The organism is Streptomonospora salina, assembly GCF_014204715.1.
GTDB classification, from domain to species: domain Bacteria; phylum Actinomycetota; class Actinomycetes; order Streptosporangiales; family Streptosporangiaceae; genus Streptomonospora; species Streptomonospora salina.
In genome coordinates this window covers 54,897-165,994 of the sequence record NZ_JACHLY010000002.1, presented here as the reverse complement: position 1 = coordinate 165,994, position 111,098 = coordinate 54,897, and the positions used below count along the sequence as shown (strand labels likewise).

General features: G+C 72.9%; 109 protein-coding genes and 2 pseudogenes (1 of these 111 only partly in view). 62 read left to right on the top strand and 49 right to left on the bottom strand.

What is annotated here, in order from left to right; all coding sequences use genetic code 11:
- The first annotated feature begins 62 nt into the window (after positions 1–62).
- The gene (locus HNR25_RS23730; RefSeq protein ID WP_281387816.1) at positions 63–1,079 is read left to right on the top strand and encodes a nitronate monooxygenase; all 1,017 of its coding nucleotides are present in this window, start codon (positions 63–65) and stop codon (positions 1,077–1,079) included.
- A gap of 32 nt (positions 1,080–1,111) precedes the next feature.
- Here the strand turns inward: HNR25_RS23730 and HNR25_RS23725 are convergent, their stop codons facing one another.
- Complete coding sequence (locus HNR25_RS23725) at positions 1,112–1,984, bottom strand: alpha/beta fold hydrolase (RefSeq protein ID WP_184640041.1); 873 nt, start codon at positions 1,982–1,984, stop codon at positions 1,112–1,114.
- A 346-nt stretch (positions 1,985–2,330) separates the two neighbouring features.
- Between HNR25_RS23725 and HNR25_RS23720 the strand changes: the two genes are divergently transcribed.
- Positions 2,331–3,836 carry an aminopeptidase P family protein gene (locus HNR25_RS23720; protein ID WP_312862760.1) on the top strand — a complete coding sequence of 502 codons (1,506 nt, stop codon included), beginning with the start codon at positions 2,331–2,333 and terminating at the stop codon, positions 3,834–3,836.
- Positions 3,837–4,058: 222 nt separating this feature from the next.
- On the opposite strand, the gene HNR25_RS23715 is transcribed toward HNR25_RS23720, so the two are convergent.
- Both HNR25_RS23715 and HNR25_RS23710 read right to left on the bottom strand, forming a co-directional pair.
- The gene (locus HNR25_RS23715) at positions 4,059–4,724 is read right to left on the bottom strand and encodes a lysophospholipid acyltransferase family protein (RefSeq protein WP_184640036.1); all 666 of its coding nucleotides are present in this window, start codon (positions 4,722–4,724) and stop codon (positions 4,059–4,061) included.
- 108 nt (positions 4,725–4,832) lie between these two features.
- Positions 4,833–5,762: a serine/threonine dehydratase gene (locus HNR25_RS23710; protein WP_184640033.1), complete on the bottom strand. Its 930-nt coding sequence runs from the start codon at positions 5,760–5,762 to the stop codon at positions 4,833–4,835.
- A 93-nt stretch (positions 5,763–5,855) separates the two neighbouring features.
- Here HNR25_RS23710 and HNR25_RS23705 point away from each other — a divergent pair, with 93 nt between their 5' ends.
- A complete protein-coding gene (locus HNR25_RS23705) occupies positions 5,856–6,761 on the top strand; it encodes a LysR substrate-binding domain-containing protein (protein WP_184640031.1) in 906 nt (301 codons plus the stop codon).
- Between the two features lie 14 nt (positions 6,762–6,775).
- Here the strand turns inward: HNR25_RS23705 and HNR25_RS23700 are convergent, their stop codons facing one another.
- From HNR25_RS23700 to HNR25_RS23680, 5 genes are all read right to left on the bottom strand, one after another.
- Positions 6,776–7,699: a Gfo/Idh/MocA family protein gene (locus HNR25_RS23700; RefSeq protein ID WP_184640030.1), complete on the bottom strand. Its 924-nt coding sequence runs from the start codon at positions 7,697–7,699 to the stop codon at positions 6,776–6,778.
- A 213-nt stretch (positions 7,700–7,912) separates the two neighbouring features.
- Positions 7,913–8,797, bottom strand: a complete 885-nt coding sequence (locus tag HNR25_RS23695; RefSeq protein ID WP_184640028.1) for a carbohydrate ABC transporter permease — start codon at positions 8,795–8,797, stop codon at positions 7,913–7,915.
- Entirely contained in the window at positions 8,794–9,744 is a 951-nt protein-coding gene (locus HNR25_RS23690; RefSeq protein ID WP_184640026.1) for a carbohydrate ABC transporter permease, read from the bottom strand. Before HNR25_RS23690 ends, HNR25_RS23695 begins: the two co-directional genes overlap by 4 nt.
- 58 nt (positions 9,745–9,802) lie before the next feature.
- Positions 9,803–11,173, bottom strand: coding sequence for an ABC transporter substrate-binding protein (locus HNR25_RS23685; protein WP_446696992.1), 1,371 nt, complete (start codon positions 11,171–11,173; stop codon positions 9,803–9,805).
- Between the two features lie 37 nt (positions 11,174–11,210).
- Positions 11,211–12,212: a zinc-dependent alcohol dehydrogenase family protein gene (locus tag HNR25_RS23680; protein ID WP_184640024.1), complete on the bottom strand. Its 1,002-nt coding sequence runs from the start codon at positions 12,210–12,212 to the stop codon at positions 11,211–11,213.
- A 244-nt stretch (positions 12,213–12,456) separates the two neighbouring features.
- Between HNR25_RS23680 and HNR25_RS23675 the strand changes: the two genes are divergently transcribed.
- The 5 genes from HNR25_RS23675 (at position 12,457) to mmuM (ending at position 17,593) form a co-directional block, all read left to right on the top strand.
- Positions 12,457–13,380 carry a sugar-binding transcriptional regulator gene (locus tag HNR25_RS23675; RefSeq protein ID WP_184640559.1) on the top strand — a complete coding sequence of 308 codons (924 nt, stop codon included), beginning with the start codon at positions 12,457–12,459 and terminating at the stop codon, positions 13,378–13,380.
- Positions 13,381–13,681: 301 nt separating this feature from the next.
- Positions 13,682–14,929: a CaiB/BaiF CoA transferase family protein gene (locus HNR25_RS23670; RefSeq protein WP_312862759.1), complete on the top strand. Its 1,248-nt coding sequence runs from the start codon at positions 13,682–13,684 to the stop codon at positions 14,927–14,929.
- A 429-nt stretch (positions 14,930–15,358) separates the two neighbouring features.
- Positions 15,359–15,799 (top strand): TetR family transcriptional regulator C-terminal domain-containing protein, encoded by a 441-nt coding sequence (locus HNR25_RS23665; RefSeq protein ID WP_312862758.1) that lies wholly within the window; start codon positions 15,359–15,361, stop codon positions 15,797–15,799.
- Positions 15,800–15,863: 64 nt separating this feature from the next.
- Positions 15,864–16,520 carry a ThuA domain-containing protein gene (locus HNR25_RS23660; protein WP_184640020.1) on the top strand — a complete coding sequence of 219 codons (657 nt, stop codon included), beginning with the start codon at positions 15,864–15,866 and terminating at the stop codon, positions 16,518–16,520.
- Between the two features lie 170 nt (positions 16,521–16,690).
- Positions 16,691–17,593: a homocysteine S-methyltransferase gene (gene mmuM, locus HNR25_RS23655; protein WP_184640018.1), complete on the top strand. Its 903-nt coding sequence runs from the start codon at positions 16,691–16,693 to the stop codon at positions 17,591–17,593.
- Positions 17,594–17,603: 10 nt separating this feature from the next.
- Here mmuM and HNR25_RS23650 read toward each other — a convergent pair whose 3' ends face one another.
- The 4 genes and pseudogenes from HNR25_RS23650 to HNR25_RS26310 form a co-directional block, all read right to left on the bottom strand.
- Positions 17,604–17,885, bottom strand: coding sequence for a sulfotransferase (locus HNR25_RS23650; protein WP_184640016.1), 282 nt, complete (start codon positions 17,883–17,885; stop codon positions 17,604–17,606).
- A 46-nt stretch (positions 17,886–17,931) separates the two neighbouring features.
- The gene (locus tag HNR25_RS23645) at positions 17,932–19,143 is read right to left on the bottom strand and encodes an RNA-guided endonuclease InsQ/TnpB family protein (protein ID WP_184640014.1); all 1,212 of its coding nucleotides are present in this window, start codon (positions 19,141–19,143) and stop codon (positions 17,932–17,934) included.
- Entirely contained in the window at positions 19,143–19,301 is a 159-nt protein-coding gene (locus tag HNR25_RS23640; RefSeq protein WP_221459377.1) for a transposase, read from the bottom strand. Before HNR25_RS23640 ends, HNR25_RS23645 begins: the two co-directional genes overlap by 1 nt.
- A gap of 311 nt (positions 19,302–19,612) precedes the next feature.
- A pseudogene (locus tag HNR25_RS26310) lies at positions 19,613–19,693 on the bottom strand (sulfotransferase); the annotation flags it as partial.
- A 323-nt stretch (positions 19,694–20,016) separates the two neighbouring features.
- On the opposite strand from HNR25_RS26310, the gene HNR25_RS23630 reads away from it, so the two are divergent.
- Entirely contained in the window at positions 20,017–20,664 is a 648-nt protein-coding gene (locus HNR25_RS23630; protein ID WP_184640012.1) for an NAD(P)-dependent oxidoreductase, read from the top strand.
- Positions 20,665–21,032: 368 nt separating this feature from the next.
- Positions 21,033–21,317, top strand: coding sequence for a DUF2277 domain-containing protein (locus HNR25_RS23625; RefSeq protein ID WP_184640010.1), 285 nt, complete (start codon positions 21,033–21,035; stop codon positions 21,315–21,317).
- 14 nt (positions 21,318–21,331) lie between these two features.
- Here HNR25_RS23625 and HNR25_RS23620 read toward each other — a convergent pair whose 3' ends face one another.
- On the bottom strand, positions 21,332–22,564 hold the full coding sequence (locus HNR25_RS23620; RefSeq protein WP_184640008.1) for a cytochrome P450: 1,233 nt from the start codon (positions 22,562–22,564) through the stop codon (positions 21,332–21,334).
- 226 nt (positions 22,565–22,790) lie between these two features.
- Here HNR25_RS23620 and HNR25_RS23615 point away from each other — a divergent pair, with 226 nt between their 5' ends.
- The 3 genes from HNR25_RS23615 (at position 22,791) to HNR25_RS23605 (ending at position 24,959) form a co-directional block, all read left to right on the top strand.
- On the top strand, positions 22,791–23,762 hold the full coding sequence (locus HNR25_RS23615) for an ABC transporter ATP-binding protein (protein WP_184640006.1): 972 nt from the start codon (positions 22,791–22,793) through the stop codon (positions 23,760–23,762).
- The gene (locus HNR25_RS23610) at positions 23,759–24,613 is read left to right on the top strand and encodes an ABC transporter permease (RefSeq protein ID WP_184640004.1); all 855 of its coding nucleotides are present in this window, start codon (positions 23,759–23,761) and stop codon (positions 24,611–24,613) included. Before HNR25_RS23615 ends, HNR25_RS23610 begins: the two co-directional genes overlap by 4 nt.
- A gap of 133 nt (positions 24,614–24,746) precedes the next feature.
- Positions 24,747–24,959 carry a helix-turn-helix transcriptional regulator gene (locus HNR25_RS23605; protein WP_184640557.1) on the top strand — a complete coding sequence of 71 codons (213 nt, stop codon included), beginning with the start codon at positions 24,747–24,749 and terminating at the stop codon, positions 24,957–24,959.
- 13 nt (positions 24,960–24,972) lie between these two features.
- Here HNR25_RS23605 and HNR25_RS23600 read toward each other — a convergent pair whose 3' ends face one another.
- The 5 genes from HNR25_RS23600 to HNR25_RS23580 form a co-directional block, all read right to left on the bottom strand.
- A complete protein-coding gene (locus HNR25_RS23600; RefSeq protein WP_184640001.1) occupies positions 24,973–26,283 on the bottom strand; it encodes a Dyp-type peroxidase in 1,311 nt (436 codons plus the stop codon).
- A 79-nt stretch (positions 26,284–26,362) separates the two neighbouring features.
- The gene (locus HNR25_RS26300) at positions 26,363–26,899 is read right to left on the bottom strand and encodes a copper chaperone PCu(A)C (RefSeq protein ID WP_184639999.1); all 537 of its coding nucleotides are present in this window, start codon (positions 26,897–26,899) and stop codon (positions 26,363–26,365) included.
- On the bottom strand, positions 26,896–27,537 hold the full coding sequence (locus HNR25_RS23590; protein WP_184639997.1) for an SCO family protein: 642 nt from the start codon (positions 27,535–27,537) through the stop codon (positions 26,896–26,898). Before HNR25_RS23590 ends, HNR25_RS26300 begins: the two co-directional genes overlap by 4 nt.
- A gap of 243 nt (positions 27,538–27,780) precedes the next feature.
- Positions 27,781–28,881, bottom strand: a complete 1,101-nt coding sequence (locus tag HNR25_RS23585; RefSeq protein ID WP_184639994.1) for a sulfotransferase family protein — start codon at positions 28,879–28,881, stop codon at positions 27,781–27,783.
- Between the two features lie 17 nt (positions 28,882–28,898).
- A complete protein-coding gene (locus tag HNR25_RS23580) occupies positions 28,899–29,561 on the bottom strand; it encodes a DedA family protein (protein ID WP_184639992.1) in 663 nt (220 codons plus the stop codon).
- A 306-nt stretch (positions 29,562–29,867) separates the two neighbouring features.
- On the opposite strand from HNR25_RS23580, the gene HNR25_RS23575 reads away from it, so the two are divergent.
- The 11 genes from HNR25_RS23575 (at position 29,868) to HNR25_RS23525 (ending at position 43,850) form a co-directional block, all read left to right on the top strand.
- Entirely contained in the window at positions 29,868–31,631 is a 1,764-nt protein-coding gene (locus HNR25_RS23575; RefSeq protein ID WP_184639990.1) for a fatty acyl-AMP ligase, read from the top strand.
- Position 31,632: 1 nt separating this feature from the next.
- Positions 31,633–33,366, top strand: a complete 1,734-nt coding sequence (locus tag HNR25_RS23570) for an acyl-CoA dehydrogenase family protein (protein ID WP_184639988.1) — start codon at positions 31,633–31,635, stop codon at positions 33,364–33,366.
- Positions 33,363–34,451 (top strand): acyl-CoA dehydrogenase family protein, encoded by a 1,089-nt coding sequence (locus HNR25_RS26965; RefSeq protein ID WP_184639986.1) that lies wholly within the window; start codon positions 33,363–33,365, stop codon positions 34,449–34,451. The genes HNR25_RS23570 and HNR25_RS26965 overlap by 4 nt, the downstream gene beginning before the upstream one ends.
- 39 nt (positions 34,452–34,490) lie before the next feature.
- Positions 34,491–34,772 (top strand): acyl carrier protein, encoded by a 282-nt coding sequence (locus tag HNR25_RS23560; RefSeq protein WP_184639984.1) that lies wholly within the window; start codon positions 34,491–34,493, stop codon positions 34,770–34,772.
- The gene (locus HNR25_RS23555; protein ID WP_184639982.1) at positions 34,769–37,771 is read left to right on the top strand and encodes a type I polyketide synthase; all 3,003 of its coding nucleotides are present in this window, start codon (positions 34,769–34,771) and stop codon (positions 37,769–37,771) included. Before HNR25_RS23560 ends, HNR25_RS23555 begins: the two co-directional genes overlap by 4 nt.
- Before the next feature lie 152 nt (positions 37,772–37,923).
- Complete coding sequence (locus HNR25_RS23550) at positions 37,924–38,958, top strand: 3-oxoacyl-ACP synthase III family protein (protein ID WP_184639980.1); 1,035 nt, start codon at positions 37,924–37,926, stop codon at positions 38,956–38,958.
- Between the two features lie 5 nt (positions 38,959–38,963).
- On the top strand, positions 38,964–40,934 hold the full coding sequence (locus HNR25_RS23545; protein WP_184639978.1) for an HAD-IIIC family phosphatase: 1,971 nt from the start codon (positions 38,964–38,966) through the stop codon (positions 40,932–40,934).
- On the top strand, positions 40,931–41,170 hold the full coding sequence (locus HNR25_RS23540; RefSeq protein WP_184639975.1) for an acyl carrier protein: 240 nt from the start codon (positions 40,931–40,933) through the stop codon (positions 41,168–41,170). Before HNR25_RS23545 ends, HNR25_RS23540 begins: the two co-directional genes overlap by 4 nt.
- Position 41,171: 1 nt before the next feature.
- Positions 41,172–41,942: a 2-oxo acid dehydrogenase subunit E2 gene (locus tag HNR25_RS23535; RefSeq protein ID WP_184639973.1), complete on the top strand. Its 771-nt coding sequence runs from the start codon at positions 41,172–41,174 to the stop codon at positions 41,940–41,942.
- Positions 41,929–43,062, top strand: coding sequence for an alpha/beta fold hydrolase (locus HNR25_RS23530; protein WP_221459373.1), 1,134 nt, complete (start codon positions 41,929–41,931; stop codon positions 43,060–43,062). The genes HNR25_RS23535 and HNR25_RS23530 overlap by 14 nt, the downstream gene beginning before the upstream one ends.
- Entirely contained in the window at positions 43,059–43,850 is a 792-nt protein-coding gene (locus HNR25_RS23525) for a thioesterase II family protein (RefSeq protein ID WP_184639971.1), read from the top strand. The genes HNR25_RS23530 and HNR25_RS23525 overlap by 4 nt, the downstream gene beginning before the upstream one ends.
- A 46-nt stretch (positions 43,851–43,896) precedes the next feature.
- Here HNR25_RS23525 and HNR25_RS23520 read toward each other — a convergent pair whose 3' ends face one another.
- The 3 genes from HNR25_RS23520 to HNR25_RS23510 all read right to left on the bottom strand — a co-directional run bounded on the left by HNR25_RS23520 (position 43,897) and on the right by HNR25_RS23510 (position 47,248).
- Positions 43,897–45,093: a cytochrome P450 gene (locus HNR25_RS23520; protein WP_184639969.1), complete on the bottom strand. Its 1,197-nt coding sequence runs from the start codon at positions 45,091–45,093 to the stop codon at positions 43,897–43,899.
- 13 nt (positions 45,094–45,106) lie between these two features.
- Positions 45,107–46,339 (bottom strand): FAD-dependent oxidoreductase, encoded by a 1,233-nt coding sequence (locus tag HNR25_RS23515; RefSeq protein ID WP_184639967.1) that lies wholly within the window; start codon positions 46,337–46,339, stop codon positions 45,107–45,109.
- A gap of 162 nt (positions 46,340–46,501) precedes the next feature.
- On the bottom strand, positions 46,502–47,248 hold the full coding sequence (locus HNR25_RS23510) for an AfsR/SARP family transcriptional regulator (protein ID WP_312862757.1): 747 nt from the start codon (positions 47,246–47,248) through the stop codon (positions 46,502–46,504).
- A 377-nt stretch (positions 47,249–47,625) separates the two neighbouring features.
- Between HNR25_RS23510 and HNR25_RS23505 the strand changes: the two genes are divergently transcribed.
- Together HNR25_RS23505 and HNR25_RS23500 are read left to right on the top strand one after the other, a co-directional pair.
- Complete coding sequence (locus tag HNR25_RS23505; protein WP_184639963.1) at positions 47,626–48,033, top strand: hypothetical protein; 408 nt, start codon at positions 47,626–47,628, stop codon at positions 48,031–48,033.
- A gap of 169 nt (positions 48,034–48,202) precedes the next feature.
- On the top strand, positions 48,203–49,390 hold the full coding sequence (locus HNR25_RS23500; protein WP_184639961.1) for a low temperature requirement protein A: 1,188 nt from the start codon (positions 48,203–48,205) through the stop codon (positions 49,388–49,390).
- A 57-nt stretch (positions 49,391–49,447) separates the two neighbouring features.
- On the opposite strand, the gene HNR25_RS23495 is transcribed toward HNR25_RS23500, so the two are convergent.
- Positions 49,448–49,987: a DUF1697 domain-containing protein gene (locus tag HNR25_RS23495; protein WP_184639959.1), complete on the bottom strand. Its 540-nt coding sequence runs from the start codon at positions 49,985–49,987 to the stop codon at positions 49,448–49,450.
- Between the two features lie 287 nt (positions 49,988–50,274).
- Positions 50,275–51,456, bottom strand: a complete 1,182-nt coding sequence (locus HNR25_RS23490; RefSeq protein ID WP_184639957.1) for a trans-sulfuration enzyme family protein — start codon at positions 51,454–51,456, stop codon at positions 50,275–50,277.
- A 64-nt stretch (positions 51,457–51,520) separates the two neighbouring features.
- Here HNR25_RS23490 and HNR25_RS23485 point away from each other — a divergent pair, with 64 nt between their 5' ends.
- The 5 genes from HNR25_RS23485 to HNR25_RS23465 all read left to right on the top strand — a co-directional run bounded on the left by HNR25_RS23485 (position 51,521) and on the right by HNR25_RS23465 (position 55,758).
- On the top strand, positions 51,521–52,957 hold the full coding sequence (locus tag HNR25_RS23485; RefSeq protein ID WP_184639955.1) for an aminotransferase-like domain-containing protein: 1,437 nt from the start codon (positions 51,521–51,523) through the stop codon (positions 52,955–52,957).
- A gap of 138 nt (positions 52,958–53,095) precedes the next feature.
- Positions 53,096–54,136 (top strand): sigma-70 family RNA polymerase sigma factor, encoded by a 1,041-nt coding sequence (locus HNR25_RS23480; protein WP_184639953.1) that lies wholly within the window; start codon positions 53,096–53,098, stop codon positions 54,134–54,136.
- Between the two features lie 263 nt (positions 54,137–54,399).
- Complete coding sequence (locus HNR25_RS23475) at positions 54,400–54,603, top strand: cold-shock protein (protein WP_040272319.1); 204 nt, start codon at positions 54,400–54,402, stop codon at positions 54,601–54,603.
- A 148-nt stretch (positions 54,604–54,751) separates the two neighbouring features.
- A complete protein-coding gene (locus HNR25_RS23470; protein WP_184639950.1) occupies positions 54,752–55,300 on the top strand; it encodes a GNAT family N-acetyltransferase in 549 nt (182 codons plus the stop codon).
- Between the two features lie 50 nt (positions 55,301–55,350).
- A complete protein-coding gene (locus HNR25_RS23465) occupies positions 55,351–55,758 on the top strand; it encodes an ACT domain-containing protein (RefSeq protein WP_312862756.1) in 408 nt (135 codons plus the stop codon).
- A 12-nt stretch (positions 55,759–55,770) separates the two neighbouring features.
- Here the strand turns inward: HNR25_RS23465 and HNR25_RS26960 are convergent, their stop codons facing one another.
- Positions 55,771–56,586, bottom strand: a complete 816-nt coding sequence (locus tag HNR25_RS26960) for an SWIM zinc finger family protein (protein WP_184639946.1) — start codon at positions 56,584–56,586, stop codon at positions 55,771–55,773.
- The gene (locus tag HNR25_RS23455) at positions 56,583–59,681 is read right to left on the bottom strand and encodes a DEAD/DEAH box helicase (protein WP_312862755.1); all 3,099 of its coding nucleotides are present in this window, start codon (positions 59,679–59,681) and stop codon (positions 56,583–56,585) included. The genes HNR25_RS26960 and HNR25_RS23455 overlap by 4 nt, the downstream gene beginning before the upstream one ends.
- Before the next feature lie 165 nt (positions 59,682–59,846).
- Here HNR25_RS23455 and HNR25_RS23450 point away from each other — a divergent pair, with 165 nt between their 5' ends.
- The 4 genes from HNR25_RS23450 (at position 59,847) to HNR25_RS23435 (ending at position 62,757) form a co-directional block, all read left to right on the top strand.
- Complete coding sequence (locus HNR25_RS23450) at positions 59,847–60,473, top strand: TetR/AcrR family transcriptional regulator (protein ID WP_184639944.1); 627 nt, start codon at positions 59,847–59,849, stop codon at positions 60,471–60,473.
- A 61-nt stretch (positions 60,474–60,534) separates the two neighbouring features.
- Positions 60,535–61,452 carry an ABC transporter ATP-binding protein gene (locus HNR25_RS23445; protein ID WP_184639942.1) on the top strand — a complete coding sequence of 306 codons (918 nt, stop codon included), beginning with the start codon at positions 60,535–60,537 and terminating at the stop codon, positions 61,450–61,452.
- A gap of 10 nt (positions 61,453–61,462) precedes the next feature.
- On the top strand, positions 61,463–62,200 hold the full coding sequence (locus HNR25_RS23440; protein ID WP_184639940.1) for an ABC transporter permease: 738 nt from the start codon (positions 61,463–61,465) through the stop codon (positions 62,198–62,200).
- Positions 62,201–62,595: 395 nt separating this feature from the next.
- Positions 62,596–62,757, top strand: coding sequence for a hypothetical protein (locus HNR25_RS23435; protein WP_184639938.1), 162 nt, complete (start codon positions 62,596–62,598; stop codon positions 62,755–62,757).
- 63 nt (positions 62,758–62,820) lie between these two features.
- On the opposite strand, the gene HNR25_RS23430 is transcribed toward HNR25_RS23435, so the two are convergent.
- Positions 62,821–63,579, bottom strand: coding sequence for an SDR family NAD(P)-dependent oxidoreductase (locus HNR25_RS23430; protein WP_184639936.1), 759 nt, complete (start codon positions 63,577–63,579; stop codon positions 62,821–62,823).
- Between the two features lie 149 nt (positions 63,580–63,728).
- Between HNR25_RS23430 and HNR25_RS23425 the strand changes: the two genes are divergently transcribed.
- Positions 63,729–64,382, top strand: a complete 654-nt coding sequence (locus HNR25_RS23425; RefSeq protein WP_184639934.1) for a TetR/AcrR family transcriptional regulator — start codon at positions 63,729–63,731, stop codon at positions 64,380–64,382.
- A gap of 187 nt (positions 64,383–64,569) precedes the next feature.
- On the opposite strand, the gene HNR25_RS23420 is transcribed toward HNR25_RS23425, so the two are convergent.
- The gene (locus HNR25_RS23420) at positions 64,570–65,496 is read right to left on the bottom strand and encodes a DUF5996 family protein (RefSeq protein WP_184639932.1); all 927 of its coding nucleotides are present in this window, start codon (positions 65,494–65,496) and stop codon (positions 64,570–64,572) included.
- A 217-nt stretch (positions 65,497–65,713) separates the two neighbouring features.
- Between HNR25_RS23420 and HNR25_RS23415 the strand changes: the two genes are divergently transcribed.
- The 3 genes from HNR25_RS23415 to HNR25_RS23405 all read left to right on the top strand — a co-directional run bounded on the left by HNR25_RS23415 (position 65,714) and on the right by HNR25_RS23405 (position 67,925).
- Complete coding sequence (locus HNR25_RS23415) at positions 65,714–66,187, top strand: RrF2 family transcriptional regulator (RefSeq protein WP_184639930.1); 474 nt, start codon at positions 65,714–65,716, stop codon at positions 66,185–66,187.
- A gap of 71 nt (positions 66,188–66,258) precedes the next feature.
- A complete protein-coding gene (locus HNR25_RS23410; protein WP_246464751.1) occupies positions 66,259–67,485 on the top strand; it encodes an MFS transporter in 1,227 nt (408 codons plus the stop codon).
- A 47-nt stretch (positions 67,486–67,532) separates the two neighbouring features.
- On the top strand, positions 67,533–67,925 hold the full coding sequence (locus HNR25_RS23405) for a RidA family protein (RefSeq protein WP_184639928.1): 393 nt from the start codon (positions 67,533–67,535) through the stop codon (positions 67,923–67,925).
- A 234-nt stretch (positions 67,926–68,159) separates the two neighbouring features.
- Here the strand turns inward: HNR25_RS23405 and HNR25_RS23400 are convergent, their stop codons facing one another.
- Complete coding sequence (locus HNR25_RS23400) at positions 68,160–68,930, bottom strand: nucleotidyltransferase domain-containing protein (protein ID WP_184639926.1); 771 nt, start codon at positions 68,928–68,930, stop codon at positions 68,160–68,162.
- Positions 68,931–68,972: 42 nt separating this feature from the next.
- On the opposite strand from HNR25_RS23400, the gene HNR25_RS23395 reads away from it, so the two are divergent.
- From HNR25_RS23395 to HNR25_RS23380, 4 genes are all read left to right on the top strand, one after another.
- Entirely contained in the window at positions 68,973–69,725 is a 753-nt protein-coding gene (locus tag HNR25_RS23395) for a HipA family kinase (protein WP_184639924.1), read from the top strand.
- On the top strand, positions 69,725–70,132 hold the full coding sequence (locus tag HNR25_RS23390) for a DUF3037 domain-containing protein (protein WP_184639922.1): 408 nt from the start codon (positions 69,725–69,727) through the stop codon (positions 70,130–70,132). The genes HNR25_RS23395 and HNR25_RS23390 overlap by 1 nt, the downstream gene beginning before the upstream one ends.
- Before the next feature lie 264 nt (positions 70,133–70,396).
- On the top strand, positions 70,397–71,689 hold the full coding sequence (locus HNR25_RS23385) for a multidrug effflux MFS transporter (protein WP_376767559.1): 1,293 nt from the start codon (positions 70,397–70,399) through the stop codon (positions 71,687–71,689).
- Positions 71,690–71,900: 211 nt separating this feature from the next.
- On the top strand, positions 71,901–73,775 hold the full coding sequence (locus HNR25_RS23380) for an AMP-binding protein (RefSeq protein WP_184639920.1): 1,875 nt from the start codon (positions 71,901–71,903) through the stop codon (positions 73,773–73,775).
- A 141-nt stretch (positions 73,776–73,916) separates the two neighbouring features.
- Here the strand turns inward: HNR25_RS23380 and HNR25_RS23375 are convergent, their stop codons facing one another.
- The 7 genes and pseudogenes from HNR25_RS23375 to HNR25_RS23345 all read right to left on the bottom strand — a co-directional run bounded on the left by HNR25_RS23375 (position 73,917) and on the right by HNR25_RS23345 (position 80,438).
- Positions 73,917–74,561, bottom strand: coding sequence for a response regulator (locus HNR25_RS23375; RefSeq protein ID WP_184639918.1), 645 nt, complete (start codon positions 74,559–74,561; stop codon positions 73,917–73,919).
- 61 nt (positions 74,562–74,622) lie between these two features.
- Positions 74,623–75,897 (bottom strand): sensor histidine kinase, encoded by a 1,275-nt coding sequence (locus HNR25_RS23370; RefSeq protein WP_184639916.1) that lies wholly within the window; start codon positions 75,895–75,897, stop codon positions 74,623–74,625.
- A gap of 678 nt (positions 75,898–76,575) precedes the next feature.
- A pseudogene (locus HNR25_RS23365) lies at positions 76,576–77,173 on the bottom strand (leucine zipper domain-containing protein); the annotation flags it as partial.
- A gap of 291 nt (positions 77,174–77,464) precedes the next feature.
- On the bottom strand, positions 77,465–77,842 hold the full coding sequence (locus tag HNR25_RS23360) for a nuclear transport factor 2 family protein (RefSeq protein WP_184639914.1): 378 nt from the start codon (positions 77,840–77,842) through the stop codon (positions 77,465–77,467).
- A gap of 56 nt (positions 77,843–77,898) precedes the next feature.
- Positions 77,899–78,705 carry a DUF1684 domain-containing protein gene (locus HNR25_RS23355; protein WP_184639913.1) on the bottom strand — a complete coding sequence of 269 codons (807 nt, stop codon included), beginning with the start codon at positions 78,703–78,705 and terminating at the stop codon, positions 77,899–77,901.
- A 94-nt stretch (positions 78,706–78,799) separates the two neighbouring features.
- The gene (locus HNR25_RS23350; RefSeq protein WP_184639911.1) at positions 78,800–79,693 is read right to left on the bottom strand and encodes a methyltransferase domain-containing protein; all 894 of its coding nucleotides are present in this window, start codon (positions 79,691–79,693) and stop codon (positions 78,800–78,802) included.
- A gap of 157 nt (positions 79,694–79,850) precedes the next feature.
- A complete protein-coding gene (locus HNR25_RS23345) occupies positions 79,851–80,438 on the bottom strand; it encodes an XRE family transcriptional regulator (RefSeq protein ID WP_184639909.1) in 588 nt (195 codons plus the stop codon).
- 92 nt (positions 80,439–80,530) lie between these two features.
- Here HNR25_RS23345 and HNR25_RS23340 point away from each other — a divergent pair, with 92 nt between their 5' ends.
- On the top strand, positions 80,531–81,535 hold the full coding sequence (locus HNR25_RS23340; protein ID WP_184639906.1) for an NAD(P)/FAD-dependent oxidoreductase: 1,005 nt from the start codon (positions 80,531–80,533) through the stop codon (positions 81,533–81,535).
- Positions 81,536–81,671: 136 nt separating this feature from the next.
- Positions 81,672–83,285, top strand: coding sequence for an MFS transporter (locus HNR25_RS23335; protein ID WP_184639904.1), 1,614 nt, complete (start codon positions 81,672–81,674; stop codon positions 83,283–83,285).
- 960 nt (positions 83,286–84,245) lie between these two features.
- Here HNR25_RS23335 and HNR25_RS23330 read toward each other — a convergent pair.
- Positions 84,246–85,211 (bottom strand): hypothetical protein, encoded by a 966-nt coding sequence (locus HNR25_RS23330; RefSeq protein WP_312862754.1) that lies wholly within the window; start codon positions 85,209–85,211, stop codon positions 84,246–84,248.
- Positions 85,212–85,620: 409 nt separating this feature from the next.
- Here HNR25_RS23330 and HNR25_RS23325 point away from each other — a divergent pair, with 409 nt between their 5' ends.
- Positions 85,621–86,064, top strand: a complete 444-nt coding sequence (locus HNR25_RS23325; RefSeq protein WP_184640547.1) for an SMI1/KNR4 family protein — start codon at positions 85,621–85,623, stop codon at positions 86,062–86,064.
- Positions 86,065–86,189: 125 nt separating this feature from the next.
- A complete protein-coding gene (gene def / locus HNR25_RS23320; protein ID WP_184639900.1) occupies positions 86,190–86,861 on the top strand; it encodes a peptide deformylase in 672 nt (223 codons plus the stop codon).
- Positions 86,862–86,869: 8 nt separating this feature from the next.
- Here def and HNR25_RS23315 read toward each other — a convergent pair whose 3' ends face one another.
- On the bottom strand, positions 86,870–87,568 hold the full coding sequence (locus tag HNR25_RS23315) for a YdcF family protein (RefSeq protein ID WP_312862753.1): 699 nt from the start codon (positions 87,566–87,568) through the stop codon (positions 86,870–86,872).
- A gap of 467 nt (positions 87,569–88,035) precedes the next feature.
- Here HNR25_RS23315 and HNR25_RS23310 point away from each other — a divergent pair, with 467 nt between their 5' ends.
- Positions 88,036–88,434, top strand: a complete 399-nt coding sequence (locus HNR25_RS23310) for a hypothetical protein (RefSeq protein WP_184639896.1) — start codon at positions 88,036–88,038, stop codon at positions 88,432–88,434.
- 28 nt (positions 88,435–88,462) lie between these two features.
- Positions 88,463–88,855 carry a VOC family protein gene (locus HNR25_RS23305; RefSeq protein ID WP_184639894.1) on the top strand — a complete coding sequence of 131 codons (393 nt, stop codon included), beginning with the start codon at positions 88,463–88,465 and terminating at the stop codon, positions 88,853–88,855.
- Between the two features lie 56 nt (positions 88,856–88,911).
- Here HNR25_RS23305 and HNR25_RS23300 read toward each other — a convergent pair whose 3' ends face one another.
- Entirely contained in the window at positions 88,912–89,820 is a 909-nt protein-coding gene (locus tag HNR25_RS23300) for an SDR family oxidoreductase (protein WP_184639892.1), read from the bottom strand.
- Entirely contained in the window at positions 89,817–90,737 is a 921-nt protein-coding gene (locus HNR25_RS23295; RefSeq protein WP_184639890.1) for an alpha/beta fold hydrolase, read from the bottom strand. The genes HNR25_RS23300 and HNR25_RS23295 overlap by 4 nt, the downstream gene beginning before the upstream one ends.
- Positions 90,738–90,917: 180 nt before the next feature.
- Between HNR25_RS23295 and HNR25_RS23290 the strand changes: the two genes are divergently transcribed.
- On the top strand, positions 90,918–91,439 hold the full coding sequence (locus tag HNR25_RS23290; RefSeq protein WP_184639888.1) for a hypothetical protein: 522 nt from the start codon (positions 90,918–90,920) through the stop codon (positions 91,437–91,439).
- 9 nt (positions 91,440–91,448) lie between these two features.
- On the opposite strand, the gene soxR is transcribed toward HNR25_RS23290, so the two are convergent.
- Entirely contained in the window at positions 91,449–91,958 is a 510-nt protein-coding gene (gene soxR, locus HNR25_RS23285; RefSeq protein ID WP_184639886.1) for a redox-sensitive transcriptional activator SoxR, read from the bottom strand.
- Between the two features lie 406 nt (positions 91,959–92,364).
- Between soxR and HNR25_RS23280 the strand changes: the two genes are divergently transcribed.
- Together HNR25_RS23280 and HNR25_RS23275 are read left to right on the top strand one after the other, a co-directional pair.
- The gene (locus HNR25_RS23280; protein ID WP_184639884.1) at positions 92,365–92,889 is read left to right on the top strand and encodes an ATP-binding protein; all 525 of its coding nucleotides are present in this window, start codon (positions 92,365–92,367) and stop codon (positions 92,887–92,889) included.
- A 107-nt stretch (positions 92,890–92,996) separates the two neighbouring features.
- Positions 92,997–93,458: a VOC family protein gene (locus HNR25_RS23275; protein WP_184639882.1), complete on the top strand. Its 462-nt coding sequence runs from the start codon at positions 92,997–92,999 to the stop codon at positions 93,456–93,458.
- A 78-nt stretch (positions 93,459–93,536) separates the two neighbouring features.
- Here the strand turns inward: HNR25_RS23275 and HNR25_RS23270 are convergent, their stop codons facing one another.
- Positions 93,537–95,648 (bottom strand): catalase, encoded by a 2,112-nt coding sequence (locus tag HNR25_RS23270; protein ID WP_184639880.1) that lies wholly within the window; start codon positions 95,646–95,648, stop codon positions 93,537–93,539.
- A 260-nt stretch (positions 95,649–95,908) separates the two neighbouring features.
- Between HNR25_RS23270 and HNR25_RS23265 the strand changes: the two genes are divergently transcribed.
- On the top strand, positions 95,909–96,097 hold the full coding sequence (locus HNR25_RS23265; protein WP_184639878.1) for a PspC domain-containing protein: 189 nt from the start codon (positions 95,909–95,911) through the stop codon (positions 96,095–96,097).
- Positions 96,098–96,201: 104 nt separating this feature from the next.
- Positions 96,202–97,104 (top strand): prolyl aminopeptidase, encoded by a 903-nt coding sequence (gene pip, locus HNR25_RS23260; protein ID WP_184639875.1) that lies wholly within the window; start codon positions 96,202–96,204, stop codon positions 97,102–97,104.
- A gap of 63 nt (positions 97,105–97,167) precedes the next feature.
- On the opposite strand, the gene HNR25_RS23255 is transcribed toward pip, so the two are convergent.
- Complete coding sequence (locus HNR25_RS23255) at positions 97,168–97,917, bottom strand: MerR family transcriptional regulator (RefSeq protein ID WP_184639873.1); 750 nt, start codon at positions 97,915–97,917, stop codon at positions 97,168–97,170.
- Between the two features lie 26 nt (positions 97,918–97,943).
- On the opposite strand from HNR25_RS23255, the gene HNR25_RS23250 reads away from it, so the two are divergent.
- Complete coding sequence (locus HNR25_RS23250; protein WP_246464750.1) at positions 97,944–98,441, top strand: DUF6194 family protein; 498 nt, start codon at positions 97,944–97,946, stop codon at positions 98,439–98,441.
- Between the two features lie 63 nt (positions 98,442–98,504).
- Here the strand turns inward: HNR25_RS23250 and HNR25_RS23245 are convergent, their stop codons facing one another.
- Entirely contained in the window at positions 98,505–99,446 is a 942-nt protein-coding gene (locus HNR25_RS23245) for an NADP-dependent oxidoreductase (protein ID WP_184639871.1), read from the bottom strand.
- A 190-nt stretch (positions 99,447–99,636) separates the two neighbouring features.
- On the bottom strand, positions 99,637–100,512 hold the full coding sequence (locus HNR25_RS23240) for a helix-turn-helix transcriptional regulator (protein ID WP_184639869.1): 876 nt from the start codon (positions 100,510–100,512) through the stop codon (positions 99,637–99,639).
- A gap of 63 nt (positions 100,513–100,575) precedes the next feature.
- On the opposite strand from HNR25_RS23240, the gene HNR25_RS26285 reads away from it, so the two are divergent.
- Entirely contained in the window at positions 100,576–101,097 is a 522-nt protein-coding gene (locus tag HNR25_RS26285; protein ID WP_246464749.1) for an FAD-binding protein, read from the top strand.
- Positions 100,992–101,990, top strand: a complete 999-nt coding sequence (locus tag HNR25_RS23235; protein WP_246464748.1) for an FAD-binding oxidoreductase — start codon at positions 100,992–100,994, stop codon at positions 101,988–101,990. Before HNR25_RS26285 ends, HNR25_RS23235 begins: the two co-directional genes overlap by 106 nt.
- Before the next feature lie 160 nt (positions 101,991–102,150).
- Here the strand turns inward: HNR25_RS23235 and add are convergent, their stop codons facing one another.
- Complete coding sequence (gene add, locus HNR25_RS23230; protein WP_184639868.1) at positions 102,151–103,134, bottom strand: adenosine deaminase; 984 nt, start codon at positions 103,132–103,134, stop codon at positions 102,151–102,153.
- A gap of 256 nt (positions 103,135–103,390) precedes the next feature.
- Between add and HNR25_RS23225 the strand changes: the two genes are divergently transcribed.
- The 3 genes from HNR25_RS23225 to HNR25_RS23215 all read left to right on the top strand — a co-directional run bounded on the left by HNR25_RS23225 (position 103,391) and on the right by HNR25_RS23215 (position 106,100).
- Positions 103,391–104,242, top strand: coding sequence for a glycosyltransferase family 2 protein (locus HNR25_RS23225; RefSeq protein ID WP_184639866.1), 852 nt, complete (start codon positions 103,391–103,393; stop codon positions 104,240–104,242).
- 137 nt (positions 104,243–104,379) lie between these two features.
- Entirely contained in the window at positions 104,380–104,673 is a 294-nt protein-coding gene (locus HNR25_RS23220) for a helix-turn-helix domain-containing protein (protein WP_221459436.1), read from the top strand.
- Between the two features lie 216 nt (positions 104,674–104,889).
- Positions 104,890–106,100 (top strand): IS3 family transposase gene (locus HNR25_RS23215; RefSeq protein WP_184639040.1). Its coding sequence is split into 2 segments (ribosomal slippage): positions 104,890–105,190 and positions 105,190–106,100, totalling 1,212 coding nucleotides; the frame shifts between segments, so codons are not numbered across the junction.
- Here HNR25_RS23215 and HNR25_RS23210 read toward each other — a convergent pair.
- Together HNR25_RS23210 and HNR25_RS23205 are read right to left on the bottom strand one after the other, a co-directional pair.
- The gene (locus HNR25_RS23210) at positions 106,101–106,613 is read right to left on the bottom strand and encodes a methyltransferase domain-containing protein (RefSeq protein ID WP_184639863.1); all 513 of its coding nucleotides are present in this window, start codon (positions 106,611–106,613) and stop codon (positions 106,101–106,103) included.
- 177 nt (positions 106,614–106,790) lie between these two features.
- Positions 106,791–107,864, bottom strand: coding sequence for an NAD(P)/FAD-dependent oxidoreductase (locus HNR25_RS23205; RefSeq protein WP_184639861.1), 1,074 nt, complete (start codon positions 107,862–107,864; stop codon positions 106,791–106,793).
- An 82-nt stretch (positions 107,865–107,946) separates the two neighbouring features.
- Between HNR25_RS23205 and HNR25_RS23200 the strand changes: the two genes are divergently transcribed.
- The gene (locus HNR25_RS23200) at positions 107,947–108,552 is read left to right on the top strand and encodes a helix-turn-helix domain-containing protein (RefSeq protein ID WP_184639859.1); all 606 of its coding nucleotides are present in this window, start codon (positions 107,947–107,949) and stop codon (positions 108,550–108,552) included.
- Positions 108,553–108,716: 164 nt separating this feature from the next.
- Complete coding sequence (locus HNR25_RS23195; RefSeq protein ID WP_184639857.1) at positions 108,717–109,412, top strand: type 1 glutamine amidotransferase domain-containing protein; 696 nt, start codon at positions 108,717–108,719, stop codon at positions 109,410–109,412.
- Positions 109,413–109,552: 140 nt separating this feature from the next.
- Here the strand turns inward: HNR25_RS23195 and HNR25_RS23190 are convergent, their stop codons facing one another.
- Positions 109,553–110,476: a PDDEXK family nuclease gene (locus tag HNR25_RS23190; RefSeq protein WP_246464747.1), complete on the bottom strand. Its 924-nt coding sequence runs from the start codon at positions 110,474–110,476 to the stop codon at positions 109,553–109,555.
- A 284-nt stretch (positions 110,477–110,760) separates the two neighbouring features.
- Positions 110,761–111,098, bottom strand: the 3' portion of a protein-coding gene (locus HNR25_RS23185; protein ID WP_184639855.1) for a DsbA family oxidoreductase. It continues 238 nt past the right edge of the window; 338 of the gene's 576 nt are visible here — the last part of the coding sequence; its start codon lies beyond the right edge, outside the window; the stop codon is at positions 110,761–110,763.

The window sequence follows — 111,098 nt, the reverse complement described above, 5'->3', positions numbered from 1 at the left end:
GCGGTGCGCGGCGGCGTGCGAAGCTGGTATCCGTTGCGGCGCACTCGTCGAAAGGATGCGGATTGGGGATACTTCGGGAGCTCGACAGCGGAGTGGTCGCGGCGCCGATGGCCGGGGGAGCGAGCACCCCCGAACTCGCCGCGGCCGTCGGTTCCGCAGGAGGACTCGGCTTCTTGGCGGCCGGCTACCTCACGGCGGCGGCGATGAGCGAGCGGATCGGCCGGCTGCGTGCACTCACCGACCGCCCATTCGGCGTCAACGTCTTCGTCCCCGACCGCGACACGGCCGATCCCGAAGCGCTGGCCGCCTACCGCGAGCGGCTCGGACCCGAGGCCGCGCGCCTGGGCACCGAGCCCGGAGCGGCCGTGTGGGGAGACGACGACTACCCGGCCAAGCTCGCCGCGCTGCGCGCCGACCCCGTTCCGCTGGTGAGCTTCACCTTCGGCTGCCCCGCCCCCGGCGACATCGCGTCGCTTCGGCGGGCGGGCAGCGAGGTCGTGGTCACCGTGACCACCTCCGCCGAGGCCGAGGCCGCAGCCGAGGCCGGCGCGGACGCGCTGTGCGTCCAGGGTGCCGAGGCGGGGGGCCACCAGGCCTCCTTCGAAGACGCCTGCGAGCGCACCGTCCCGCTGGCCCGCCTGCTGGCCGACGTGCGTGCCCGGGTCCGCCTGCCCGTGGTGGCCGCCGGCGGGATCGGCGACGCGGCCCAGGCGCGCCGCGCCCTGACGGGCGGGGCGGTGGCCGTGCAGCTGGGCACCGCGCTGCTGTGCACACCCGAAAGCGGTGCCGCACGAACCCACAAGGACGCCCTCCTGCGGCAGCGGTTCGACCGTACGGCGGTCACGCGCGCCTTCAGCGGGCGCCGGGCGCGCGCCCTGGCGAACCGGTTCGTCGCCGAGCACGGCGGGGCGGCGCCCGGCGCCTATCCGCACGTCCACCACATGACCGCCCCGGTCCGGGCGGCGGCCGCCCGCGCCGGCGACGCCGACACGCTGCACCTGTGGGCCGGAACCGGCTTCCGCTCGGCCCGGGAGCGCCCGGCCGCCGAGATCGTCGCGGGCATCGCCGCGGACCTCTAGCGGCAGGCGCGGTTACGCCGCGCCGACGCGCCTCACCCCCGCTCGGCCGCAGCCAGGTGCTCCAGCAGCGGTTCCACCGTCTGCTCGGGCGCCTCCTCCGGAAGCCAGTGCGAGAACCCGTCCAGCTCGACGAACCGGTACGGGCCCGCGACCCATTCGCCGGTGCCGCGGGCGGCCTGGGCGGTGAACGCCACGTCCTCGGTGCTCCACACGTACAGCGTGGGCACGCTGATGGCCGGAGCGTCGGTGGACCCCTCCTCCAGCTCCATCGCGCGGTACCAGTTCAGCGCCGCCGTGAGCGCCCCGGCCTGGGAGAGGCGGCGGACGTTGTCGGCGACGAGGTCCTCGGGCACCCGGCCCTCGTAGACACCGGTGAGGCCGGCGGCGCCGTTGTCCAGCAGCGACTCCTCGGCGGCCCCGGGGGTCTGGAACAGGCGGATGTAGGACAGGGCCGTGCGCTGCTCGGGCGAGGACGCCAGCGCCGCCGCGAGCGCCGCCGGGTGCGGCGTCGACAGCACCGTCAGGCTCGCGACCCGGTCGGCGTGGCGGGCCGCCGTCGGCCAGCCGAGCACACCGCCCCAGTCGTGGCCGACCAGGTGGAAGCGCTCGGCGCCGAGCTCGTCGGCGAAGGCCGTCACGTCGCCGACCAGCTCCGCGACCGTGTAGTCGGCCGTGTTCAGCGGCCGCGCCCCCGGCGAGTAGCCGCGCTGGTCGACCGCCACGGCGCGGTAACCCGCCCGCCCGGCCGCGGCCAGGTGCCGCCGCCAGCACGTGGCGAACTCGGGGAAACCGTGCAGGAACAGAACGAGCGGGCCGTCGGCCGGTCCGGCCGCCAGCGCGTCGAACTCCAGGTCGCCGCGGCGCAGTGTCAGCGCCTCGGTGTCGGGGGCGAGGGTGTCCGGCATGTCTGCCTCCAGCTGCTACGTCGGTGCCGACCGGACAAGGCTACTCCGACCGCGGTGCGGCAGCGGGGCGGTGGTCGGACTCCAAGGCCGGCCCGGGGAGCGCACGTCACGACACAGGGGGCGGACTCGCGTCGCGGGGCGATCCCGCCACCCGGCCGCGGCCCCGCGGCGCGGACCCGGACTGCTGACCGGCGGGCCCGTTCGTGACCGGCGCCCCGCGCGGTCCCGTCCGCGGCGCGCAGGCCGGGCGCAGGCGCGCCTGTGGGCGACGCCGCGCGCCCGTAGGATGGGATCGGGCCGCCACAAGCGGCTCACCAGCGTCGAGCCGCGTCCGGGAGGAACCACCGTGAGTGAGCACCACAGCAGCACACCCGAGCAGGACGGCGCCGCCGATGCGCCGGTGTTCACCGCCCGCAAGAACGGCCAGGCCCAGACCGTCTCCGACGAGCTGGCCGCCTGGATGCGCACCGGCTGGGCCGACACGGAGGACCGCGACCCCGAGCCCGTCGAGCAGGCCGCCTACACCGCCAAGCGCCGCGAGGCGCTGAGCGCGCGCTTCCCGGGCGAGCGCCTGGTCGTGCCGGCCGGCGGCCTCACGACCCGCTCCAACGACACCGAGTACCCGTTCCGACCCACCTGCGACTACGTCTACCTCAGCGGCGACCGCTCCGACGACGGGTGCCTGGTGCTGGAACCGCGCGCCGGCGGCGGCCACGACGCCGCCGTCTACCTGCGCCCCCGCTCCAACCGCGACGACGGCGAGTTCTGGCTGGACTCCCACGGCGAGCTGTGGAGCGGGCGGCGCCACAGCCTCGCGGAGTCCGCTCGACGGCTGGGCCTGCCGGCCCACGACGTGCGCCGGCTGCCCCGGATCCTCGGCGCGGTGCCGGCGGCTCCGGTGCGCATCCTGCGCGGCCACGACGCCGGCCTGGACGAAGCGGTCGCCGGAGTGCGCAGCCAGGCGGGGGAGAGCGCCGGGACCGCCGCCGAGCGCGACGAGGAGCTGGCCGTGGCCCTGCACGATCAGCGGCTGGTCAAGGACGAATGGGAGGTCGCCCAGCTGCAGCGCGCCGTCGACGCCACGGTGCTGGGCTTCGGCGACGTCGCCGAAGCGCTGCCCCGGGCCCGGGCCACCTCCGAGCGCTACATCGAGGGCACGTTCTTCCTGCGCGCCCGCGTCGAGGGCAACGACGTCGGATACGGCACCATCGCCGCGTCCGGGCCCAACGCCACCACCCTGCACTGGATGAGCAACGACGGCCCGGTGCGCGAGGGCGAGCTGCTGCTGCTGGACGCCGGCGTCGAGACCACGACCCTCTACACCGCCGACGTCACCCGCACCCTGCCGGTCTCGGGCCGATTCACCCCGCTCCAGCGCCGCGTCTACGAGCTGGTCTACGCCGCCCAGGAGGCCGCGATCGCCGCGGTCGCACCGGGGCGGCCCTTCACCGAGTACCACCGGGTCGCCCAGCGGGCGCTGGCCGAAGGGCTGGTGGAGTGGGGCCTGCTGGAGGGGCCGGCCGACCGGGTCGTCGAGCTCGGCCTGCAGCGCCGCTACACGCTGCACGGCACCGGGCACATGCTGGGCCTGGACGTCCACGACTGCGCCAAAGCGCGCACCGAGGCCCACCTCTACGGCGACCTGCAGCCGGGCATGGTGCTGACCGTCGAGCCCGGCCTGTACTTCCAGCCCGACGACCTCACCGTCCCCGAGGAGCTGCGCGGCATCGGGGTGCGCATCGAGGACGACGTCCTCGTCACCTCCGAGGGCAACCGTGTGCTGTCGGCGGGCCTGCCGCGCACCGCCGACGACGTCGAGGCGTGGCTGGCCGAGCGCCTGCCGCGCGCCTGAGCCGCCGGTACCCGCTCGGCCCGGCCGCTCCGAGGGCCGAGCGTCGGGGCGCGCCGTACCGGGCGGGTGCCGGGCCGGGGCGGCCTGGCGGGGGTCGTACTGTTCCGGCGGCGCAACGCGGGCCGTGACCGATCGGCCCGGCGGCGGCCCGTGGCCGGCCTCCGACCGCGGCCGCGGCGGTGTCGGCACCCGGTCCGGCCCGGCCGGACCGGGACCCGCGGATCACTCGCCGTTGCGGTCGTTGTAGACCCCGGCCTGCTCCTGGCCCGTCAGGCGCTGGATGGCGGCCATGACCTCGTCGGTGACCATCCGGCGGGCGCGGCCGGTCTTGAGGTGGCCGTAGCCCGAGGAGAAGTCCAGCGGAGCGCCGAAACGCACCGTGACGGGGGCGATGCGCGGCACGCGGGTGCCGATGGGCTGGATGCGCTCGGTACCGCAGAGCCCTACCGGAACCACGGGCGCGCCCGAGGTCAGGGCGAGGTGGGCCACGCCGGTGCGTCCGCGGTAGAGCCGCCCGTCCGGTGACCGGGTGCCCTCGGGGTAGAGGGAGAACACGCCGCCGTCCTTGAGCCGGCGCAGCCCGACGTCGAGCGCCTCCAGCGCGCCGCCGCCGCTGCCGCGCTCCACCGGGACCGCGCCGAGCGCGGTGAAGGTCGCACGCGAGATCCGGCCCTTGGGGCCCGATCCGGTGAAGTACTCGGCCTTGGCCAGGAACCGGATGCGGCGCGGTACCACCAGCGGGATCACCACGCTGTCGCAGAAGGACAGGTGGTTGGCGGCGAGGACGACCGGACCCGACGCGGGGATGTGCTCCAGCCCTTCGACGCGGGGCCGGTACAGGGCCCGCCCCAGGTGCCTGCCGAGCGTGCGCACTGCGTCGTAGAGCATGATCCCCCCACCTGCGCGCCGACGTCATGACGGCGGCCAATCTAGCGCCCGGTCCCGCCGGCCGTGTGGCCGGGCCCACGCTGTGACCGGAAAGGCGGGATGGAGGGCCTAGCCGTCGGGGGTCCAGGAGGCGTTGGCTCCGCAGACGACCAGGCAGGGGTGTGCGCCGGGGACCCGGCCGGCCAGCCAGGCCGCGAACGGGACGGCGGCCGCGGGCTCGGCCGCGATGCGGAACTCCTCCCACAACCGGTCGCGGGCCGCGGTGATCTCCGCGTCGGTGACCAGCGCGGTCTCGACGGGGCGCTCGCGCAGCACTCCGAAGGGCACCTCGCCCACGCGCGCCGCACCCAGCGCCGAGGACGCCACCGAGTCCACCGGCGCGTCCACCGGACCGCCCGCGGCCAGGGCGGCGTGCAGGCTCTGGCAGCCCTCGGGTTCCACGCCCACGACCCGGCGTGCGCCCGCGCCCAGCCGCACCCCGGCCGCCAGGCCGCCGCCGCCCACGGCCACGGCGACGCTGTCGCAGTCGGGGGCGTCCTCGGCGATTTCGCGGCCGACGGTGCCCTGGCCGGCCACCACGTCGCGGTCGTCGTAGGCGTGCAGGTAGCGCAGTCCTTCGCCGTCGGCGCGCGTGCGGGCGGCAGCGGCCGCTTCGGCGTAGTGCGCGCCGGTGCGGATCAGCCCGGCCCCCGACTGCTCCAGCCGGCGCGCCTTGACCTCGGGCACCGTCTCGGGAACGTAGACCAGCGCTTCGGTGCCCAGCATCCGCGCCGCCGCGGCCACCCCCAGGCCGTGGTTGCCGCCCGATGCGGTCACCACTTGCGGCGGCGCGCCCGCTGCGGCCATCGCGTTCAGTGCGCCGCGCAGTTTGAAGGCGCCCGTGGTCTGCAGGTGCTCCAGCTTCAGGGTCAGCGGGTGCCCGTCCACGCGCACGGTCAGTACCGGGGTGCGCCGGGTGTAAGGGGCGATGCGCTCGGCGGCGGCCGCCACGTCGGCGGGCGTGGGCAGGGAGGTCGTGGCTGTGGGCGCGGGTGTCATGCCTCCACAGTGCCCCCTGCGATGCTTAAGTTAAAGTTGCGGTTGCTTAAGATGATTAAGCAAAGCTTTGGTTCTGCGGATGCGGGAGGCCGGATGCTCGATGCCGACCGGGTGCGCGTGCTGGTGGAGGTCGCCCACGCCGGGTCGATCGCCGCGGCCGCCGAGAACATGGCCTTCACCGCCCCCGCGCTGTCGCAGCAGCTGACCAAGCTGGAGCGGGAACTGGGCTGTGCCCTGGTGGAGCGCTCGCGCACCGGGGTGCGGCTGACGCGGGCGGGCCGGGTGCTGCTGGCCTACGGCGAACGGGTCGTGGGCGAGTTGCACGACGCGGAGTCGGCGGTGCGCGCCGCCGCGGGCGAGGCGCCGGTGCGGCTGTCGCTGGGCGCCTTCGCCAGCGCCGGCAAGCTCCTCGTCCCCGGTGCGCTGGCCGCGTTCGGACAGGCCTACCCGCAAGTGCGGCTGTCGCTGTCGGACGTCGAGCCGCCCGACGGCTACGGGCAGGTCACCGCCGGAGAGCTGGACCTGCTCATCACGCACCGCTACCCGGGTGTGCAGGTGCCGGCCGCCACCGGTCTGCACCGCGAGCGCATCCTGGTCGATCCGCTGCTGCTGGTGCTGCCCGAGGGCCACCCGGCCGCCGGCACCGCGCCCCGCCTGGCCGACCTCGCCGATCAGGAGTGGATCTGCGGCGCCGCGGGCATCTCCAACCGCATCGCGCTGGATTCGGCCGCGGCCGCCGAGGGGGTGCGGCTTCCGGTCGCCTACGAGACCCGCGACTACGAGGTGATGCTGGCGCTGATCCGCGCCGGCGTGGGCATCGGACTCGTTCCGCGGATGATCCTGGACGCCGCGCCCGCCGACGGCTGGGTGGCCGAGCCGCCCGGCGGAGCGGCGCCGGCGCGCGAGATCTCGGTCGTGCACCGGCGCCGGCCCCCCGCCCCGGTTCCGGCGATGGTCGACATGCTGCGCCGCTCCGCCCGGCGCCCCGGTCAGCGGTGACGGCCGGCGGCGCCTCAGCCGCCGGCGGTGTCCACGGGCACTGTCGCGCGGCGCCGGAGTGCGAGGTCCGCGGCCTCCAGCACCGCGACGACCTCGTGCCCGAATCCGGTGCCGCACTCGTCGTCGGCGGTGTCGCCGCCCTTCCCGGCCCGGGCCAGCAGCCCGTCGATCGCCGCCGAGAACGCGGTCACGGCGTCCTGGTCGCCCTCGGGCAGCCGGACCACCCCGTTCTCGCCGTGGAAGAGGAACTCGCGGCGCGATCCCGCGGGCGGGTGCTCCAGGCTCAGCGACAGCGAGCTGACGGCCCCCGTGCTGTGGCCCAGCAGCAAGTGGGTGGTCGTGTGCGGTCCCGCCATCGCGGTGACCTCGCCGACCGGACCCAGCACCGGAAGCAGCACCGACAGGGCGTGCGGTCCGATGTCCCACAGCCCGCCCCGCTCGCGGCGCCACGGCGACTCGGCGAACGGGCTGTCGGTGACCAGCGCCGAACCGAGCATGGCCGCCTGCGCGCCGTCCCAGCCTCCGGCCGCAGCGGTCTCGCGCAGGAACTCCCGGATGCGCGGGGAGAAGCGCATGGTGAAGAAGACGGTGCCGGCCAGGCCGCGCCGGCGGACCTCGGCGTCGACGGCGCCGGAGGCCTCGGTGGTGAAGGCCACCGGCTTGTCCAGCAGCAGGTGGCGCCCGGCCTGCGCGGCGCGCAGCGCGGCTTCGGCCTGCACGTCGGGCGGCAGCGCGATCGCCACGGCGTCGACGTCGGCGATCAGCGCGTCGGAGTCGGAATAGGCGGCCACTCCGTAGAGGTCGGCCAGCGCCCGGGTCCGCTCGGCGTTGCGTCCCCATACGCCGACGAATTCGGCGTCGGGGTGGGCGGCCAGCGCCGCGCCCTGGGTCTCGCGCGCCCAGTAGCCCGTCCCCAGCAGTCCGATCCTCAAGCCCATGCCGCTGCTCCTCTCCGCCGATCTCCGCCTGCGTGCACCAACGGCCATTGTTCCGGTCGGCGCCGTCCGGGCGCGCGGCGGGGGTGAACACGCGTCCCAGGGGCCTTGCCCGTTCCGGTCCGCCTGCATGCGGGGGAGGGACGGCGCGCGACCGCCCACCGGCCGCGCGCCGTCCCGCCCCCGCCTCTCGGGCCGGGCGAATCGCCCCCGGACCTACTTGACCGCGCCCATCGACAGTCCGCGCACCAGCTGGCGCTGGGCCATCCAGCCGATGACCACGATCGGCAGCGACGCCATCGTGGCCGCGGCGGCCAGTTGCGCCCAGTACAGCCCTTCGCTGGTGATGAACCCGACCAGGTACACCGGCACGGTGGCCGCCTGCGACGCCGTCAGGTTCACCGCGAAGAAGAACTCGTTCCACGAGAAGATCATGCAGATCAGCGCCGTCGCGGCGACGCCGGGCGCCATGATCGGCAGCATGACCGACCACAGCACCCGCGGCAGGCTCGCGCCCTCCATCTGCGCGGCCTCGACGACGCCCGCGGGAACCTCCAGGAAGAACGAGCGCAGCATCCACACCGCGATCGGCAGGTTCATCGCCGTGTAGAGCACCACCAGGGTCCAGATGTTGTCCAGCATGCCCACCTCGGCCGCGGCGACGTAGATCGGCACGACCACCGCCACCAGCGGCAGCATCTTGGTGGAGATGAAGAAGAACAGCACGTCCTTGGTTCGCTTGACGGGCCTGATCGACAGCGCGTAAGCGGCCGGGGTGGCCAGCACCAGCACCAGGGCGGTGGAGGCCAGGGTGGCGATCAGGGAGTTGCCGACATAGGGCGTGAAGTCCGCGCCGACGACGTCGCGGAACTGCTCCAGTGTCGGTTGGAACAGCAGCGTGGGCGGATCGGTCTGGGCGATGCCCTCGGTTTTGAAGGCCGTCAGCACCATCCACAGCGCCGGCGACACGAACACCAGCGCGATCGCCCAGGTCAGAACGGTGAGAGCGGTCCCGCCCACGGTGCCGCGGGAGCGTCGGCGCGGGGCGGGGGCCGCGGCGGGGCGTGTGCGGGGGGCAGGGGCGGTGGCGGTGGCGGTCACGACTTCGCCTCCTGGTCGGACATGAACGTGCGGAAGATCAGCCGCAGCGCCAGCGTCGCCACGACGATGGTGCCGATGACCACGATGACGCCCATGGCCGCCGACTGGCCGATGTCGAACCCGAGGAAGGTCCGCTGGTAGATGTAGAACGGCAGGTTGGAACTGGCCGTGCCGGGCCCGCCCTGGGTCATCATGTAGATCGTGTCGAAGGTGTTGACCACGTAGATCGAGCCCAGCAGCACGCCCAGCTCGATGTAGCGGCGCAAGTGGGGCAGCGTGACGTTGGTGAACATCTGCCACCGGTTGGCGCCGTCGACCTGGCCGGCCTCGACCACATCACGGCTCTGGCTCTGCAGCCCGGCCAGCACCAGCAGCATCATGAACGGGCTCCACTGCCACACCAGCGCGGTCACCACCGAGACGACCGGGTACTGCGCGACCCAGTTCACCTCACCCAGCCCCAACGGTGTGAGCACGAACCCGACCAGCCCGAAGACCGGGTCGAACATGGTCGTCTTCCACAGCAGCGCGGTGGCCACCGGGATGATCAGAAACGGCGTGATCAGCAGGGTGCGCACCACGCCGCGCCCCGCGAATCTGCGGTCGAGCAGCATCGCGAGCCCGATTCCGACCGCCATCGAGATCAGCACGCAGGAGGCCGTGATGACGACGGTGTTCAGCGCCGCCCCCAGGAACTGGGCGTCGGTGAGCACGTAGGCGTAGTTGTCCAGCCCGGCGAAGGCGCCCGAATCCGGGCGCAGCAGGTTCCACGACCGCAGCGAGTAGAAGATCGTGAAGAGGAACGGCAGCTGCGTGACCAGGATCGTGAAGATCAGCGCCGGCAGCAGCGGGGCGCGCAGGGACCAGCCGCGGGCGCGCCTTCGGGCCCGCGGCGTGGGGGCGGGAGCCGCCGGGCGCTGCGCGGGTGCGGTGGCGGTCGCGCTCATCGCGGCACCCTCCCCACCGCGGGGCCGGTGGTGCGGTGGCGGCCGCGTCGCCGAGTACTCATTGCGCCTCCTTGTAGCTGTCGCCCACCGACTGCGCGTACTGCTGGCTCTGCTCCAGGGCCTGGTCGACGCTGATCTGCCCGGCGACGGCGGCGCTGAGCTGCTGGCTGACCCGGGTGCCCAGGTCCTGGAACTCGGGGATGGCCAGGAACTGGACGCCGGTGTAGGGGACGGGACGTATGCCCGGGTCCTTCGGGTCTGCGTCGGCGATGCCCTCGCGCATCGGCTCGGCGTAGGCCCCGGCGACCTCCTGGTACTGCGGGTTCTCGAAGGTGGAGACGCGGCTTCCGGGCGGTACGCGTTCCCAGCCGTACTCGTCGGCGACCGTCTTCGTGTACTGCTTATCGGTCATCCACGACAGGAACCGCCAGGCGGCGTCCGTGTGCTCGGAGGTCGTCGGGATGGCCAGCGACCAGGTGTAGAGCCAGCCGCCGTAGTCGGTCTCGGACACCGGCGCGGGCGCATAGCCGCTCCTGCCGGCGATCTTGCTGGAGTCGGGGTCCTCCACGGTGCTGACCATCGCCGTGGCGTCGTAGAACATGGCGGCGCGCCCCTGGCTGTAATGGGTCAGGCAGTCCCCGAAACCGCTGCCGGCGGCGCCGGGCTGGCCGTGCTTGCGCACCAGGTCCACGTAGAACTCGGCGGCACGGCGGAACTCGGGCGAGGTGAGCTGGGCGTTCCAGTCCTCGTCGTACCAGCGCCCGCCGAAGGTGTTGAGCATGCTGTTGAAGGGGGCCAGCAGCTCGCCCCAGCCCGGAAGACCGCGCAGGCAGATCCCGGCCGTGCCCGACTCGGGGTCGTGGAGTCGGGCCGCGAGGTCGGCGACCTCGGCCCAGGTGGGGTCGGCCGGCATCTCCAGACCGGCCTCCTCGAACAGGTCCGTGCGATAGGCCAGGAACGACGACTCCCCGTAGAACGGCACCGAGTACATGTCGCCTCGGTAGGAGAGGGACTCGCGGATGGGCTGCAGGAAGTCGCCGGCGTCGTAGCCCTCGGAGGCGTCGATGTGGGGCTGCAGATTCTCCAGCCACCCGTTCTCGGCCCACATCCGGGTTTCGTAATTGCTGATCATGACCGCGTCGAACTCGCCGCCGCCGGTGGCGACCGACGTGGTGATCTTGGCGCGGGCCTCGTTCTCGGGCAGGGTGACGAACCGCAGGTCCACGCCCGGGTTCTCCTTCTCGAAGTCCGATCGCAGCGAGATGGCGTCCTCCATCTGCGGATTGGACACGATGGCGACCACCAGCGTCGTGCCGTCGCCGCCGGCGGCGACACCGCCGGCGCCCGCACAGCCCGACACCAGTGACACCGCGGCGCCCACTGCGCCCAGTGCGGCGAGCCGCCCGGGGCGGCCTTTCGTCCTCGGCAACGGGAAATCTCCTCCTCGACGGTCGCTCTGCGGGGATTCAGGCCGTGCCGGTGGGCAGAACCTGCACCTTCACACCGGATCCGGCGCGCATCGCCTCCAGGGCGCCCGGGAAGTCCGCGAGGGGAAGGGCGTGGGTGAGCAGCTCCTCGGTGCGCACCCGGTCGGCGGCCAGCAGGTCCACGGCGGCGCCGTAGCTGTTCAGCACGGCCATGGAGCCCACGACGGTGATCTCGTCGTTGTAGATCCGAAACGGCGACAGCGCGACGCGGGCGTCGTCGGGGGCGACGCCGAAGACCAGCAGCCGCCCGCCGCGGCGCAGCGCGCCGAAGGCCGCCTCGATGGCCGCGGGCGCGCCGGTGGCGTCGGCGGCGGCGTCGAAGCGCTCGTCGTCGAGGTCGGCGGCGTCGGCGGCGGTGGCGGCGGCGCCCATGGCCGCGGCCAGCTCCAGGCGCTCGGTGTTGCGGTCGACGACGGTGACCTCGGCGCCGTTGTTCTGCAGCAGCTGCTGCAGCAGCAGCCCCATGGTCCCGGCCCCCATGAGCAGGAAGCGTTCGGCGGCGTGCACGCCGATGCGGCGTACGCCGTGCACCGCGCAGGAGAGCGGTTCGATCACGGCGGCCGCGCGGTAGCCGACGTGGTCGGGCAGGCGGTGGCAGTTGACGGCGGGGGCGGCGACGTATTCGGCGAAGGCGCCGTCGACGGTGTCGCCGATGGCGCCCCAGTTGGCGCACAGGTTGCCGCGGCCCGCGCGGCAGTAGGTGCAGTGCCCGCAGAACAGGGAGGGGTCTACGGCTACCCGGTCGCCCGCGCGCAGCCCGCCGGGGGCGCGTGCGCCCACGGCCACCACCTCTCCGGCGAATTCGTGGCCGGGAACCAGCGGGTAGGGGCTGGGCGGGAACTCGCCGTCGGCGATGTGCAGGTCGGTGCCGCAGACGCCGCAGGCGCCTACGCGCACCACCACGCCGTCGTCGGCGGGCGCGGGATCGGGCCGGTCTCCCACGGTGACGGTCCCGGGACGTTCGATGATGGCTGCGCGCACGGCCGCTCCTCGCTGCTGGACGGGTGGTCCCCGGCCGTCGGAAACACGGACACGGGTTGCTCATATGAGCGGTTTTTCGCTCATGTGATGTGCAACATTCAAACCCCGCGGGAAACGCGCTGTCAACGTATGATTCACGTATGAGCGGAACGGTGATCAGGTGAGCAGCAGTGAGCGCGCCCCGCAGAGCGACGCCGCCCCAGCCGCGGCACAGCCCAAAGCCCCCTTCAAAGGCCCCGCGGAACTGGTGCTGGTCTCCACGGTCGCGCGCCGGTTCTACCTGGACGGGCGCTCCAAGGTGGAGATCGCCGACGAGTTCGGCATCAGCCGCTTCAAAGTCGCCAGGGCGCTGGAGACCGCGCGCGACCACGGAATCGTGCGGATCTCCATCCGGGTGCCCGCACGCATCGACCCCGACCTCTCCGACCGGCTGCGCGCCGCCTTCGGACTCCAGCGCGCCATCGTCGTCGACGGCTCCGAGGACCCCGCCCAGACCCACCGCCAACTCGGGTCGGTGGCCGCCGACCTGCTCGCCGAAGTCGTCGAGGACGGCGACGTGCTCGGTCTGGCCTGGGGCCGCACCGTCAACGCCGTGGGCGCCGAGCTGACCCGGCTGGCCCGCTGCACCACCGTGCAACTGGGCGGCGTGGTATCCCACCGCACCTACGGAGAAGACGCCAGCGAGGGATCGGTGGAGTCGGTGCAGCGCGCCGCCCAGCTCTCCGGCGGCCCCGCCTATCCCGTCTACGCGCCGCTGATCCTGCCCGACGCCACCACCGCCCGCGCCCTGCGCGGCGACCCCGGCATCGCCGGCGCCCTGGAGCGTTTCGACCGGCTGACCAAGGCGGTGGTCTCCATCGGCGGCTGGGACGAGCAGAGCTCCACCGTCTACGCCTGCCTGGACGCCCGGGCACGCGCGCACCTGAGCGGCGCCGGCGTACGCGCCGAGATCTCGGCCCAACTGTTCGACTCCGCGGGCACCCGCGTGCACAGCGAACTCGACGAACGGGTGCTGGCCATCACCGACGCCCAACTGGCGCGCGTGCCCGACGTGATCGCGGTGGCCGGCGGCCCCGGAAAATCCGAGGCCATCGGCGTGGTCCTGCGCAGCGGCCTGATCTCCACCCTGGTCACCGACGCCGCCACGGCCACGGAGCTGCTGGGCTGACGGACCCGCCGCGCCCCCGGCCCGGGCACTGACGTCCGGCGCGGCGGCAGGCTAGGGTCGGTGCCCCGGCCGGGCCGAGCGGCGCGGCCGGGGCGGCTGCCGAGGGAGGTGGTGCGATGGCTCGCGACTACGGTGAGCACGGCCTCCTGGACCGCCCCCCGAGACCGGCTCGTTCCGCTCCGGCGACACCGAGCCGATCGATGCCGCGGCCGCCCCCGGACGCGCCGGACGCGCCGGGGACCGGACCGGCACCGGAACCGACGGCATGACCGGCGACGATCCAGCCAAGGAGGCTCCTCACGTGGCGGAGCAAGCGAGCGGTTCCGAAGGGCCGCTGAGCGGCACCGTGGTCCTCGACCTGTCGCGGGCGCTGTCCGGGCCGCACGCGGCCATGCTGCTGGGCGACCTCGGCGCGCGGGTGATCAAGGTCGAGCAGCCCGGCACCGGCGACGAAACCCGCAGCTGGGGTCCGCCGTTCGTCGGTCCCGACGACGAGCGGATCAGCACCTACTTCCTCGCCTGCAACCGCAACAAAGAGTCTCTCGAACTCGACCTGAAGTCCCCGGACGGCGCCGCGCTGCTCACCCGCCTGGTGCGCGCCGCCGACGTGCTCGTGGAGAACTTCCGCCCCGGCGTGCTGGACCGCCTCGGTTTCTCCGCCGAGCGCACGGCCGCACTCAACCCGCGCCTGGTGCAGTGCTCCATCAGCGGATTCGGCCACGACGGCCCCGAAGGCGGCCGCGCCGGCTACGACCAGATCGCCCAGGGCGAGGCCGGGCTGATGAGCCTCACCGGCCCCGACCCCGAAACCCCCACCAAGGTCGGTGTGCCCATCGGCGACCTCCTGGCCGGGATGAACGCCGCCTACGGCGTGCTCAGCGCCCTCTACGAGCGCCACACCACCGGTCGCGGCCGGGTGGTGCGCACCTCGCTGCTGTCGTCCATCGTGGGGGTGCACGCCTTCCAGGGCACCCGCTGGACCGTTGCCGGGCAGGCCCCCCGTGCGATCGGCAACCACCACCCCTCCATCGCCCCCTACGGCGCCTACACCTGCGCCGACGGCATGCTGCAGGTCGCCGTCGCCAGCCGGGGCCAATGGCAGAGGTTCGCCGGCCTGCTGGGCATCGACGCCGACGACCCCCGCTTCGCCGACAACGCCGCGCGCGTCGCCAACCGGCCCGCGCTCGACGCGGCCGTCGAAACGGCCCTGGCCGAGAGCGGACGCGACACCTGGCTGGAGCGCATCGGCGCGATCGGCGTCCCCTGCGGCGCCGTCCGCACCCTCGACCAGGTCTACGAGTGGGACCAGGTCCGTTCCCAAGGTCTGATCGCCGAGGTCGACCACCCCGTCCTGGGGCCCGTCGAGCTGCCCGGATCGGCCGTGCGCTTCAGCGATGCCGCCGCGACCGCCGCCGAAACCCCGCCCGGCCACCGCCCCCCGCCCCGCCTCGGCGAGCACAACGACACCGTCCGCGCCTGGCTGGAGACCCTCGACGAGCCCGGCTCCGCGACCTCGGCGACCGCGGAACGGGACGGGGCGGGACCGTAAGCAACGGGGGAGGACGGGACAGTGCCCCGCCCTCCCCTCCGCAAGACGCGGTCGCGACAGGCCGGGGGTGGGGCCGTCGGCTCGGTGCTTGACCGCGCCTCCGGTCGGGCCGCCGCGCCAGAAGCGCTGCAGCACGATCATGGCGATGATCAGGGGGACGATGGGCAGCAGCGAGCCGGTGACCACCCGCATGTACATGTCCGGGTCGCTGCCCTGGTACGACTGCCAGGTCGCCAACCCCAGCGTGATCGGGTAGAGCTTCCCGTCGGCCGGCATCACCAGCGGCAGCAGGTAGGTGTTCCAGACGGCCACCAGCTGGAACAGGAACCCTCGGCATCACTCCGGCCGGCGTGCTCCACCACTTCGGCTCCAAGACCGAGTTGCTCACCGCCGTCCTGGAACTGCGCGACAACGACGCCCCCCGCCCAAGTGGCAGCGCTTCCTGGACCACCTCGTCTCCACCGCCCAGCGCAACGCCGCTCACCCCGGAACCACCCGGCTCTACGCCGTCCTCTCCGCCGAAAGCGTCACCGAAGGCCACCCGCCCAGGACTGGTTCCGCAACCGCTACGCCGAACTGCGCGCCGACGTCGAACAGGCCGTGCTCGACCGCCTGCACCCCGGCGGCGAATCCGGCCCCGACACCGCCCGCCCCACCCGCGAAGCCGCGGCGGCGATCCTGGCCGTCATGGACGGCCTGCAAGTGCAGTGGCTGCTCGACCCCGACGCCGTGGACATGGCCGCCGTCACCCGCCTGGTCGCCGACACCCTGGCCACCCACCTCGCCCAGTCCGACCAGACCACCCGGACCGGCCCGGCCGACCGGGACCTGCCCGAACCCGGCGCCGGCACCGCCCACCGCACCGCCTGACCCGTACCGGAACCCGGACCCGCCCCCTCCGGCCGGATACGGCCCCCGGTTAGAGTGCGGTCGCATGGAACGTGTACTCGTATTCAGCCGCACCACCGGATACCGGCACGACTCCATCCCCGCCGGCACCGCGGCGCTGGAGGAACTGGGCCGCCGCCACGGGTTCGAAACCGACGCCACCGAAGACCCCGCCGCCCTCGGCAGCGGACTCGCCGGCTACAGCGCCGTGGTCTTCCTCAGCCCCTCCGGCGCGGTCCTCGACGACCCCGCACGCGCCGCCCTGGCCGACTACGTCGCCTCCGGCGGCGGCTTCTGCGGCGTCCACGCCGCCTCCACCGCCGAACCCGGCTGGCCCTTCTACGCCGACCTGGTCGGCGCCCGCTTCACCCGCCACCCCGAAGTCCAGCCCGCCCGGGTGCGCACCGAGGACCGCACCCACCCCGCTACCGCCCACCTCGGCGCGACCTGGACGCTCACCGACGAGTGGTACGACTTCGACCGCGACCCCCGTGCCGACGGCACAACCCGCGTCCTGCTCTCGGTCGAGGAGGACACCTACCGCGGAGGCGGCATGGGTCCGGGACACCCCATCGCCTGGTGCCGCGGCGTCGGTGCCGGCCGCTCCTTCTACACCGCCCTGGGCCACCCCTCCTCCGCCTACGCCGAGCCCGCCTTCCGCTCCCACCTGCTCGGCGGGCTGCGCTACGCCGCCGGGTGGTAGCCGCCGCCGGCCGCACGCCCCGCCCGCAGGACGGGCGGACCCCGCCGCGGGCGCGCGGAGCCGCGGCACCCGGCCCGCGTTCGCGGAGCGCCCGGCGCCGGCGCACCGCCGAGCGCACGGCCCCGGATCGCCCGAACCGCACCCACCGGCCCGCCCGCTAAGCTGGCGGTATGAACCCCGCGCCGGAGGAAGGCCGCACGCTCGTCGTGGACGGCGGGCTCGCCACCCGCCTGGAGGACCTCGGCTGCGACCTCGGCGACGAGCTCTGGTCGGCGCGGCTGCTGCGCGACGCCCCCGACACGATCCGCCGGGCCCACCGCGACTTCTTCGACGCCGGCGCCGACGTCGCCATCACCGCCTCCTACCAGGCCTCCATCGCCGGGTTCACCGCCCGCGGCCCGACCCGCCGCGAGGCCCGCGCCCTGATCACCCGCTCGGTCGACCTGGCGGCCCAGGCCCGCGACGCGGCCGGCGGAGGGCTCGTCGCCGCCAGTGTCGGCCCCTACGGTGCCGCTCGGGCCGACGGCTCGGAATACACCGGCGACTACGGCCTGGACCCCGACCCCGACATCGCGGTCGACACCCTGGCCGACTGGCACCGCGAACGCTGGCACCTGCTCGCCGACAGCGGCGCCGACCTGCTGGCCTGCGAAACCCTCCCGTCCTACACCGAGGCCCGCGCCCTGGCCCGGCTCCTGGCGGAGACCCCGGGCGTGCGCGCCTGGTTCAGCTTCAGCTGCGCCGACGCCGCACACATCAGCGACGGCACCCCGCTGGCCCGCTGCGCCGAGCTGCTTGCGGACCGCGAACAGGTGGTGGCCGTGGGTGCCAACTGCACCGCCCCGGACCGCATCGACGGACTGATCGCCCGGGTGCGGGGCGCACCCGCGGTCGTCTACCCCGACTCCGGCGAGACCTGGGACGCCGCATCAGGCACCTGGGCAGGCACCCGCGACCCTGAGGCCTTCGGCGCGGCCGCGCGGAGGTGGCGGCAGGCGGGCGCCCGCCTGATCGGCGGCTGCTGCCGCACCACCCCCGACCACATCCGCCGGATCCGGGACCACCTGGACTGACGCCGCCTCCTCAGGAGAACGGCGACGTCACCTCCCGCCCCGCCGCCATGTCGGCCGTGACCCCGTGCATCGCCTCGGTGTCGTTGAGGTGCGGAAACGGCGTTTCGGGTTCCCCGGCGCCCACGAACGCGCACAGCGGCCCCCAGCCCTGGCCGAGCTCATAGACCAGCAGCCGCTCGGCCGGCCCGGCCTCCACGACCGCGGCCCGGTGCCGCTCGAACGCCGCCACCGCCTCCCCCTCGTCGGGCACGCGGTCGCACTGGCCGAACAGCGACGTCCACAGCAGGCGCATCGTGACTCCTCCCGCGGCTGAAGCCGCGGGCTTCTCCCCTCGCCGTTCAGGCGAGGGGAAGGACCAGCCCGGCCCTGATTGCGGCGTTCAGCGCGCCCACCCGGTCGGCGTGGTCGGTATGACCGCACCGGGTGCAGCGGAACTCGGCTTGCGTCGGGCGGTTGTCGGCGTGTGCGTGCCCGCAGTCTTCGCGGGGACAGGTGCGCGACGTGTTGCGGGCACTCACCGGGACCAGTCCGCGACCGGCGCTCTCAGCCTTGTACACGAGGATCCCCAGGAACACCCCCCAACCCGCGTCCAGGACGCTCTTGTTCAGTCCGGCCTTGGCGGCGGCCCCGTTGGGCAGGAAGGCACTCGGCCGTTCGGGGGCGGGCCGGGGTGCGGGCTTCTTGGCCATACCCGCGGTATTGAGGCTTTCGTAGCCGATCACGTCGAACCGGCGGATGAGGTCCAGGGCGGTCTTGTGGTGGTGGTCGCGGCGCTGGCGCGCTACTTTGGCGTGTAGTCGCGACACCTTGTCCCGGGCGGTGCGGTGTTTGCGGGTGCGGTTGGCGTGTCCGGTCTTCTTGGGGAACCGGGCCAGGTGCCGCTGGGCGGCGCCGAGTTCGTCGGCCGCCGCCTGGAGGAACCGGGGGTTGGGGACGTGCTCGCCTTCGGAGGTGGTGGCGAAGGAGGCCACGCCCATGTCGATCCCGGCCACCGCCCCTGTGGGTTCCAGCGGTTGGGCGGGAACTCGGTCGCAGGCCAGGATCAGGTAGAACCGGTCGCGTTTGACGCTGACGGTCTTCACGCGGCCCTCGACCTCGTGGTGGCGGTGGACCCGTACGTGGCCCACCCCCTGCAACCGCACTCGGGTGACGCGCTCGTGGGGGGCGGAGTCCCACCGGCACCCGTCGCCGTCCTTGGGGAAGTCGACGGTGTCGAACCGGCCCGCGCCTTTGAACCGGGGGTAGCCGGGGGTGTCGCCGTTCTTCTTCCGGCGGAAGAACGCCTGGAACGCCTGGTCCGACCGGCGCAGGGTGGCCTGCTGGGAGGAGAACGACCACCGGCCCTGCCCGTCGGGGTCGGTAGTGCGGATGTCTTTGAGCTGCGCGGACTGGCCGCCGTAGCGGATGCGGGTGCGGGAGGGGTGGGTGTAGGCGTCGCGGCGTTCCTGCAAAGCGGCGTTGTACAGGCGGCGGTGGTCGGCCAGCATCTGCTCCAGCGCGGCGCACTGGCGCGAGGTGGGCCGCAGCAGGAACTTGTAGGCGCGGTACATCACTGTTCCCCTCCCTTCTTCCGCGGGCGCTGCCATTGGGTGTCGATGTGGCGCTGGACGGTGTCGGCGCTGACGGCGCCTACTGACGCGGCGAAGTACGACGCCGACCACAGCGTCGGAAGTCGCGACGTCGGATGCGGGAACTCCTCACGCAGCACCGAAGCCGCATGCGAACAAGCGTACGATAGTTGGTCATGGGCGCGCACGAAAACGCCGGAACCGGCAGGCACCGCGTGTTCGTTCCCCATGCGCACTCGGCTTTCCCCACCGATGACCGCATGCGGTTTCTCCGACGTCCGCCTGCACCATATGGAGGAGACCATGCACGCGGTGCGCGGACTCCGAGGCCGAGCCGGTGGAGTCCGACGGCGCGGGCGAGCACATGCACCCGCCGGTGCACCTCCCGCCCGAAGCTACGCGGGGAAGTCGGCGTCAGTTCCGCCGTGAACGGGCGATCCCGGTAACAGGGGGAGTAGCCCAGCCGCTCCAGGGCCGCCTTCATCGAACTCGTGCCGGTGCGCGGCAGTCCCGTGCCGATCACCTCGACCATGCGATCCGCCTTCCGCCGACTCCTCGGACCCGCGGCCCCCTCGGCCCGCGCCGCCCGCGATTCCCACCCCCTGCGGCGCGCCCGGCCAGAGCTGCCGCATCACCGGATCGGGCCACCCGCGCGCACCGCGTCGCACCCCTCGTCCGGCGGCGGACCGGATCAGGCGATCCGGGGCGCGTACGCGACACGGACGCGCGCATGGGTAGCGGGGGAGTGCCACCGGCGGCACCGCCCGCTCGCCGACGACGGGAGCCGAGGTGCCGCGCCCCGGCGCGTCCCCGCCCCTCCGGCGGCGGACGACCACACGGAAAGGCAGGTCCGCCATGGCCGACATCGCCGTCTTCGGCGGCAGCGGGATGATCGGGTCCCGCGTCGTCGACGAAGCGCTCTCCCGCGGGCACACCGTCACCGCCCTGGCCCGCGACCGCACCCGGCTGCCCCGCGAGGACGAGCGGCTCGGCGCCGGCGTCGCCGACGTGCTCGATCCCGACGCCGTCACCCGGGCCGCCCGCGGCCGCGACGTGCTGGTCAGCGCGGTCGGCGGCGGCGACGGCGCCGGCCACCGCGCGCTCGTCGAGCCTTCGGCCCGCACGATCGTGGAAGCTCTGCGGCGGTTGGCGGACCCGCCCCGCTTCATCATGGTCGGCGGCGCGGGAAGCCTGGAGACGGGACCGGACACGCGGGTGTGGGACACTCCCGGGCTGACCGGGGACATCCTCGCGACCATGCACGCCCACGGTGAGGCGCTGGAGTTCCTGCGCAGCGTCACCGACGTCGAATGGACCAGCCTCAGCCCGCCCGCGGTGATCGAGCCGGGCGAGCGTACCGGGGCCTACCGCACCGACACCCGCCGGCTCGTCGCCGACGCCCGGGGCAACAGCCGTATCAGCGCCGAGGACTACGCGGTGGCCCTGGTCGACGAGATCGAGTCGCCCCGCCACCGCAACGAGCGCTTCACCGTAGGGGAGTAGTCCGCAGCACAGCAGGAGAGGGAGGAGGCCGCGATGGCCGCCGAACGCGAGAAGCACGTCGTACAGCAGGTGCTCGACGAGGCCGGGGGCACGATGGCCCGGGAGGCGGGCATCGACCTGGCCGACCGCTCCGCGCCCGTGTGGCAGCTGCTGGTCCTGGTCAACCTGGTCTCGACACGCATCTCCGCCGACATCGCCGTGGCCGCGGCCCGCGAGCTGAACCGAGGCCGGCGGCACCGCGCCCGCCAGCATGGCCGAACTGACCTGGCAGCAGCGCGTGGACGCGCTGGGGCGCGGCCACTGCGTCCGTTACGACGAGAGCACCGCGACCCCACGCGGATGTCGGCGGCGCGCAGTACGGTGCAGGTATGTGCCGAAACATCCGCCGCCTGCACAATTGCGAGCCGCCCGCCACCGAGGCCGAGGTCCGCGAGGCCGCCCTGCAGTACGTCCGCAAGGTGAGCGGAAGTACGCGCCCCTCGGCCGCGAACGGCGCGGCCTTCGACCGCGCGGTCGACGCGGTGGCCGCCGCGACCGGCGAGCTGCTGGACTCCCTGGTCACCTCGGCGCCGCCGCGTTCGCGCGACCAGGACGCCGCCCGCGCGAAGGAGCGTGCTGGCCGGCGCGACGAGGACGCGGCCGCGCCCTCCTGACCCGCCGGCGGCCTTCAGGGCAGCCCGGGTCGGCGCCGCTGCCATCGCACGTCCAGCCGCTCGGGGGAGCGGTGGATCATGGTGGGCAGCATCCGGATCCGGGAACCGGGGTCCAACCGTGCGTTGGGAAGGCGCCGGGTCAGTTCGTCCAGCACGGTCGTCAGCTGTGCGCGGGCCAGGCGCGCCCCCGGGCAGGCGTGGACACCGTGGCCGAACCCCACGTGGCCCTGCGGTCGCCGCGTCACGTCGAGGCGGTCGGGCCGGGAGAACCGCGCCGGGTCGCGGTTGGCCGCGCCGAAGGAGACGAACACGACGGCGCCCTCCGGTAGCGCGGTGCCGCCCAGAGCGGTGTCGCGGACGGCCCGGCGGCGGAACCCCTGGATGGGCGCGTCGAACCGGGCGCATTCCTCCACCGCGTCGGGGATCAGCTCGGGGTGCGCGCACAGCGCCTCCCATTGCTCCCGGTGGCGCAGCAGGTGCAGCAGCGTCGACGCCATGAGCGCGCTGGTGGTCAGGTGCCCGGCGAGCAGCAGGTTCTGCAGCGACGACACGCACTCGCCGCGCTGCTCACGGGTGAGTCCGCCTTCCCCGGGGGCGAGCGCGTGTACGAACCCGGTGACCAGGTCGTCGCGCGGTTCGGCGCGGCGGCTGCGCACGTAGTCGTCCATCCGGTGCTGCTGCTGCGCGATCTCCCGTGCGGCCGCGGCCTGGTCGTCCTCCTCCAGAGGCCGAAACGCCAGTTCCGTCGCGAGGTAGCCGCCGCGTACGGCGGCCGGGACGTCCTGGGGATCCAGCCCCAGCACGTGTCCGATCACCTCGCCGGGCAGCCGCCGTGCGAGCCGTTCCACCAGGTCGGCGCCGTCCTCGGCGGCGAGGCCGTCGACGATGCGGGCCGTGCGCTCGCTGATCGCGTCCTGCACCGACGCGAACCGGGCCGCCGACAGGCCGCGCGTGTGCGGCTCGCGGTAGCGGCGATGGGCTGCACCGTCGGAGGAGAGGGCGACTCCGCCGGCGCCGATGCCCGCGGCCAGCTCCGCCCGGGCGCGGGGCCCGGGGACGGCGTCGGGCCGCAGCGCGCCTGCGGAGGAGAAGTCCTCGGGGCGGGCCAGCGCCTCGCGCACGTCGGCGTAGCGGGTCACCAGCCACGCGTCCAGTTCGGTGGCGAACGTCAGGCCCAGCTGCCGGCGGGCCCGCGCGTAGTGGGGGTAGGGGTCGCGCTGCACGGCGTCGAGCGCGGCGAAGTCCATGCGGCTCCCTGCTGGTGCGGCGGCGGGCGGGGGTGGGTAGCGTGCCTGCGGCGATGATGGCTCAGCGGCGCGGGCGCGGCAAGGCGCGCCCCAGCGTGCGGCCGGTGCGCGCACCGCCGACCGCCGAACAGGACCCCCGTCACCTGCAGGTCATCGCACATGTTGGCCCATATGTAATATGAATGCTATAAACAATAGCGTTCACAATACGAAAGGTAGGAAGGCTATGTCCTTGGTGGAGGAGGGCGCCCACGCGCCCGCCGCACCGGGCGGCGCCGGCGGGCCCGGCGCCGCCGTCGAGGTCTCCGGGCTGCGCATGCGCTACGGCAGCACCGACGTGCTCCGCGGAATCGACCTGCACGCCCAACCCGGGGAGGTCGTCGTGCTGCTGGGGCCCAACGGCGCCGGCAAGACCACCACGGTGGAGATCCTCGAAGGGTTCCGGGCGCGCTCGGCCGGCGACGTCAGCGTCCTGGGCGCCGACCCCGCCACGGGAGACGAGCGCTGGCGCGCACGCCTGGGCGTGGTCATGCAGTCCTGGCGCGACCACGGCCGCTGGCGCGTGGGCCAACTGCTGTCCCACCTCGCCCGCTACTACACCCCCTACGCCGAACCGGGGCTGCCCGAACCGCGGCCCGTCGCCGACCTGCTGGAGACCGTCGGGCTGACCGGTTACGCCCACCGCAGGATCAACACCCTCTCCGGCGGCCAGCGCCGCCGCCTCGACGTCGCCATCGGTATCGTCGGCCGGCCCGAGGTGCTGTTCCTGGACGAGCCCACGGCCGGCTTCGACCCCGAGGCGCGCCGCGACTTCCACGACCTCGTCCACGCCCTGGCCGACGAGAACACCACGATCCTGCTGACCACCCACGACCTGGACGAAGCCGAAAAGCTCGCCGACCGCATCCTCATCCTCGCCGGCGGCCGGGTCACGGCCCAAGGCACCGCCGCGGAACTCGCCGACCGCGTGCCCGCCGACGCCGAGGTCAAATGGGCCCGCCACGGCCAGCGGTTCGTGCACTCCACCCCCGACGCCACCGCGTTCCTGCGGGAACTCCTGGAGGAGGCCGGCGACGAGGTCACCGACCTGGAAGTGCGCCGCGCCACCCTGGAAGACGCGTACATGAGCCTGGTGCGGCGCCACGAGGCCGGCGGCACGCACGACGCCGCGGCCGCCTTCACCGAGGAGGTCCGATGAATCCCCCCGCCCTGACCGCCGTCCGCGCCGGGCTCTCCCGCGGGTGGATCGAGTTCCGGCAGTCGGTGACCACCCGCGACGACCTGGTCAGCCACGGCGGCCTGGCCCTCGTCTTCACGGTCGTCGCGCTCTTCATGCGCAGTCAGAACGTGGACGGCACCGGCGTGCCCATCGCCAGCATGTGGATGGCGGGCATGATGGGCCTCGTGGTGGCCACCCAAGGGCTCATGGGGGTGGCGCAGACGCTGACCGCCGAGCGCGAGGACGGAACCCTGCTGCGGGCCAAAGCGATCCCCGACGGGACGGTCGGCTACCTCGTGGGCAAGGCCGTGCACATCACCCTCGTCACGGCCTCCCTCGTCGCGGTGCTGCTCGTCGTCGCCCTGCTGCTCATGGACGGCTTCCGCGTGGGCGGACCGGCCGCGTGGGCGACCCTCGCCTGGGTCCTGATCCTGGGGCTGATGGCGATGGCGCCGCTCGGGGCGATCGCCGGATCCCTCATCTCCAATCCGCGCGTGGTCATGACCGTGCTCATGGTGCCGTTCATGGCCATGATGGGCGTATCGGGCGTCTTCTACCAGGTCAGCGGATTCCCGGAGTGGCTGCAATGGATCGCTCAGGCCACGCCGCTGTACTGGATCGCGCTGGGAATGCGCTCGGCGTTCCTCCCCGACTCCATGCTGGCCGTGGAGATCGCCCAGTCCTGGCGTCTGGACCAGGCCGCGCTGGTCCTGGGCGCGTGGGCGGTCGTCGGCTTCCTGGCGGCCGTGCCCGTCCTGCGCCGCATGGCCCGGCGCGAATCCGGATCCCGTGTCGAGGCCGGACGCCGGAGGGCGATGCAGCGTGGCTGAGGCGCATGAGACCGAAGAGCCGACGGCGCCGCCGCTCCGGAACGGGCCGTCGGAGGCCGGCGACGACGGATCCGGCACCGGCACCCGGCACAAGGGCGGATCCCGCGGCGGTGCCGGCGCCGACGCCGAGCGCATCCACAACCGCATTGCCGTGCTGCGCGCCGAACGCGGGGTCTCCCGCCGCCAGCTCGCCGAGGCGCTGGGGGTGCACTACCAGACCGTGGGCTACCTGGAGCGCGGCGAGTACAATCCCAGCCTGCATCTGGCTCTGCGCATCGCGAAGTACTTCGGCGTCCCCGCCGAGGTCGTCTTCTCCACCGAGCCCTTCCCCCGCATCGGCGGCTGACTCCGCCGCGCGCTCACCCCTCCAGCAGTTCCCGGCCGATGTAGCCGCCGCCGGACGGAGCCGGCGGCACCGCGAACAGGGCACTGCCCTCGTGGCGGGTGTACTCGTTGAGCGCGTCGCCGGAGTCGGCCAGGTTCTGCTGCACCGGTACGAACCCCCGGGCCGGGTCGGCCTGCCAGGCCATGAACAGCAGGCCCGCGTCGCGGGTGCCGTCGGCGCGCCAGCCCTCGTCGAAGCTGTAGCCGCGGCGCAGCATGCGGGCGCCGAGGTTGTTCTGCGGGCTCGCCGCACGGATGTGGGCGTGGCCGCCGATGGCCGGGCTGCCGTCGGCGTTCTCGGCGGTGAGGTCGACCTCGGCGTCGGCGCCCCGCTGCCCCAGCGGGGCGCCGGTGGCCAGCTCGCGGCCGATCACCTGCTCGCGGTGGTCCACACCGGTGGCGAACCAGTCCTCCAGCAGCATCCGGATGCGGCGCACGACCACGTAGCTGCCGCCCGCCATCGGGTCCGGCCCGGCGCCCGGCTGCACCTGCACGGTCCGTTCCAGCAGCGACGAGCCCTGCGCCGGGTTGTTCGTACCGTCGATCTGGCCCATCAGGTTGCGCGGCGTGGCCGCGGGGTCCTCGGCCGCGGCCGCCGTGCGCCTGAACCCCCGCACCGACCACCGCACACGCGTGTGCTCGCGCGCACGGGCGAGCAGGTGCTGCACGGCCGCGGCGGCGACCACGGGGTCCTCGGCGCCGACCTGCACCAGCAGGTCGCCGCCGCACCACTGCTCCTGCAGCGCGTCGGAGGCGAACTCCGGAAGGTCGGCCATGGCGTCGGGGCGCGCGTCCTCCCGGCCGGCCGCCGCCAGCAGCGAGGCGCCGACGCCGACGGTGACCGCCAGGGACGCGGGCCGCAGATCGGCCGAGGCCGCGCCGTCTGCGACCGCGGCGGGCCCCTCCTCGTGCAGCCGGTCGGCTGCCGCCGACCACGCCTTCAGCACGGCTGCGGCCCGTTCGCGGGCGCGGTCGGGCCCGCCGCCGTCGGCGAGGTCGAGCGCGAGGACGTGGGCGAAGGCGGGCGGCGTTCCGGTGATGCCGGGCTGCAGCCGTCCGAGGCCGCCCCGCCGCGCACGCGATCCGGCCATCCGCAGACGCGGCGGCGCGGCGTCGCCGCCGGCGGGGTCCGCACCCGGCGACAGCGCCTCGCCCGCTCCCAGGCCGGTACCCGCGCCGATGAGGGCGGCGGCGCCCACCCGCGCCAGCAGCCCGCGGCGCGACACGCCGCCGGCGGGCCGCTCCTGCTCCGGTCCGCCGTGGGAACCGGACGTGCTTTCGGTCATCGCCTGTGCCTGCTCCTCGATGCGCTGCGACCCGCCCCGCGCCCGGGCCCGTCCCCGTGCGGACGCCCTCGCGGAGGGGTCAGCCGGTGCGGCCGCGCTCCAGGACGGGTGCCTGGACCTCGACCTCGGTTCCGCCGTCGAATTCCAGAGTCAGCTCTACCGTGTCGCCCACGGCCGGAGTTTCGGCCAGGTCCATGAGCATCAGGTGGTAGCCGCCCGACTCCAGGTGCGTCGTGCCGCCGGCGGGCACGGGGACCTCCTCGGCGCCGGTCATCACCTGCGCACCGCTATCGGCGGTCTCGGTGGTGTGGATCTCGGTTTCGGGCGCGGCGCTGCTGGAGGCCGAGACCAGAGCGTCGTCCTGCTCGCCGTCGTTGCCCAGCGCCATGTAGGCCGCGGCCACGTCGGCTCGGGCCGGTTCGGGCACCCAGGCGCCGGTGACGCTGATGGGGCCGCTGGAGGCGCCGCCCTTGTCGGGGCCCGCGCTTTCGGCGGTGGCGTCGGGCGCGGCCGCGGCTCCGGAGCCGGCTCCGGAGCCGCACCCGGCCAGGGCGCCGGCGGCCAGCGCGGCGGCGGCGAACGCGGTCAGGCGGCGCCCGGCCGCCGACGCGCTCACAACCGCTCCTGGGCCAGGTCGGAGAGGACCCCGCCCATGTCGTCCGGCGCGGTCCCCTCGTCGAAGAACCCGACGGCCGATCCCGCGCCGTCGAGGACGGCCACCCGCTGTCCGTGGCTGACGAGGTAGTCGCCCTCGGTCTTCTCGGGCTTGTCGACCGGGATTCCGTAGGCCTCGGCCGCATCGACCACGTCGTCGATCGGTCCGCGCACGCCGGTGAACCCGGGGTCGAACGAATCGAGCCAGCCGCGCAGCTGCTCGGGGGTGTCGCGGTCGGGGTCGGTGCTGACCATGACCACGTCGAAGCCGTCGGCGGCCGGGCCCATGCCCTCCAGAGCGGCGGCCACGTCGGCCATGGTGGTGGGGCACACGTCGGGGCAGCTCGTGTAACCGAAGTACAGCAGCGTCAGTTTTTCCTGGGCCACATCGCCGAAGGACCACGGATCGCCCTCCGTGGTGGAGAACTCGTAGGACGGCGCGGGCATAGCGGTCTCCGCGACCTCCAGGAAGGGCCCCCGCTGGCCGGGCTCCTGGGCCTCGCCGGTGCCGCCGCAGCCCGCCAGTGCGACCGCGGCCGCAGCCGCGGCCCCCGCCGCCAGAAGCCTGCTGCGCAGGACTCCGCTGTGCTGCTCACTCATCGTCGAGCGCCTCTCCTCACCACATCCGACCCGGGGTTCGAACGGGCCGCGCGGACGCCTGCGTCCGGACGCGCCGGCCACGCTCCCGCCGGGCGGAGGCGCAGGGGGCCCGGGCGGCGGCAGACGGCGCCGTCGAAACGCCGTACCCGCAGCGCAGCGCGGTCCGGCCGCGCGGTGTCGAAATGCGCGCGGTCCGGAGCCGACGCTACCTCCGGTCGCGGGCGCCCGTGATCGGGGGTGGGCTCAGCTCGGCCGCACCTCCGAGGAGGGCGGGGCGGGTACCGAATCCCCGCCGGTGCGGTCGGTGCCGCCGTCGGGGGCGAACCCGATCTGCTCCAGGGCGCGGCGCCCGGGCTCGCAGGCGCGCTCCAGCTCGTCGCGTTCGGCCCGGTCCAGCGTTTCGGCGCCGGACTCGCGGCGCCGGATGAGAGCGGTCGCGCCCTCCAGCCATCGCGGGTCGGCGCCGATCCCGGTGAACCCGGCGATGCGCGCCAGTTCGGTGTCGGGATCGTTCAGCACGTCCTCGTAGCGAACGTGCAGCAGCCGGTCGGCGGCAAGCCCGCGCAGGTGCGGGACCGCGTTCTCGACCATCGACGACCACGCGGCGGCGAAGACCGTGGGAGGGATGGGCTCCTCCATCAGCGCCCGGGCGTCGAACTCCGCGGGCAGGTAGCGGCGCAGCGATTCCGGAAGTCGCGCGGAGTCGCCGGGCGCGGGCTCGTCGTAGGGATCGTGCCCGAGGACGCCCTGCATCTGAAGGGTCCGGAACACGAGCCGGAAGGAGGGGTGGCGGCTCATCGACAGCGCGCAGTCCACACCGTCGCGGTAGAGGTGGATGAACCGGGCGTCGGGGAAAGCCGCGACCAGGTCGCCGGCGAACATGAACGACGCCCCCGACCGCTCGAAGACCGCGGTGCGCCGCCACCGGTGCGCCAGCGCGGCGAACAGGGCGCGGTAGTGCCCGGCGGCCGAGCGCCGCGGCCAGGCGCAGGTGAGCTCGCGCACCTGCTCGTACGTCCGGTCGGGGTCGCCGCCGAGATGGGGCAGCGTGATGAAAGAGATCGCCGGGATTCCCGTATCGGCGGTGAAGGCGCCGGTGCCGAGAGGATAGCTGAACTCCGGCGACGGGATGCCGTTGCGTACCAGGACGTTGGGCTTGGGGCGCGGCGTACTCAACAGCTCCCAGAATTCGGCGCCGGTCAGAGTGTCTTCCGGGAAGATGTCGGGTGCCAACGAGCGGAACAGCTCGCTGAGGCTGAGGACCTCGGGGTGGCGGACCATGATGCGCGAAAGCATCGTGGAGCCGCAGCGTCCGGTTCCCAAGACGAGAGTCGTATCCGGCACGGTCGGTCTCCTGTCTGTCAGGTCGGTTTCCGGGTGGACGCAGGCGTTCGCGCGCGGCGCCGGGCGCCGGCTGCGCGCAACCGCAGGCACACGAGCGCGATCACCGCGGCCACGATCGCCAGCGGGACGAGCATGATCCACTCGGTGACATGGGCGTAGGACAGGCCGGACAGATAACCGGCCGTGGCCAGGGCGGCCGCCCACACGAGCGCGCCCGCGGCGTTGGCGAGAAGGAAGCGCGCCGGACTCATCCGCGACATTCCCGCGACCATCGGAACCGCCGAACGGAAGAACGCCGTCCAGCGCAGCAGGAAGATCGCCCATACGCCTTTTCTGTCTATGAATTCCTGTGCCGCCTCGATGCGTTCCGCGCGGCGCCGGGCGAATCGTGTACGCAGTACTCTCGGACCCACGGCGCGGCCGATGGCGAAGCCGATCGTGTCACCGGTGAACGATCCGGCGAACGCGACCGCGACCATCAGCGGAAGGCTGCCCGATCCGAGCTGGACGAGAACCCCGCCGAGCACGACCGAGACTTCCCCCGGAAGTACGAACCCGACCAGAACCGCTGACTCCGACAAGGTCATGAGTCCCACGCACAGGTAGCCGTAGGCCATGTCCAGCCCCAGCACGAAGTCGTTGAAACCAGACAGCGGATTTATCGTCCCAGCGACGTCCATGGGAACGATTCTGCACGCTCGGAGAGCGGAAGTCGACGTCGGTGCCCGGTTTTCGTATGTGTACTTAAGGTTGGTTTTGGAACTGCTTTTGGATTTCCGTCGACGGTGGCGGTCGGGTCGGATCAGCGGCGTCGTGCATCTCCCGGAAAACCAGCACTGAGCTGCGGATTTAGGTCGGCTTCAGCGGGATTATACGGACTCGGGAAGCCGATTTACAGGCGCCTCTGGGATTGTTCTTCCCGGATGTTGAGCATGCGGATCCCGCGCCGCCGGAGCGGCGGCGCACCCTGGCGAAAGGGACGATCGGTGGCTGAAGAGCTGACTTTCTCGGCACTGCTGCAGGACCGCCTGGCGGTCTTCGGCGACTCGGGGCGGTTCGTATTCGCCGGGCGCGACCGCGGCGGTGGCGACGACACGGTCCTCGACTACGCCGCGCTGGACCGCAAGGCGCGCGCGGTCGCACTCCTGCTGCTGGAGCGCCGGCTCACCGGCAGGTCGGTCCTGCTCAGTTACCCGGGGGCGCAGGACTTCCTCCCCGCCTTCATCGGCTGCCTCTTCGCCGGTGCCGTGGCGGTCCCCACCCCCCTTCCGGACCGCTCTCCCGACAGTCTCGACCGCATCGCCCGGATCGCGGCCGATGCCCCCGACCTGGGTGCGGTGCTCACCGACGACGCCAACGCCGGCTTCTTCGGTTCCTGGATCCGGGACGGCCGCCTTCCCCGGGGAGTGGAATGCCTGGCCACCGACACCGCCGCCGAAAGCGTCCCCCCGGCTGCAGAACTCGCCGAGGTGGGACCCGACGACGTGGCCCTGCTGCAGTACACCTCGGGTTCGACCAGCGAACCCAAAGGCGTGCGCATCACCCAGGCCAACCTGCTCCACAACCATCGCGACATCGTCCGGCACACCGGAGTCGGTCCCGAATCGACAGGCGTGGGGTGGCTGCCCTATTACCACGACATGGGGCTGATCGGGCTGCTGCTGACCCCCTTCCAGCACGGATTCCCCTGTGTGGTGCTGGACCCGATGGCCTTTCTCAAACGCCCCCGCCGGTGGCTGGAGCTGATCACCCGCCACCGCGCCACCCATACAGTGGCGCCCAACTTCGGCTACGAACTGTGCCTGCGGCGCGTCGGCGAGCGGGACCTCGACGGTTTGGACCTCTCCAGTTGGCGCGTCGCGCTCAACGGCGCCGAGTTCGTGCGGGCCGAGGTCGTCGACGGCTTCACCGAGCGCTTCGGCCGCGTGGGTTTCGCCCCCGCGACCTTCACCCCCTGCTACGGCATGGCCGAGACGACCCTGCTGGTCACCTGCGCCTCGCCGCACCGCGAACCCACCGTCGTCGACGCCGACGCCGACGCCCTGGAACGCGACGAGTTCCGGCCGGCGCCCGGGTCCGGCGGGGCCCGCAGGCTCGTCGGCTGCGGCGCAGCCGATTCCCTGGACGTGCGCGTGGTCGACGCTGACTCCGGCGACCCCCGGTCCGACGGCGCCGTCGGCGAGATCTGGGTGCGCGGCCCTAGCGTCGCGGACGGCTACAGCGGCCGTCCCAGCTCCACCGCCGAGACCTTCCACGCCTACACCGGTGCGGGGGAGGGCCCCTTCCTTCGTACCGGCGACCTGGGATTCCAGCGCGGCGGCGAACTGTTCGTCACCGGACGTGCGAAGGAGGTCGTGGTCCTCAACGGGCGCAACCTCTACCCCCAGGACCTGGAGGCCGACGTCCGCCGGGTGCTGCCCGACCGGGCCTGCGGAACCTCCGCAGTCTTCGGCACCGGCCCCTTCGGCGACGATGTCGTCGTGGTACAGGAGGTGCGGGCCACCGCACTGGGGGAGACGTCCCTCGACGAGGCGTCGCGCCGCATCCGCTCGGCTCTGGCCGCCGCCCACCGCTTGACCCCGGCCCGGGTCGTGCTCGTCCCCTTCTCCCAGGTTCCGCGTACGACCAGTGGCAAAGTGCGCCGCGGCGCCGCGCGCTCTCTGCACGACAGCGGGGCGCTGAGCGTGCTGCACGCCTGGTCGCAGGGGACCTCCGAGCCCGCGGCCCGCGCCGGTGCAGTGGAGGCCTGAGATGCGCTACCCGCCGCTGGCCCTGGCCGAGGACCTCGAAACACGCATGGGACCGGCCCGCGACCCCGCCTTTCCCCTGTCCCACGCCGCGGCCTGCGGCAACGACGACCGTGCGGCCTACCCGTGGGAGGCGTCGGCCGTGCTGGATGAATGGGGACTGGCCGACTACGCGGTGCCCACGGCCCACGGTGGGCGGCTGACCAGCATCGACCAGGCCGTGCACCTGATGCGGGCCGTGGCTCGGCGCGACCTGACACTGGCCATCGGCCACGGCCGCACCTTCCTCGGCGCGGTGTCGGTGTGGTTGGAGGGCAGCCCCGAGCAGGCGCAGAGCCTGGCCCGGCGGCTGACCTCGGGCGAGCGGATCTGCTGGGCGCTGACCGAGCGCGCCCACGGCAGCGACCTGCTCAGCGGTGAGCTCTCCGCAGTCGGGGACGGCTCGGGCTACACCCTCCACGGCGAGAAGTGGCTCATCAACGGCGCCACGGACAGCGGTCTGGTGTGCGTGCTGGCGCGCACCGCGGCCGAAGCCGGACCGCGCGGCTTCGGCGTCTTCCTCGTGGACAAGGCCGATCTCGCCCCCGGAACGTTCCGATGTCTGCCGAAGGTGCGCACCTACGGTATCCGCGGCGCCGACATCAGCGGTATCGCCTTCGACGGCGCACACCTCGGCGCCGCCGCGGCGATCGGATCTCCCGACCGCGGCGCGGAAACCGTACTCAAAGGACTGCAGCTGACCCGGACGCTGTGCACCGCGCTGTCCCTGGGTGCCGGAGACGGCGCGCTGCGTTCGGCCGCCCACGCCGTCCACGAAAGCGCCCGCGCGCAGGGCCCGCCCGATGCCCCCGGGCCTCGCCGGGCACTGGCCCGCTCCTACGCCGACCACCTCCTCGGCGAAGCGGTGTCGATCGCCGCCGCGCGCGCCGTCACCGTGCTGCCCGGCGAGTCCAGCATCACCTCCGCCGTGGCGAAGTTCGCGGTTCCGCACACCACCGAGGCGGCCGTCGCCGCGCTGGAGCCGGTCGTCGACCTGTGCGCCCCGTCCGAGCCCACCGCCCGCGCCTTCGCCAAAGCCCGCCGCGACAACCGCATCGTGGGACTGTTCGACGGAAACAGCGTGATCAACCGGCACGCCCTGATCAACCAGTTCCCCACGCTGTCCCGCGCCGAGAGCAAAGGGCGTGTCAGTCCCGACGCCGAGGCGGTATTCGACCTGGGCACCGAGGCCCCGTCCATCTCCTGGGAGCGCATCAGCCTGGCCGCCCTGCACGGCAGTAGCGTGGTGCAGGCCCTGCCGACGCTGGTCGAACGGGCCGCGGGCGGGGGCGGGGCGGCGGCCGCGCTCGCGCCCGCGGCGCGGCGTCTGGGGCGGGTCCACGAGCGTGTACGCGCCGAGCTGGCCGCCTATCGCCCGGTCGCGCTGCACGCCCCGCCCGAGGCGTTCGACCTCGCCCGCCGCTACGCGCTGTGCTTCGCAGGCGCGGCGTGCCTGTGGCTGTGGCTGGACAACGCGTCCGGGGCGGCAGCGGGCGCGGGCGGCCGCGTCGATCTCGCCGAGCCGCTGTGGGCCGACGCGCTGTGGGTGCGCGCCGCCCTCGCCCGGGTCCTGGAGCGGATCGGCGCCCCCGCGCCCGCCGACACGGGCGCCGACGACGCGCTCCTCGGCGCGATGTGGGACCAGTTCGCCGGCGGCCGGCTCTTCTCGCTGCTGGACTGTCGAGTGGAGGACGAGTGAACGCACCGACGACCGATCCGCACGCCGTGCCCGCTGCCGACGCGGGAGCCGGACCGCCGCGCCTGGAGCTCATGCTGGGCCCGCCGGGCGATCCGGACCATCCGTTGAGCCGTGCCGCACTCGCCTCCGCCGAGCCCGGCGCACCGCCACCGGGCTGGGACGGCGTGCTCACCCCCGACGAGCGCGTCGCCCTGTTCGCCCCCCGCGTGTTGGGCGGCGAATTCGACGGGGTGGAGGAGCTGATCACGCAACTGCGGCCCGTCTACCGCCGCGACCCCGCCACCGGCCGCGCGTTCGCCGGAACCGCGCTGGCGCTGGCCCCCGTGCTGTGGGACGAAACCGCGCCCCGCGAGCGTCGCGAGCAGGCGGTGCGGACCCTGCGCACCGCCCGGCCTCCGCGGGTGGCGGCTCCCCCCGACCCTCCGGGGGGAGCCGCCGGGCTGCTGCGCGCCGGAATGACCCTGGCCGCCGTGGACACCGCCCTGCGCCTGACCCTGGACTTCGCGCTCGACCGCCGCCTCTACCAGGGCACGGTCACCGACCTGCCGCACGCGCGCGCCACCCTCGCCGACGCCTTCGGCCGCCTGCTGCGCGCCGACGCCCTGGTCCGCGCGGCGGCACGCGCCCGCACCGAACAGGCCGGCGGTGCCCCCGGCGCCGAGGCGGCGGCCCTGGCCGACGCCGCGCAGGCGGCGGCATCGACCGCGCTGTGGCCGGTGGTGGAGGACCTCGGCGTGGTCCTGGGCGCGCGCTCCTACCTCACCGAGGGCCGCCACGCCTCCTTCGCGCGCGTCTACACCGAGCTCCCCGACCTGGACCCCGCGCGCGGCACCGCGTTCGGTCGGGCTCTCTTGCACCGTCGGCACGACTCCGGCGACGCCCCCCTGTGGGTCGGCGACCCTCAGGCCGACCGGGACGTGCGCGCCCGCGCCGAGCTGCTGGCACAGGGCTGTGCCGCCGCCGCATCCGACACCGCCGTAGCGGCGGGCGTTCCCGAGGAGCGGCGCGATGCGCTCTTCGCCGAGCTCGTCGATCGATTCACCCGCGCCCGGAGCTTCACCGCCGAGCGCGGCGCGCTGCTGTGATGAGACCTGCGACCCGAAGCCGAGGAAGGAAACCGGATCATGACCGCTGACTCGGGCGTACCCGAGATATCCGATATCGAGTTGTGGCTCCTAGGCCGCCTCGCGTTCTACCTCCGATGCACCGAGGACGACATCGCCCCGGAAACGCCCCTGGCCGAGCTGGGCATGGACTCCGTCTACGCGGTCACCCTCGTCGGCGACATCGAGGACGTCTACGACCTCGAAGTCGACCCGACCCTGGCCTGGGACTACCCGACCGCGCGCGCCATTGCCGGCTACCTGCACGCGTGCTTGGACACCCCGGCCGAGGACGCCCGATGAGCGCCCCGGAGCCGATCGCCCTCGTGGGCATGGACGTCCGCTTTCCCGGAGCCGAAGGCAAGGACGCCTTCTTCGACCTGCTGATGTCCTCGGGCGACGGCATCGGCCCCGTCCCGCCCGATCGGTGGCCGGCCGAGGAGTTCACCCGCGAGCGCGGCGACGCGGCCCGGATGAACACCTCCGAAGGCGGGTTCCTCGCCGACATCTCCTCCTTCGACAACGCCTTCTTCGGCGTTTCGCCCGCCGAAGCCGCACAGCTCGACCCGCAGCAGCGCCGGCTGCTGCAGAGCACGTGGTGCGCCCTGGAAGACAGCGGGCGCGACCCGGGGGCGATGGCCGGCTCGCGCACCGGCGTCTACGTCGGAGTGATGGGCAACGAGTGGGCCCAGCTGCACCTGACCGACTACCCCAACATCACCGCCCAGGCCGCCTCGGGCAACGGCTACTACATGACCGCCAACCGCCTCTCCTACCAGTTCGACTTCACCGGACCCAGCCAAGCCGTCGACACCGCGTGCTCGTCCTCACTGGTCGCGCTGCACACCGCCTGCGGCGCACTGCGGCTGGGGGAATGCGACACGGCCGTCGCCGCCGGCGTGAACATCATCCTGGTGCCGACCTCCCACCTGTTCTACGCCCAAGCCGGCCTCTCCGCCCCGGACGGGCGGTGCAAACCCTTCAGCGCCGACGCCGACGGCATCGGCCGCTCCGAAGGAGTGGCCGTGCTCGTGCTGCGCCGGCTCTCCGACGCCCTGGCCGAGGACGCGCCGATCTATGCGGTCGTGCGGGGCAGCGCGGTCAACCACGACGGCCGAAGCAACGGGCTGACGGCACCCAACCGGTGGGCTCAGGAGCGGGTCCTGGCCGAAACGTACCGCCGCGCCGGCGTCGACCCGCACGAGGTCGGCTTCATCGAAGGCCACGGCACGGGAACCCTGCTCGGCGACATGATCGAGGTGCGCGCGCTGGGCGCCCACTACGGCGGCCGCACGAGCCCTTGCGCGTTCGGCTCGGTCAAGGGCAACGTCGGCCATTGCGAAGGCGCGGCGGGTCTTGCCGGAGTCGCCAAGGCGGCACTGGCCCTGAGACGCCGGGTCGTACCGCCCAGCCGCTACGCCGAATCGCAGAACCCGGAACTGAACTTGGAAGCCGCGGGACTGCGGTTGCTGCGTGCCCCCCAGCGGCTCGCGGGCGACACCGTCGCCGCGGTCAGCAGCTTCGGTCTGGGCGGTACCAACGCCCATGCCCTCCTGCAATCCGCCCCCGCGACCCGCCGCCGCGGCAGCCGCCCCGCCCCCGGCGCGGATCGGGCTGTGGGCGTGTTCACCGTGTCGGCCGACTCGGCCGAAGGGCTGCGCCGCAACCTGGGCGAAATGGCCGACTGGGTCCAGCGCAGCGGCGAGCGGCCCGCCCGACTCGCGTGGACCAGCAACCGCGTCAAGGCCGGCCTGCGCCACCGATTCGCCGCCGCGGCTCCCGACCGCCACCGCCTTTCCGCGTCCCTGCGCGCTGCCGCGAACGGGGAGCGGCCCACGGGGCGGCGCTCGGCCCGCGGTCCCCGGGTGGGAATGCTGTTCTCCGGCCAAGGCGCGCAGTACCCGGGTATGGCGCACCGCCTCTACGAAACGTGCCCGCCCTACCGGGAGGCCCTCGACGAGGCGGACGCGCACCTGCACCCCCACCTGGGCCGATCCGTACGGGCCGCGCTGGCTGACGGCGGCGACGACGTACACCACACCACCCTCACCCAGCCCGCGCTGTTCGCCGTCGAATACGCCATGGCCGCCGCCCTCGTGCGCACCGGCATGCGACCGGCCTGGCTGATCGGCCACAGCATCGGCGAATACGCCGCCGCCTGCGTGGCCGAGGCGCTGAGCCTGCCCGACGCGTGCCGCCTCGTCGCCGCCCGCGCGCGCCTCATCGGCTCCCTGCCCGGCGGCGCCATGCTCAACGTCTCCGCCGGGCCCGACGTACTGGACGGTATCGCCGAGAACGACGCGCACGTCGACGTCGCCGCGGTCAACACCCCTCGCTCCGGCGTCCTCTCCGGCGACCCCGAAGCCCTGCGCGGTCACGCCGCAGACCTGGCCGCGGCGGGAATCGGACACCGGTGGCTGGAGGTCTCCCACGCCTTCCATTCCGCGCACACGGACCCGGTGCTGGAGGAGTTCGGCCGCATCGCCGACGAGGTCGTCCCCGCACGGCCGAGTATTCCGATCTACTCCACCCTGCTGGGACGCCGCCTGGACGAGGACAAACTCGACGGCGCCTACTGGCGCGACCAGATCCGCAGCACCGTGCGCTTCGCCGACGCAGCCGAGGCGGCGCTGGAAACCGATCCCACACACCTGGTGGAGGCGGGCCCCCGACCGGTTCTGACGGGCCTGTTTCGACGGATCCGGCCGGGCCTGGAAGCCGCACCGCTCAGCCCGTGTCCGGGACCGGGCAGCGACGGCACCGAGTTCGCCGAGGTCGTGGCCGCCCTCTACACCGACGGCGCCGCCGTCGCCCCCGAGGAGCTCGCCCCGCCGCGCGAGCGCCGGACGGTGCGGCTGCTCCCCTACGCGTTCGCCACCGACCGCCGCTTCCCCGTCGCCGACGACTACCGCCCCGCGTTCGACGGGCCCGTGCAGTCGACCGCAACCGCGCCGCGCCGGACCGGCCCCGGACCGGCGGAGCCGTCCCCGCCCGCCACGCCGAGCGTCCCCGAAACCGGTGCTCACGCGGGACCGGCACCGCGGGACGCCGAAATCGCCGAGCTGATGGCCGACGCGGGCGGCTACGCCGCCGACGGCATCGACCCGGACGCCCTGCTCTTCGAAGACCTGGGATTCGACTCCATCGTGCTGGCCCGCGTACTCGGCGAGGTCGAGCGGCGCTGGCCGCACCTGAGTCCGCTGCCGGTGGAGGACATCCTGGCCAACGCGGCCAGCCTGCGCACGCTGTCGGAGTACATGCAGGGCCGTCTCGACGGCCCCCGAACCGGCGCGGGGGACTGAGGTGGCCACGACCCGCCCGGCCAAAACCGCAACCCCGGCGGCCGCAGCCGCCCGGGCGGCACCGTCGCAGCACGCACCCCGACCGCGGCCGAACTCCGCGGCCTGCTCCTGCGCCCGGATTTCAGCACCCTCGACCATTGGAGAACCGAGACATGGCTGACGCGACTCCACACGCCGCCGCGATCGCCGGCACCGGGTCCTCGCTTCCGGGGAAACCGATCGACAACACCGCGCTGGGGGAGTTCCTCGGCGTCGCTCCGGAGTGGATCTCCCGGTTCGTCGGCACCGAGCAGCGCTACCTCGCCATGGACCTCACCACCGGCGAGGTGTTTCAGAGCCTGGCCGAGATGGCTGCAGACGCGGCGATGGAGGCACTGCAGGCGGCCGATACCGACCCCGGCGACCTGGACTTCATCGTGATGGGCACCGCCACGCCCGACGAGCTCATGCCCGCCACCGTCAACCACGTCGCCGACCGCCTCGCGGCCGAGCACATCCCCACCTACCAGGTCCAGTCGGGCTGTGCGGGAGCCGTCCAGGCGCTGAGCCTGGCCGAGCGCCTGCTGACGCTGCCCGAACACACCAACGGCCTGGTGATCGGAGCCGACACCTGCGTCAAGCACTGCGTCACCGGCCGTTCCCCCGGCGAGATCGGCTCCTCGGAACTGGTCAACTACATGCTCTTCGGCGACGGCGCCGGCGCTGCAGTGCTCACCTCCGCCCCCCGACCGGGCGACCTGCGGATGCGCGCGATCCTCAACCGGTTCACCGGGGCGGGCAAACCGCCCGGCCAGACGGTGCGCTGGTTCGGCCAGGCCGACCGCGACTCCGGTGAGCCCGCGTTCTCCGAGGACTACAAAGCCATCGAAGAGCGCGTCCCCGAGATGGCCGCCGAGATCCTGTGGCAGCTTCTGGACTCCACCGGTTGGCGCGCCGAGGACGTCGGCCACCTGCTGCCGCCGCAGCTGTCGGGAAGCATGACGCCCCGCATCACCCGGCGCCTGGCCCTGCCTGCGGCACGCGAGGTCAGCTGCGTCGCACAGACGGGAAACAACGCCAACGCCCTGCCCTTCCTCCAACTGGACGACATGCTGCGCCGGGAGGAGCCCGTCGGCACCGTCGTGGGAATCGCGGTGGAGTCGAGCAAGTGGCTCAAAGCCGGATTCGCGCTGGAACGCGAGGAGTGATCCCCGTGGCCGACACCGCGATCGGAACCGCCGACACCGCCAGCGCGGCCGGACCCGCCGAGCGGCTGCGCGAGCTGCACCGCGCAGGAGACCTGGCGCGCTCGTTCGCAACCGCGACCGACCTGGTGCGCCGCATCCCCGTGAGCGAGCTGGACGGAGTGGCCCAGCTCTTCGCCCGGATCGACGCCGACGACGTGGCCGAGCACCACCCCGACACCCCTGCCGTGTCCGTCGACGTGTGCGCCAACGGCACCGTGGCGGCGCTGCCGCCGCTGCTGGCCGCCCACCTCGCCCGCTCCGGAACGGCGATGCGGGCCCGCTCGATCCCCTACACCCGCGACTACTCCCGCCTGGCGTGGTCGCAACCGCCCGACGGGGCCGGCCCGAGCGCCCGGCTGCGCCTGCTGCTGCTCGACGCTCACGCCGTAGCCGAAGAACTGGCCGCGCCCTGGAGTGTCGCCGACGTCGAGGCCGCCCTCGGCGACCTGCTCGGACGCATCCGGGACCTGGCGGCCCGCCAGCGCGAAGCCCCCGGCTCCACGCTGGTTCTGAACACGCTGCCGTTGCCCGCGCGCCTGGCCGACCAGCTCGTCGACATCCGTTCCCGAACCCGCCTCGGCATCGCCTGGCGCGAGTTCAACACCGAACTGCTGCGCCTGGCCGAAGCAGGGCCCGCCACCGTCGTCGTCGACACCGACCCCATCCTCGCCGAGACCGGACCGCTGCACGACGACCGGCTCGCCTGCTACGCCCAGGTGCGCCTGGGAACCGGGTTCCTGTCCGCCTACGCGGGTGAGGTCGCCGCCACCGTGCGCGCGCTGAGCGGGTGCGCCAAGAAGGCCCTCGCGCTGGACCTGGACGGAACGCTCTGGGGCGGGGTGCTCGGCGAGGACGGCCCCGAAGGCATCGAAGCGGCCGGCGGGTCGCGGGGCGTCGCTTTCCAGGAGTTTCAGCAGGTCCTGGCCCAGATTTCCGCCCAGGGCGTTCTGCTGACCGTGTGCAGTCGCAACGAGTCAGGGCCCGTCGAACAGGTTCTGGCCGAGCACCCCGAGATGGTGCTGCGGCGCGAAGACTTCGTGGCCGTAGCAGCCAACCGCCGCCCCAAGCCCGAAAACGTCACCGAGATCGCCCGCGTGCTGGGCCTGGGCCGCGACGCCTTCGTGTTCGTCGACGACACCGCCACCGAGATCGGCGCGATGCGCGACCTGCTACCCGACGTCGAGGTGGTGGACGTCGGCGGCGACCCGGCGACGCACCCGCGGCGGCTCCTGGAAGGAGCCTGGTTCCGCACTCTGGAGACGACCGACGACGACCGAGCGCGCCGGGAACGCTACCGCAGCGAATCCCGCCGCGCGGAGCTGCGCCGGTCGACCGGATCCACCGACGACTACCTGCGCCACCTCGGCGTCCAGGTCGAGTTGGTGCGCCCCGCCGACGAAGCGGTGCCGCGCCTGGCCCAGCTCACCCAGCGCACCAACCAGTTCAACCTCACCACCGAGCGGCTCGGCGACGCCGAAGTCCGCGACCGCATCGCCGATCCCGCCCAACTGGTCGCGGCCGTGCGCTCCCGCGACCGCTTCGGCGAGCACGGTGTGGTCGGCGCCGTCTTCGCCCGCGTCGAGGGCGAACGCCTCACCGTCGACAACATGCTGCTGAGCTGCCGGGTGTTCGACCGCGGCATCGAAACGGCATGCCTGCGGCATCTGCTCGTTCACGCCCGCGAACACGGATGCGCCGAGGTCGCCGGACGCTACCGACCCAGCGGCCGCAACGGGCGCTTCGCGTCTTTCTACACCGACCACGGCTTCACCGCCCGGGAGGACCTCGCCGCCCCGGACAGCGCCGACGGCGCTCCCGCCACCCGGACCTTCCTGCACCGCCTGCGCGGAACCGACGGCGGCGCCCCGGATCCCCTGCCGGACCACCCCGACCACATCCGGCTGACCATGTCCCTCGCGAAAGGCACAGCACCGTGAACTCCCGCGACGATCTGCTCCGGCTCATCGACACCGAACTGGCGCTCGCCCTGGCGCCAGAGCACCTCGACGTCGAGTTCGACCGCCTCGACGGCTGGGACTCGGTCCACCTGGTACGGCTCATCGCCGCGGTGGAGCGCGAGACCGGCCGGGCGCTCGACGTCTCCGCTGCCCTGCAGGCCCGCACCCTCGCCGACTTCTTCGACCTGGCGGCCGGCGACGGCCGCGCCGCCTGAGATGGCGCTTCCCGCCCGGGCCCGCGTGGGGCCCCTCGACCCGCAGCGGCGCCATACCCTGCACTTCCTGTCGTTCGCCCGCCAGGCCTGCCCCGTCCACATCGACACCGAGGTCGACATGCGCGCCGTGCTGGACCACCGCGACAGAGCTCCGGTCCGGACCTCCGTGGTCAGCTACGTCATGCTCGCCGGAGCACGCGCCCTGGCGCGCCACCCCGAGGCCAACGCCGCCGTCGTCGGGCGGCTGCGCCCCCGCGTCGCCCGCTACCCCACCGTCGACGTCAAGCTCGCCCTGGACAAACGCCTGGACGGCACCCGCGTGGTGATCACCGCCCCCGTCCGCGACGTCGGTAGCCAACGGCTGCCCGAACTTCAGCGGACCGTGGACCGGTTGCGCGACACCGACGCCGCCGACCTGCCCGAAGCCGGGGCAGCGCGCGCGCTCATGCGCGCGCCCTTCGCCCTCGGCGCGCTCGGTTTCCGCCTGGCGCTGTCCCGGCTACGAGCCCGGCCCCGCTTCATGGGCACACTCGCCGTCTCCAGCCTGGGCCACCGCCCGGTCGACGGGTTCCACTCCTACGGCGGCACCGCGGTGACCCTGGGTGTGGGACGCGTCCGCGACCTGCCGCGCGCCGAGGACGGCGCCGTGGCGATCGTGCCGACCATGCGCCTGAGCCTCACCTTCGACCACCGCGTGATCGACGGAGCGGTAGCCGCCGACGTCCTCGCCGATATCACACACACTCTGGAGGACTGTCGTGACCTGGTATGAAACCGACTCTGCGGGTGCCGACCCGGCTGAGGCGCCCGCACCCGACCCGCGCGTGGCCCAACTGCGGGACTTCGCCCTGCTGCACGCCCGAGCCCAGGGCATCTCCCGTCGGGAGTGTCGCCGCGTCTGGGCCCGGGCCACCACCGAATCCGACTGGGTGGCGTCCTGGAGCGATCGCGCACGCGCGCTGCGACGGCGCGGCGACCCGCTGGGCGCCTGCCGCCGATTCGGCATGGCCCGATTCCCCTACGTCGACGGGCCCCAGCGCGCCCACGCCCTTGCCGAGTGCGTCTCCTCCTTCGACGACTGGCGCACGCGCCAGGGCATCGAACGCCTGGAGATCACCCACGCCGGCCGCAGCTTCGCTTGCTGGACCGGCGGCCTGTCCGGCCGGCGCCCCCTCGTCGTCGTCCTCGGCGGGATCGTCAGTATCAAGGAGCAGTGGGGCCAGTTCATCCCGGCGGCGCGACGCTTGGGCTACGCGGTGGCCGCGGTGGAGATGCCCGGTGTCGGAGAGAACCCTCTGGACTACGGTCCCGGCAGCGAATCCGTGCTCACCGCCGTCCTCGACGCCGCCGCAGAGCGCATGAGCGTGCGCGGCGCCCATGTCGTCGGCATGAGCTTCGGCGGCCACCTCGCGCTGCGCTGCGCCCGTTTCGACGACCGCGTGCGCGGTCTGGTCACCGTCGGCGCGCCCGTGCGGGCCCCGTTCGCCGACCCCGACCACTGGCGCACCCTGCCCGAGATCACCACCCGGACCCTCGGCCACCTCTGCGGCGGCGGAGACCTCCCCGCCCGCCTGGCGCCCATGGCGCTGGACCCCGACCAGCTCGCGCGCACCGACCTGCCCGTGCACTATCTGGAAAGCCTGCGCGACGAGATCATCCCGCGCTCCGACGTCGATCTCGTCCACCGGTACGCACCCCGTCGGCGCGTCGTCAGCAGCGACGACGTCCACGGCTCCCCGAACTCCGTAGCCCGCACCCGCACGTGGATGTTCGGATCACTGCTGGCCCTGCGCGGAGCGCGGGGGCGGGCCGCGATCCTGCACACCCTGTCGGGCCTGCCCGTACGCCGCGGCACTCCGCACACGCGCTGGAACGGGGGGACGGGACGATGAGACCGGCCCCCGCCGACACCGCGCCGGCCGCCGCGGCCCCGCGCACTGGCGCCTATCTCGGGCGCGACGCCCGCGGCGACGGGCTCCGGGTGATCTGCTTCCACCACGCCGGCGGCGGCGCTTCGGGGTTTCGCTCATGGCGCGGCGCCTTCGGCCCCGACGTCGGCGTCTGGCCCGTCCAGTTGCCGGGACGGGAGAGCAGGCGCAGCGAGCGGCCCTTCACCGACATCGACGCCCTGGTCACCGACATCGACCGCGAGCTGGACACGGCGCTTTCCGAGCCGCACCTGCTTTTCGGGCACAGCATGGGGGCTCTGGTGGCCTACCGGCTCGCGCTGCGCCGCCTGCACCGCGGTGCCCGTCCGGCTCTGGGACTGGCGGCGGCCTGCTACCCGGCGCCGACCGCGCCGGGCGGCATCGGCACCTGGGCGGGCGCCGACGACGCGGCGCTGACCGACCTGCTCGCCGGCGCGGGCGGCATCCCCGCCGAGCTGCTCGCCCACCGGTCGCTGCTGAGCGCTTTGCTGGAGGTGCTACGCGCCGACCTGCGCGTGTGCGCGACCCACCGTCCCGACGACGCCGCGGCCCTGGACATCCCCGTGCACGTATTCGGCGGGCGCGACGACGTACTCGTGACCGGCGAGGCCCTGTCGGAGTGGAGGCGCTGTACCGCCGGCCCCTTCTCCCTGCGCATGCTCGACGGCGGCCACTTCTTCCCGACCGGTGCGCCCCGGGAGCTGCTCGCCGCGCTGTCGGCGGTGGTCGCCCGGGCGCGTTCGCGCTCCTGAAACCGCGTTCCGCGGCGCCCCGGAGTGGGGGCGCCGCGGAACGCGGTCACCAGGTGACCGGAAGTTCCCGCAGGCTGTGCACCATCATCCCGCTGGTCATCTCCAGGTCCTCCGCTTCGGCGTCCAGAGCCAGGTTGGGAAAGCGGCGGAACAAGGTACTCAGCGAGATCTGCAACTCGGCTCGTGCCAGCGCGGCGCCGATGCAGTAGTGCACGCCGTGGCCGAAGGCCATGTGCTGCTTGTCGGCGCGGTCGATGTCGAAGGTGTGGGGCGAGTCGAAGTGGCGGTGGTCGTGGTTGGCCCCGGGGACCGAAGCCACCACGGCCGCATTCTCGGGGATCACGGTTCCGGCGATCTCGACCTCCTCCAGAGTCACCCGCAGCGGCCCGCCGTCGCCGATCGGATTGACCCGCAGGATCTCCTCGACGATGTCGTCGATGCGCTCGGGGGATTCCTGCAGCGTCCGCAGGGCCTCGGGGTGCCGCAGCAGGCTCAAAGCGCCGCTGCCGATGACGGTGGCCGTCGTCTCGTGCCCGGCGACCAGCAGAGTCATCCCCATCATCATCAGCTCGTGTTCGGAGAGCCGCTCCTCCTCCTCGGCGCGTACCAGCGCGCTGAGCAGGTCATCGCCGGTTCCGTCGGTGCGCTTTGCCGCGATCAGCTCCTGGAAGTAGCCGGCCAGGCTGGCCATGTCGTGCAGCGCCTCGTCCTCGGTATGGGACGTGAGCGAGACGATCCCTTCCGACCACGCCTGGAACTTGTCGTGGTCGGAGAAGGGAACGCCCAGGAGTTCGCAGATGACCCGAACCGGCAGGGGGAACGCCAGCGCACGGATCAGATCGGCGGGTCGACCTCCCCGCTCCATCCCGTCCAGCAGCTCGTCGGTGATGCGTTGGATACGGGGGCGCAGCCCGTTGATGCGCCGGGCGGTGAATTCCTTGGCCACCAGTCGGCGCAGGCGGGTGTGCTCGGGGGGATCCATGGTGAACAGTCCGCCGCTGACCGGCCGGGCCGAGGTCAGCCGCGGCGCGTCGGGGTCGGCGGTGGCGGCGCGGCTGAACCGCTGGTCGGCTAGCAGGGCGTAGGCGTCGTCGAACCGGCTGACCACCCAGCCCTCGTCCCCGCTGGGGAAGTCCACGCGGGCCACCGGCTCGTTCTCGCGCAGGTGCCGGTAGAGCGGCGGGATCTCGGTGACCGAGTACCGCGTGAACGGGTAGGGATGGCGCTTGTGCTCGTGTTCCATGGAGCCCTCCGGATCAGGCGTGGACGGATCGGTGCGTGTTCTGGCGCTGGATGCGGAAGTAGATCCGGCGGAAGACGGCGTTGCGCAGGGCGGTTACGCGTTCGGCCGTGCGGTACACGCGCTGCCGCAGCAGCACCGCGGCGGGATTGCCCAGCGTGAACGCCTTCTCTTGGCGCAGTTGGAGTGAGCGGGTGGTGCGCACCTCGGATTCGCGGCTCCGCTGGAAGGCCTCCGCGGCGCGGTCCGCCGCCTGCGGGGCGTCGGATTCGCGGAGGGCGGAGGCGAGCCGGGGGGCGAGGTCGACCGCGTCGACGATCGCGTGGTTGACCCCCTGGCCGAGGATCGGTGAGAAGGTGTGCGCCGCGTCGCCGACGACAGCGAACCCGGGGCGCTGCCACCTGGGCACGACGGTGGTGAAGATGTCCAGCACGCTGGTTGCCGACCACGAGGTGATTTCGGAGCGCACGATCGGGTTCAGCTCGGGTGCGAGCTCGTCGAGCCGTTCGTGCAGCTCGCCGATCCCGCCGCGGCGGATCTTCTTCAACCCGCCCTTGGGAATGTTGAAGCCGACCCGGACCTTGTCCGGATACGTCGGCAGGAACACGCCGTTGCGGTCGTCGCGCAACCGGATCCGGTAGGTACTGTGCTCCCACTCGTCGGGGACGGGGGTCTTCAGCCAGACCACGTCGCGTTGTTGGGGAGTCGTCGTGCAGTCGAGGCCGGCCATGGTGCGCAGCCTGCTGTAGCGCCCGTCGGCGGCCACGGTCAGCGTCGCGTCCACCTCCACCTCGGAATCGGGACCGGTGGCGCGGACGCCGCTGACACGGTCGCCGCTGTACCGCAGGTCGTTCACCCGCGTACGCGGCAAGAACGTGAAGGACGCGTATTGGTGTGCCTCGCCGAGCATCGTCTCCAGCAGATTGTGCTGGGGGATCTCCAGCGGATAGCGCTGGGGATAGTCGAAGTCGCCGAAGTCGACATTGAGGACTCGGCGCCCGCCGTCGTCGATCTCCATGCGGCGCACCTGCAGGTATCCGCGTTCCCGCGCCGCTTCGAGCACCCCCATCTCACGCAGCAGGTATCCGCAATCCGGTGAGATCGTCTCGCCGCGGAACGAACGGTTGAAGTGCCCGCTCTGCTCGACGGCGACCACGCTTATTCCGCTGCGCGCGAGCAGCAGGGCGAGCGAAAGCCCACCCGGACCTCCTCCCACCACGCACACCTGAGTCGACACCGTCATCGTCATACGGATCGGGCCCCTTCGCAGCGAATATCTGGTACCCGATGCTAGGAAGGGCGCCTTGCGACCTCCTTGGCCCGATCCTGGTGCCCGCCTTGGGGCGACCTTGCGGCCCGGCCGCCGCGTATACCGACCGCGGCCGGCGCCGTTTCCGTGTTCCGGGACCCGCTACCGCTCCCCGGAAAGGATCGTCTTCTGCATGCTCTGCAGAAGCTGCCCGGGGTCCAGCCCCAATTCATCCCGCAGCAACGATTGTGTGCGATGGTATACGTCCAGTGCCTCGACTTGGCGCTCGGCCTTGTACAGCGCGACCATGAGCTGGTACTGGAACGTCTCGTGGAAAGGGTGCTCTTCGGACAGGGCGCGGAGCTCGCCGATGATCTTGCTGTAGCGTCCCAGTCGTATCTCCGCCTCGTTGCGGAGTTCGATCAGCGACAGGCGCGTCTCGCGGATCCGGTTCTCCATTCCGCAGAGGATGGGGCCGCGCGGTGCGTCTGAGAAGGCCTCTTCGCGCCAGGCGGCCAGTGCGGCGTCGAACGTTCGAAGGGCCTCGCTGTAGTTTCCGCCCTCGAAGTCGGCGGTGCCGGACCGGTGCATCCGCAGGAACTCGTGGAAATCAATGCTCTGGTGGTCGGTCTTCAGCAGGTAGCCGGGGTGCCGGGTCTCCAGGGGAATGTCCGACCCCGACAGCCGCGACAATTCCTTCCGCAGTTGGGATACGTAGACGTAGAGAGAGGCGTGTGCGCTTTTGGGTGGGTCTTCCCCCCACAGTTCGGTGACGAGTTGGTCGGTGCTCACCGCTCTTCCCGGCCGGGAGAGAAGCGTCGCCAGCAGCGTCTTGATCTTGGCGGCCGAGGGAGTGTATGTTCGTCCGTCCGCCTCGACCTGAACGTTCCCCAGTATCTTGAACCGCACTAAGCGCTCCCGTCGGGATTGTGGCTTCCTGTGCTCAGTAGCGCCCGCGCGAAGTTTCCACTGCGGACGACCCGGAATGATCTCGTGAAGCGGAAGTTAAATCTATATTGCGGAATGGCGAAACCCTTGTCCGGTAGCTTTGTGTGCGGAACAGAGTTGCACTGACACGAAGCGTGAGGAGGTATTGCTCAACTTGAGGATATTATTCGGACGGCCCCAAGACAAACCCGAACAAGGTTCTGGAAAAACGGGCGTTCGAGGCTTCGTCCAGTGTGGTCCGGTGCTGACATGAACTCAGCCGAGAGTTTCAGGGAGAGCGAATGGAAAATGAAAAGCATTCACGTCCTCCGGCCGCGTCCGCGCCCTCGAATCGGGGGGTGGCCGCGGCGCGCGTGCTGATGGCGCTGGCGAGCGCGAGCGCCCTGGCGGCAGCGGCGGCGGGACTGCCGACCGTGCTGGACGCGGGGCCCGACCGGGTGATGGCCGAGACCTGGCGCTTTTACGGCTTCGGCGTCTTCGCCGCACTGTTCGCCCTGCTGGCGTGGCGCCCGCTGCGCTACCGGTGGGTCTGGGAGATCGTGATCGCCAACAAAGCCCTGCTGGCGGTGACCGCTGCCGCGTTCGCCGCCGGAGCGCTCGGTCCGGACGGGGTCGCCGGGGCGGGCGCCGCCGCCACCGCCGACAGCGTCCTGGCCGCCGTGACCCTGGCCGCCTACCTGCTGTGCCGCGGCTGGCGGGCCGGTCCCCGCGGCGCGGATGCGGGCGGCGCTCCGCCGGCGCCCTGACACCGGCCGCGGCCGCCGAGAAGCGTCGCGCCCGTCGTCGTCCGAGCGCAGCCGGTGCGGCCGGGAGTGGCGCGCGGCACGGGCGCGGGGCCGCGCGCTACCATCGCTGCGGGCTGCGGGGCCCGCGCGGCCCCCGCAGCCCGCAGCCGCCGCCGACCAGCCTGGTGCCATGACCTCTGACTCAACCGACGCCCCTTGGCGCGGGATCGCCCGCCACGCCGACCGCCGCTCCGAGGTCGGCCCCGTCGAGCTGTTCTTCGACCTCGTCTACGTCTTCGCCATCATCCAGCTCTCCCACGTGCTCGTGGACCACCTGAGCTGGCAGGGATTCGCCGAGACCGCCGTCGTATTCGCCGCCGTGTGGTGGGGCTGGAACTACACCGCCTGGGCGATGAACTGGCTCAACCCCTCCAACACCCGCGTCCAGCTGCTCAACGCCGTCCTCATGCTGGCCGCGCTGGGCATGGCCGTGTCCATCCCCGACGCGTTCGGCGGCTCCGGGCTGCTGTTCGCCGGCTGCTTCGTCTTCATGGGGATCCTGCGTCCGGTCTTCATGATCGCGGGGTTCAAGGGGCAGCGGCTGGCGTCGAACTACACCGCCCTGCTGTCCTTCTCCGCCCTGGCCGGCGTCGCCTGGATCGCCGGTGCCCTGCTGCCGCCCGAGCTGCGCCTGTGGGTATGGCTGCTGGCGGTCGTCATCGACTACGCGGGGCCGCTCGTGGACTTCCGCATCCCCGGTGTGGTCAGTGCGCCGATGGAGCGCTGGGACACCGACCCCGACCACCTCGCCGAGCGCAACCGGCTGGTGTTCATCATCGCCTTGGGCGAGTCGATCCTGATGATGGGCGGGGCCCTGGCCGACCAGGGGGTGCTGGAAGCGGGCAACCTCATCGGCCTGGTGCTGGGCTTCGCCGGGCTGACCGTGCTGTGGTGGAACTACTTCGCGCTGGCCGGCCACGAAGTCACCGGGCGCCACGGCGGCACGGGAGCGCTGCGCTTCGCCTTCGCCTACGCGCACGCCCTGATGGTCCTCGGCGCCATCGTGCTCGCCGTCTCCATGGAACTGCGGCTCACCCACGACCACCTCACACCGGGCCTGGTGCTCGTGGCGGTCGGCGGACCCCTGATCTACCTCGCCGGAAACCTGCTGTTCCTGCGTTCGCGCTTCGGCCGGATGGCCCGTTCCCGCTTCGTGGCCGCGGCCCTGCTGGTGGTCGTCGGCGCCGCGGGGGTCGCCTTCCACGAGCACCTGCCCGTCACCGCGGTCACCCTGCCGGTACTGCTCGTCATGGCCTCCCTGGCCGTGCTCACGGCGCGTTCCCGCGCGGCGGGCGGCGGCACGCCCGCGCCGCACTGAAGTTCCGGTGCGCCCCGCAGGCTCCCGGCGGCGCGGGAACCGCCCCCTCGCCCCGGTTCACGCCGAGCGGCCGCCGGCCGCCTCCAGCAGGCGGGTGACCGTGTTCCAGTTGCGCACGGTCGCCGGGGCGGGCGCGTGCCGCTCCAGCAGCGGGGTGAGCCGGGCGCGGCCCAACCCGTGGGGAAGGTACAGGTAAAGCTCCCGTTCGCCCGGGACCAGCTCCTCGGGGGCGTAGCGGGAGGGGTCCAGGGCCGCGAGGCGATCGCGGTCGACGGGGGCGCTGAGGAAGGCCACCGCGCACTTGGCCGGGTCGCGCACCGCGAACGGGAGGGCGTCCACGACCCGTTGCAGGTCGGCGGCGGTGCGCACCACCACCGCGGCCGACACTCCCAGCTCCCGGCGGAGCGCGTCCTCGATCGCGCTGCCGATCTCCGCGGGGCCGGCCCCGCGGGCCGTGAACGCGGCGTTGCCGCTCTGCAGCAGCGCCGCCGCGTCGGTGTAGCCCAGGCCGTTCAGCAGCGAGCGCAGGTCGGCCATCCGGACCGTGTTGCGCCCGCCCACGTCGATCCCCCGCAGCAGAGCGATGTAGCCGGTCATGGGGCCTTCCTCTCCGGGGCCGCTGCGCGCCGCCGGTGGGCGGGGCCGCGCAGCGGCAGCTTGGCGGGCGGGGGAGACGCGGCCGGGCCGGCGGCGCGCGGGATCCGTTCAGTGCGCCCGCCGCAGGGCACGTGTGCGGCACGGTGCCGGGAGGCCGGCCCGCGGCAGGTCGGTGCGGCGGCCGACCACGGGCGGAGACCGGGGTCCGGGCGCCCCGGACCGGAACACGAATTTAAGAGATCTACGATGTAAAGGTGCACGTATCGTACTGCACATTCCGTGCCCCCTCACGCACCCGCCTGCACCAGCGCCTGCTCGACGTCGGCCCACAGGTCCGCCGCGTCCTCCACACCCACCGAGATCCGCACAGTGGCACCGCCGATCCCGGCTGCCGCCAGCTCCGCGGCGCCGAGCGCGGCGTGGGATGTGCTCGCCGGGTGCAGCGCAAGACTGCGCACGTCGCCGAGCGAGGGGCCCAGGGCCACCAGCCGCAGCGCTTCGGCGAACCGGCGGCCGGACTCCCGTCCGCCGGCCGGCTCCACCGCGACGATCCCGCCGGCGCCGTCCAGCAGCCGCCCGGCGGTCCCGCGGTCGGGGTGGTCGTCCAGGCCGGGATAATGCACCCGCTCGACCCCGGGGTGCGCCGCCAACCGTGTGGCCAGATCCAGCGCATTGGCGCAGTGGCGCTCCATCCGCAGCGCCAGTGTCTGCAGCCCGCGCAGCGTCAGCCAGGCCGCGAACGGGTCGGCGCAGGCGCCCAGGTTCACGGCGCGGCTCCACAGGCCCTCGTGCTGATCGGCCCGGGCCGATACGGCGATCCCGCCGACCGCGTCCCCGTGTCCGCTGAGGTACTTGCTGGTCGAGTGCACGACGACGTCGGCACCGTGCTCGATCGGTCGGCACAGCAGGGGAGTCGCGAAGGTGTTGTCCACGACGGTGGCCGCGCCGCGCGCCGCCGCCTCGGCGCTCAGCGCGGGGAGGTCGCACACGCGGGTGGTCGGGTTGGCGATCGTCTCCAGCAGCAGCACCCGGGTTTCGGGGCGCATCGCCGCGCGCGCCTCCGCGGCGGTGTCGGTCTCCAACCGGGTCACCGCTACGCCCCACTTGGCCGCCAGTTCCTCCAGCAGCGCGTGGGTGCCGCCGTACAGGCAGCTCTGCGCGACGACGTGGTCGCCCGAACCCAGCTTCTCCAGCAGGACGGCGCTGATCGCGCCCATCCCCGAGGAGAACGCCGTGGCCGCGGCGCCGCCCTCCAGGCCGGCGACGGCCTCTTCGAGCGTGCGCACGGTGGGATTGCCGTACCGACCGTAGAAGAAGTCGCCCCGCTGGTCGCCGAAGGCGGCCGCCAACCGCTCGGCACTGTCGAAGCGGAACTGGTGGCCCTGGTAGAGCGGGGCCGTCGTCGGGCGGCTCCCTCCGGGATCGGCGCCAGCGGTGTGCACGGTGCGTGTGGCGAAGTGTGCGCTCATGGCCGCCAGTCTGTTCGGCGGCCGATTGCGCCGACAGAGCCAATCGCGCCATATTGGTCCGCCTATGGAACCAATCGAGGACCTTCCGGGGACGCTGGGCGCTTGGTCGGCCGGACGCGGGCCCCTCTACCTGCTGCTGGCCGCCCGCTTCCGCCAGGTGATCGACGACGGGCTGCTGCCGTCCGGGACCCGGTTGCCGCCCGACCGGGCGCTGGCCGCGGCGCTCTCGGTGGGCCGCGGAACCGTGGTGGCCGCCTACGACCTGCTGCGCGAGGAGGGCCGTATCGTGCGGCGCCAGGGAAGCGGCACCCGCGTGGCCGCCACCGCCGCGAGCCGGCAGCCGGGCGCGGACGCCTCCACCACCCCGATGTTCCTGCACCTGCTCGACCCGCCCGACGGCCTCCTCCTGCTCAGCTGCGCGGCCCCGGACGACCCTCCGCCCGAGGTCGCCGAGGCCTACGGCCGCATCGGCCTGACGGCCCGCGACCTGGGCTACCATCCGGCAGGCCATCCGGTGCTGCGCGCGGCCCTGGCCGACCGCTACAGCGCCCGCGGGCGCCCCACCGCCCCCGAGCAGATCCTGGTCACCACCGGCGCCCAGCAGGCGCTGTCGCTGCTCACGCAGCTCCTGGTCGCTCCGGGCGACTCCGTCCTCGTCGAGGCGCCCACCTATCCCGGCGCGCTGGATGTGCTGCGCCAGGCGGGAGCGGTCCTGCGCCCCGTCGCGACCGGACCCGACGGCATCGACGTCCGGGCCGCCGCCGCGGTCATGGACCGCCACCGGCCCGCGATGGCCTATGTGATCTCCGAGTACCACAACCCGACCGGAGCGGTGCTGCCGGCGCCGCAGGCGCGCCGCCTGGCCGCGGCCGCCGCCGAATCCGGAGTCCGGCTCGTCGACGACGCGGTGCTGGGCGGGCTGGGCTTCGACGGTTCCGGCTCCGGCCCCGGGCTGCAGGCCCCGATCACCGTCGACTCGCTGAGCAAAGCCGTATGGGGCGGCCTGCGTGTCGGCTGGCTGCGCGGGCCCGCATCGCTCGTCCGCCGCCTCTCCCGGCTCAAGGCCATCCACGACCTGGGCACCGACGTCCCCGCCCAGCTCGCCGCGGCCGATCTGCTGAGGGGGTTCGACACGCTGCTGCGGCGCCGCTGCGCCGGGCTGCGGGAGCGCCACGACCACCTGCGCGCCGAACTCGCCGCCCGGCTGCCGTCCTGGCACTGCCCCGCGGTCCCCGGCGGCCAGACGCTGTGGGTGCGCCTGCCCCGCGGCGACGGCGGCTCCTTCGCCCAGACCGCCGCGCGCCACGGCGTGGCGGTGCTGCCCGGCGGCGTGCTCGACACGACCGGCGCAAGCGCCGCGTACCTGCGTATCCCGTTCCTGCTCGACCCTCCGGTGCTGACCGAGGCGGTGCGCCGCCTCGCCGCGGCCTGGCGCGCCTACGACCGTTCGGGTGCCGCGGGCCGGCCGGGGCCGACCGCGCTGGGGGCGGCCGTGGTGTGAGCGGCCTGCGGCGGCTCCGGTGCCTTGTCACCGGGCGGCGCTAGCGTGAGGATTGTCGATATCACCGGCGCAGACACCGCGCAGGGCCCGCACGCTGCCCGCGGTGGCCGGCGCCTTCGGGCCCACAGAGGTGACACTATGAGCGATCTCGCCGCCGCACCCCAGCAGCCGCCCGCCGCCGGCGCCGCCGCGGATGCCGATACCGAGTACCGGATCGAGGCCTACCGCACCGAGCTCACGGGCTACTGCTACCGGATGCTGGGGTCGGCCTTCGAAGCCGACGACGCCGTCCAGGAGGCCATGGTGCGCGCCTGGCGCAGCATCGACCGGTTCGAGGGGCGTTCCTCGCTGCGGTCGTGGCTCTACCGCATCGCCACCAACACCTGCCTGGACATCCTCAAGGGCCGCTCGCGGCGCGCCCGGCCGGTGGACATGGGCCCGTCCCAGGGCACCGACGCCGTGCTCGGGCCCGCCTACGCCGACACCGCCTGGGTGGAGCCCTTCCCCGACAGCCGGGCCCTGCCCGCGCTGGAGGACCCCGCCGAGCAGGCCGCGCTGCGCGACACCGTGCGGTTGGCGTTCGTGGCCGCCCTGCAGCACTTGGCTCCCCGGCAGCGGGCTGTGCTGATCCTGCGCGAGGTGCTGGGCTGGCACGCCAAAGAGGTCGCCGACCTGCTCGACACCACCGTCGCCTCGGTCAACAGCGCTCTGCAGCGCGCCCGCGCCACCATGGCCGCGGTCGGCGACACGTCGGCCACCGACCCGCTGCTGCCCGGTGACAGCGTCCAGCGCGACCTGCTGGACCGCTATGTCGCGGCCTTCGAGAGCTACGACATGGCGGAGCTGGCGTCGCTGCTGCGCGAGGACGCCGCGATGTCCATGCCTCCGTACGCGCTGTGGCTGCAGGGGACCGAGGCGATCGCCGCCTGGATGACCGGACCCGGCCACGGGTGCCGCGGCTCCCTGCTCGTGCCCGCCGCCGCCTGCGGCGCGGCGGCCTTCGGGCAGTACCGCCCCAGCGGGCCCGGCGGCTCCTTCGAACCCTGGGCGCTGCAGGTCGTGGAGACCTCCGGCGACAGCATCGCGGCCATCACCAACTACCTCGACACCGCGCGGATGTTCCCGCTGTTCGGGCTGGGCGACCACCCGGGCCCCGCACGGGCGCCGGCCCGGGGCTGATGCGGACCGGTCCGGCGGCGTGCAGCGGGTCAGCCGCGGGCCCGCGCCGCCGCGCCTGTGACGCGGGACACTCCCCATGCGGCCGTGGCGGGTGTTAGTGTGGATGCAGGGTTGCAGCAGTCTTGATTTCGCATGATCCACGTTTGATCGCCCAGCGGAGTTTTTGACCGGCGGGCGTTTTTCATTCCAGAGAAAGGTTCGCAGCACCCGCAGACGCCGCAGAGTGCGGGTCTGAATCGATCTCGGGAATGGAGAGATCCGTCATGGCTCAGGGAACCGTCAAGTGGTTCAACAGCGAAAAGGGCTTCGGCTTCATCCAGCAGGACGCCGGCGGCCCGGACGTGTTCGTCCACTACAGCAACATCGCGGGCTCCGGCTTCCGCAACCTTGAGGAGAACCAGCGCGTCGAGTTCGACGTCACGCAGAGCCCCAAGGGCCCGCAGGCCGAGAACGTCCAGGGCGTCTAAGACCCCTGGCCGTCGAGCACGCGGGCGGGGCCGCACCGGAGACCGGTGCGGCCCCGCTTTTCCTGTGTCCGGGTCCGCCTGCCGTACGTGTCGAGCGCCGTGGCGCGGCAGAGAGTAGGACGGGCCGGTTGTGGTTAGCATCCCCGGTATGACCCCGAGCCTTGAGCTGCACACCGAGCGGTTGACCATCCGGGACTGGACCGTCGACGACGCCGAGGCCGCCCTGCGGATCTACGGTGCCGAGGAGGTCGCGCGCTGGCTGACGCCGGATATGCGCACCGTCCGCGACACCGCGGCGATGCGGTCGGTGCTGCACGCCTGGGTGGAGGCCCAGCCCAACTTCATCCCGCCCGCCGGGCGCTGGGCCGTCGTGCACCGGGACAGCGGCGACCTGATCGGCGGGTTGTCGCTGCGCCTGCTGCCTCCGTTCGAGGAGGACTTCGAACTGAACTGGCAGTTGCGCCCCGACGCCTGGGGCAACGGCTACGCCACCGAAGCCGGCGCCGCCATCGCCGGCCGGGCCTTCCAGGAGGGCGTCGAGGAGCTGTTCGCCGTCGCCCGCCCCCGCAACACCCGCGCTGTCGCGACCGCGCGGCGCTTGGGCATGGAATGGGTCGGCGAAACCGAGAAGTACTACAACACGCGCCTGCAGGTCTTCCGGATCCGCCCGTCCGACGCCCCCGTCCGGACGCGCTGAGGCGCACCGCACCGCGGGCCCCGGCGCCCGCCCGATCCACCGGAGTCCGCGTGGCCGTCCCCGAACGCGATGTGGAGCGCATGCTCGCCGGCCTGGAGCCCTTCCTGCGTCCCGGCACCTACGTCTTCGCCCGCGCCGATGTGCCGCCCGCCGGCGTGGTCCCGGCGGTCACGGTCGCCGAGGACGAAGGCCTGACCGTGGTCTGCACCCGGGAGGAGGCCGAAGCCGCCGGGCTCGATTACGGTTTCGCGGCCGCATGGATCACGCTGCGGGTGCACTCCGCGCTAGATGCGGTGGGGCTGACCGCGGCGGTGTCGGCAGCGCTGGCCGAGGCGGGCCTGGCGTGCAACGTCGTCGCCGGCTACCACCACGACCACCTGTTCGTCCCCGCCGGCGAGGGCGAACGGGCGGCGGAGCTGCTGCGCCGGCTCTCCGGCGGCGGGGCGCGGCCCGGCTGAGGCGCCCGGTGCTCACTCCCGAGCGTCCGGACCGCCCGGCCGGACCAGCCGTTGGTACAGCGGCGCCAGCAGTTCCGCCGGATCGTCGCCGCCGGGGTCCGCGGGATCGGGATCGTCGGCGGCCGGCGGAGGCCCGGCGATCGCCACCGCCGGGGGAGCGCCGTCCAGACGGGGCGGGTCCGGAAGGTGCGGTGCGCGCCAGAAGCCGGCCGGCCCGCCGCCGGAGGGATCGGGCTCGGCCACACCCGGCGCCTCCGGTTCGGCCAGCGCCGCCGCCGCATCGGCGGACTCGGCCGGAGACCGCGCGGCGCGCCGCACATCCGCCAGCAGTTCGCGGCGCGGCCGACCCAGCCACTCCACCAGCAGGAGCGGGTCCGACTCCAGCGTGCGGGCCAGCACGAACAGCGCCGCCGCCGCGTGTTTGCACGGGTCGCCCCAGTCCGGGCACGAGCAGCTCACCACGACATCGCCGAGGCCCCCGGGCAGCAGCCGCAGCCCGACGACCTCGAACACCCGCTCCAGTTCCGGAGGGAAGCCGCCCGCCAGCAGCGCCGCGCGGAACACCGGCTGCGAACCCAGCGCGCGGGCCAGCGTCTGCCACTCCTCGGCACCCGGCAGCGCGGTGATGAGGCCGACCCGGTAGGAGACCGAGCGTGAGCCCGCGACCCGGGCCGTGACCTCGCCCGGTTGGGTCTTCAGTCGCGATACCGCGCCCTGCTCGGCGTAGACGCGGCCGCGCCGCACACGGTCGGGGTCGCCGTCGCGCTCCAGCACCTCCCGCAGGCGCCGGGCCGCCCACGCGCCGGGGCCCGCCTGATCCCCGGTCACGATGCCACCGCCTCGGGCGCCAGCTGCACGACTTCGCGCAGCCGGGCCGTGGACAGCTCCCCGAGCCAGTCCTCGCCGGCGCCCACCGCACGTGCGGCCAGCCGCCGCTTGCCTTCGATCATCGCGTCCACCCGCTCCTCCACGGTGCCCATGCAAACGAGCTTGCGGACCTGCACGTCGCGGCGCTGGCCGATGCGGAACGCGCGGTCGGTGGCCTGGTCCTCCACCGCCGGGTTCCACCACCGGTCGATGTGCAGCACGTGATTGGCGGCCGTCAGATTGAGACCGGTGCCGGCGGCCTTCAGCGACAGCATCAGCACCATGGGTTCGGGGCTCGCCTGGAACCGCCGGGTCATCTCTTCGCGCCGGGCGCGCGGGGTTCCGCCGTGCAGCCACAGCACCTCCCGGCCCAGGCGCCGGGCGAGGTAGGGGGCCAGGCGCTCGCCCAGCGCCGTGTACTGGGTGAAGCACAGCGCCTTGTCGCCGGCCGCCACCACGTGCTCCAGCAGCTCCTGCAGCCGCTCCAGCTTGCCCGAGCGCCCCGCCAGCGCCGAGCCGTCGCCCAGGAACTGCGCGGGGTGGTTGCAGATCTGCTTCAGGCGCGCCATGGCCGCCAGCACCACGCCTTTGCGCTGGATCCCCTCGGTGCCCTCCAGGCGCTCGGCCATGTCGTCCACGGCCGCCCGGTACAGGCTTGCCTGCTCGGGGGTCAGCGTGCACCACGCGCGGCTCTCCTGCTTGTCGGGAAGGTCGGAGATGATCGCCCGGTCGGTTTTCAGCCGGCGCAGGATGAACGGGCCGGTGATGCGCCGCAGCTGCGCCGCGCTGTCGTCGCCGTCGCCGGGGACGGTCCCCTCCTGCGCGGCCGCGCGCTCCACGCGCGCGCCGATACCGGCGCGGAAGGCCTGCTGGGATCCGAGCAGCCCCGGGTTGGCGAACTCCATCACCGACCACAGTTCGTCCAGGTTGTTCTCCACCGGCGTTCCCGTCAGCGCGATCCGGGCCCGGGCGGGCAGCCGCCGCACCGCCCGCGCCTGGCGGGTTCCGGAGTTCTTCAAGGCCTGGGCCTCGTCGCAGACCACCCGGTGCCAGGGCATCGCGGCGAGCTCGTCGGTATCGCGCAGCACCATCCCGTAGGTGGTGACGACCAGGTCGGCGCCGCCGGCGGCCTTGGCCAGGGCGTTGCCGCGCAGCCGCGCCGGACCGTGGTGGACGTGCACGGCCAGTCCGGGCGCGAATCCGGTGGCCTCGCGCTGCCAGTTGCCCACCAGCGACACCGGGCACACGAGCAGCGTGGGTCCGGGGCGCTCGGCCGCATCGGCGCGGCGCTCGTCGGCCAGCAGCGCCAGCAGCTGCACCGTCTTGCCCAGTCCCATGTCGTCGGCCAGCACCGCGCCCAGTCCCAACTCGCCCAGAAAGCGCAGCCACGCGGCGCCGCGGCTCTGGTAAGGGCGCAGCGCCCCGGTGAACCCGTCGGGCGCCTCCAGCGGCGCCATGCGGGACTCGGCGTCGCCGCTGAGCAGCGCCCCCAAGTGGCCGTCGGCGTCGACCCCGGTCACCGGCAGCGGGGTGGCGCCGGTCGGCGAGACGGCCATGCGCAGTGCCTCCTCGCGGCGCATCGTGCCGCTGCCGCGGCGGCGCAGGTAGGCCAGCGCGGTGCGCACATGCCCGGGGTCGACTTCGATCCAGCGCCCGCGCAGCCGCACCAGCGGCTGCTTGAGCCGGGCCAGTTCGGCGAGTTCGGCCGTGTCGACGCGTTCGCCCCCGCAGACGGCCTCCAGCGAGAAGTCGAGCAGGTCGTCGGCGCCGATGCCGCCGCCCCCGCCGGGGCGTTCGCGCGTGGTCAGCTGCAGCTCCACCGACCGGCGGCCCGACCACTCGGGCAGCACCACGGCGAAGCCGGCGGCGCTGAGCCGCGGGGCAGCATCGCGGATGAAGGCGTGGGCCCGGCCGGTCGTCAGCGTCAGCGCCGCCGGCGCGGGTTCGGCTCCGACGTCGCGCAGGGCGGGGTAGTGGCGTGCCGCCCGGGCGAGGTCCTCCAGGATCACCGACTCCACGCCGACGGGCAGGCGGTCGGCGCCGTCGCCCAGCCACAGCGCCGACAGCGAAACCTGGAGGCTGGGATCGGCGCGCGACTGCACCCAGAACTCCACCCGCCACTGCTCGCCGCCGGCCGGGACGTCCTGGTCGGGGGCGGGTTCCACCAAGCGGAAGACCAGCCGGGCGCCGCCGGCTTCGCGCTGAGCGGCGCTGTGCCAGGCGTGCAGTCGGGCGGCGAGGTCCGCGTCGGGGGATCCGGTGCGGTCGGCGCCGTCGGCGGCCGCCGTTGCGGGGTGCAGGCGGGCCTCGGGGCCGGTGAGCGCGGCCGTGAGCCGGTGGCCGCCGTTCGGGGGCGGCAGCACCGACAGCCGAGCGCGGGCGCGGGCGTCGGTCAGGTCGGCCAGGGCGCGGTAGACGGCCGTGCGCGGGGACGGCCCGCCGTGGGCGGCGGCCGACGGCGGCAGGGCCGCGACCAGTGCGGCGAAGTGCTCGCCGCCCGCTGTGCTGAGGACCGGGCGCCACCGCGCCTGCGGTTGGGCACCCACCAGGCGCGGCAGCAGGTGGCCGGCGTCCACCAGGCGTGCGGCGAAAGCGTCGACGGCCGCCAGGTGGACCGGGCCCGGACCGAGCGCGGCGCCGGGGCCGGCCTCGCCCGCATCGGAGCGGTGCAGCGCCTCCAGCAGTGCGGGCGCGTGTCCGGCGGGCACCTGCAGGCACGGCACTCGCCAGGTCGTGCGATCCGGGGACGCGGAGGTCCCGGACCGGGGGAGGGGAGCGGAACTCGCCAGGGGGCGGCCGCCGACCGACGGCAGCTGCAGGCGGGCCTGTGCGTCGGCGCAGGCGGAAACGGCGTCGGTGCCGCTGGCTGCGGCCACGGCCGCACGCAGCCGTTCGGCCGGCGCGGCGAAGGGGTGGAGGGGGGCCGCCGATCCGGCCCCGGTCGCGGGTGCGGGATCGGCGGCGGGGGAGGGCAGGGGCGCCTCTTCGGCCCACAGCACGGCGGCGCCGCCGTGACCGGGCTCTCCAGGACGCCACCAGCCGTGCAGACTCAGCACACCCGCTCCTCCTCTCGCGTCGTGCCGCTGCAGACGCTATCGCCCGGCGGCGACGGTTCCGGCGCGCCCGGTGCGTATCGGAACCGTCGCACGCTCGGGACGGGCTCCGTCGCCCGCGCCGTCGCGGCCTGTCGGCGATATGACCGATCGTGCTATTCTTTGGTCATGCGGTCAGAAGGCAGCTCGTCCGGACAGAGCGCACGTACCTTCACGGAGGAGGCACGGCGGGCGCAGATCGTCGAGTGCGCGATCGACACGATCGCCGACGTCGGCTACGGGCAGGCGTCGCTGGCCGGCATCGCCAAGCGCGCCGGGATCAGCAAGGGCGTGATCTCCTACCACTTCGCCGGCAAAGACGAGCTGATCGAACGCGTCGTCGAGCACGTGTACACCAAAAGCGCCGAAAACATGGCGCACCGCCTCCACGACCAACCGACGGCGGCGGCGACGCTGCGCGTCTACCTCACCGCGAGCATCGAGTTCATCCGCGACCATCCGCGGGAGATCGCGGTGATCGGCGACATCGTGGTCAATCACCGCGCGCCCGACGGAAGCTTGCGCTACGGCGTGCACACCGACGAGCCGCTGATCGCCCCGCTGCGCGAACTGTTCGAAGCGGGCCAGCGCAGCGGGGAGTTCCGCGCGTTCGCCCCCGAACCCATGGCACGCGTGCTGCGCGCGGCCATCGACTCGACATCGTCCCAGGTGCTGACCTTCCCCGACTTCGACGCCGACGCCTACGCCCGCGAACTCGCCACCACCTTCGACGTGGCGACCCGGAAGGATCCCTGATGACTGCAGCCGTGGCCGCAGGCGCCACGCCCCACGCGCCGCCGCCCACGAGGGGGGCGCCATGCCGGTGATCGCCGTGTCGAACCTGTCCAAGCGGTACGGCCGGAAAGTCGCAGTCGAGGACATGTCGTTCAGCGTCGAGGAAGGCGAGATCTTCGGCATTCTCGGGCCCAACGGCGCCGGCAAGACCACCACGGTCGAGTGCATCGCGGGACTGCGCACACCGGACAGCGGAAGCGTCTCGGTACACGGCCTCGATCCGCACCGCGAAGCCGCCGAGCTGCACCACATTCTCGGTATGCAGCTGCAGAAGAGCGAGATGCCCGACAAGCTGCGCGTCTCCGAGGCACTGAAGCTCTACGCGTCCTTCTACGAGAACCCGGCCGACTGGCGCGCACTGATGACCGAACTGGGACTGGCGGACAAGGCCGACAGCGCGTTCGACACGCTCTCCGGCGGTCAGAAGCAGCGGCTGTCCATCGCCCTCGCACTGGTCGGCGCCCCGAAAGTCGCCGTCCTGGACGAACTGACCACCGGCCTGGATCCGGCCGCCCGGCGCGACACCTGGGAGCTGGTCGAGCAGGTCCGCGACAGCGGCGTCACCGTCATCCTGGTCACGCATTTCATGGAGGAAGCCGAGCGCCTGTGCGACCGGCTGGCCGTCATCGACGACGGGAAGCTCGTCGCTCTGGACACGCCGGCCGGCCTGGTGGCCGACGTGGACGCCGAGCAGACGGTGCGCTTCCAACCGAGCACGGAATTGGACGACGCGGTGCTGACCGCGCTGCCGGAAGTGGCCTCCGTCGAGCGACGCGGTCGGCAGGTGGTGGTCACCGGCACCGGAAACCTGGTGCACGCGGTCACCTCGGCCCTGGTCCACCACCGGATCGTCGCCGCGGACCTGCGCGCCGAACAGGCCGGCCTCGACGACGCCTTCATCGCACTGACCGGTCGCCGGTTCGACCAATCCGCCGATTAAGGAGACGACAGTGCGGGCGTTGTACCGGATCACCGCCGTAGAACTCACGCTCTTCCTGCGAGACCCCGCCGCGTACTTCTGGACGCTGATCTTCCCTGTCGCCCTCGTGGCGATCATCGGAATCATTCCGTCGGCACACGAGTTCAGCGCCGAACTCGGCGGGCGCGTCATCGACTACTACACGCCGGTCGCGCTGGTCACGTCCTATGCGTTCCTCGGGCTCTTCGTCACGCCGGGCTACCTGGTCGGGTACCGGGAGAAGGGCGTGCTGCGGCGGCTCTCGACCACTCCGGTCGGCCCGGCCCGGGTACTGACCGCCCAATTGTCGGTGCAGACGGCCACCGCCGTGGTCACCACCGTGCTGGTGCTCGGCATGAGCGCGATGCTCTGGGACGTCGAGCTGCCGGACCACGTCGGCGGCTTCCTGCTCGCGTTCCTGCTTTCCGTCACGGCGATCCTGGCGATCGGGTCGTTCCTGGCCGCCGTGGTGCCGACCAGCAAGGCCGTCAACGCTATGGGCAGCACGCTGTTCTTCCCGCTGATGTTCTTCGCCGGGCTCTACGTCCCCACGGAGTTGCTGCCCGCGCCGGTTCCCGCGATCGCCGACTTCACCCCGCTGGGCGCCGCCGTCGAGGCGTTCGGCAACGCGGCCGAGAACGGCTGGCCCGGCATCACCCCGTCGGCGGTGCTGGCCGGTTACGCCGCGGTGTTCGGCCTCGCCGCAGCGCGCTTCTTCCGCTGGGAGTAGGGCCGAATCAGGGATGCTGCGGCATGCATGAACCAGTTTAGATCTACATTGTAAATGTGCTGGTGATTCTCCACCCCGAAACGATGTTCCGCCCGTTCGAAACCCCCGGCTACAACCTCCGCCCGCGAGACCGGGAGTCCGACGACCAGCGGTTCTCGCGCGGGACCATCCCGGGGCGGGGACATGCACTGACCCGGACATGCTGAAGGTCGCCGGCTCCCTGGTCACCGACCGGGTCCGTGCCTACGATCCCCTGCGGACGTTCGGCCGCGAGGGACGCTCCACCCTGCTGGGGGAGGCGTTCGCTGAAAATACGGGCGCATCGCCGACACCGAACACCTGCCTCCGCGTGGTCGACCGGTCGGCGACACCGCCCCCGGGCCTACCGCGACGGCATGGAGGACCAGCTCTGCGCGCTCGGTCTGGTCCTCCATGCCGTGCGCTCGACGACGCGCTCTATCGGCGCCGCCGTCGCCCAGTTCCAGGCTGAGGGGCACGAACTCCGCGTCCGCGAGGAGGACGTCGCCCGGCTCTGCCCGCCGAGCACCGCAACCTGAACCTGCTCGGCTGGGAGCGGTTCGGGCCGCTGCCTGCGTCTCTACAGGCCGTCGCTCGGTCGCTCAGATGAGGGCGCCGCCGGAGACCTCGATTCGCTGGGCGGTGACCCAGCGCAGGCCCTCGGAGGCCAGCGTGGCGATGGCGTCGCCGATCTCCTCGGGTTCGCCGACGCGGCCGAGCGCGGTCTGCCCGGCCAGAACCCGGCGCATCTCGGTGTCGTCTCGCATCGCCCCACCGTTGAAATCGGTGGCGGTCGGTCCCGGGGCGATGGAGTTGACCCGGATTCCGCGCGGGCCGAGTTCTGCGGCGAGGGTGCGGCTCAGGGCTTCGACGGCGGCCTTCGAGGCGGAGTAGACCGAGGTGGCGGGGCTGGTGTGGCGGGTCAGTGACGTCGAGACGTTGATGACGCGGCCGCCCTGGGCCAGCAGCGGCACAAGTGACTGGATGAGGAAGAACGTGCCCCGGACGTTGGTGTCTATCACCGTGTCGAAGTCGTCGATCGTGACGTCCTCCAGCGGTCCGAAGACCCCCACGCCCGCGTTGTTGACCAAGATGTCGATCCGCGAAGCACCCCAGCGCTCCAGCTGCTCGTTCAGCTCGGAGGCGAAGGACGCGAAAGAGGAGACGTCGCTGATGTCGAGCCGGAGAACAGCGGCAGTCCCACCCACCGCCTGCACCTGTTCCGCCGTCTTCTCAGCCCCGGCCGCATCACCGCGGTGGGTGACCAAGACCCGCACCCCGTGTGTGGCCAGAGCGATGGCCGCGCCACGTCCGAGTCCGCGATTCGCACCGGTCACCAAAGCGATCGTGTCGATCGTCATGAACTGTTCCTCCCCCGCTCGGCTACCGGAACTCACCCGGGCGCCACAGATAGGATGCGAGTCACTTGACTCGCCGTACTCTCGCACCCTAAGCAGGACTTTGGAGGCGAGTCAAGTGACTCGCCTCGTGCTTGCGGCATACTGTCCGCATGGCAGCAGAACTCTCCGCGCACCACCGCAGACTCGCTCAGCAGAAACGCGAGGCGATCACCACCGCAGCCACCGAGCTGTTCCTGGATCGTGGCTACGACGGCACCTCACTGGCCCAGATCGCCGAAGCGGCCGGGGTCTCCAAGTCCACCCTGTTCAAGCGGTTCCCCACCAAGGCGGCACTCTTCGAGGCCATCGTCACCGAGTCCTGGCAGCGTGACGCCGGCGACGCCGTCGCGCGGCCACAGACCGGAGATCTGCGCTCGGGACTGACAACCGTCGGTCACCGCTATGCCGACCTGGTCGGCCAGCCCGGCATGGCGGCCCTGTTCCGGATCGTCATCGCCGAACTTCCTCGTTTCCCCGAACTGGGACGGATGCAGTTCCAGCTCGGCAAACTTCCCTACTTCACCTCAGTTCAGCAGTACTTGCAGTCCGAGCACGAGGCGGGCAACGCTGATGTCCCGGACGCCGCAAGCGCCGCGAACCAGTTCCTCGGCATGATCGCCAACTACGTCCTGTGGCCCCGCATGCTGCTGACCGACTGGAACCCCGCAGCCTCCGACATCCACGACGCCGTCGAACAGGCCGTCCAGACCATGCTCGCCAGATACACTCCGACCCGCCAGCCCGGCCCGAAGCCGCAACGTTGACACTGGCGCGCAATGCTCGACATCCGCGACGCCTCCATTCGGCGGCAAATGCCGACGCCGCTCTGCGGTACCGGCCGACAAAACCGACTCCGTGCGTAGCGCCTACCTGGACAACCGGCCCATCGGCCCGCGGAGACGTCGGCGACCACCTGTGTAGGACCGGTTCCGGCGGCGGCGAGCGCCGCGTTCACCAGCCCTTCTCCAACGCAGCACGCTCCCAATCCCCGTTCACAGCGGCGGCCTCATACGTGCTCTGCAGGAACTCCATCAGCGCGGCCGCGGGATCGGGCGCGCGGCGCACGCTGTCGTAGGGAAGCAGGAACTCGCCCAGCCCCCGGTCGTAGTAGGCCCCCTGCGGACCGACGGGGTGCTCGGCGAAGCCGGACGGCTCCGGGTAGGCGTAGCCGTAGAAGCTTCCTTCCCGGGAGCCCCCGGGCCAGAAGCCGCAGCTGGACAGTTCGTGGGAGTGGGCCTCGACCATGACCCAGTCGCCGCAGTTGGGCGCACCGCCGGGGTGGGTGGGCGCGGTTCGGCCGGAGAAGCGGGTCAGCGCCAGGTCCATCGCTCCCCAGAAGAAGTGCACCGGGCTGGTCTTGCCGATGAAGCGGGAGCGGAAGCGGCTGAACACGCCGTGGGCGGCCACGAGCTGCTGCCAGAACCGGTAGGCGTGGTCGGGATCGTAGGAGGTGTGTTCGGTGTCCTCGGCGAAGGGCACGGCCCGCTCGACCTCGACGGGCACGGGTGTGATGTCGGCCTCGATCCCCAGATCGCGTAGAGCGTCGGTCGTCTCGGCGTAGAAGGCGGCGACCGGTTTGGCCTCCAGCGCCACCCCGCCGGTGCGGCCGGTGCCGGTGCGCAGGCGCAGCCGGTGGTCGCAGAAGTCGAACTCGGCGTCGAAGAGGCCGCCGTCGTAGGGGACGGGCGAGGTGGTCAGGCCGCGGGGCGATACATACAGCGGAATCTGCCACCAGTGGTTGACCATCGGCGCGAAGGCCAGGCGCACCTTGCCGACGATCTGGCACCACATGTGCAGGGTGTCGCGGGTCGGGGTCCATTCCTCGACGTCCAGCGCCGGCCAGGCCGGGGGCGGCGGCGCACTGCTGGTCTGGGTCATCTCGACTCCCGGTGTCGTCTACGTCGGCCGGAGGCGGCTCCGCCGGCGGCGGCGCTACGCCGGCCGCCCCTGCGCTCACTACCCGCAGGCGGTGCCCGCCTATCGCCGCCGACGGCCGTATCCGCACCGCATCGCTCCGCCCGAGTGCGCACGGTCCCGGTGGCGGGGTCCGGGTTGCCGAAGCTAATCTAGACGTATAAGATCCAGAATTATGCGGATGGCGGAAGGCGTCGAGTGGGCGCTGCACAGTTGCCTCAACCTGGCCTGGGTGGGGCCCGAGCGGGCGGTGCCCGCCGCGGCCCTGGCGGCGTTCTACGACCTTCCCGCCGCCTACCTGAACAAGCAGTTGCAAGCCTTGGCCCGCGCCGGCGTGGTGTACTCCACGCGCGGTCCCGGTGGCGGCTTCCGGCTCGCGCGCGATCCCGGGCGGATCACGCTGCTGGACGTCGTCGTCGCGATCGAAGGGCGCGAGGAGGCGTTCCAGTGCACCGAGATCCGGCAGCGCGGCCCCGGGGCCGCCGGCGCCGCGCCGAGTACTCCGTGCCTGGTCGACCAGGCGATGCGCCGGGCTGAGATCGCCTGGCGCACCGAACTGGCCGACCAGACGATCGCGGAGTTGCAGGAGCGGGTGAGCCGGGCCGCCCCCGAGGTTCCGGTGCGCGCGCGGCAGTGGTTGGGAGCGGCTCCCTGAACGGGTGCTGCCTGCCGCGGAGCGGCTTCGTGCGGACTAAAACTGGATATTAAATATCGTAGAAAGGGGAAATGATGGCCTCCACCGGCACGACGGAAGCCGCGGGTCCTGCACCGGCCGCGGCGGATCCGTCGCCGGGCTCCCTCGTCCGCGGCTGGATGGCCGTATGCGCGGTCGCGCTGGGCATCTTCGCCGTCATGACCACGGAGTTGACCCCCGTCGGCCTGCTCAGGCCGATCGGAGCGACCCTCGCGGTATCCGACGGGGCGGCGGGGCTCATGGTGACCGGCCCCGGGCTGGTCGCGGCGGTCGCGGCGCCGACGACGATCGTGGTCCTGGGCCGCGTGGACCGCCGCGCCGTGCTGGCCCTGCTGCTCGGGGTGCTGGTGGCCGCCAACCTCATCAGCGCGCTCGCCCCGGATTTCGCGGTGCTGCTGGCGGCCCGCCTGCTGGTGGGCGTGAGCATCGGCGGCTTCTGGGCGATCGCCGGGAGCCTGGCCCTGCGGCTCGTCCCGCAACGGCACGTCGCCGCAGCGACCTCGGTCGTCTTCGGCGGCGTCGCCGCGGCATCGGTGCTCGGCGTGCCGCTGGCGACGGTCCTGGGCGATCTGGCCGGTTGGCGAGCGGCCTTCGCGGGGCTCGGGGGTCTGGGCGCGGCGGCGGTCGTGCTGCTGTTCCTCCTGGTCCCCCGGTTGCCCGCGAGTGAGCCGATCCGTCTCGGGCAGCTGCCGGCCCTGGTGCGGTCCAACGCGGGCGTACGCGTCGGGATCGCACTGACCGTCCTACTGGTGACCGGGCATTTCACCGCGTTCACCTACGTCCGTCCGCTGCTCGGCGACGTGTCGGGGATGCCGGCCGGGATCATGGGCGGGCTGCTGCTCGGCTACGGCGCCGTGGGGATCGCCGGGAACTTTCTGGCCGGCGCCGGCGCCGGCCGTAACGCGCGCAGTACCGTCCTCGCGATCGCGATCGCGCTCACCGCCGCTCTTCCCGTGTTCGCTCTGGCGGGCACGACACCGCTGGGCGGGGGAGCGGCGCTGCTGCTGTGGGGGCTGGCCTACGGCGGAGTCTCGGTCGGCCTGCAGTCGTGGATGATCGCCGCCGCTCCGCGCGCGGCCGAGGCGGCCACGGCCCTGTTCGTCTGCGCGTTCAACGCGGCGATCGCCTCCGGCGCACTGGTGGGCGGACTCGTGGTGGACACGCTGACCGTACCCGGCGCTCCCTGGGCCGGTGCGGCCCTGACCCTGCTCGGCGCCGCTGTGGCTCTGGGCGCGCGCCGCAGATCCCCGAGCACCTGAACACCTGAACACCGCAAACGACGATCGCGGAAGACACGAGGGAACCCATGTACACCACCGTCCGCAATCCGAGCACCCTGCACGACCCCGCGCCGTTCGGCTACAGCCACATCGCCACGGGCCGCGGTGATGTGGTGGCCGTCGCCGGACAGTACGCCGCCGACGGCTCCGGACGCGTTCTCGACGCCGATTTCGACACCCAGGTCGACGTGGCGTTCGCGAGGCTCGAAACGGCGCTGCACGCCGTCGGCCTCGACTACAGCCACGTCATTCGCCTGGGCACCTACGTCGTGGACCACGACGAGAGCACGCTCATGGCGATCGGCCGGCATATCGCCCGGCGCTGGGAGACCCCGCCGCCCCAGACCCTCATCGGTGTGGCGAGCCTCGCCCTGCCGGGCATGCGATTCGAGGTGGACGCGCTCGCTGTGCGTGCGTGACGTTTCGGGGCTGGTGCGGCGGCACGACCGCCGCACCAGCCCCGAACGGTCGGCGGGCGATCGGGATCACCGTCGCCGCATTAGAAATCTACGTTGTAAAGGTCGCTCTTGTGGGCTATCCACACCAACACCCCGAACACAAGGGGAGCGGCTACGCCGCACCAATCCTGTAGCCGATCGCCCGGGGCAGCCGCTCCCACGAGCACAGAGACCTACGGGGCCGAGGGCCGGCGTTCAGCCGCCTGCTTCGGTGACGGCCTTGTCCAGGGTCTGGTTGGCCGCGTCGACCGCGGCCATCAGCGTGGCCGGCTCGGTGTCGAGGCCGGTGAGCACCTCGTCGACGTGGCGCAGGCCGGCGTTCTCGAGCAGACGCTTCTCGTTGGTGACCCAGGTGGCGCGGGCGGCCATGACCGCGTGGGCGGCCTGAGTCGCCGCGGTCGCGATCGTGCCGGCGGTGCCGGTGAGGTTGCCGCGTTCGGCGTAGGCGGCGCGGCCATAGGCGAGCTCGAACTTGGCTTGCGTCCACCAGCGCTCGGGGGCGTGGCGGCGCAGCTCCTCGGGGAATTCGGGACGCGGGAGCTCGCCTTGGAGGACCTCGTTGAGGGCGAGCTCGGCCACGACGAGGTAGGTGGGGATGCCGGCGCGGTGGAAGGGCAGGAGTTCGACGTCGAAGCGGCCCTTTCGGGCCTCGGCGATACGGAATTCGACGTCGTCGAGGTCGCGATAGTGGATGTCGACGTGGCGGCCGTCGATTTCCAGCCAGGCTCCGCCGTTGAAGACGCCGCCGCCCCAGCCGCCGATCTCGGAGATCTCGCCCGGCCAGTCGAGGGCGCGCAGATCGTCGGGGTCGAAGCGGTGGCGGTAGTAGACGGCGAAGTCCCAGTCGCTGTCGGAGGTGTTGGTGCCGGTGGCGCGGGATCCGCCCAGGGACACGGCGGTCACGCCGTTGAGCCCGGCCAGGGTCTGGGAGACGTGCTCACTGAATTCGGAGTCGTTGAGCCGCATGGGTGAAACGCTATCGCGGTGGGGCGTTCGTATGCTGGCGGGGTGCTTGAGGAGATTTCGGCGACGCGGTATGTGCTTCCGCTGCGCGAGGGCGGTTCACTGCCGGGGCTGGTCGAGGCCGACGACTGCGGGATGTATGTGGTCAAGTTCGTCGGGGCGGGGCAAGGGCGCAAGTCGCTGGTGGCCGAAGTGATCGCGGGTGAGTTGGGCCGTGCGCTGGGGTTGCCGGTGCCGGCGCTGAGGTTGGTGCGGGTGGACTCGGTGATCGGGCGCAGCGAGCCCGATACCGAGGTGCAGGAGCTGCTCAAAGCCAGCGACGGGTTGAATCTGGGGATGGATTTCCTGCCGGGCGCGTTGGGTCTGGACCCGCTGGTGTTCGACGTCGATCCGGTTTTCGCGGGGCGGGTGCTGTGGTTCGACGCGTTGATCGGGAATGTGGATCGGACGTGGCGGAATCCGAACATGCTGGTGTGGCACCGGAACCCGTACCTGATCGACCACGGCGCGTCGTTGATCTTCCACCACGACTGGGGGAGTGCGCGGAAGGCGGAGTCGCGGGCCTATGCCGCCTCCGACCACGTGATGGTACCGGTGGGACCGGATGTCGCCGCGGCGGATGCGGCGTTGGCGCCACTGGTCACCGAGGGGACGGTGCGCGGAGTCGTGGATTCGGTTCCCGACGATTGGTTGGCGGATGAGCCGGGGTTCGCTTCGGTGGGCGAGGTGCGTGAGGCCTATGCGGCGCATCTGCTGGCGCGGGTGGGCCGTCGCGTGTGGCTTCCGGAGGTGCGGTGATGAGCCGGGAGGAGTCGGGCGCGGCGGTGGCGCGCGAGGTGTTCGAGTATGCGCTGGTGCGGGTCGTGCCGCAGTTGGAGCGCGGGGAGCAGGTCAACGCGGGGGTGCTCGTGTACTGCCGTGCGCGGGGGTTCCTGGGTGCGCGGTGTGTGGTGGACGAGGCGCGGCTGCGGGTGCTGGATCCGGATGTGGACGTGTCGGGCGTGGGCCGGGCGCTGGAGGCGGTGGAGCTGGTGTGTCGGGGCGGTGCGGGTGCCGGCCCGGCGCGTGCGGAGGATGCGGGGCGGCGGTTCCGGTGGTTGACGGCGCCGCGGAGCACGATCGTGCAGCCGGGGGCGATCCATACGGGGCTGACGGCGGATCCGGCGGGTGAGTTGGAGCGGTTGGTGCAGCGGCTGGTGCTGTGAGCAGGTGGGGTGCCGGCGGTCCCGGGGTTCGGTGTTGTCGCAGGTGGGTGGTGGTTCGTGGGGAATCCGGATGCGGGCCTGCGCGCTGTTCGTTAGCGTAACTAAGGGAATCCGTGAGTGGGTTCACCCGCTCGGTTCGGTTCGGGGAGGGGGTGGCGGGGATGAGTGGGGGCGCATTCGGCGTTGGACGTCGGTGGTGGGGTGTGCCCGAGGCGCTGCACCGGTAGTTGTCGGATCGTCGGATGATATGTGGAGGGTCGTTTCGTGTCGCAGAGCCGGTTATCCGTGGGGCCCGCGTCGGCGGGGTGGCTGCGTCCGGGGTCGGGGCCCCTGCCGCGGCGGTCGTTCGCGCTGCTGGTCCTGGTGCTGGGGACGCTGACGGCGATCGGGCCGTTGGCGACGGATCTGTATCTGCCGTCGTTCCCCTCCATCGCCGACGACCTGCATGCGCAGCAGGCGCAGATCCAGTTGACGCTGACGGCGATGATGCTGGGGCTGTCGGTGGGGCAGCTGGTGATCGGTCCGCTCAGTGACGCGGTGGGGCGGCGGCGGCCGCTTCTGGTGGGTTTCGCGGTGTTCGCGGTGGCGTCGTTCGCGTGTGCGCTGGTGCCGTCGGCCTCGGCGCTGGCCGGGCTGCGGTTCGTGCAGGGGGTCGCGGGGGCCTCGGGTGCGGTGATCGCGCGGGCTGTGGTTCGTGACGTGTTCGAGGGCGATGAGGCGGCGCGGTTCTTTTCGCGGTTGATGCTGGTGACGGGGCTGGCTCCGATGCTGGCGCCGGTGCTGGGTGCGCAGTTGCTGCGGGTGGGTCCGTGGCAGACGAGTTTCGTCGCGCTGGGGTTGTTGGCCCTGGTGAGTTTGACGGTGGTGTTCCTGTGGCTGCCGGAGACGCTGCCGGAGTCGGTGCGGCGGCCGTTTCAGGTGGTGTCGTTGGCGCGCACGGTCGGGGGGCTGGTGTGTGATGTGCGGTTCGTGGGGCCGACGCTGACGCTGGGTTTGGCGTTCGCGATGCTGTTCACGTACGTGTCGTCGTTCTCGTTCGTGTCGCAGAGCCAGTTCGGTGCCTCGGAGCAGGCGTTTGCGCTGATGTTCGCGGTCAACACGGTGGGGTTGATGGCGGGGACGCAGGTGAACGCGTATTTGATCGGCCGGGTGGAGACGTCGCGGCGGTTGGCTGCGGGGTTGGTGTCGGCGTTGGCGGCTGTGGGCGTGTTGGGGGCGTTGGCGCTGGGCGGGGTGTCGGGCCCGGGTGCGCTGGTGGTGCTGACGTGCGTGTTCTTCTGGATGATGCTGAGTCTGGGGTTTGTGATGCCGAACGCGACGACGTTGGCGATTTCGTCGCAGGCGCCGGCGGTGGCGGGGACGGCTTCGGCGTTGATGGGGTCGTTGCAGTTCGCGCTGGGCGGCGGGTTGTCGTCGTTGGCCGGGTGGACGGCTTCGGGTGAGGCGAGTCTGACGAGTATGGCGGTGGTGATGGGCTCGGTGGGTACGGCGTCGGTGGCGGTGTTCGCGTTTTCGGCGTGGTGGCGGGCGCGATCGCCGGTGCGTGTGGGGCCCTGAGGTGGGATGAGTCGGTGGTTGGTGGCCTCGGTCGGTGATCGGCCGGGGCCGCTTCGTGTGTGTGGCGAAGGGTAACCGGTCGTGGTGGTGTGTGGGGGGTTTCCCGGGTTGCCGGGAGGTGAGGGTTGTGTGCACAGTAGGGCCACTCGCGTGAGGTGCGCACGGGGGTGGTGTCGCCGGGTCCCCTACCGGCTGTGAGGAGAGGTTTTTGATGGCGGGGTCGTCGGTCGGTGCAGTGGGGCAGTCGCGGCTTCGTGGTCTGGGCGATGTCGCCTATCACTGGGGTGATGGGGCGGCGCGGGACGAGGTGCTGCTGGGGCGCGACGGTGCGGCCGGCGGGTGGCGTGCGTTGACGTCGCGGGAGTTTTCGTCGCAGGTGGCCGGGGTCGCCAAGGGTTTGATCGGTGTCGGTGTGGGCGCGGGTGACCGTGTGGTGGTGGTTGCGCGTCCGGGGGTGGAGTGCGCCCTGGTGGTGTTGGCGGCCTGGGTGGTGCGGGCCGTGGTGGTGTGTGTGTCGCCGGCGGTGTCGGCGGAGCGGTTGACGTATGTGCTGCGTGACAGTGATCCGGCGGCGGTTGTGCTGGAGGACGGGCGGCATGCGTCGGTGGTGGGGGCGCTGGGGCGTCGGTTGACGGATCTTGTGCGGGTGTGGCGTCTGGATGAGGACGGTCTGGAGGGGATCGTCCGTCCGGGGGCGTATATGGATTCCACGGCGGTGCGGTTCCGTCGTGAGGAGCAGTCGCCGCAGGATGATGTGGCGGCGGTGGTGTATCCGGTGAGCACGGTGGTGCGCACGCGCGGTGTGGTGTTGACGCATGCGGCGGTGTTGGCGGCGGCTGAGGCGCTGGTGGAGCGGCTGACTCCGGAGCAGGAGGGGCGTCGGCGCGGTGATGAGGGGCCGGGTCGGGTGCTGATGGAGTTGGGTTTGTGGGAGCCGGGGGCGTTGGCGGGTCTGGTGGCGTGTGCGTTGGTGCGTGCGCCGGTGGGGTTTGTTTCGCGTGGTTCGTCGGGTTTGCGGCGCGAGGTGCGGGAGTTCGCGCCGCGGGTGCTGGTGTGCCGTCCGTGGTTGGTGGAGCGGGTGTTCGCGGCGGTGCGGGCGTCGGCTCCGCGTAACGGGTGGGATCAGGTCGACTCGTTCAAGGTGGCCGCGGATATGGCGGTGGAGTTCGATCGGGCGCAGCGCAAGGGTGCATGGCGGCGGGTGTCGCGGGCGATGTACGACTGGGTGTACGGCCGGGTGCGTGAGGCGCTGGGCGGGAATGTGCGGCTGGTGGTGTGTGCCGGCGGGGGGTTGTCGAAGGAGACGGACGGTTTCTTCAACGGTGCGGGGGTGCCGTTGGTGCAGGCGTGGGGTGTGCCGGAGTCGTGTGGTGTGGCGTCGGTGGCGGCGCCGGATCAGCGGCGTGCGGGGACGGCGGGTCGTGCGCTTGCGGGGGTGTCGGTGCAGCCTTCGGATGAGGAGTTGTGTGTGCGGGGGCCGATGCTGTTCTCGGGGTATTGGGGTGACGAGGCGGCGGGGCGTTCTGCGGTGTGGGAGGGGTGGTTGGCGTCGGGGGTCGCCGGCGGTCTGGATGATGCGGGGTTCGTGCGTGTGGGGGCGCGGGTGCGGCCGCAGTCGTCGCGGGAGCCGGACCGGGAGCGTGCGGTGGTGCGGGAGCAGCTGGCGGTTCCTGCGGTGGAGCCGGATTATTCGGCGGTGTGGGAGCAGCGGGCGTGTGCGCATCCGCTGGTGTCGCAGGCGGTACTGATTTGGCAGGGGCGGTCGTATTCGAGTGCGTTGGTGACGTTGGCGGCTGATCAGGCGGAGTATTGGCGGTTGGTGAACAATCGTCCGTTGACGATGACGCGGGCGGAGCTGGCGGCGGATCCGGATCTGGGTGCGGAGGTGCGGTCGGCGGTGGTGGCGGCCAATCAGGCGGTGCCCAACGAGTGGGCGGTGCGGGCCTTCCATGTGTTGGCCGAGGAGTTCACGGTGTCGGGCGGGTTGGTGCTGGCCGATGGGACGTTGCGGCGCGATGCGGTGGTGCGGGCGTTCGGTGAGGAGATCGAGGGGTTGTACCGCAGCCGGGAGGCGCCGCGGGAGTGAGCGGGGTCGCTTGCGGTGGCCGGGTGCGGGCGGTTCGGGTCCGGTCGGCGGGGCGGGGCTGCGGGGGGCGTGGTTTCTGCGGCGCGGTCGTGTGCCGTGGCTGCCGGTGTCGGCCGGGGCGGTTCGCTGCGTGGGGTCCGGTTATTGGTTGAGGTAGGCCAGGACGGCGCGGACGCGGCGGCTGTCGTCGGTGGAGGGCGGCAGGTCGAGTTTGGTGAAGATGCTGTTGATGTGCTTGCTGACCGCTTTTTCGGTGATGTAGAGGCGGGCGGCGATGGCGGAGTTGGAGCGGCCTTCGGCCATTTCGGCGAGGACTTCGCGTTCGCGTGTGGTGAGTTGGGCCAGGGGGCTGTCGTCGGTGTGTTTGGCCAGGAGTTGGGAGATGACGGCGGGGTCCATGGCGGTGCCGCCGGCGGCGACGCGGTCGATGGCGTCGATGAATTGGCCGATGTCGAAGACGCGGTCTTTGAGGAGGTAGCCCACGGCGCCGCGGTCGTCGGAGAGTAGTTCGCGGGCGTAGAGCTGTTCGACGTGCTGGGAGAGCACGAGGATGGGCAGGCCGGGAAGGCTTTGGCGGGCGCTGATGGCGGCTTGGAGGCCTTCGTCGGTGAAGGTTGGGGGGAGGCGCACGTCGACGACGGTGATGTCGGGGCGGTGGTGGGTGAGGGCTTTGTGCAGGTCGGGTCCGTTGTCGACGGCGGCGACGACGTCGCAGTCGTGGGCCTGCAGCAGCCGGATGAGTCCGTCGCGGAGCAGGGCGAGGTCTTCGGCGATGACGACGCGCACGGCGGGGTCCTTCGGGGTGGGGTCGGGTGTGTGGGCGTGATGCTACTGGGGCGGCGGGGTGTCAGCTCTGTTGGGCGGTGTCGGGTTCGGGGTCGGGGTCCAGGGCGCAGGGCAGTTCCATGGTGGCGACGGTGGGTCCGCCGGGTGGGCTGGTGGTGTGCATGTGGCCGTCGAAGGCGGCAAGGCGGCGGCGGATACCGGTGAGGCCGGTTCCGGCGTCGGGGTCGAGGCCGCCGGTGCCGTCGTCGCCGACGGCCAGGACCATGCGGTCGCGGCCGTGGTTGATGCGGACCCAGGCGCGGGTGGCGTCGGCGTGTTTGGCGGTGTTGGTGAGGAGTTCGGCGACGGCGAAGTAGGCGGCGGATTCGACGGGGCCGGGGGGTCGGCCGGGGAGGTCGATGTCGACGTCGACGGGGATGCGGTGGGTCAGGGCGAGGGCGCGCAGGGCGCCGTCGAGGCCGCGTTCGACGAGGACGGGCGGGTGGATGCCGCGGACGAGGTCGCGGAGTTCGGTGAGGGCGTGGCGGGTGGTTTCGCGGGCTTCGGCCAGTAGGCGGTGGGCGGTGTCGGGGTCGCTGGTGAGGGTTTCTTCGGCCAGGCCCAGGCTCATGCCGAGGGCGACGAGGCGGGCTTGGGCGCCGTCGTGGAGGTCGCGTTCGATGCGGCGGACTTCGGAGGCTTGGGCGTCGATGGTGTGGGCGCGGGAGGTGGCCAGGTGGGCGACGCGGGCGGTGAGGCGGTCGTGTTCGGTGGGGGCGAGGAGGCGGCGGTTGAGTCGGGTGTAGGTGTGCAGTGCGGCGGGGGTGGCGATGTAGGCGAGGGTGAGGAGGAGGGCGCCGGTGATGAGTGAGGGCCAGGCGTCGGCTTGGTCGGTGACGGGTTGGAGGGCGTAGACGGAGGGGGCGTAGCGCCAGGTGTAGGTGTGGGCGAGGGCGAGGAGGCCGTGGGCGAGGAGGACGGCGGGTAGGGCGGTGAGGATGAGGCCGGCGGTGCTGTTGGCGCTGAGCCAGATGTAGTCGCGGCGGGTGGCGGGGTCGGTGAGCAGGGTGGTGATCTGGGTGGTCAGGCGGGTGTCGGGCAGGGGGCGGTAGGGGGGTGGGGGGACGGGGCCGTCGGTGTGGAGGTGGGCGAGTATGCGGCGGTGGGTGTGGGCGTGGCCGTGCAGGAGGCGGGTGAGGGTGGCGAGGAGGGGCAGGCCGATCCAGACGGCCGAGAGGGCTGCGGCGATGAGGCTCAGGGCCAGGAGGAGGACCCCGGCTGCGGCGTGGGCGAGCAGCAGCAGGCACCACACCAGTTGGGTGGGGCGGGTGTGGTGCCGGTAGTGGGGGCGGGCCATGGCGGGTCCTCGGCGGGGTGGTCGGGTGCGGTCCTTTCCATTGTGGCGTCGGGTGGGGGGCGGGTCGGTGGTGCTGGGCTGTGGGGCGGGCGGGTGCGGGGGTCAGGGCCAGCGCATGTCGGTGGCGCAGGGCAGGGCGTGGACGCGGGTGGTGTCGCGGTTCCAGGACCCGCCCTCGCTCGCGGCGATGCGGGCGGTGGTCTTGTCGTGGAATCCGAGCGCTCGGGCGACCACTGGAGCCGGGGCTTGGAGCGCGAGCTGGCGCAGGGTGGAAGAGCGGGTCCCAGCCGTCCTCGATGAGGTGGGTGAGATAGGAGCGGCGCAGGGAGTGGAAGTCCAGGCCCTCGTCGAGCCCGAGTGCGTCGCGGTAGGCGGCGAAGCGGGTGTTGATCTGGGAGAACCCGATGCGGGGCGCGCGTTCGGAGGGCCAGGACCCGGTGAGTCGGCGCGGCCGAAGGCCGGGCGGACCTCTTCGGTCCACTGCTGGAGGACCTCGACGGTCCAGTCCAACCCGCCCACCCCGTCCCGGGGACCGACGGTCAGCGCGCTGCGGCGTTCGGGGGGCGCTCCCTTCATCACCTTTCCCCAGCGGACGTAGCAGACGCCGAAGTCTCCGAACTGGCGGGCGTGCGGGTTGCGCCCGAAGTCGGTCAGGTCGAGCATCCGGGCTTCGCGCCGGCGGAGCCCGTAGGCGTAGGCGGTCTCCTTGCGTTCGTCCGTGAGGGCTTCGCTGTAGGCGAGCCGAGAGTGGTCGTCAATGGCGGTGTGGATGAAGCTGTAGCCGACCACGGGACTGCCGCCCTTGCGGGCGACGGTTGTGGCCTGCCGATTTCCGATGGCTTGCTGGCGGGGCATGATCCGGTGGCCGCCGCCGTCGGGGAAATTGCCGAGCTTCTTGATGTCGACGTGGACGAGCTCGCCGGGGCGTTGGCGTTCGTGGCGGCGGATGATCTGGCCGGTGGGGCGGTCCATCCAGCTCAGTCGATTCAGGCCGTGGCGAGTCAGGATGCGGTGAACCGTCGAGGTGGGTACTCCCATGGGCGGGGCCGAGTTTTCGCTCTCGCCGTAGCGCGCAGACCTGTTCCTCGATTGCGGCGGGGGTACGGTGCGGGGTGGTCCGTGGTCGGCTCGTGCGGTCGTACAGTCCCGCGTCGTCCTCGGCTCGCCAGCGACGGACCCACTTGTGGGCGGTGGTGCGGGAGATGCCCATCTCGTGGGCGACGGGGCGGCCGGCCCGGACTCTGTCGATCAGGAGTCGCCTGCCGTGGACGGTCAGCCGGGCAGGTGGGTGGGAGACGAGGACCTCTGCTGTGGTGCGGGATCTGACGGGCTGTCTGGACTCGGATCGCTGCTGTTGGTTTCACTCCTGGGTTTTCGGTTGTGGCGGAGAACTGGGAGCGCAGCCATTGCCAGGGGCCGCCGATCCGGTGGTCGGCGGCCCCTGGCAATGGCTGCGCCTCTTCGAGGTCATGGCGCCGTAAAGCTCACGCTCGCTTGAAGGCAGCGCCCTCTCATCGCCACGCGCTGTGCGCCGTGGCGATGAGAGGGGGTGTGCTGACTGGCGCCGTCAGCTGTCCTGGCCGCCGACGGGGATGAAGTTGGCATACTCCTCGATGCGCTTGATCTGTCCGGCGTCGGTGAAGCCGAAGTGGACGGCGGCGTGGACCTCGCCGCGCATGCCGTTGGTGGTGGCGACGTGGACCACGTGCTGCTGGAGGACTTCGCCCGGCTGGGAGAGCTGACGCAGGATGTCGTATCGCATCGATTCGATGGATTCGATCTGCCCTTCCATTCCGGCGATGTTCTCTTCGATGGACTGCTCGCCCTTGCCGTCGTTGTGCCACACGGTGGCCGTCTCGGTGCACAGGGCTCGGGCGGTCTTCCAGTCGCGGTCTTCCAGTGCGCGGAGGTAGGTGACGGCCGTGTCCTTGAGGTCCTGGCTCATGCGATTCTTCCTTCGATGCGTTGTGCGTTGATGGGTTCTGGCAGCGGTGGGGCGTATCAGCTCTGACCGGTAGCGGCGTGGATCAGGGCGCTTTCGCCGACCTCGATGCGCATTGGCAGGTGGTTGCCGGGCGGCGAGAGCGGACAGACGAAGACGTCCGGGTTCAGGTGGTGGTGCGAGAGGGTGGCCTTGTTGAAGTCGAGCGTCAGGGTGCTGCCGGGCTCCAGGAGCGGCAGCACCAGCCAGCGGCCGATCGTGGGCGTCGAATCGCCGTTGGTCTCGTCGGTGAAGATGACCAGGCGCTGGCCAGGGAAGTCCTGGAGGACGGCCAGGACGTATTCGGTGTCGTTGATTGTCACGGCCAGGTCGACGGGGGCCAGGATGGCTTCGGTGCTGCGTGGGCTGGTCAGCCGCGGCACCTCGATGCGGCGCCCTTCGGGGGCTGCCCGGTACTGGCTTTCGAAGACCCAGGCGGGGTCGTAGGGGAAGGTGTCGATACCGGTGAGTCCGGTGTGCTCGAGTCGGTGTTGGTCCATGACGACCAGGCCGTAGGAGCCATCCACGCCACTGGCGAAGCCGACCCGGTTTCCGGGGAACTCCAGGGAACTGCCGGAGGGAACGGGGCTGGTTCCGTCGACCAGGCTGCCGGCTACCTGCACGCCGTCGGCGGTGTTGGCCGTCACGGTCAGGTCTCCTGCTTCGGTGGTGCGCCATTCGCCGGGGATACCGGGAAGGGTGTGAGGGCCCGGGTCTGTGATCTTGGCGTTGGCGGCGACCTTGGCCTTGCCGTTGGCTCCGGCGACCTCTTCCCACCGGCTCTGGCGCCAGGCTTCGTAGTCGGCGGGGATCTGCGGTGCGGTCATGATGCTCCCTTTCCTCTCCGCCGCGCTGTCGAGTCGCGGCGATGGCGCTGTGCAGGCGATGCTTGCGTGTGCGGCAAGCAATTGGGCGCTGGGGTCAGGCGCGGCGGACGGCCCAGACGGTGCGCTCGGTGCGTACGGCGAGATCCTCGCGGCGCAGAAGGCTGTGCGGGCTGTTGGTGTCCAGGAGCTCGTCGAGTGCGGCGAGGTCCTCGGGGCTGAGGGCGGGTGCGGCGACGCCGCGGATGCGCTGCAGGCTGCCGTAGGCGTAGCGGCCGATCGCTTCGCTGCGCGCACCGTCGATGTCGACGGTGATGGTGCGCTCGTCCTCGACGGTGAAGCCGGCGGCTGTCAGCATCGGGCCCCAGTCGGCGCCGCGGTGCGGAACGTGCTCGGCGTGAAAGCTGTCGGTCGCAGCATGGGCGCGTTCTTCGAGGCCGGACTGGCTCTCCGGGGCGTGGGCGGGCAGGAAGCGGGGGAATCCCGCGAGCTCGACGACGGCGAACAGGCCGCCGGGGGCGAGCAGCTCGCGGACGCTGCGCAGGGCGCGGGCGGGGGCGGCCATGTGGTGCATCGAGGCCGAGGCCCACACCAGATCCGGTGTGCCGAGGTCGGGCCAGTGTTCGGCGTCGAGGTCGGCCTGCACGGTCCGTACGCGCCCCTCGATACCGCGGGCGCGTGCCTTCTCGCGCAGGAGTTGGAGGTGCCCGGCCGAGGTGTCGACGGCGGTGACGTGTGCGTCGGGGAAGCGTTCGAAGAGTGCGAAGGTTCCCGCGCCGGTGCCACAGCCCAGGTCCACGATCCGGCGGGGCTCGCTTTGCAGGGGCAGCCAGGCGGTGATGGACGCTATGTGCTCGGCGAGCACCTCGGCGTCCAGATCGAGGATCTCCGCCTGGCCGCCATCGCTGTGCTCGTGGTGGCCGACGCGGTCGTGGCCGGGGTGGTGACCGCTGTCGCCGTGGTGGTGGGTGTGCTGATGTGTGTGGGTCATGGCTTCACCGTAAGTCCGCCATGCTCCTCCAGCACGATCGCTTGCGGAATGCGCAAGAAGGTGGGTTGGCGTGCTGCCCGCAACGCAATATCGCCCGCCGCGCCGAGGGGCTCTGGCGGGGCTGCGGCCCGTGACCCGCGGGGGCCCGGGCGCCTGCTCAGCCGGCTTCGGAGTCGTCGGCGCCGGCGTCCTTCTGGTGGCCGCGGCGGGCGTCGCGGTCGAAGATGCCCATGATCTCGCACGGTCCGCCCTCAGCGCCGATGGCGTGCGGCATCATGGTGGGGAACTCGGCGGCCTGGTTGGTCTCGATACGAAAGCGCTGGTGACCGAGCATGAGGATGGCGGTACCGGACAACACGACGAGCCATTCGCGGCCGGGGTGGGCGCGCATACGGGCCGGGTTGTCGGGCGGCGGGTCGGTCATCCGCTGACGCACCACACTCATACCGGGGTCGCCCTTGACGGGCCAGCGCATCAGACCGTGCGTGCCGTCGATCATCGGGCTGATGACGACGTCGTCGGCGGCGTTCTCCACGAGCTGGTCCAAGGTGGTGTCGAGGGCGCGGGCGAGGGTGACGAGCTGATCCAGGGCGAGGCGGCGCTGGCCGTTCTCGACACGGCTCAGTGAGGACTGGCTGAGGTGGGCCCGGGTGGCCAGCTCCTCCAGCGACCAGCCCTGTGCGACACGCAGCGCGCGGATCCGTTTGCGTACGAGGCTGTCCAACTGCCCATCTTCTTGCGTCATAGGCAACATGGTATGCTCTGGATGCAAAGTGCGCTTAACGTCGAATACAGGTGGTCCGGCACAGGGGACCAGGTACGACGAAAGGGCGCGAGATGTCTGCGCAGATTTCCCACCACGAGAGCGATGCACTGCCCAACGGGACCGTGGATGTCGTGGTGATCGGCGGCGGCGCAGCGGGCCTGAACAGCGCGCTGATGCTGGCCCGCTCGCGCCGCTCGGTCGTCGTCGTCGACAGCAGTACCCCGCGCAACGCCCCCGCCGCCGCCATGCACGGCTTCATCGTCCTGGACGGCACCCCGCCGTCCGAGATCCTCAAGCGCGGACGCGAACAGGTGCGCCAGTACGGCGGCCGGATCGTCTTCGGGGAAGTGGCCACGGCCGAACCCGCCGCCCCCTCAGCGGACGGTGATCTGCGGTTCACGGTCACCCTGGCCGACGGCCGCACAGTGACGGCGCGCCGGGTGCTGGTGGCCACCGGCCTGCGAGACGTGCTGCCCGAGGTGCCCGGCCTGGCCGAGCACTGGGGACGCAGCGTGGTGCACTGCCCCTACTGCCACGGCTATGAAGTGCGCGACGAGCCCATCGGCATCCTCGCCACCGGCCCCGCCTCCGTCCATCACGCCTGGCTTTTCCGCCAGCTGACGGATGACCTCGTCTACTTCACCCGCGGCACCGATCTGGACTCCGAGACCCGCGCCCGCTTCGCCGCCCGCAACATCCGCATCGTCGAGACCGACGTCAAGGAAGTCGTCAACGACGACGGCACCCTGGTCGGCGTCCGGCTGACCGACGGCACACTCGTGGGGCGGCGGATTCTGGCCGTGGCCACACAGATGCAGGCCCGCACCGAGGGCCTGGAGGGTCTGAAGGTGCCGGTGGAGAACCTGCCCGACGGCATGGGTCGCCGCTTCGCCTCCGCCACGGCCGGCACCACCGAGGTCCCGGGTGTGTGGGTGGTCGGAAACGCCACCGACCTTACTGCTCAGGTCGGCGCCTCCGCTGCGGCCGGAGCCCTGGCCGGCTCCCACATCAACGCCCTGCTGGCCACGGCGGATACCGACGCCGCGCTCGCCGCCGCACAGAAGACCACCGGCTGACACGTAAGCCCCGCTGCTGAACAACCGCGCGGACTGGTATCCAGCGGTCCGCGCGGTGAGCAAGTCCCCTATCTCACCAACCTGGCGACCGGTCCTGTCCCGGCGCTGATTCCGCATGCCCTTTGGGAAGGAAACCATGAGTATCAACCAGCCTCCTCAGACGGCGGCCGCTCCGGTCAGCGACGAGAGTGCGCCGGATGCGCGTCAGCTGCGTGCGATCCTGATCACCGTCTCGATCGCACTGATGGCCGTCATCGCCTCGGTGTCCGGGCTGAACGTCGCCCAGACCCATATGGCAGTCGAGTTCGGCGTCTCGCAGAACACCGTCCTGTGGATCATCAACATCTACACCCTCGCCCTGGCCGCGCTGCTGCTGCCGCTCGGAGCGATCGGTGACCGGCTCGGCCGCAAGCCCATGCTGATCACCGGGCTGGTCATATTCGGCGCCGCCGGCGTCGTCGCAGGATTCGCTCCGTCGGCCGCGGTGATGATCGCCGCTCGTATGGCCGCCGGTATCAGTGCCGCGATGATCATGCCGATCACCCTGGCCGTCATCACCTCCACCTTCCCCGAGGAGGAGCGCGGCAAGGCGATCGGTGTGTGGTCCGGTGTCGCCGGCGGCGGCGGCATCCTGGGGATGTTCCTCTCCGCCCTGCTGGTCGACGTCGCCGACTGGCGCTGGCTGTTCGTGCTGCCCGTGGTCCTGGTCATCGTCGCGCTGGCGATGACACTGAAGTCGGTGCCCAACTCCCGCGAACGCTCCACCCGTTCCTTCGACACCATCGGCGCGATGGTCTCCACCCTCGCCGTGATCGGTCTCATCTTCGTCCTGCAGGAAGGACCCGAGCGCGGATGGACCGCCCCCATCACCCTGCTCAGCCTGGCCGTCGGCGTCGTCGCCGCCATCGCCTTCGTGGCCTGGGAACTCCACCGCCGCGACGCCTCGCTGCTTGACATGCGCCTGTTCCGCGAGCGCGGCCTGGCCTCCGGCTCCATCACCCTGCTCGTCGTCTTCGGCGTCCAGGCCGGCATCGCCGTGGTCCTCTTCCCATTCTTCCAGGCCGTGCTCGGCTGGTCGGGGCTGCTGTCCACCGTGGCGATGATGCCGATGGCCGTCATGATGATGATGGCCTCCGGTCTGGCACCGAAAGTGGCCGCCAAGATCGGCGCCCGCTCCACCATGACCGTGGGCATCGCCGCGGCCACGCTCGGCTTGGCGCTGATGGCTCTGTTCGCGTCCGTCGAAGGCGGCTACCTGTCCATCCTGGCCGGCATGCTCGCCATGGGCATCGGCATGGGTCTGTCGATGACACCCTCCACCGAGGCCATCACCAGCTCACTGCCCCGCTCCAAGCAAGGCGTCGCCTCCGCGCTCAACGACGTCACCCGCGAGTTCGGCACTGCCCTGGGTGTCGCGATGCTCGGCGCGCTCCTGGCCAGCGGCTACCGCAGCGCCATCGACGCCAAGCTCGACGGCATCCCCACAGGCGCCGCCGACACTGCCCGTGAAGGCATCGCCAACGCCATCGAGGTCGCGCCCACCACCGGCAGCCACGCCCAGGACCTGATCCACGCCGCACAGCAGTCCTTCGTCGACGGCTGGCAGCAATCTATGTGGATCGGCGCCGCCGTGATGGGTGTCCTACTCGTCTACGTCGCCGTGCGCGGCCCGAAGAACACCACCCCCGTAGAAACCGACGAGGAGACAGACCCGGAGGCCGGAGCGGCGGAGAGCGTCGCCGCCTGCTGACCTCACAGGAACTCCGTGCGGACGGAGCACGACGCCGCCCGCACGGCAGACGGCTGTCGGGCGCACCGCGAACTCGTGGTGCGCCCGACAGCCGCACCACGCATTGAGCACTACCCGATATCCGAATCACCTGCAGGAGTAGCACTCCTGAGCACCGTCGAGCTGACCGCAGACAACTTCAACGAGGTCATCTCAGCGAACGACTTCGTGATCATCGGCTCTGGGCCGAATGGTGCCGCCCATGACACAGGTTCGGCCCCGTCTTCGAACAGGTCTCGGACAAGCACGAGGACGCGGTGGCCGGAGCCGGAGCGGCGGTGGGCATCGGCGCCGCGGCACTGTACATCCCGGTCTTCGTCCAGGGTGTGGTCTCGCCTGCGACGATGGCCATGGCCGTGTGGCGTGCGTGGCCCTGGCGGTGTGGCGGACACCCGCATGGGCGGTCGTCCTGGCGGCCAGCGCGATCGGATTCCTCTTGCTGCGACGGGGCCCCAGGGCACGCATGCCCTGCTCGGTAGCCTTGTGGATCCTTCGGTCACTCCGGGGCCCGTCTACCCATTGACCATGCCATGGCCACACTCCGGCGTGATTGGCGGTCCGCCCTTGGGGGCGACGTTGATGACCGGCAGGAGCGTTGCCGAAGCGGGAGCGCTGATCTGGCGGGGAGTAGGTCCTGCTGGTGTTGGAACGTCTGCGAGTCGGGTGAGTAGTTTGTCGAGCGCGGTCTGTCCTTCTTCCGCTGCCGCGCGTTCATCATCGCTCAGCGGTATGGACGCCAGCATGCGCTGGAGGTTCTCCTTCGCTTCCAGGAATTGCCCCTTCGACGAGTCCTTCGGGGTGTAGAAGAGGAGGCCTACAGCACCCGAGAAGGGCAGGGCTAATCACGTCTCCGGCGAAGCGGGGGAACCTCCTCGCCCCCGGATCGGTGGTGCTGGGCTGTGGGTCGGGCGGGTGCGGGGGTCAGGGCCAGCGCATGTCGGTGGCGTAGGGCAGGGCGTGGACGCGGGTGGTGTCGCGGGCGTCGAGGGCGTCGCGCAGTTGGGTCCAGGCTTGGCGGGGGGTGTTGTCGGTGCGGTGGCAGCCGCCGCGTTGGGTGCAGGCGGTGTGTTGGGAGAGGGCGCCGGCGGCGCGTAGGGGCTGGTTGCGGTGGTGGGCGCCCCAGTCGCTGATGGCGGCCCATTGGCGGGCTTGGATGCCGTCGGTGCGGTAGATCTGGGGGAGGGCGTGGACGGTGGGGGCGGCGCCGGTGGCGAGGTAGTGGATGTCGGCGACGGTCCAGCCGTTGTTGCAGGTGGTGGAGTCCTGTTCGGGGGTGGGGCAGCCGCCGGCGGAGTTGGCGGCGTAGATGCGGCGGTCGGTGGTGGCGGTGTAGGCGTCGATCCAGGCGCGGGCCCAGGCGGGTGAGGACCAGGAGGGTTCGGCGTCGAGGGCTGCGGTCACGGTGACGGCGGGGGTGATGGCGCGTCGGGCTGCGGTGTCGGTGATGCGGGCCCAGTCGGCGCCGGCGGTGGCGGGGTCGGTGCCGCCGTCGTTTTTGTTGTTGACGCCGAGGGCGAGGTGGGCGGTGGCGCCGGTGGTGTTGCAGGTGGCGAAGCCGGTGGTGTAGGCGGCGGCGATGTCGGCGGCGGCGGTGGTGGGGATGCGGGGGGTGGTGGTGTCGGCGGTGGTGCCGGGGTGGCGGAGCCGGTCGGGGTGTTCTTGGGTGCCGAGGAAGAGGATGCGCAGGCCGTGGTGGCCGGCGGTGGCGTCGGCGCATCCGGCGTCGTGGGCGCGGAGGGTGTCGGCGGGGGTGCCGTCGGCGGTGATGTAGCGGCTGGTGGTGTGGCCGGGGTAGGCGGGTGCGGCGGCGGCCGGTGGCGGGGTCAGGGCCAGGGCGGTGGCGGTGGCGGTGAGGGTGCAGATGAGGCGGGTGGCGGGTGCGGGCACGGGGTCTCCTGGCGGGTCGGTGGTTGTGGGACCCATTGAGCCGTGCTGTGGGGTGTGGGGCACGCACCGTGGCGGGCGTGTCTGTGCGCGGGTGGTGGGGGCGGGGCATGACTGCGGCGCCCGTGGGCGGTGCCCGGGGCGCTGGGGTGGGGTGTGGTGCGGGCCGGTGCGGCGGTCGCCTCTCGGCGCGTGGCGCAACGCGGTTCCGTGGCCGCCTCCGGTGCCGGAGCGCCGGGTGGGCGCGGTATTCCGCGAAGGCGTTGAGTGGAGCCCGGGGGACACTTGCTACCGCACCGGTCCGCAGTGGGTGCAACGGGTGGGGTGGGGGCGGTATTCCCGGTGGGCGGATGTGGAGGTGGATTCGGGGGGCGCGCGGGCTCCGGTTTCCCGTGTAATGCCGCAACCTGTGATGATTCTGTGTGTGTGGCGTGAACTGATCGTGGAGCTGTACCCGCGGGCGGCGTTGGCCGAGCCGGCGGAGGAGTCGGCCGTGGCCCTGATCGAGAAGGAGTTGGGGTTGCCGGTGCCGTTCGAGTTGGCGTCGTTCTTCGGTGCCTGCGACGGGGTGTGCAACGAGTACGGCGATGCGGTGGTGTGGCCGGCGCGGCGGGTGGTGGAGGACAACCTGGCGATGCGGGCCGAGCCGGATTATGTGGAGCTGTATGCGCCGTTCGAGGAGTTGATCTTTTTCGGCGACAGCGACATGGGGCCGCAGTTCGCTTGGGTGCATACCGATTACGGTCCGGGGATCGTGGTGTGGGATCACGAGACGGATCGGCGTCGGTTGGTGGCGGTGTCGCTGCGGGATTATCTGGTGCGGTGCCTGGGTGGGGGCGGGGGGTGGTGGCGCTGAGCTGGACTGTCGGGGCGGTGTGCCGGTGAGGTCGGCCTGACCTGGGGGTTTGTGCTATTTTGCGTGGCGTTGCCCCGGGTGTGCGGGGTGTGTCCGCCCCTGCTGAGGAATGAGCGAGTCCAGCGATGTCTGAGTCATCGGCTACGCAGTTCGACGGTGCCGAGGTGCGGGTGTACCTGCAGGGTGTGGCGGTGGAGGGGTTTCCCCGTTTGGCGCCGGAGGCGCGGCGGGGCCGGGTGCGCGACATCGTGGAGGTGGGTGCCGAGGTGCTGCACCGGCCGTGCCGGCGGGTGGGGGAGAGCCGGTGGGGCGGGGCGTGGTTGGCGTCGTTGATCGATGACATGTTCGTGACGATGTATGCGGCCGAGGGTGTGGGGTTGGCGGCCAACCAGGTCGGGGTGGATGCGGCGGTGTTCGTCTACGACTGCTTCGACGATGACGGGGTGCGGCATGTGGGGCATGTGTGCAACCCGGTGTTGGAGGGGTGCGGCGGGTCGTCGGTGGTGGAGGACGAGGGGTGCCTGTCGGTGCCGGGTCCGCATGCGGAGCTGGCGCGGTCGGAGTATGCGTCGGTGCGTGGGTGCGATCGGGACGGCTACGGGGTGGAGGTCGCCGGCAGCGGCTATTTCGCGCGGTGTCTGCAGCACGAGACCGATCACACGCTGGGGCGGGTCTATATCGACCGGTTGGCCAGGCGTAGGCGGCGCAAGGTGGTGCGGCGCATGGAGCGTATGCGGGGTGAGGTGGTGCAGCGCCGCCGCGACAACGCCCGGTGGCTGGTCGCAGAGGACGGCTGAGGGGCCGGTCAGGTCGGGCGCAGGGGCTCGTCGGTGAGCAGGTGGCGGGTGAAGCCGCGTTCGCTCAGGCGGTGGGCGGCGTTCCAGACGGGTTCGGGGATGTCGACGGGGGCGCTCCAGCGCCGGCGGGCGTAGACGGCCAGGCGCTGCAGGTCGCCGACGAGGAAGTCGATGAGTTCGGCGGCGGTGTGGTCGGGGGTGGGGTAGTCGCGGTAGCCGCCGGGGAAGCGGCTGAAGGTCCATTCGACGCCGGGCCAGTGGCGGGCTGCGGTGGCGAGGGCGCGTTGGGCCATGTAGGGCTTGGCGGTGAGCACGGCGCGGTGGACGGTGCGCCCGGTGGCGGCCAGGAGTGCGCGGGAGTGGCGCAGGTTCTCGCCGGTGTTGGTGGCGCGGGTTTCCAGGAGGACGGCGTCGTCGGGCAGGGGCGCGGTTTCTCGGGCGGCGCGGGCGAAGGTGGCGGCTTCGCCGGCGGGCCAGCGGGGTGTTCGGGTGTCGCCGGCGGTGCGGCGGCCGCGGTCGCCGCTGAAGCATACGAGGGGGGCGGTGCCGCGGTGCCATAGGTGGGCGGCGTGGGCGGCGACGCGCAGGTCGTGGCTGCCGAGGACGAGGACGAGGTCGTTTCCGGGGGCGGGGTGGGCGGCCGGGCGGGTGTGGAAGTCCCACAGGGTTTGGGCGTGGGTGTGGGTGGTGCTGTCGACCTGTCTCACGGCGTTCACTGTAGCGAGTGGGGCCGGTGCGGGGCGGTGGGGGGCCGGTTGGGGGCGGGTGGTGCGGCGGCGGGGCGTGTTCGGGGGCCAATCCGATGGGGTTGGCCCTTTTCGTGGTCGGGGTGCGGGCGGGGCGGGGTCTGCGGAGTCCGGGGGGTGGAGGGCCGGTGGGCGTGCCGGGGCCGCGTAGCGGAGGGGTGTCGGCCGCAGGCGGGGGCGCACACGGGCCCCGCCCGCACCCCGGGTGAATCCGACGGGTCGTGGCGGGGGCGGGGCCGGGTGCCGGATCGGTGTCGTCCGTGGGCTGCGTGCCGGTGCGCCGCCCGTTTCCGGCTGATCGTGTCTGCCCCGGTTGGGGGCGGTGGTTCGGGGCAGTCGCGGCGGAGAGTACGCAATCGGTGGTTCGGTGCCGGTTGTGCTGGTTTCGCGTTGGTGTGTGGCGATGCCGGAGCGCCGAGGGGGTGGGGATGCGTGCAGGCGGGCTGGGGTGTGCGGCGGCGCTGGTCGCGGTGCTGGCGGGCTGCGGTCCGGTCGCCCCGGCCGGGGGCGGCCGTGAGCGGCAGCCGCCGCAGCCGGAGGCGTCGGCCGCGGGGGCGGCGGGCGGCGGCGACGCCGCGGTGCGCGGGCGGGTGATGCGGGTGCAGGGCGCGCCGGGGGCCCACTGCCTGCTGCGGGCCCGGGCGCCGTCGCGGCCGGTGCCCGATCCCGAGACCGCGGCGGTCACCGACGCCCGGGGGCGCTACGCCTGGTCGCTGCCGGCGGCCACCTACACGCTCTGGGCGCGCTGCGGGGCCGCCGAGGGCCGCGTGGAGGGTGTGGAGGCGGTGGCGGGGCGGACGGTGCGCGCCGACATCGTCGTCGAGTGAGCGGCGGCGGTGGGGGTAGGGGGCGGCCATGGTCAACGTCCTCAGCAGCCGCGTCCTGCTCCACCCCAGCGACCCCGAGCGCAGCCGCGCGTTCTACCGCGACGTGCTGGGGCTGGCGGTCTGTCGCGAGTTCGCCACCGGCGGCGGCACCTACGGGACCGTGTTCTTCCTGGGCGGGGGGTTCCTGGAGCTGTCGGGGCGCAGCGACACGCCGCCGGCGCCCGGGCCGGTGCAGCTGTGGCTGCAGGTTCCCGACGTCGAGCGGGCCCGGCGGGAGCTGGCGGGGCGCGGCGCGGTGATCGCGCGCGAGCCGGTGCGCGAGCCCTGGGGGCTGGTGGAGATGTGGTTGGCGGATCCCGACGGTCTGGCCGTGTGTGTGGTCGAGGTTCCCGAGGACCATCCCATCCGCCGCCGCGACTGACGGGCGCCGCGCCCGCGGTGGGCGCGGCCGCTCCGGGCGGTGGCCCGGTGCGGTGCTCAGTCGGCGCCGCCGCGGTCGGACCGGGCGCGGGCGTCGGCGGCGCCGCCGGCGCCCACCGCGGTGGCGCGCTGGTGGCGGGTGGCTTCCAGCTGGTCGCGCAGCCGCGTGATTTCGCGGGGGCCGAAGGTGCCGATGAGGGCGGGCAGGGCGCCGCGCAGGCTCTGCACGGTGCGCAGCCAGGGTTGGCCGTAGATGTGGCGGCGGCGCCGGGTGATGCCGGCCAGGAGGCGTTCGACGGCCGGTTCGGGCGCGTAGGTGCGGTTCATCGGCCAGGGCAGGCGGCGGCGCAGGGTGGCCAGGGCGGTGTCGCTGTCGGCGCCGCGGACCATGTCGGTGTCGGTCCAGCTGAGGTAGGCCACGCCGACGCCGACGCCGTGGGGGGCCTGTTCGGGGGCCAGGCAGTGGGCGAAGGCCTCGACTCCGGATTTGGAGGCGCAGTAGGCGCCCATGAGGGGGGCGGGTGTCAGGGCGGCGAGGGAGGCGACCTGTAGCAGGTAGCCGCCGGTGCGCTGCAGGGCGGGCAGGAATGCGCGGGCGGTGGCGATGCTGCCGAGCAGGTTGACTTCGATGACGCGGTCGAAGGCGTGGGCGGGGGTGTGGTCGAAGGGTCCGCCGGTGGCGATGCCGGCGTTGGCCACGACGATGTCGATGCGGCCGCGGTGGCGCTCGATGCGTGCGGCGATGTCGGCGAGGGCGGGGGCGTCGGTGACGTCGGCTTCGTAGACGTCGGCGTGGGTGGCGCAGTCGCGGGCGGTGGCGGCGAGTTCGTCGCCTTCGAGTCCGACCAGGACGGGGTGGGCGCCCTCCGCGGCCAGGCGCAGGGCCAGCAGGCGGCCGATTCCGCGGGCGGCTCCGGTGACCACGGCGGTCTTTCCGTCCAGGGCGGGGTGGCGGCGCGTGCTCATGCGGGCTCCTCGTGGTGGGTGCGGGGGGCGAGGTGGGTGTCGGCGAGGTCGGTCAGGGCCCGGGCGAGGGCCTGGGGGGTTTCCAGGGGGGTCATGTGGCCGGCGTGGGGGATTTCGACGACGTCGCGGCAGTCGGGAAGGAGGCCGGCCATGCGGTGGGCGTGGGCGCGGGGGGTGAGGCGGTCGTCGGTGCCGGCGAGGAGGACGGCGGGCGCGGTGAGGGCGGTCAGGCCGCGGTCGAGGTCGAGGCCGGCGAGGACGCGGCCCCAGCGGGCGCGGGGGGCGGGGGCGACGGCGTGGACCATCCGGGTGCACATCTCGACGGTGGCGGGGTCGGCGCCGTCGGCCATGGTGGCGTAGTGCAGGGCGGCGCGGGTGAGGCGGTTGCGGGGGCCCAGGGGCAGGGGTGCGGTGAGCAGGGCGCGGTGGGCCAGGGCGGCGAGGCGGGGGGTGCGGTGGGCGAGGGGGATCACGCGTGAGGTGCGGGGCAGGTCGCTGGGTCCGGTGCTGGCGAGGAGGGCGGCGGCGGTGCGGGTGGTGAAGCGGGGTCGGTCGGCTGCGGCCATGAGGGTCATGGCGCCCATGCTGTGGCCGGCGACGACGGCGCGTTCGTCGGGGGCCAGGGCGGTGTCGAGGACGGCGATGAGGTCGTCGGCGAGGGCGGTGGTGGTGTAGGCGGGGCCGCCGCGGGGGGTTTGGCTTTTTCCGTGGCCGCGCTGGTCGTAGCAGATCAGGCGCAGGCGGTCGCCGATTCGGTCGATGAGGGGGTGCCACAGGCGGGTGGAGCAGGTCCAGCCGTGGGCGAGGACGACCGGTGGGGCCTGCGGGGGGCCGTGGATCTCGGCGTGCAGGCGGGTTCCGTCGGCGGAGTGCACCGTGAGGCTCTGCCGGGGGGTGGGGGCGGCGGAGGTGGTCATGGTCGGTCGCTCCTGGGGGCCGTCGGGCGTCGGGGTGGAAACCGAGCCTAGACCATGACAATGGTCATTGGAAGAGTTGTGTCACATCGGCGCGGTGCCGACCGCGCGGGTGCGGCGGCGGGTGCGGACCGGCGCTACACTCGGGGCCCGACCGGCGCATCGAATCGGGAAGGCCGCCACGTGGACCGCGACCTCACGCTCGAGACGATCCTGGAGGGGCTGGCGCTGTACGCGCCGGCCGCGGAGCCGCGGCGCGGCCGCATCAGCTCCGCCACGCTCGACCCCGGCGGCGACGGGCTGCTCAAAGCCGTGGTGGATTTCGGGTCCACCCCCGAGGGTCCCGATACCGGACCCGACCTGGAGATCGCCAGCCGCCGGTATTCGGGCGCCGCCGACGCCGGGCGGGAGCTGCGCGCCTTCTGCGCCGAACGCGCCCTGATGGAGCGTCGTTCCCGCGACCCGGCCGGCGCCGAGGCGTTCTCGCTGGGCGCCGACGCGGAGTGGTCGGAGGGGGCCGTGGCGGTGGAGGGGCGGGCGCTGGCGATGACCGTTGTGACCGCAGACCACGCCTGGGTGGGGGCCGCGCTCGCCCCGGGCGGGGTGCTGGTGCGGGTGTTCACTCCGCCGCCGGGACCGGGGCCGGCGGAGCTGGTGCGCATCCGCGCGCCCGAGCGGCTGGAACCGTTGCGCGGGCGCGGCTGAGGCGCGGTCTCAGCAGCAGTCGGGCCCGCCGCCGGGGGCCTCGCCGTCGTCGGCGCGGGCGGCGGGGGTCATCAGCCGGCGCGGTCCCGGGCCCTGGTCGGCGAGGCGGTCGTGGGGGTTGGACAGGGTGCAGCGCTCCAGCGACAGGCACCCGCAGCCGATGCAGTCGGTCAGGTCGTCGCGCAGGCGCTCCAGCTGGTCGATGCGCTCCTGCAGCCGGTCGCGCCAGGCTTGCGACAGCCGTGCCCAGTCCTCGCGGGTGGGGGTGCGCGCCCGGGGCAGGCACTCCAGGGCTTCGCCGATGTCGGCCAGCGGGATGCCCACGCGCTGGGCGAGCCGGATGAACGACACCCGGCGCAGCGTGTCGCGGCGGTAGCGACGCTGGTTGCCGGCGGTGCGGCGGCTGGAGATCAGGCCTTTGCGCTCGTAGAAGTGCAGGGCCGAGACCGCCACGCCGCTGCGCTGGGACAGCTGGCCCACGGTGAGTTCCTTGGCCTTCCACGACGGCTGGCCGGTCATCGAGTGCCCTCCCCGCCCTGAGACATCAACGCAGCTTGAGGTTAGCAAAGGCGGCGCCGGCTGCGGCCCGCAGCCGGCGCGGGGCGGCGTGTGCGGCCACGGGTGCGCGTTTTGGCATAACGCCCCGCGGGCCCGGGGCCGAGTTGTACATTGTTTACCGCCGCAGGGTATGCGGTAGCGGCCTGGAGCGGCCTCTCGACGGGCGCCGGCGGTGGCGGTCGCATCGGCTCGTGCCGTGCGGCCGGCGCCGCGGGGAGGGCGCCCGAGGCCCATGCCCGGCGCGGGCCGAGGGGGAAACGGCCCGCGCGCCGGGGTCGCGAACGGGGGGAGAAGCCGCGTACCGGTGCGCCGCAGAGCGCTGCCGCGCGGCGGATATCAGGGGGAGCAAGACACCGTGGTGCACCACATGACGGCGGAAACCGAGCATTCGGCGCCTGCGGCGCCGGCGGGCGGCGACACGCTCGCCGGGCCCGGCGAGCCCGACCACCGGCTGTCCTTCGCCGGCCAGCCCGCCAGCGTGGGGGCGCTGCGCGACTGGGCCGCCCGGTGCCTGCGCCGCGGCCCGTTCGCGCACCCGCCCGACCTGGTCGAGGACCTGCTGGTGTGTGCCAGCGAACTCGCCACCAACGCGGTGCGCCACTCCGGTTCGGGCCTGCCCGGCGGCACCTTCACCGCCCGTCTGTGGCAGGACCGCCGCCGGGTGCGCCTGGAGGTCGCCGACCTGGGACCGCGCCCGGGACGGCCCACCCTGCCGCGCATCGACGGGTCGCTGCTGGGCGACGGCGCCGCCGAGAACGGCCGCGGCCTGGGGTTCGTGGCGGCGCTGTGCGGCGGCGAGTGCGGCGCCACCGCCCCGCCCGACCCGCGCGGCCACGCCGTGTGGTGCGAACTCGCCCGACCCGCCGGTCCCGGACCCGAGGAGGCGCGGTAGGGCCCCGGCGGCGCGCCCGCACCGGCCCGGGCCGGTGTCGGCGCTAGGTTCGCCCCCGAGCGCCGATGCCGGAAAAGCGGCCGGCGATACGGGGAAAGGAGCCGGCGATGATCACCAGGCTGGGTGTGGCGGGCGTGTTCGTGCTCGACTACGACGAGGCCAAGAGGTTCTTCCTCGGCAAGCTCGGGTTCGAGGAGCGCTTCGACCTGGCGATGGACGACGGGATGCGGTGGCTGACGGTGGGGCCGCCGGCCGATCCCGGCTTCCAGCTGAGCCTGCAGGTGCCCGGGCCGCCGATGCACGACGCCGACACCGCCGCCACCCTCCGCGCACTGGTGGCGCGGGGGGCGCTCAGCGGTGGGGCGTGGCACACCGACGACTGCCGCGCCACCCACGCCGCCTACGCCGCGCGCGGAGTGGAGTTCCTCCAGGAGCCGCGCGACGTCGCCTACGGGGTCGAGGCGGTCTTTCGCGACCCCTTCGGCACCTGGTACAGCCTCAACGAGCTCAACGAGGCGGCCTTGGATCCCCAGGCCATGGCCGAGCGCTTCGGCCCCGGCGACGCCTGATCCGGCGGCGGGGCCTGTGCGCGCGTCCGCGGCCGGACCCCACGGTGGGGTCCGGCCGCGGACGCGGTGGGTGGGGTCTCAGGCCGGTACGCGGGCGGTGTCGCGGTCCCAGACCCGGTGGCCGGCGAGCACCCGCGTGAAGGCGGTGTGGAAACCGCCCGGGTCGCTGCCGCGATGGGTGAGCACACCCTGGTCGGAGACCCCGGTTTCGCCGTCGCCGGCCAGGCGCAGCGGCGGAAGCGGCGCCGCCTCCAGCACGCCCACCCCCTCGTGCAGGGCCGCCACCGGCTTGGCGTGTTTGAAGGCCTCGGCGACGTAGTTGAGCGCCAATCCGTTGCGGGCCAGTGACGCGGCCGAGGAGGCGCCCCCGGCCACGACGACCGCGTCGTAGAGCACCGAGGACATGGTGTGCAGGGCCCGGTCCACGACCAGGCTCTGGCCGTCGGCGGCGCCGAGCCGGCCCTCGTCGGGAGCCAGCACCTCCACCGCTGCGCCCTGGGCGGCCATGGCCTCGCGGAAGCCGGTCACCGCGGCGGCGTCGACGCCCTCGTCGGCCAGTACCGCGATGCGGCGCGAGTAGACGGTGTCGGTGCGCGAGTTGGCCTGGCTGAGCGCGGGCGAGGAGCGGCCGTGGTTGGGCGCCTGTTCGGTGGCGGGCGGTGCGACGCCGATCCCCTGGGCGACGGCGCGGGCCAGGGTGTGGTCGACGGCGTCGAGGTGCTCCACGACGCGCTCGCGCACCGCCATGGTCGCGCACTTGCCCAGCTCGAACTGGAAGGCCGAGGTCAGGTGCGCGCGCTCCCAGCCGGAGAGGCTGTTGAGGAACAGGGTCGCCTGGCTGTAGTGGTCGGCGAAGCTCTCGCTGCGCTTGCGGATCGTGGCGCCGTCGACCCGTTCCTGGTAGTGGCTGTAGGGCGCCTCGCCCAGGTAGGGGCAGCCGCTGCCCAGCGAGTTGGGGAAGTAGCTGGTGCGCCCCCGGTGGAGGGTGTGCTGGTTGAATCCGTCGCGCTGGTTGTTGCTGACCTCGGCCACGGGCCGGTTGACGGGCAGTTGCTGGAAGTTGGGCCCGCCCAGCCGGATCAGCTGGGTGTCGAGGTAGGAGAAGTTGCGGGCCTGCAGCAGCGGGTCGTTGGTGAAGTCGATTCCGGGGACGACGTTGGCGGTGTGGAAGGCGATCTGCTCGGTTTCGGCGAAGAAGTTGTCCGGGTTGCGGTCGAGCACCATCTTGCCCACCGGGGTGACCGGGACGTCCTCCTCGGGGATGAGCTTGGTCGGATCGAGTAGATCGACGTCGAAGTCGAACTCCCGCGATTCGGGAATCAGCTGCACACCCAGCTCGTACTCGGGGTACTGGCCCTGCTCGATGGCCTCCCACAGGTCGCGCCGATTGAAGTCGGGGTCTTTGCCGCCGATTTTCTGGGTCTCGTCCCAGACCAGGGAATGGGTGCCCAGCAGCGGCGTCCAGTGGAATTTGACGAACGTGCCGTCGCCGCGCTCGTCGACCAGGCGGAAGGTGTGCACGCCGAAGCCCTGCATCATGCGGTAGCTGCGCGGGACGGCGCGGTCGCTCATCAGCCACATCATCATGTGCAGCGTCTCGGGCTGCAGCCCCACGAAGTCCCACAGGGTGTCGTGGGCCGACTGGGCCTGCGGGATCTCGTTGTGGGGTTCGGGTTTGACGGCGTGGACGAAGTCGGGGAATTTGATGCCGTCCTGGATGAAGAACACCGGCATGTTGTTGCCGACCAGGTCGTAGTTGCCTTCGCGGGTGTAGAACTTGGTGGCGAATCCGCGCACGTCGCGCACGGTGTCGGAGGATCCGCGGGATCCGGCCACGGTGGAGAAGCGCACGAACACCGGGGTGCGCAGCTGGGGGTCGGTCAGAAAGTCGGCGCGGGTGTAGTGCGCCAGCGACTCGTAGACCTGGAAGTAGCCGTAGGCGCCGGCGCCGCGGGCGTGCACGACCCGTTCGGGGATGCGTTCGTGGTCGAAGTGGGTGACCTTCTCGCGGAAGTGGAAGTCCTCCATCAGCGTGGGGCCGCGCTCTCCGGCGCTGAGGGAGTTGTCGGTGTCGTCGACGCGGACCCCGGTGTTGGTGGTCAGCGCCCGGTCGGAATCGTCGCGGACCTGATCGAGCCGGCGGTCCTTCTCGTCTCCGGCCGGCTCCTGACCGCGGGAGAACTCGGACATGGCGGTGCCCCTTCGCTGCTGTGGTCGCCTCGCGTGGGCCCGGGCGCGGCTGCGGGGCGCCCGGGTTCTGACGGTGCGGTCCTCCGCTGACCGCACGTCGCCCGGGCAAACACGCTGCGGAGTCGAGCCCGCGGGTCGCGGCAGGCGGCCGGGCCGGGGACGGTTGGGGGCCGGCGATCGGGGTTAGCGGCGGATGCGGGAGGTCCGGCCGGGGGGATCCGGTGCGGGACCGAATCTTTCGGGGAAGGAGCAGTGCAGGTATGGCTTCCAACGGTCTGGTGCGCACTCGCCACGACAGCCTCATCGCCGGGGTGTGCAGCGGTCTGGCGCGCCGCTTCGGCCTGTCGCCGTTCATCGTGCGCCTGCTGTTCGTGGTCTCGTGTGTGCTGCCGGGGCCGCAGTTCGTCATCTACATCGCGCTGTGGATCGTGATGCCCAAGGAGGCCTGAGTTCGCCGGCCGGCGCCGCGGCGGGGCAGCGCGCCGTGGCGCCGGCGGCCGGGGGCGGCCGGCCTGGCGGGGTGTATCCCCCCGTCGGCCCCCATGCTCGCGGCATGCTCGGGGTCGCCGGCGGCGACCCGAACGGCGAGCCCGCGCCGGTCCTGCACGGCGGGCCCGGGTCCGGGTGCACACCCGGCCAGCGCCGGCTGTTCGACCCCGGCCGCTACCGCGTCGTCCTGCTGGACCAGCGCAACTGCGGGCGCAGCCGCCCCCACGCCGCCGACGCCGCAACCGACCTCTCCGCCAACACCACCCACGGCCTCCTCGCCGACATCGAACGGCTGCGCGCGCACCTGGGCATCGACCGGTGGCTGGTCTATGGCGCCTCCTGGGGCGCCACCCTGGCGCTGGCCTACGCCCAGCGGCATCCGCAGCGGGTCGCGCGCCTGGTGCTGTGCGGGGTCACCACCACGCGCCGCCGCGAGATCGACTGGCTGTTTCGCGGTGTGGGCCGGTTTCTGCCCGGGCAGTGGCAGCGCTTCCGCGACCACGTGCCCGAAGCCGCCGCCGACACCGACGTGGTGGCCGCCTGCGCCGCCCGCATGGAGCACCCCGAGGCGGCCGTGCGCGCGGCGGCCGCCCGGGCGTGGACGCGGTGGGAGGACGCCGTGATCGGTCATGAGACCTCCGGCGACCCCACCGCCTACACCGGCCGGCCCGAACGCGACCGGCTGGCGCTGGTGCGTATCTGCACCCGCTGCTTCGCCAACGCCGCCTGGCTGGAGGAGGGCGCCTTGTTGGACGGGGCCCACCGGTTGGCGGGCATCCCCGGCACGCTGATCCACGGGCGCCTGGATCTGAGCTCGCCGCTGGAGACCGCCTGGCTGCTGCACCGCGCCTGGCCCGATTCGCAGTTGCAGGTGGTCGAGGACGCCGGCCACACCGGCGGCCCGAGCATGGGCCGCCACCTGCTCACCGCCCTCAACGGCCCTGGCGCACCGCTCCCGGAGGCGTAGCGGCGGTGGGTCCGGCCCCCGGTGCGGCGACCCGCGGCGGTGGCCGCCGCCCGGCTCGCCCGGTCAGGCCGGCGCGATGATGTCGGTGATGTCGGTTCCGGCGCGCAGGAGGGCGAGTGTCCGCCGGGCGATGGCATCGACGCGGGATTCCAGTGCTGCGAGCGGGTCGGCGACGTCGTGAAGCCGGCGGATGCCGGTCATCGTGTGCCGGATGTCGGGGATGCGGTAGCCGGCCGCTCTGAGCGCGGCGGTGATGCGGGCCTCCCGGATCGCCGGGAGGGGGTAGCGCCGCGCGGCGCCCGCCCGCGTCGTGACGCGTTCCGGGACGACGAGCCCGGACTTCTCCCAGAACCGGAGCGTCGAGGCGGGGACGCCGAGGGCGCCGGCGAGCTCGGTGATCGTCATCGCGTCGCCGGTGGCCGGTGCCGTCTCGGCCGATGCCTCGGCGCGGATCGCCTGGAGCGCTCGGTGTGCGGCCAGGGCGTCGTCGCGCTCCCGGGCGAGGGCGACGTGGAAGGAACCGAGCAGGGCGGCCGCCTGATCACGCGGGAGCGTGCGGATCTCGCGCAGCGCGCGCCGCGCCCGGACCGGTCCGATCGCGGCGGCGAGGTCGCGGTAGGCGCGCAGGTCGCGCAGATGCCCGTGGGAGAACCGGCGGTAGCCGTTGGCCGCTCGGGGTGCCGGCGCGATGACGCCCAGCGCTTCGAGGTCGCGGATCTGCTGGGCGGAGTAGCCCGACGCCGCCGCGACCGCGGCGGTTGTGAGCCGCGTCTGCGGCGACGTGTCGGTGGAGGCCACGGTCCAACCCTCCATAGGCACTTCAACTTCATACTTCACGCATGGATTCAAGCATGCGTATGGAACAGCTTCTCCAGACGATCCGTGCCTTCGACGGCGTCGTGGAACTCGCTCCCGCAGAAGGAAGCGGGTTCCCCGAGATCGCATGGGGCGACCACTTCTTCTACTTCGCCCCCCACGGACAGGTCCCGGATCGAGTCCAGCCCTACGCCACGATCGTGACCAAGGATTATCCCGACGACACGCTGTGCGGCCTCGACCCGGCAGGCCGCTGGCGGGTCAACATCCACGTCGGCAAAGCCAAGCTCACCGAACTCACAGGCGAGGACTTCGGCGACACCGCCGCACACGACTTCAGCGAAGCTGACGTGATCCTCCCGCACCCGGTCTATGCAGCACTGGGCTGGATCGCCGTGGTCAACCCGGGCGACCGTACAGCACCCGCCGTCGTCGCCCTGCTGGGCGATGCCCACGACAACGCACCGCGGCGAGCTTCTCGCCGCGGTGCACCTGATGCGCCGGGTAATGCGACAGGGTGACGTCCTGCCCGCGGCTGGAGCCGGGGGTCTGCGCCGGACCGGTGCTGGGGCGCGGTCCTGTCGCTAGTGGTCCTCGGCCAGGCTGAGCACGATCTTGCCGCGCAGGTGGCCCTGTTCGCTGAGGCGGTGGGCCTGGGCGGTCTGCTCCAGCGGGAAGGTGCGCTCGATGGGCAGGTGCAGCCGGCCCTGCTCGATCAGCGGCAGGATCTCGGCGAAGACCTCCTCCAGCGGGGCGCCGTCGCCGCCGCCGGAGAAGGGCACGCCGTGCTCGGCGGCGTCGGGGTCGGCGATGGTGACCACCCGTTCGGGCGATCCGGCCAGTTCGACCGAGACCGCCAGTACGCCGCGGCCGGAGGCGTCCAGGACCGCGTCGACGCCCGTGGGGGCGGCCTCGCGCAGACGGTCCTGCAGCCCGGGGCCGTAGGTGACGGGCTCCACGCCCGCCTCGCGCAGGAAGTCGTGGTGGCGGGTGCTGGCGGTGCCGATGACGCGGGCGCCCCGAATCCGCGCCAGTTGGGCGGCGACCAGACCGACGCCGCCGGCCACGGCGTGGATGAGCACGGTTTTGCCGGCGCCGGAGTCCACACCGAGCAGGCCCAGGGTGCGGTAGGCGGTTTCGGCCGGGATCGGCAGTGCGGCGGCGAGTTCGTAGGAGAGCCAGTCGGGTTTGGCGACCAGCTCCTCGGCGGGCGACAGGGCGCGGGTGGCGGCGGCTCCGCCGCGGGCCTTGCCGAAGACGGCCTGGCCGGTGTTCCAGCCGGTCGCGCCGGGTCCGGTCGCCTCGACGGTGCCGGCCAGGTCCAGGCCGGTGCCCTGTGGGTGCTGCGGGGGAACCGAGGCGTCGGCGGAGAACGCGCCGCTGCGGATCTTCCAGTCGACGGGGTTGACGCCGACGGCGCGCACCGCCACCCGCACCTGCCCGGGGCCGGGTTCGGGGGCGTCCTCCTTCTCCAGCGTGAGCACGTCGGGTCCGCCGTAGCGGGAGTAGCGCACTGCCTGAGCCATGGCAAGCCTCCTGGTCGTGGTGTGGGGATGCGTCGACACCGCCACTGTGGAACCTGAACCGCGCTCGCGGTCAAGCGCGGGTGGGGCGGATCACCGCCGGTCGGCGGTGCGGTGGCCCGCCGGTACCGTACCGGCCCGGCCCGGCCGGTGGTGCCGTCCCCTGCGCGCAGCGGCGGCGGGTGCCGGGCGCTCACCGTGCCAGGCGCCGCCCCAGGGCGGTCAGGCGCGCCCGGCACCGGTGCTCGCCGTCGGGGGTGACGGTTCCGGGGACGGGGTGGAACAGGCGGGAGCGCACCTGGTCGGCGGGCAGGTCGACGTGCAGGTGGGCGGTGTGGGGGTAGTCGGCCTCGGCCAGTGAGCGGGCCAGGAGATCGGCGGGGTTCTCGGCGGGCAGCGGGCGCGGGGTGAAGCCCCGCCGGGTGGGCAGCGCATCGGCGATGCGGTCGGCGCGGAAGATGCGCCAGTCGGCGCGGTCGGGGTCGTAGGCGATGAGGTACCAGCGCCCCTGGGCGGTGACCAGGTGGTAGGGCTCCACGCGGCGCCGCCGGGAACAGCCGCGGCGGTCGCGGTAGTCGAAGGCGAGTACCTCGGTGTCGCGGCGGCAGCCGGCCAGCAGCGCCAGGCGGGCGGGGTCGACGGGCACCGCGCCGCGGTGGGGCAGGGCGGCTGCGGCGCGTCCCAGAGCGTCCAGCTGCGGGCGCAGGCGGGCGGGCAGCAGCGCCTGCAGTTTGACCAGGGCGCGGGTGGCGCCCTCGGCGATGCCCGGGGTGCTGCCGGCGGCGGTGGCCAGAGCGATGGCCGCGGCCACGGTCTCCTCGTCGTCCAGCAGGAGCGGGGGCACGGCGCGACCGCCCCGGGCGAGCCGGTAGCCGCCGTCGGTTCCGGTGGTGGCGTCCACGGCGTAGTCCAGTTCCCGCAGTCGCTGGACGTCGCGGCGCAGCGTGCGGCGGCTGGTGCCCAGCCGCTGCGCCAGTTCGGCTCCGGGCCACTGGCGGCGGGTCTGCAGCAGCGACAGCAGGCGCAGCAGCCGGGCGGGCATGTCCCGGCGCGTCGAGGTGGGCTCCATGCGTTGCACGATCGCAGGCCTTGAGGACGTGGTGTGGCCGCAAGGGGTGTGAACGTGGGCGCCATGACGGATACGACGCACAGCATCGGGGACGCGGGGCTGCAACGGCTGGCCCGGAACACGACGGGGCCGGTGCATCGGCCCGGGGGCGGTGGATACGACCGGGCCCGCACCGGTTATCAGCTGCTGGCGCCCCACCGGCCTTCGGCGGTGGTGGAGGCTTCCGGAGCCGCCGACGTGCAGGCGGCCGTGCGGGCGGCGGTGGCCGATGCGCCGGTGGCCGTGCAGGCCACCGGGCACGGCCGGGCGGCGGCGCTGCAGGGCGGGGTGCTGCAGGGCGGGGTGCTGGTCTCCACCGCGGGCATGGACCGGGTCGACGTCGACGCGGATGCGGCCACCGCCCGTGCAGAGGCCGGCGCGACTTGGGCCAAGTGGTGGCGGCGGCCGCCCTGCACGGGCTGGCTCCGCTGTCGGGAAGCATGCCCGGCGTCGGTGCGGTCTCCTACACCCTGGGCGGCGGTGTGGGACTGCTCGCCCGGCGCTGCGGGTTCGCCGTCGACCGGGTGCGGCGCGCGGAGGTGGTGACCGCTGACGGGCGGCTGCGTGTGGCCGAGCCGGGCAGCGAACCCGAGTTGTTCTGGGCGCTGCGCGGCGGCGGGGGGAGTTTCGGGGTGGTCACGGCGCTGGAGTTCGGGCTGGTGCCGCTGCGCCGGGTCTTCGGCTGCGGGCTGTACTTCGACCTCGCCGAGTGCCCTGATGCGGTGGCGGCCTGGGCGCGGTGGACGCACAGCGTGCCCGAGGAGACGACCTCGGCGGTGACGCTGCTGGTCATGCCCGATGTCGCGGGGGTGCCGGCCCGGCTGCGCGGCCGCCACATCGCCCAGGTGCAGATCTGCCATGCGGGACCGGCCGAGCAGGGGCGCCGGCTGGTGCGGAAGCTAGAGGCGCTGACGGGGACTCCAGCGCAGTCCACGCTGCGCGAGATGGACTACAGCGAGTCGGGGGCGGTATTCGACGAGCCCGACACCCCGCAGGGCTACCGGTCGCAGAACCTGCTGCTGGACTCGCTGGAGGAAGGGGCGATCGAGGAGCTGGTGGCCCGGGCGGGGCCGGGGGCGCCGGTGATGTGCGTGGCGGGGCTGCGCCACCTCGGCGGGGCCCTGGCGCGGGTGCCCGAGGGGGCCGGGGCGGTGGGCCACCGGGGCGCCGCCTATCTCGCCAGTGTGCTGTCGCCGGTCGATTCCGAGGGCGGCGGGGACGGCGGGGCCGGCGACCTGCACCGGCGGGTGCTGGAGCCCTTGACCGCACAGGCGATGGGGCGCTCGTTGAACTTCATGTTCGGGCCGGCGTCGGCGGCGGACGTCTCCGCCTGCTTCGCTGCGGCGGATTACCGGCGGCTGCGGGAGGCCAAGGCCGCTTACGACCCCGAAGACCGCATCCGCGCCAATCACCCGATCCCACCGGCGCCGCGCGGGTGAACCGGTCCCGTTCGGAGACGGGCCCCGGGGCGGGGGCGGCGGCCGGATGCGGTCTCCCCCGCCCCGCTGGTGCCCGGGCTGCGCCACGACGGCCGGCGCCTGCACCAGCGCACCATGGTCTGGAGCCCGTGAGCCCCGGCGGCGCAGCGGCGGCCGCGGGCTAGGCGGCCGGTGCGGCCAGCCACGCGTCGATGCCGGCCTCGATGCTGCGCTTGAGCTCGGCCGGGGCGAACGAGGCGGCCGCGGCGGTGCGCGCGAACGCGGCCATCTCCGTGTCGCTGCAGCCCGACGCTGCGCGCACCCGCGCGTACTCTTCGGTCAGCGTGGTGCGTGCCACGTCGGGCACGTCGGTGTTCAGCGTCAGCGCCAGACCGGCGTCGAGCAGCCGCGGCAGCGGGTGGGCCCGCACCGACGGGGCGAACCCCAGAGCCACGTTGGAGGAACAGCACACCTCCAGCGCGATCCCGCGCTCGCGCACCCGCTCGGCGACCGCGGCGTCGCCGAGCACGCCGATGCCGTGGCCGATCCGTTCGGCGCCCATGTCCAGCGCTTCGGACACCGATGCGGCGCCGCCGGCCTCCCCGGCGTGGTGGACGATGCGCACTCCGGCATCGGCGGCCTCGGCCAGCACGCCGGCGAAGGGCGCCAGGGGATAGCTCTCCTCACCGGCCATGCCCACCGCGGCCACCTGCTCGGGGTGCTGCAGGGCGAGGTCGAGGGTGCGCCGGGCCCGCTCCACCGATCGCCGCCGCGAGTGGTCCAGGATCAGCCGGGTGTGCAGCCCGTGGGCCGAGCGGCCCTGGGCCAGACCGGCCAGTACCGCCTCCAGCGGCATCCGCGGCGCGCCCAGCCGCTCACCGTGGGCGGCGGCGCTGAAGGTGGCTTCGGCGTAGCGGGTGCCCTGCGCCGCTTCGTCGGCGACGAACTCGCGGGCGATGCGGGCGAAGTCTTCGGGGCGGCGCAGGCAGTCGCGTACGCGGGCGCCCCGGTCGGCGAAGGCGCGAAAGCCCGCGAAGCGCTCGGGCGCCGCCTCCGGCGCCGCGCCCCCGTTGGCCGCGGCGATCTCGCGCAGCGTCGCGGGGCGGATCGTGCTCTCCAGATGGACGTGCAGGTGGGCCTTGGGAAGCAGGGCGAGGTCGCGCATGCACCGGATCCTAGAGGCGTTCCGCCGCGAGGCGTACCGGTTTTCGCGGGCGGAGGCCGCAGCCCGCGGCGGACTGCTTGCGCTGCGGTGTGTGTCATGCTTGCTGCGCAGCGTGAGCACACCCGGTGCCGACAGGGATTTCACCCGCACGCCACCGCCGGTTGGCGCTGGAGCGATACACCGGCGTAAGGCGTCCGCGCCGGTTCACCGCCGGGGCCTACCGCGCCCCCTCCCCGACGACGACAAGGCGGCTTTCGTGAAGGTCTCGGTAATCGTCCCTGCCTATGACGAGGAGGCGGTGCTCGGCCGCTGCCTGGAGGCGCTCGCGCGCCAGCGGACGCCCGCCGCAGAGATCATCGTCGTCGACAACAACTCCGCCGACCGCACCGCCGAGGTCGCCGCCGCCTTCGCCGAGCACGGGGTGCGGGTGGTGCGCGAGGCCCGCCAAGGCGCGGTGCACGCCCGCAACCGCGGATTCGACGAGGCCTGCGGCGAGGTGCTGGGGCGTATCGACGCCGACACCGTGGTGGGGCCGGAGTGGGTCGCCGGGGTGGCCGCCTCCTTCGCCGCCGACCCCGCCACGGGGCTCGCTCCCGACGCCGTCACGGGCCCGTCCTGGTTCTACGACGTCCCGCTGCGCCGCATGGGGCTTGCCGCCCACCGGTTCTTCTGCCACCGCCTCAACCGGCTGCTGTCGGGCCACGCCATGCTGTGGGGCTCCAATATGGCGCTGAGCCGGCAGTGCTGGCACCGGGTGCGCGCCCACACCTGCACCGCCCCGGGCATCTGGGAGGACCTGGACCTGGCGGTGCACCTGAGCCGGCTGGGCATGCGGGTGCGCTACGTCGACGGGTTGCGGGTGCCGGTATCCGCGCGGCGTATCGGCGCCTCGGTGAGCGAGCTGTATGCCTACCTGCGGGCCTGGCCGCGCACCTACCGGCTGCACGGCCGGCGCCGCGCGGCCGGGGGCGCGGCGGTGTGCCTGCTCATCGGACTGGTGCTGTTGCGGCCCTGCTCGCTGCTGGTGCGCGCGTACACCCCCTACGACGGCCGGTGGTCGCCGGTCGGGCTGCTGCGCCGCTCCGCGACCGGCCGCCCCCTGCCCTGACGGGGGAGGGCGGGGGCGGTTCCGCCCCGAGTGACGGATACGCGCTGCGGTCGGCGTCCGCGATCCGCTGCGGCCGGCTCACTCGGTGTCATTCCAGGCCGTGGCCTCGGGTGCTGTCGCCGTGGGCGCGGTAGCACCTGCACGAACCGCTCAGTGTGGCCGACCTGGCGACACGGGCGGCCGTGAGTCAGGCGACCCTGCATCGCCGCTTCCGCGCCGAACTCGGGACCACCCCGCTGGCCTGGCTCACAGCGGAGCGGGTGGATACGGCCTGCCGACTGATCGAACGCGGCGAAGTCCGGATGGAGGCGGTGGCACGCGCCAGTGGTCTGGGAACCGCCGCCAATCTGCGCACCCGGATGCGTCGCCGCACCGGCCTGAGCCCGGCTGCCTACCGGAGCCGCTTCGGTCCCGCCGCTCGTTCTGCGTGACCGCGGTCCGACCGGCCGCGGCGTGGGTGCTCGGCCCGAAGCTCTCGTCCCGGTCGGAGTCCGTCCTGCGGGGCGCCGCCCGGCGCGGCCGCGCCGGGCGGCGCCGGCTCCCCTACCGCCGGCGGCGTGCGCACAGGAGCGTGTCGGTGAGGACCGGAGCCTCCCCCTGAGTAGTGGACATCTCCGACAATGGAAACCAAGGAGGAGTCCACCACCATGGCCATGAAGCACTATCCGGCCGAGTTCAAAGCCGACGCGGTCGCGCTGTACCGGTCCCGGCCCGGCGCCACCATCGCCGAGATCGCCGACGAGCTCGGCGTCAACCGCGAGACGCTGCGCAACTGGATCCGCATCGACGACAGGCAGCGCTCGGCGACGGCCGCGCCGGCCCACCCCCGCCCGGCAGAGGCCGCGCCCGCGGGCGAGCCGCTGCAGCAGGAGAACAAACGGCTGCGCGCCCAGATCGCCGAACTGGAGAAGGAACGCGAGATCCTGCGCAAGGCGGCCGCCTATTTCGCGGGAGAGATGAAGCAGTGAGCCGCTTCTGCTTCGTCCAGGACCACCAGGGCGCCTACGGCGCCAAGCGGCTGTGCGCGGTGCTTCAGCTGTCGCGCTCGGGCTACTACGCCTGGCGGGCCCGCGCAGGCGCGCGTGAACAGCGGGCGGCCGCCGACGCCGAACTGACCACCCGGATCGCGGCGATCCACGCGGCCGACCGCGCCTGCGGGGCGCCGAGGATCACCGCCGAGCTGCGCGAGCAGGGCCACGTAATCAACCACAAGCGGGTGGAGCGCCTGATGCGCACCGCCGGCATCGAAGGCCTGCACCTGCGCAGGAAAGTGCGCACCACGGTGCCCGAGCCCGCCACGGCCCCGGCGGGCGACCTGCTGGGCCGCGACTTCACCGCCCAGGCGCCCAACACCCGCTATGTCGGCGACATCACCTACCTGCCCGTGGACGGCGACCGGTTCCTGTACCTGGCCACGGTGATCGACCTGTACTCGCGGCGGGTGGTGGGCTGGTCCATCGCCGACCATATGCGCGCCGAACTCGTCTGCGATGCGTTGGAGGGGGCCCGGCGCGCGCGGGGCGGCTGCCTGGACGGCGCGGTCTTCCACACCGACCACGGCGCCCAATACACCTCCCGGCGGTTCCAGACACAGTGTGCGGAGCTGGGGGTGGTGCGCTCGATGGGCGCGGTGGGCTCCTCGGCCGACAACGCCGCGGCCGAGGCCTTCCACGCCACTCTCAAACGCGAAACCCTCCAGGGGCCCGGCTTGAAGCGGTGGCCCAGCCCGCACACGGCGCGCATGGCGGTGTTCTCCTGGATCAACCGCTACAACACCCGCCGCAGGCACTCGGCGATCGGCTACCTCGCCCCCGCCGTCTACGAGCACCGAACCGCTAAGCTGCACCTGGCTGCCTGATTACCGGGTGTCCACACTCACGGGGGAACCCCCGACCATCGGATGACTGTGGCCATGGCCGTGCCCCTGCCCGTGGCCGCCCGCGTCGACCGTGCGGGTGGCGGTCTCGGCGGCCAGGACCTCCCATCGCCCGGGATCCAGCACCGCGGCGGCCTGCTGCGGGCTGACGTGGGCCCCGGGGGTGTCGGCGTGGTGGGCGTCGTCGGGGTGGTGGGCCGCCACCAGCAGCGTTCCGCCGGGCGCCACCGCCGAGGCGAGGGCCTCCAGCAGCGCCGCCGGGCCGTGGGCGGTGTGCACGTAGTGGCTGCAGACCAGGTCGAAGGCCTCGGCGGCCGGCGGGTGGGCGCTCAGGTCGGCCTGGCGCCACGTGATGCGGTCGGCGACGTCGGCGCCCAGCGCAGCGGCGCGCTCGCGGGCCGCGGCCAGCGGCGCGGCGGCGATGTCCACGGCCTGGACGCTCCAGCCGCGTTCGGCCAGCCACAGGGCCTCCTCGCCCCCGGCCGCACCCCGCATCCAGCGCCCGGCCGGGCGCGAGTCCGCCGGCCCGGGCCACCAGGTGCGGGTTCGCGCCGGCGGAGGCGTCGGGCCCGTCTCCGGTCTCGCGGTAGTGCCCCTCCCAGTAGGCGTGATCGAAAGCGGCGGGCTGCTCGGAATCTGCCGACACGTGTCCTCCTTCGCGGTCCATGGCGGTCAGGCGTGCTCGGTGCCGGCGGCGATCCCCGGCCCGTCGGGGCGGGTCGCGTCCTCCAGCCCGTGGCGGGCCGCGCCCGCGGCCTGCTCGCACAGGTGCGCCTCGGTCCCGGCCGGGAACGGGTCGCGATAGGCCTCCACGGCCCGGCGCGTGTCCTCGGTGATCAGGTCGGCGTTGATGCCGGCTCCTGCCGCCGCTCCGGCGGCTGCGGCGGCGCCGACCTGGGCGGCCAGGTCGGTGGTGTTGCCCGCCGCCCACACGCCGTCGACTGCGGTGCGGCCGTCGGGCTCGGCGGGGATGTGCTCGCCCATGCCCGAGGGGTGGGCGGCGGGGTGCAGCCCGAGTCCGGCCAGGAAGCCGGCGCGGGCCCGCATGCGCGTCGCGACCGCCACCACGTCGCGGGCCACGAGTCTGCCGTCGGACATCCGCAGCCCGGCGATGCGGTCCTCGGCGACCTCGATGGCGGCCACCGCGCCGTCCACGACCCGGATGCCGCGGGCCGCGAGCTGCTCGGCCCGCTCGCCCGCAGGTGCGGGCTGGTCGTGGCTCAGCAGCACGACGTCGGCGCTGAGTTGGCGGAACATGAGGGCCTGGTGCACGGCCATGGGGCCGGTGGCCACGACGCCGATGGCGGCGTCGCGCACCTCCCAGCCGTGGCAGTAGGGGCAGTGCACGACGTCGCGGCCCCACCGCCGGGCCAGTCCCGGGATGTCGGGCAGTTCGTCGACCAGGCCGGCGGCCACCAGGATTCGCCGCGCCCGGACCGCGCGGCCGTCGGCCAGGCCGACCGCGAAGGCGTCGCCGTCGCGCCAGGCGCAGATGACCTCGCCCGCCGCCACGTAGCCGCCGTAGCCGCGCACTTCGGCGCGGCCGCGCTCCAGCAGTTCGCCCGGTGCCGTGCCGTCGCGGGCCAGCAGTCCGTGCACGGCCGCGGCCGGGGCGTTGCGCGGCGCGCCGGCGTCGATCACGGCGACCGAGCGGCGCGATCGCGCCAGCATCAGCGCCCCGTTGAGCCCGGCGGCGCCGCCGCCGACGATCACCGCGTCGTAGGTGTCCTTCAGCTGATCGCTCACGTTCGATCACCTCCTGCCGCGAGCATGCGCCCCTGCCCCGATTGTCGGCAAACATCCTTGCCGGTGTGGCAAAATGGGAGGTATGAGCGAGGATTTCGATCAGACGCTGGAGGCGGTCGGCCCCCGCCTGCGCGCGCTGCGCCGCCGGCGCGAAACCACGCTGGCGGAGTTGTCGGCGGCCACCGGCATCTCGGTGAGCACCCTGTCGCGGCTGGAGTCGGGGGCGCGGCGGCCCACCCTCGAACTGCTGCTGCCGCTGGCCAAGGCGCACGGCGTCACCCTCGACGAGCTGGTCGACGCCCCGCCCACCGGCGACCCGCGCATCCACATGCGCCCCGTCACCCGCCACGGCATGACGATGCTGCCGCTGACCCGCCGCGCCGGCGGCATCCAGGCCTACAAGCTGATCCTGCCGGGCAGCGAACACCCCCGCACACCCGACCCCCAGACCCACGAGGGGTATGAGTGGATGTACGTGCTCAACGGGCGGCTGCGGGTCGTGCTGGGCGAGCACGACCTGGTGATGGAGCCGGGCGAGGCCGCCGAGTTCGACACCCGGCTGCCGCACTGGTTCGGCGCGGCCTCGGCCGCGCCGGTGGAGGTCCTCAGCCTCTTCGGGCGCCAAGGTGAGCGCGCCCACCTGCGCGCCCGCCCCACGGCCGCCGGCGAGGCGCCCGACGACGGGTGAGTGCGGACTCACGCCGCACGCCCGCGGGTCGTTGTTGGACCGGCGCACGCGGGCGGCTTAGCGTCGGCAGCGGCAGACGGCCCGGCCCGTGCGGGGCGGGGCCGCCGGCACACCGTTCCGCCGCCGGGTCCGCGGGTCCGGCGCGCACTCACCAGGGGAGAACAATGGCACGCATCCTGTTCGTCATGACCGGAGCCGACCACTGGACGCTGTCCGACGGCACCAAGCACCCCACCGGTTTCTGGGCCGAGGAGGCCGCCGCGCCCTACCGGGTCTTCACCGGGGCCGGCCACGAGGTCGTGGTGGCCACTCCGGGCGGCGCGGCGCCGATGGCCGACGAGGCCAGTCTGGCGCCCGGGGCCAACGGCGGCGAGGAGGGCGCCGCGGCGGTGCGCCGCACCCTTGAGGAGATGACCGTACTGCGCGAACCGCTGCCCTTGGAGGAGGTCGACGCCGGCGACTTCGACGCGGTGTTCTACCCCGGCGGGCACGGCCCCATGGAGGACCTGTCGGCCGACGAGGACTCCGCCCGGCTGCTGGTGTCGGCGCTGGAGGCGCGCACGCCGCTGGGTGTGGTCTGCCACGGGCCCGCGGCGCTGCTGCCCACCGCCCGGTCGGGCGGCGAGTCGCCGTTCTCCGGCTACCGGATGACCGGATTCACCAACGCCGAGGAGCGTCAGGCGGGCCTGGCCGACAAGGCGCCGTGGCTGCTGCAGGACCGTCTGGAGGCGATGGGCGTGGACTTCGCCGAAGGGGAGCCCTGGGCGCCCAACGTGGTGGTCGACGGCAGTCTCTACACCGGCCAGAACCCGGCCTCCTCGGAGCCGCTGGCCCAGGAGATGCTCACCGCGCTGCGGTGAGTCTGCGGGCCCCGCCCCGCGCCGGTCCTGTAGCGGCGCGGGGCGGGCCCCTCCGGCTCGGACGGCGTCCAGCGCGGGGTTGTCACCGGATTCCGCCACCACAGCGGTGATTTCCGCGCGGTCGATGGTGCGCGACTGTGTCAGCGGAGGGGGACGGCGCGGACCGTGTCGGCGATGGCGCGGGGGTTGCGGAGGTCGGCCCAGGTGAAGCGGAGGATGCGGACGTCGGGGTGGGCGAGTTCGAGGGCGTTCTGGCGGCGGCGGTCGCGCAGCAGCGGCTCGGGGAGCTCGTGGGGTGCGCGGCCGTCGGCTTCCACCAGCAGGCGGCGGTCGGACCACCACAGGTCGCCCACGGCGATGAGGCGGCCCCGGTCGTCGTAGAACCGGTGCTGCAGGCCGTCGGGTGCCACACCGCCGTCGGTGCACACCAGGCGGATACGGGGCTCCAGCGGGCTCTGCGCGCGGCCGTCGGCCAGATCCCACCACGGCCGCGAGCGCCGGCATCCCCTGCGGCCCCGGTTGGCGGCGGCGAGCTCCGGCAGGTCCCCGGTCCGCACGAGCCCCTGGTTGAGCGCGGAGTCGAGCAGGCACACCGGCGTGTAGCGGTCCAGGCGCAGCAGCACGTCGCGCAGAGTGCGCCCGGGGCCGCTCGCCCGCATCCCGCCGCGGGAGACGATCTCCTCCGGCGCCGTGGCCCAGGCGTGCAGCCGCACCCCGGGAATCCGGTGCGGGGTGCTCTGCGCCGGGACGGCCATGTGCACCGTCCCGTCCCACAGCGGCAACCCCTGCATGCCCCACAGCCGCGCGGCCGTCTCGGCACAGGCGAACGTCGCCGGCCCCAGCGCCAGCCGTGCGGCCATCACCGCCGACAGCAGCCGCCCCCGCTCGGTGCGGTCCTGCAGCTCCCGCACACGGAACACCCCCTGGTGGATGCGCACCCACGCGCGCCGGCTCAGCTGCCGCCGCAGGTCCGCCTCGGCCATCCCGCACCCGCGGGCCTGCGCCTTGCTGAGTACCCCGTACTGGGCTGCCGCGGCCCTGTTCGCCGCCCGGATCGCCTCCATAGACCCGAGCATGACCGCGCGGTAGCGGCCGCGGCCACGCGGATTCCGCAGCTGTGGACGGGCAGGGCGGGGTAACAGGGTGGGGGAGTGGGCGGAGGGCGTTCGGAGCGCATCGAGTGCGCGGATTTCACCGGATTTCGGTGCCACAGCGGTGATTTCCGCGCGCTCGATTCTCGGCAGGGGTGCATCCCGCCACTGTCGGCAGCTTCCGTCCGCTCGGCTCCGGGTCGGGCGGGCGGGAACTGCGAGCAGCCGCCCGCCCGGCCCCGGCGGCGACGGGGCCGCTACTGCGCCAACGCGGCCGCGAACGCCTCCTGCGGCTGTTCCCCTGCCAGAACCCGCCCGTCGGCGAAACGGAAGGCCGGCACCGCGCCCCCGGCGACAGCCGCAGCGCGGACCCGTTCCAGCTCGGCCCGCAAACCGACCGCGCCGCCCGCGTGCATCCCGACGCCCGCCTCCTCCGCCAGCCGCCGCAGGGTCGGGTGCTCGGCGACGTTGACGCCGTCGCTGAAGTAGGCGCGAAACAGCCGCTCCGCCATCGCCTCGCCCCGCCCCTGCGCCGCGGCCTGGGCGATGAGCCGGTGAGCGTGGAAGGTGTCGGTCGAAACCACCCGTGTGAAGT

What these genes read in the sequence shown, in the direction of transcription:
- HNR25_RS23725 (WP_184640041.1), bottom strand. Translation starts at nt 1,984, where the DNA reads ATGCCGGACACCCTCGCCCCCGACACCGAGGCGCTGACACTGCGCCGC.
- HNR25_RS23715 (WP_184640036.1), bottom strand. Translation starts at nt 4,724, where the DNA reads ATGCTCTACGACGCAGTGCGCACGCTCGGCAGGCACCTGGGGCGGGCC.
- HNR25_RS23710 (WP_184640033.1), bottom strand. Translation starts at nt 5,762, where the DNA reads ATGACACCCGCGCCCACAGCCACGACCTCCCTGCCCACGCCCGCCGAC.
- HNR25_RS23705 (WP_184640031.1), top strand. Translation starts at nt 5,856, where the DNA reads ATGCTCGATGCCGACCGGGTGCGCGTGCTGGTGGAGGTCGCCCACGCC.
- HNR25_RS23700 (WP_184640030.1), bottom strand. Translation starts at nt 7,699, where the DNA reads ATGGGCTTGAGGATCGGACTGCTGGGGACGGGCTACTGGGCGCGCGAG.
- HNR25_RS23690 (WP_184640026.1), bottom strand. Translation starts at nt 9,744, where the DNA reads ATGAGCGCGACCGCCACCGCACCCGCGCAGCGCCCGGCGGCTCCCGCC.
- HNR25_RS23660 (WP_184640020.1), top strand. Translation starts at nt 15,864, where the DNA reads ATGGAACGTGTACTCGTATTCAGCCGCACCACCGGATACCGGCACGAC.
- mmuM (WP_184640018.1), top strand. Translation starts at nt 16,691, where the DNA reads ATGAACCCCGCGCCGGAGGAAGGCCGCACGCTCGTCGTGGACGGCGGG.
- HNR25_RS23650 (WP_184640016.1), bottom strand. Translation starts at nt 17,885, where the DNA reads ATGCGCCTGCTGTGGACGTCGCTGTTCGGCCAGTGCGACCGCGTGCCC.
- HNR25_RS23645 (WP_184640014.1), bottom strand. Translation starts at nt 19,143, where the DNA reads ATGTACCGCGCCTACAAGTTCCTGCTGCGGCCCACCTCGCGCCAGTGC.
- HNR25_RS23630 (WP_184640012.1), top strand. Translation starts at nt 20,017, where the DNA reads ATGGCCGACATCGCCGTCTTCGGCGGCAGCGGGATGATCGGGTCCCGC.
- HNR25_RS23625 (WP_184640010.1), top strand. Translation starts at nt 21,033, where the DNA reads ATGTGCCGAAACATCCGCCGCCTGCACAATTGCGAGCCGCCCGCCACC.
- HNR25_RS23620 (WP_184640008.1), bottom strand. Translation starts at nt 22,564, where the DNA reads ATGGACTTCGCCGCGCTCGACGCCGTGCAGCGCGACCCCTACCCCCAC.
- HNR25_RS23615 (WP_184640006.1), top strand. Translation starts at nt 22,791, where the DNA reads ATGTCCTTGGTGGAGGAGGGCGCCCACGCGCCCGCCGCACCGGGCGGC.
- HNR25_RS23610 (WP_184640004.1), top strand. Translation starts at nt 23,759, where the DNA reads ATGAATCCCCCCGCCCTGACCGCCGTCCGCGCCGGGCTCTCCCGCGGG.
- HNR25_RS23600 (WP_184640001.1), bottom strand. Translation starts at nt 26,283, where the DNA reads ATGACCGAAAGCACGTCCGGTTCCCACGGCGGACCGGAGCAGGAGCGG.
- HNR25_RS23590 (WP_184639997.1), bottom strand. Translation starts at nt 27,537, where the DNA reads ATGAGTGAGCAGCACAGCGGAGTCCTGCGCAGCAGGCTTCTGGCGGCG.
- HNR25_RS23580 (WP_184639992.1), bottom strand. Translation starts at nt 29,561, where the DNA reads ATGGACGTCGCTGGGACGATAAATCCGCTGTCTGGTTTCAACGACTTC.
- HNR25_RS23570 (WP_184639988.1), top strand. Translation starts at nt 31,633, where the DNA reads ATGCGCTACCCGCCGCTGGCCCTGGCCGAGGACCTCGAAACACGCATG.
- HNR25_RS23560 (WP_184639984.1), top strand. Translation starts at nt 34,491, where the DNA reads ATGACCGCTGACTCGGGCGTACCCGAGATATCCGATATCGAGTTGTGG.
- HNR25_RS23555 (WP_184639982.1), top strand. Translation starts at nt 34,769, where the DNA reads ATGAGCGCCCCGGAGCCGATCGCCCTCGTGGGCATGGACGTCCGCTTT.
- HNR25_RS23550 (WP_184639980.1), top strand. Translation starts at nt 37,924, where the DNA reads ATGGCTGACGCGACTCCACACGCCGCCGCGATCGCCGGCACCGGGTCC.
- HNR25_RS23535 (WP_184639973.1), top strand. Translation starts at nt 41,172, where the DNA reads ATGGCGCTTCCCGCCCGGGCCCGCGTGGGGCCCCTCGACCCGCAGCGG.
- HNR25_RS23525 (WP_184639971.1), top strand. Translation starts at nt 43,059, where the DNA reads ATGAGACCGGCCCCCGCCGACACCGCGCCGGCCGCCGCGGCCCCGCGC.
- HNR25_RS23520 (WP_184639969.1), bottom strand. Translation starts at nt 45,093, where the DNA reads ATGGAACACGAGCACAAGCGCCATCCCTACCCGTTCACGCGGTACTCG.
- HNR25_RS23515 (WP_184639967.1), bottom strand. Translation starts at nt 46,339, where the DNA reads ATGACGATGACGGTGTCGACTCAGGTGTGCGTGGTGGGAGGAGGTCCG.
- HNR25_RS23500 (WP_184639961.1), top strand. Translation starts at nt 48,203, where the DNA reads ATGACCTCTGACTCAACCGACGCCCCTTGGCGCGGGATCGCCCGCCAC.
- HNR25_RS23495 (WP_184639959.1), bottom strand. Translation starts at nt 49,987, where the DNA reads ATGACCGGCTACATCGCTCTGCTGCGGGGGATCGACGTGGGCGGGCGC.
- HNR25_RS23490 (WP_184639957.1), bottom strand. Translation starts at nt 51,456, where the DNA reads ATGAGCGCACACTTCGCCACACGCACCGTGCACACCGCTGGCGCCGAT.
- HNR25_RS23485 (WP_184639955.1), top strand. Translation starts at nt 51,521, where the DNA reads ATGGAACCAATCGAGGACCTTCCGGGGACGCTGGGCGCTTGGTCGGCC.
- HNR25_RS23480 (WP_184639953.1), top strand. Translation starts at nt 53,096, where the DNA reads ATGAGCGATCTCGCCGCCGCACCCCAGCAGCCGCCCGCCGCCGGCGCC.
- HNR25_RS23475 (WP_040272319.1), top strand. Translation starts at nt 54,400, where the DNA reads ATGGCTCAGGGAACCGTCAAGTGGTTCAACAGCGAAAAGGGCTTCGGC.
- HNR25_RS23470 (WP_184639950.1), top strand. Translation starts at nt 54,752, where the DNA reads ATGACCCCGAGCCTTGAGCTGCACACCGAGCGGTTGACCATCCGGGAC.
- HNR25_RS23450 (WP_184639944.1), top strand. Translation starts at nt 59,847, where the DNA reads ATGCGGTCAGAAGGCAGCTCGTCCGGACAGAGCGCACGTACCTTCACG.
- HNR25_RS23445 (WP_184639942.1), top strand. Translation starts at nt 60,535, where the DNA reads ATGCCGGTGATCGCCGTGTCGAACCTGTCCAAGCGGTACGGCCGGAAA.
- HNR25_RS23435 (WP_184639938.1), top strand. Translation starts at nt 62,596, where the DNA reads ATGGAGGACCAGCTCTGCGCGCTCGGTCTGGTCCTCCATGCCGTGCGC.
- HNR25_RS23430 (WP_184639936.1), bottom strand. Translation starts at nt 63,579, where the DNA reads ATGACGATCGACACGATCGCTTTGGTGACCGGTGCGAATCGCGGACTC.
- HNR25_RS23425 (WP_184639934.1), top strand. Translation starts at nt 63,729, where the DNA reads ATGGCAGCAGAACTCTCCGCGCACCACCGCAGACTCGCTCAGCAGAAA.
- HNR25_RS23420 (WP_184639932.1), bottom strand. Translation starts at nt 65,496, where the DNA reads ATGACCCAGACCAGCAGTGCGCCGCCGCCCCCGGCCTGGCCGGCGCTG.
- HNR25_RS23415 (WP_184639930.1), top strand. Translation starts at nt 65,714, where the DNA reads ATGGCGGAAGGCGTCGAGTGGGCGCTGCACAGTTGCCTCAACCTGGCC.
- HNR25_RS23410 (WP_246464751.1), top strand. Translation starts at nt 66,259, where the DNA reads ATGATGGCCTCCACCGGCACGACGGAAGCCGCGGGTCCTGCACCGGCC.
- HNR25_RS23405 (WP_184639928.1), top strand. Translation starts at nt 67,533, where the DNA reads ATGTACACCACCGTCCGCAATCCGAGCACCCTGCACGACCCCGCGCCG.
- HNR25_RS23400 (WP_184639926.1), bottom strand. Translation starts at nt 68,930, where the DNA reads ATGCGGCTCAACGACTCCGAATTCAGTGAGCACGTCTCCCAGACCCTG.
- HNR25_RS23390 (WP_184639922.1), top strand. Translation starts at nt 69,725, where the DNA reads ATGAGCCGGGAGGAGTCGGGCGCGGCGGTGGCGCGCGAGGTGTTCGAG.
- HNR25_RS23380 (WP_184639920.1), top strand. Translation starts at nt 71,901, where the DNA reads ATGGCGGGGTCGTCGGTCGGTGCAGTGGGGCAGTCGCGGCTTCGTGGT.
- HNR25_RS23370 (WP_184639916.1), bottom strand. Translation starts at nt 75,897, where the DNA reads ATGGCCCGCCCCCACTACCGGCACCACACCCGCCCCACCCAACTGGTG.
- HNR25_RS23360 (WP_184639914.1), bottom strand. Translation starts at nt 77,842, where the DNA reads ATGAGCCAGGACCTCAAGGACACGGCCGTCACCTACCTCCGCGCACTG.
- HNR25_RS23355 (WP_184639913.1), bottom strand. Translation starts at nt 78,705, where the DNA reads ATGACCGCACCGCAGATCCCCGCCGACTACGAAGCCTGGCGCCAGAGC.
- HNR25_RS23350 (WP_184639911.1), bottom strand. Translation starts at nt 79,693, where the DNA reads ATGACCCACACACATCAGCACACCCACCACCACGGCGACAGCGGTCAC.
- HNR25_RS23345 (WP_184639909.1), bottom strand. Translation starts at nt 80,438, where the DNA reads ATGACGCAAGAAGATGGGCAGTTGGACAGCCTCGTACGCAAACGGATC.
- HNR25_RS23340 (WP_184639906.1), top strand. Translation starts at nt 80,531, where the DNA reads ATGTCTGCGCAGATTTCCCACCACGAGAGCGATGCACTGCCCAACGGG.
- HNR25_RS23335 (WP_184639904.1), top strand. Translation starts at nt 81,672, where the DNA reads ATGAGTATCAACCAGCCTCCTCAGACGGCGGCCGCTCCGGTCAGCGAC.
- HNR25_RS23325 (WP_184640547.1), top strand. Translation starts at nt 85,621, where the DNA reads ATGATTCTGTGTGTGTGGCGTGAACTGATCGTGGAGCTGTACCCGCGG.
- def (WP_184639900.1), top strand. Translation starts at nt 86,190, where the DNA reads ATGTCTGAGTCATCGGCTACGCAGTTCGACGGTGCCGAGGTGCGGGTG.
- HNR25_RS23310 (WP_184639896.1), top strand. Translation starts at nt 88,036, where the DNA reads ATGCGTGCAGGCGGGCTGGGGTGTGCGGCGGCGCTGGTCGCGGTGCTG.
- HNR25_RS23305 (WP_184639894.1), top strand. Translation starts at nt 88,463, where the DNA reads ATGGTCAACGTCCTCAGCAGCCGCGTCCTGCTCCACCCCAGCGACCCC.
- HNR25_RS23300 (WP_184639892.1), bottom strand. Translation starts at nt 89,820, where the DNA reads ATGAGCACGCGCCGCCACCCCGCCCTGGACGGAAAGACCGCCGTGGTC.
- HNR25_RS23295 (WP_184639890.1), bottom strand. Translation starts at nt 90,737, where the DNA reads ATGACCACCTCCGCCGCCCCCACCCCCCGGCAGAGCCTCACGGTGCAC.
- soxR (WP_184639886.1), bottom strand. Translation starts at nt 91,958, where the DNA reads ATGACCGGCCAGCCGTCGTGGAAGGCCAAGGAACTCACCGTGGGCCAG.
- HNR25_RS23280 (WP_184639884.1), top strand. Translation starts at nt 92,365, where the DNA reads ATGACGGCGGAAACCGAGCATTCGGCGCCTGCGGCGCCGGCGGGCGGC.
- HNR25_RS23275 (WP_184639882.1), top strand. Translation starts at nt 92,997, where the DNA reads ATGATCACCAGGCTGGGTGTGGCGGGCGTGTTCGTGCTCGACTACGAC.
- HNR25_RS23270 (WP_184639880.1), bottom strand. Translation starts at nt 95,648, where the DNA reads ATGTCCGAGTTCTCCCGCGGTCAGGAGCCGGCCGGAGACGAGAAGGAC.
- HNR25_RS23265 (WP_184639878.1), top strand. Translation starts at nt 95,909, where the DNA reads ATGGCTTCCAACGGTCTGGTGCGCACTCGCCACGACAGCCTCATCGCC.
- pip (WP_184639875.1), top strand. Translation starts at nt 96,202, where the DNA reads ATGCTCGGGGTCGCCGGCGGCGACCCGAACGGCGAGCCCGCGCCGGTC.
- HNR25_RS23255 (WP_184639873.1), bottom strand. Translation starts at nt 97,917, where the DNA reads ATGGAGGGTTGGACCGTGGCCTCCACCGACACGTCGCCGCAGACGCGG.
- HNR25_RS23250 (WP_246464750.1), top strand. Translation starts at nt 97,944, where the DNA reads ATGGATTCAAGCATGCGTATGGAACAGCTTCTCCAGACGATCCGTGCC.
- HNR25_RS23245 (WP_184639871.1), bottom strand. Translation starts at nt 99,446, where the DNA reads ATGGCTCAGGCAGTGCGCTACTCCCGCTACGGCGGACCCGACGTGCTC.
- HNR25_RS23240 (WP_184639869.1), bottom strand. Translation starts at nt 100,512, where the DNA reads ATGGAGCCCACCTCGACGCGCCGGGACATGCCCGCCCGGCTGCTGCGC.
- HNR25_RS26285 (WP_246464749.1), top strand. Translation starts at nt 100,576, where the DNA reads ATGACGGATACGACGCACAGCATCGGGGACGCGGGGCTGCAACGGCTG.
- HNR25_RS23235 (WP_246464748.1), top strand. Translation starts at nt 100,992, where the DNA reads ATGCCCGGCGTCGGTGCGGTCTCCTACACCCTGGGCGGCGGTGTGGGA.
- add (WP_184639868.1), bottom strand. Translation starts at nt 103,134, where the DNA reads ATGCGCGACCTCGCCCTGCTTCCCAAGGCCCACCTGCACGTCCATCTG.
- HNR25_RS23210 (WP_184639863.1), bottom strand. Translation starts at nt 106,613, where the DNA reads ATGCGGGGTGCGGCCGGGGGCGAGGAGGCCCTGTGGCTGGCCGAACGC.
- HNR25_RS23200 (WP_184639859.1), top strand. Translation starts at nt 107,947, where the DNA reads ATGAGCGAGGATTTCGATCAGACGCTGGAGGCGGTCGGCCCCCGCCTG.
- HNR25_RS23195 (WP_184639857.1), top strand. Translation starts at nt 108,717, where the DNA reads ATGGCACGCATCCTGTTCGTCATGACCGGAGCCGACCACTGGACGCTG.
- HNR25_RS23190 (WP_246464747.1), bottom strand. Translation starts at nt 110,476, where the DNA reads ATGGAGGCGATCCGGGCGGCGAACAGGGCCGCGGCAGCCCAGTACGGG.